This is a genomic window from Vibrio sp. 1557, assembly GCF_033340175.1.
Classification (GTDB): domain Bacteria; phylum Pseudomonadota; class Gammaproteobacteria; order Enterobacterales; family Vibrionaceae; genus Vibrio; species Vibrio alginolyticus.
Genome location: NZ_JAWOVZ010000005.1, coordinates 115344 through 230686, shown reverse-complemented (window position 1 = coordinate 230686; position 115343 = coordinate 115344). Strand labels below are relative to the sequence as shown.

97 protein-coding genes and 1 pseudogene (2 of these 98 cut by a window edge) are annotated in these 115343 nt (G+C 45.0%); 51 read left to right on the top strand and 47 right to left on the bottom strand.

The features are described 5' to 3' along the window. Positions 1-9089 carry the 5' portion of a tandem-95 repeat protein gene (locus R7070_RS09640; RefSeq protein ID WP_318141194.1) on the bottom strand. Its footprint begins 4135 nt before the window's first position, so the window shows 9089 of its 13224 coding nt (coding positions 1-9089); its start codon is at positions 9087-9089; its stop codon lies beyond the left edge, outside the window. Positions 9090-9271: 182 nt separating this feature from the next. Between R7070_RS09640 and R7070_RS09635 the strand changes: the two genes are divergently transcribed. The 7 genes from R7070_RS09635 to R7070_RS09605 all read left to right on the top strand — a co-directional run bounded on the left by R7070_RS09635 (position 9272) and on the right by R7070_RS09605 (position 18824). Beyond that, on the top strand, positions 9272-9640 hold the full coding sequence (locus R7070_RS09635; RefSeq protein ID WP_031777210.1) for a hypothetical protein: 369 nt from the start codon (positions 9272-9274) through the stop codon (positions 9638-9640). Between the two features lie 9 nt (positions 9641-9649). Then, a complete protein-coding gene (locus tag R7070_RS09630) occupies positions 9650-10999 on the top strand; it encodes an HlyD family type I secretion periplasmic adaptor subunit (RefSeq protein WP_033906830.1) in 1350 nt (449 codons plus the stop codon). A gap of 3 nt (positions 11000-11002) precedes the next feature. Then, positions 11003-13234 carry a response regulator gene (locus R7070_RS09625; RefSeq protein WP_042521473.1) on the top strand — a complete coding sequence of 744 codons (2232 nt, stop codon included), beginning with the start codon at positions 11003-11005 and terminating at the stop codon, positions 13232-13234. Beyond that, on the top strand, positions 13209-14633 hold the full coding sequence (locus tag R7070_RS09620) for a TolC family protein (protein ID WP_042521475.1): 1425 nt from the start codon (positions 13209-13211) through the stop codon (positions 14631-14633). Before R7070_RS09625 ends, R7070_RS09620 begins: the two co-directional genes overlap by 26 nt. After that, the gene (locus tag R7070_RS09615) at positions 14623-16209 is read left to right on the top strand and encodes an ATP-binding cassette domain-containing protein (protein WP_256900408.1); all 1587 of its coding nucleotides are present in this window, start codon (positions 14623-14625) and stop codon (positions 16207-16209) included. Before R7070_RS09620 ends, R7070_RS09615 begins: the two co-directional genes overlap by 11 nt. Then, positions 16206-18344 (top strand): ATP-binding cassette domain-containing protein, encoded by a 2139-nt coding sequence (locus tag R7070_RS09610; RefSeq protein ID WP_318141193.1) that lies wholly within the window; start codon positions 16206-16208, stop codon positions 18342-18344. Before R7070_RS09615 ends, R7070_RS09610 begins: the two co-directional genes overlap by 4 nt. Before the next feature lie 105 nt (positions 18345-18449). Beyond that, complete coding sequence (locus R7070_RS09605; protein WP_054865870.1) at positions 18450-18824, top strand: hypothetical protein; 375 nt, start codon at positions 18450-18452, stop codon at positions 18822-18824. A 26-nt stretch (positions 18825-18850) separates the two neighbouring features. Here R7070_RS09605 and R7070_RS09600 read toward each other — a convergent pair whose 3' ends face one another. From R7070_RS09600 to R7070_RS09590, 3 genes and pseudogenes are all read right to left on the bottom strand, one after another. After that, positions 18851-19741, bottom strand: coding sequence for an RNA polymerase sigma factor RpoD/SigA (locus R7070_RS09600; protein ID WP_017635872.1), 891 nt, complete (start codon positions 19739-19741; stop codon positions 18851-18853). Positions 19742-20074: 333 nt separating this feature from the next. After that, a pseudogene (locus R7070_RS09595) lies at positions 20075-21517 on the bottom strand (diguanylate cyclase domain-containing protein). 263 nt (positions 21518-21780) lie between these two features. Next, entirely contained in the window at positions 21781-22017 is a 237-nt protein-coding gene (locus R7070_RS09590; RefSeq protein WP_115386727.1) for an alternative ribosome-rescue factor A, read from the bottom strand. A 364-nt stretch (positions 22018-22381) separates the two neighbouring features. Between R7070_RS09590 and R7070_RS09585 the strand changes: the two genes are divergently transcribed. From R7070_RS09585 to R7070_RS09570, 4 genes are all read left to right on the top strand, one after another. Then, positions 22382-22591, top strand: coding sequence for a cold-shock protein (locus R7070_RS09585; protein ID WP_005375625.1), 210 nt, complete (start codon positions 22382-22384; stop codon positions 22589-22591). An 89-nt stretch (positions 22592-22680) separates the two neighbouring features. Then, positions 22681-23226, top strand: coding sequence for a YaeQ family protein (locus tag R7070_RS09580; RefSeq protein WP_005375627.1), 546 nt, complete (start codon positions 22681-22683; stop codon positions 23224-23226). Beyond that, on the top strand, positions 23213-23755 hold the full coding sequence (locus R7070_RS09575) for a hypothetical protein (RefSeq protein ID WP_115386728.1): 543 nt from the start codon (positions 23213-23215) through the stop codon (positions 23753-23755). Before R7070_RS09580 ends, R7070_RS09575 begins: the two co-directional genes overlap by 14 nt. A gap of 111 nt (positions 23756-23866) precedes the next feature. Continuing rightward, complete coding sequence (locus R7070_RS09570) at positions 23867-24226, top strand: glutaredoxin family protein (protein WP_053350481.1); 360 nt, start codon at positions 23867-23869, stop codon at positions 24224-24226. A gap of 191 nt (positions 24227-24417) precedes the next feature. Here the strand turns inward: R7070_RS09570 and R7070_RS09565 are convergent, their stop codons facing one another. After that, positions 24418-25044, bottom strand: coding sequence for an OmpA family protein (locus R7070_RS09565; RefSeq protein WP_025768460.1), 627 nt, complete (start codon positions 25042-25044; stop codon positions 24418-24420). A 282-nt stretch (positions 25045-25326) separates the two neighbouring features. Between R7070_RS09565 and R7070_RS09560 the strand changes: the two genes are divergently transcribed. Both R7070_RS09560 and R7070_RS09555 read left to right on the top strand, forming a co-directional pair. Next, complete coding sequence (locus tag R7070_RS09560; protein ID WP_136976471.1) at positions 25327-25959, top strand: thiol:disulfide interchange protein DsbA/DsbL; 633 nt, start codon at positions 25327-25329, stop codon at positions 25957-25959. 13 nt (positions 25960-25972) lie between these two features. Continuing rightward, positions 25973-26446 carry an FKBP-type peptidyl-prolyl cis-trans isomerase gene (locus R7070_RS09555; protein ID WP_054578695.1) on the top strand — a complete coding sequence of 158 codons (474 nt, stop codon included), beginning with the start codon at positions 25973-25975 and terminating at the stop codon, positions 26444-26446. An 82-nt stretch (positions 26447-26528) separates the two neighbouring features. Here R7070_RS09555 and cyoE read toward each other — a convergent pair whose 3' ends face one another. The 4 genes from cyoE to R7070_RS09535 are packed head-to-tail and all read right to left on the bottom strand — an operon-like array spanning position 26529 to position 29769. Then, complete coding sequence (cyoE, locus tag R7070_RS09550) at positions 26529-27428, bottom strand: heme o synthase (protein ID WP_136976472.1); 900 nt, start codon at positions 27426-27428, stop codon at positions 26529-26531. Continuing rightward, positions 27421-28440 carry a COX15/CtaA family protein gene (locus R7070_RS09545; protein WP_136976473.1) on the bottom strand — a complete coding sequence of 340 codons (1020 nt, stop codon included), beginning with the start codon at positions 28438-28440 and terminating at the stop codon, positions 27421-27423. The genes cyoE and R7070_RS09545 overlap by 8 nt, the downstream gene beginning before the upstream one ends. An 11-nt stretch (positions 28441-28451) precedes the next feature. Next, the gene (locus R7070_RS09540; protein WP_025768462.1) at positions 28452-28988 is read right to left on the bottom strand and encodes a hypothetical protein; all 537 of its coding nucleotides are present in this window, start codon (positions 28986-28988) and stop codon (positions 28452-28454) included. Next, a complete protein-coding gene (locus R7070_RS09535; protein WP_170960380.1) occupies positions 28978-29769 on the bottom strand; it encodes an SURF1 family protein in 792 nt (263 codons plus the stop codon). The genes R7070_RS09540 and R7070_RS09535 overlap by 11 nt, the downstream gene beginning before the upstream one ends. Between R7070_RS09535 and R7070_RS09530 the strand changes: the two genes are divergently transcribed. Continuing rightward, positions 29768-30004: a DUF2909 domain-containing protein gene (locus R7070_RS09530; RefSeq protein WP_005375504.1), complete on the top strand. Its 237-nt coding sequence runs from the start codon at positions 29768-29770 to the stop codon at positions 30002-30004. The genes R7070_RS09535 and R7070_RS09530 overlap by 2 nt on opposite strands. Before the next feature lie 24 nt (positions 30005-30028). On the opposite strand, the gene R7070_RS09525 is transcribed toward R7070_RS09530, so the two are convergent. From R7070_RS09525 to coxB, 4 genes are read right to left on the bottom strand one after another with little or no spacing between them, the layout of a single operon-like run. Further along, positions 30029-30913: a cytochrome c oxidase subunit 3 gene (locus tag R7070_RS09525; protein WP_005385214.1), complete on the bottom strand. Its 885-nt coding sequence runs from the start codon at positions 30911-30913 to the stop codon at positions 30029-30031. A 51-nt stretch (positions 30914-30964) separates the two neighbouring features. Beyond that, positions 30965-31504: a cytochrome c oxidase assembly protein gene (locus R7070_RS09520; protein WP_005385211.1), complete on the bottom strand. Its 540-nt coding sequence runs from the start codon at positions 31502-31504 to the stop codon at positions 30965-30967. A gap of 20 nt (positions 31505-31524) precedes the next feature. Further along, positions 31525-33156, bottom strand: coding sequence for a cytochrome c oxidase subunit I (ctaD, locus tag R7070_RS09515; RefSeq protein WP_136976476.1), 1632 nt, complete (start codon positions 33154-33156; stop codon positions 31525-31527). After that, positions 33153-34316, bottom strand: a complete 1164-nt coding sequence (coxB, locus tag R7070_RS09510; RefSeq protein WP_017821602.1) for a cytochrome c oxidase subunit II — start codon at positions 34314-34316, stop codon at positions 33153-33155. The genes ctaD and coxB overlap by 4 nt, the downstream gene beginning before the upstream one ends. Positions 34317-34646: 330 nt before the next feature. Here coxB and R7070_RS09505 point away from each other — a divergent pair, with 330 nt between their 5' ends. Then, positions 34647-36341, top strand: coding sequence for a phospho-sugar mutase (locus R7070_RS09505; RefSeq protein ID WP_025768465.1), 1695 nt, complete (start codon positions 34647-34649; stop codon positions 36339-36341). Between the two features lie 99 nt (positions 36342-36440). Here R7070_RS09505 and R7070_RS09500 read toward each other — a convergent pair whose 3' ends face one another. Both R7070_RS09500 and R7070_RS09495 read right to left on the bottom strand, forming a co-directional pair. Continuing rightward, on the bottom strand, positions 36441-36863 hold the full coding sequence (locus R7070_RS09500) for a GNAT family N-acetyltransferase (RefSeq protein WP_256900406.1): 423 nt from the start codon (positions 36861-36863) through the stop codon (positions 36441-36443). 79 nt (positions 36864-36942) lie between these two features. After that, a complete protein-coding gene (locus R7070_RS09495) occupies positions 36943-37575 on the bottom strand; it encodes a LysE family translocator (RefSeq protein WP_005375522.1) in 633 nt (210 codons plus the stop codon). Positions 37576-37804: 229 nt separating this feature from the next. Between R7070_RS09495 and R7070_RS09490 the strand changes: the two genes are divergently transcribed. From R7070_RS09490 to R7070_RS09480, 3 genes are all read left to right on the top strand, one after another. Beyond that, on the top strand, positions 37805-38632 hold the full coding sequence (locus R7070_RS09490) for an AraC family transcriptional regulator (protein WP_005385198.1): 828 nt from the start codon (positions 37805-37807) through the stop codon (positions 38630-38632). 79 nt (positions 38633-38711) lie between these two features. Continuing rightward, positions 38712-39422: an AzlC family ABC transporter permease gene (locus tag R7070_RS09485; protein WP_213885957.1), complete on the top strand. Its 711-nt coding sequence runs from the start codon at positions 38712-38714 to the stop codon at positions 39420-39422. Continuing rightward, positions 39422-39733, top strand: a complete 312-nt coding sequence (locus R7070_RS09480; protein WP_005385193.1) for an AzlD domain-containing protein — start codon at positions 39422-39424, stop codon at positions 39731-39733. The genes R7070_RS09485 and R7070_RS09480 overlap by 1 nt, the downstream gene beginning before the upstream one ends. Here the strand turns inward: R7070_RS09480 and R7070_RS09475 are convergent. Together R7070_RS09475 and R7070_RS09470 are read right to left on the bottom strand one after the other, a co-directional pair. Next, on the bottom strand, positions 39730-40344 hold the full coding sequence (locus R7070_RS09475) for a fumarylacetoacetate hydrolase family protein (protein WP_017635857.1): 615 nt from the start codon (positions 40342-40344) through the stop codon (positions 39730-39732). The two genes, R7070_RS09480 and R7070_RS09475, sit on opposite strands and share 4 nt — an antisense overlap. A 221-nt stretch (positions 40345-40565) precedes the next feature. Then, positions 40566-41624: a porin gene (locus R7070_RS09470; RefSeq protein WP_042521502.1), complete on the bottom strand. Its 1059-nt coding sequence runs from the start codon at positions 41622-41624 to the stop codon at positions 40566-40568. A 609-nt stretch (positions 41625-42233) separates the two neighbouring features. Between R7070_RS09470 and R7070_RS09465 the strand changes: the two genes are divergently transcribed. From R7070_RS09465 to R7070_RS09455, 3 genes are all read left to right on the top strand, one after another. Beyond that, the gene (locus tag R7070_RS09465) at positions 42234-43205 is read left to right on the top strand and encodes a porin (RefSeq protein WP_213867820.1); all 972 of its coding nucleotides are present in this window, start codon (positions 42234-42236) and stop codon (positions 43203-43205) included. Between the two features lie 465 nt (positions 43206-43670). Further along, the gene (locus R7070_RS09460) at positions 43671-44528 is read left to right on the top strand and encodes a DMT family transporter (protein ID WP_256896121.1); all 858 of its coding nucleotides are present in this window, start codon (positions 43671-43673) and stop codon (positions 44526-44528) included. 43 nt (positions 44529-44571) lie between these two features. Next, positions 44572-45186, top strand: coding sequence for a glutaredoxin (locus R7070_RS09455; protein ID WP_256896122.1), 615 nt, complete (start codon positions 44572-44574; stop codon positions 45184-45186). A gap of 127 nt (positions 45187-45313) precedes the next feature. Here the strand turns inward: R7070_RS09455 and R7070_RS09450 are convergent, their stop codons facing one another. The 3 genes from R7070_RS09450 to R7070_RS09440 form a co-directional block, all read right to left on the bottom strand. Then, positions 45314-45448 carry a hypothetical protein gene (locus R7070_RS09450; RefSeq protein ID WP_017635854.1) on the bottom strand — a complete coding sequence of 45 codons (135 nt, stop codon included), beginning with the start codon at positions 45446-45448 and terminating at the stop codon, positions 45314-45316. A 133-nt stretch (positions 45449-45581) separates the two neighbouring features. Further along, positions 45582-45929 carry a hypothetical protein gene (locus R7070_RS09445; protein ID WP_005375501.1) on the bottom strand — a complete coding sequence of 116 codons (348 nt, stop codon included), beginning with the start codon at positions 45927-45929 and terminating at the stop codon, positions 45582-45584. 176 nt (positions 45930-46105) lie between these two features. Continuing rightward, positions 46106-47299: a multidrug effflux MFS transporter gene (locus R7070_RS09440; RefSeq protein ID WP_017821607.1), complete on the bottom strand. Its 1194-nt coding sequence runs from the start codon at positions 47297-47299 to the stop codon at positions 46106-46108. A 105-nt stretch (positions 47300-47404) separates the two neighbouring features. On the opposite strand from R7070_RS09440, the gene R7070_RS09435 reads away from it, so the two are divergent. Both R7070_RS09435 and R7070_RS09430 read left to right on the top strand, forming a co-directional pair. Next, positions 47405-48292: a LysR family transcriptional regulator gene (locus R7070_RS09435; protein WP_017635852.1), complete on the top strand. Its 888-nt coding sequence runs from the start codon at positions 47405-47407 to the stop codon at positions 48290-48292. 183 nt (positions 48293-48475) lie between these two features. Next, a complete protein-coding gene (locus R7070_RS09430; protein ID WP_318141192.1) occupies positions 48476-50296 on the top strand; it encodes a putative bifunctional diguanylate cyclase/phosphodiesterase in 1821 nt (606 codons plus the stop codon). Positions 50297-50403: 107 nt separating this feature from the next. On the opposite strand, the gene R7070_RS09425 is transcribed toward R7070_RS09430, so the two are convergent. Both R7070_RS09425 and R7070_RS09420 read right to left on the bottom strand, forming a co-directional pair. Continuing rightward, the gene (locus R7070_RS09425; protein WP_025768471.1) at positions 50404-51687 is read right to left on the bottom strand and encodes a peptidoglycan DD-metalloendopeptidase family protein; all 1284 of its coding nucleotides are present in this window, start codon (positions 51685-51687) and stop codon (positions 50404-50406) included. A gap of 124 nt (positions 51688-51811) precedes the next feature. After that, positions 51812-52441: a hypothetical protein gene (locus tag R7070_RS09420; RefSeq protein ID WP_256900404.1), complete on the bottom strand. Its 630-nt coding sequence runs from the start codon at positions 52439-52441 to the stop codon at positions 51812-51814. A gap of 200 nt (positions 52442-52641) precedes the next feature. Here R7070_RS09420 and R7070_RS09415 point away from each other — a divergent pair, with 200 nt between their 5' ends. The 4 genes from R7070_RS09415 to R7070_RS09400 all read left to right on the top strand — a co-directional run bounded on the left by R7070_RS09415 (position 52642) and on the right by R7070_RS09400 (position 57996). Next, positions 52642-53043, top strand: a complete 402-nt coding sequence (locus tag R7070_RS09415; protein WP_025768472.1) for a GFA family protein — start codon at positions 52642-52644, stop codon at positions 53041-53043. 153 nt (positions 53044-53196) lie between these two features. Continuing rightward, a complete protein-coding gene (locus tag R7070_RS09410) occupies positions 53197-53868 on the top strand; it encodes a YoaK family protein (protein WP_225496299.1) in 672 nt (223 codons plus the stop codon). A 455-nt stretch (positions 53869-54323) separates the two neighbouring features. After that, entirely contained in the window at positions 54324-55688 is a 1365-nt protein-coding gene (locus R7070_RS09405) for a YjiH family protein (protein WP_017635848.1), read from the top strand. A 436-nt stretch (positions 55689-56124) separates the two neighbouring features. Continuing rightward, positions 56125-57996 carry a methyl-accepting chemotaxis protein gene (locus tag R7070_RS09400; RefSeq protein WP_017821611.1) on the top strand — a complete coding sequence of 624 codons (1872 nt, stop codon included), beginning with the start codon at positions 56125-56127 and terminating at the stop codon, positions 57994-57996. A gap of 144 nt (positions 57997-58140) precedes the next feature. On the opposite strand, the gene R7070_RS09395 is transcribed toward R7070_RS09400, so the two are convergent. From R7070_RS09395 to R7070_RS09385, 3 genes are all read right to left on the bottom strand, one after another. Then, positions 58141-58494 (bottom strand): hypothetical protein, encoded by a 354-nt coding sequence (locus R7070_RS09395; protein ID WP_253657170.1) that lies wholly within the window; start codon positions 58492-58494, stop codon positions 58141-58143. 232 nt (positions 58495-58726) lie between these two features. Next, entirely contained in the window at positions 58727-59884 is a 1158-nt protein-coding gene (locus tag R7070_RS09390) for an amino acid permease (RefSeq protein ID WP_017821614.1), read from the bottom strand. 723 nt (positions 59885-60607) lie between these two features. After that, a complete protein-coding gene (locus R7070_RS09385; protein WP_005375472.1) occupies positions 60608-60919 on the bottom strand; it encodes a hypothetical protein in 312 nt (103 codons plus the stop codon). A 141-nt stretch (positions 60920-61060) separates the two neighbouring features. Here R7070_RS09385 and R7070_RS09380 point away from each other — a divergent pair, with 141 nt between their 5' ends. Then, positions 61061-61393 (top strand): helix-turn-helix transcriptional regulator, encoded by a 333-nt coding sequence (locus R7070_RS09380; RefSeq protein WP_256900403.1) that lies wholly within the window; start codon positions 61061-61063, stop codon positions 61391-61393. A 109-nt stretch (positions 61394-61502) separates the two neighbouring features. Here R7070_RS09380 and R7070_RS09375 read toward each other — a convergent pair whose 3' ends face one another. From R7070_RS09375 to R7070_RS09365, 3 genes are all read right to left on the bottom strand, one after another. Continuing rightward, complete coding sequence (locus R7070_RS09375) at positions 61503-61883, bottom strand: hypothetical protein (protein ID WP_005375467.1); 381 nt, start codon at positions 61881-61883, stop codon at positions 61503-61505. Between the two features lie 167 nt (positions 61884-62050). Next, complete coding sequence (locus tag R7070_RS09370; RefSeq protein ID WP_042521512.1) at positions 62051-62437, bottom strand: GlcG/HbpS family heme-binding protein; 387 nt, start codon at positions 62435-62437, stop codon at positions 62051-62053. Positions 62438-62446: 9 nt separating this feature from the next. After that, positions 62447-63415, bottom strand: coding sequence for an aldo/keto reductase family oxidoreductase (locus tag R7070_RS09365; protein ID WP_115386740.1), 969 nt, complete (start codon positions 63413-63415; stop codon positions 62447-62449). A gap of 141 nt (positions 63416-63556) precedes the next feature. Between R7070_RS09365 and R7070_RS09360 the strand changes: the two genes are divergently transcribed. Beyond that, positions 63557-64432, top strand: coding sequence for a LysR family transcriptional regulator (locus R7070_RS09360; RefSeq protein ID WP_017635840.1), 876 nt, complete (start codon positions 63557-63559; stop codon positions 64430-64432). 9 nt (positions 64433-64441) lie between these two features. Here R7070_RS09360 and R7070_RS09355 read toward each other — a convergent pair whose 3' ends face one another. Continuing rightward, complete coding sequence (locus tag R7070_RS09355) at positions 64442-66199, bottom strand: SgrR family transcriptional regulator (protein WP_206949063.1); 1758 nt, start codon at positions 66197-66199, stop codon at positions 64442-64444. 564 nt (positions 66200-66763) lie between these two features. Here R7070_RS09355 and R7070_RS09350 point away from each other — a divergent pair. After that, positions 66764-67303 carry a redoxin domain-containing protein gene (locus R7070_RS09350; RefSeq protein ID WP_005385152.1) on the top strand — a complete coding sequence of 180 codons (540 nt, stop codon included), beginning with the start codon at positions 66764-66766 and terminating at the stop codon, positions 67301-67303. 512 nt (positions 67304-67815) lie between these two features. Then, a complete protein-coding gene (locus R7070_RS09345; protein WP_017821619.1) occupies positions 67816-68499 on the top strand; it encodes a hypothetical protein in 684 nt (227 codons plus the stop codon). A 195-nt stretch (positions 68500-68694) separates the two neighbouring features. Here the strand turns inward: R7070_RS09345 and R7070_RS09340 are convergent, their stop codons facing one another. Next, positions 68695-69060 (bottom strand): winged helix-turn-helix transcriptional regulator, encoded by a 366-nt coding sequence (locus tag R7070_RS09340; RefSeq protein ID WP_005375456.1) that lies wholly within the window; start codon positions 69058-69060, stop codon positions 68695-68697. Between the two features lie 167 nt (positions 69061-69227). Next, positions 69228-69812, bottom strand: coding sequence for an NAD(P)H-dependent oxidoreductase (locus R7070_RS09335; RefSeq protein ID WP_054578681.1), 585 nt, complete (start codon positions 69810-69812; stop codon positions 69228-69230). Between the two features lie 270 nt (positions 69813-70082). On the opposite strand from R7070_RS09335, the gene R7070_RS09330 reads away from it, so the two are divergent. After that, positions 70083-70424: an ArsR/SmtB family transcription factor gene (locus tag R7070_RS09330; protein ID WP_005375451.1), complete on the top strand. Its 342-nt coding sequence runs from the start codon at positions 70083-70085 to the stop codon at positions 70422-70424. 85 nt (positions 70425-70509) lie between these two features. Continuing rightward, entirely contained in the window at positions 70510-71565 is a 1056-nt protein-coding gene (gene arsB, locus R7070_RS09325; protein WP_318141191.1) for an ACR3 family arsenite efflux transporter, read from the top strand. A 36-nt stretch (positions 71566-71601) separates the two neighbouring features. On the opposite strand, the gene R7070_RS09320 is transcribed toward arsB, so the two are convergent. Both R7070_RS09320 and R7070_RS09315 read right to left on the bottom strand, forming a co-directional pair. Next, positions 71602-72381 (bottom strand): helix-turn-helix domain-containing protein, encoded by a 780-nt coding sequence (locus tag R7070_RS09320; protein ID WP_256900402.1) that lies wholly within the window; start codon positions 72379-72381, stop codon positions 71602-71604. A 19-nt stretch (positions 72382-72400) separates the two neighbouring features. Beyond that, on the bottom strand, positions 72401-72934 hold the full coding sequence (locus R7070_RS09315) for a YbhB/YbcL family Raf kinase inhibitor-like protein (protein WP_005375444.1): 534 nt from the start codon (positions 72932-72934) through the stop codon (positions 72401-72403). A gap of 187 nt (positions 72935-73121) precedes the next feature. Between R7070_RS09315 and R7070_RS09310 the strand changes: the two genes are divergently transcribed. From R7070_RS09310 to R7070_RS09295, 4 genes are all read left to right on the top strand, one after another. Beyond that, positions 73122-73913 carry a PhzF family phenazine biosynthesis protein gene (locus R7070_RS09310; RefSeq protein ID WP_054865850.1) on the top strand — a complete coding sequence of 264 codons (792 nt, stop codon included), beginning with the start codon at positions 73122-73124 and terminating at the stop codon, positions 73911-73913. Between the two features lie 207 nt (positions 73914-74120). Then, positions 74121-75071, top strand: coding sequence for an HlyD family secretion protein (locus R7070_RS09305; RefSeq protein ID WP_372430176.1), 951 nt, complete (start codon positions 74121-74123; stop codon positions 75069-75071). A 4-nt stretch (positions 75072-75075) separates the two neighbouring features. Further along, positions 75076-76002: an ABC transporter ATP-binding protein gene (locus R7070_RS09300; RefSeq protein WP_054822160.1), complete on the top strand. Its 927-nt coding sequence runs from the start codon at positions 75076-75078 to the stop codon at positions 76000-76002. Then, entirely contained in the window at positions 76002-77099 is a 1098-nt protein-coding gene (locus tag R7070_RS09295; protein ID WP_031778897.1) for an ABC transporter permease, read from the top strand. The genes R7070_RS09300 and R7070_RS09295 overlap by 1 nt, the downstream gene beginning before the upstream one ends. 109 nt (positions 77100-77208) lie before the next feature. Here the strand turns inward: R7070_RS09295 and R7070_RS09290 are convergent, their stop codons facing one another. Together R7070_RS09290 and fdhF are read right to left on the bottom strand one after the other, a co-directional pair. Further along, positions 77209-77580: a hypothetical protein gene (locus tag R7070_RS09290; RefSeq protein WP_005375433.1), complete on the bottom strand. Its 372-nt coding sequence runs from the start codon at positions 77578-77580 to the stop codon at positions 77209-77211. A 362-nt stretch (positions 77581-77942) separates the two neighbouring features. Then, complete coding sequence (gene fdhF, locus R7070_RS09285) at positions 77943-82181, bottom strand: formate dehydrogenase subunit alpha (protein WP_256900401.1); 4239 nt, start codon at positions 82179-82181, stop codon at positions 77943-77945. A gap of 310 nt (positions 82182-82491) precedes the next feature. Here fdhF and R7070_RS09280 point away from each other — a divergent pair, with 310 nt between their 5' ends. The 7 genes from R7070_RS09280 to R7070_RS09250 all read left to right on the top strand — a co-directional run bounded on the left by R7070_RS09280 (position 82492) and on the right by R7070_RS09250 (position 92675). Beyond that, positions 82492-82899 (top strand): hypothetical protein, encoded by a 408-nt coding sequence (locus R7070_RS09280; protein ID WP_256900400.1) that lies wholly within the window; start codon positions 82492-82494, stop codon positions 82897-82899. 135 nt (positions 82900-83034) lie between these two features. Then, positions 83035-84426: a TolC family protein gene (locus R7070_RS09275; protein ID WP_256900399.1), complete on the top strand. Its 1392-nt coding sequence runs from the start codon at positions 83035-83037 to the stop codon at positions 84424-84426. A gap of 164 nt (positions 84427-84590) precedes the next feature. Continuing rightward, entirely contained in the window at positions 84591-86309 is a 1719-nt protein-coding gene (locus tag R7070_RS09270; RefSeq protein WP_256900398.1) for an efflux RND transporter periplasmic adaptor subunit, read from the top strand. 2 nt (positions 86310-86311) lie between these two features. After that, a complete protein-coding gene (locus tag R7070_RS09265) occupies positions 86312-89521 on the top strand; it encodes an efflux RND transporter permease subunit (RefSeq protein ID WP_256900397.1) in 3210 nt (1069 codons plus the stop codon). A gap of 76 nt (positions 89522-89597) precedes the next feature. Then, positions 89598-90164 carry a copper-resistant cuproprotein CopI gene (gene copI / locus R7070_RS09260; RefSeq protein ID WP_064354568.1) on the top strand — a complete coding sequence of 189 codons (567 nt, stop codon included), beginning with the start codon at positions 89598-89600 and terminating at the stop codon, positions 90162-90164. 327 nt (positions 90165-90491) lie between these two features. Further along, positions 90492-91343, top strand: coding sequence for a carbenicillin-hydrolyzing class A beta-lactamase CARB-42 (locus R7070_RS09255; RefSeq protein WP_005375420.1), 852 nt, complete (start codon positions 90492-90494; stop codon positions 91341-91343). A gap of 282 nt (positions 91344-91625) precedes the next feature. Next, positions 91626-92675, top strand: a complete 1050-nt coding sequence (locus R7070_RS09250) for a sensor domain-containing diguanylate cyclase (RefSeq protein WP_318141190.1) — start codon at positions 91626-91628, stop codon at positions 92673-92675. A gap of 112 nt (positions 92676-92787) precedes the next feature. Here R7070_RS09250 and R7070_RS09245 read toward each other — a convergent pair whose 3' ends face one another. Further along, positions 92788-92940, bottom strand: a complete 153-nt coding sequence (locus tag R7070_RS09245; protein ID WP_005375418.1) for a hypothetical protein — start codon at positions 92938-92940, stop codon at positions 92788-92790. A gap of 246 nt (positions 92941-93186) precedes the next feature. Between R7070_RS09245 and speG the strand changes: the two genes are divergently transcribed. Then, complete coding sequence (gene speG / locus R7070_RS09240) at positions 93187-93726, top strand: spermidine N1-acetyltransferase (RefSeq protein WP_005375417.1); 540 nt, start codon at positions 93187-93189, stop codon at positions 93724-93726. A gap of 47 nt (positions 93727-93773) precedes the next feature. Here speG and R7070_RS09235 read toward each other — a convergent pair whose 3' ends face one another. The 7 genes from R7070_RS09235 to R7070_RS09205 all read right to left on the bottom strand — a co-directional run bounded on the left by R7070_RS09235 (position 93774) and on the right by R7070_RS09205 (position 105594). Beyond that, positions 93774-94571 carry a hypothetical protein gene (locus tag R7070_RS09235; protein ID WP_064369133.1) on the bottom strand — a complete coding sequence of 266 codons (798 nt, stop codon included), beginning with the start codon at positions 94569-94571 and terminating at the stop codon, positions 93774-93776. Positions 94572-94747: 176 nt separating this feature from the next. Further along, positions 94748-95833, bottom strand: a complete 1086-nt coding sequence (locus R7070_RS09230) for an OmpP1/FadL family transporter (RefSeq protein WP_140106540.1) — start codon at positions 95831-95833, stop codon at positions 94748-94750. A gap of 120 nt (positions 95834-95953) precedes the next feature. Beyond that, complete coding sequence (gene vmeQ / locus R7070_RS09225) at positions 95954-99094, bottom strand: efflux RND transporter permease subunit VmeQ (protein WP_318141189.1); 3141 nt, start codon at positions 99092-99094, stop codon at positions 95954-95956. Positions 99095-99104: 10 nt separating this feature from the next. Further along, a complete protein-coding gene (vmeP, locus tag R7070_RS09220) occupies positions 99105-100247 on the bottom strand; it encodes an efflux RND transporter periplasmic adaptor subunit VmeP (RefSeq protein WP_005375406.1) in 1143 nt (380 codons plus the stop codon). A gap of 90 nt (positions 100248-100337) precedes the next feature. After that, positions 100338-101129 (bottom strand): hypothetical protein, encoded by a 792-nt coding sequence (locus R7070_RS09215; RefSeq protein ID WP_025768495.1) that lies wholly within the window; start codon positions 101127-101129, stop codon positions 100338-100340. 527 nt (positions 101130-101656) lie between these two features. Then, positions 101657-103816 (bottom strand): prolyl oligopeptidase family serine peptidase, encoded by a 2160-nt coding sequence (locus tag R7070_RS09210; protein WP_256900394.1) that lies wholly within the window; start codon positions 103814-103816, stop codon positions 101657-101659. 206 nt (positions 103817-104022) lie between these two features. Next, on the bottom strand, positions 104023-105594 hold the full coding sequence (locus R7070_RS09205; protein WP_318141188.1) for an ABC-F family ATP-binding cassette domain-containing protein: 1572 nt from the start codon (positions 105592-105594) through the stop codon (positions 104023-104025). Positions 105595-106039: 445 nt separating this feature from the next. Between R7070_RS09205 and R7070_RS09200 the strand changes: the two genes are divergently transcribed. The 3 genes from R7070_RS09200 to R7070_RS09190 all read left to right on the top strand — a co-directional run bounded on the left by R7070_RS09200 (position 106040) and on the right by R7070_RS09190 (position 109210). After that, positions 106040-106465, top strand: a complete 426-nt coding sequence (locus tag R7070_RS09200; protein ID WP_005375398.1) for a universal stress protein — start codon at positions 106040-106042, stop codon at positions 106463-106465. Positions 106466-106631: 166 nt separating this feature from the next. Then, a complete protein-coding gene (locus R7070_RS09195; RefSeq protein WP_005375391.1) occupies positions 106632-107249 on the top strand; it encodes an NAD(P)H-dependent oxidoreductase in 618 nt (205 codons plus the stop codon). Continuing rightward, entirely contained in the window at positions 107246-109210 is a 1965-nt protein-coding gene (locus R7070_RS09190) for a monovalent cation:proton antiporter-2 (CPA2) family protein (RefSeq protein ID WP_213885187.1), read from the top strand. The genes R7070_RS09195 and R7070_RS09190 overlap by 4 nt, the downstream gene beginning before the upstream one ends. A 92-nt stretch (positions 109211-109302) precedes the next feature. Here R7070_RS09190 and R7070_RS09185 read toward each other — a convergent pair whose 3' ends face one another. Further along, a complete protein-coding gene (locus R7070_RS09185) occupies positions 109303-109596 on the bottom strand; it encodes a hypothetical protein (protein WP_213885188.1) in 294 nt (97 codons plus the stop codon). A 245-nt stretch (positions 109597-109841) separates the two neighbouring features. On the opposite strand from R7070_RS09185, the gene R7070_RS09180 reads away from it, so the two are divergent. Then, a complete protein-coding gene (locus R7070_RS09180; RefSeq protein WP_005375388.1) occupies positions 109842-110135 on the top strand; it encodes an ArsR/SmtB family transcription factor in 294 nt (97 codons plus the stop codon). 108 nt (positions 110136-110243) lie between these two features. Here the strand turns inward: R7070_RS09180 and R7070_RS09175 are convergent, their stop codons facing one another. Continuing rightward, positions 110244-111593 carry an alpha-amylase family protein gene (locus tag R7070_RS09175; protein WP_318141187.1) on the bottom strand — a complete coding sequence of 450 codons (1350 nt, stop codon included), beginning with the start codon at positions 111591-111593 and terminating at the stop codon, positions 110244-110246. Between the two features lie 520 nt (positions 111594-112113). Between R7070_RS09175 and R7070_RS09170 the strand changes: the two genes are divergently transcribed. Continuing rightward, on the top strand, positions 112114-112470 hold the full coding sequence (locus tag R7070_RS09170) for a MerR family transcriptional regulator (RefSeq protein WP_017821530.1): 357 nt from the start codon (positions 112114-112116) through the stop codon (positions 112468-112470). A gap of 58 nt (positions 112471-112528) precedes the next feature. Continuing rightward, the gene (locus R7070_RS09165) at positions 112529-112906 is read left to right on the top strand and encodes a carboxymuconolactone decarboxylase family protein (RefSeq protein WP_042521541.1); all 378 of its coding nucleotides are present in this window, start codon (positions 112529-112531) and stop codon (positions 112904-112906) included. A 77-nt stretch (positions 112907-112983) separates the two neighbouring features. Here R7070_RS09165 and R7070_RS09160 read toward each other — a convergent pair whose 3' ends face one another. Together R7070_RS09160 and R7070_RS09155 are read right to left on the bottom strand one after the other, a co-directional pair. After that, positions 112984-113214 (bottom strand): PAS factor family protein, encoded by a 231-nt coding sequence (locus tag R7070_RS09160; protein WP_005375384.1) that lies wholly within the window; start codon positions 113212-113214, stop codon positions 112984-112986. 280 nt (positions 113215-113494) lie between these two features. Continuing rightward, positions 113495-115343: the 3' portion of a M9 family metallopeptidase gene (locus R7070_RS09155; RefSeq protein ID WP_054574450.1), read on the bottom strand. Its footprint extends 578 nt past the window's final position; 1849 of the gene's 2427 nt are visible here — the last part of the coding sequence; its start codon lies off the right edge, out of view; it ends in the stop codon at positions 113495-113497.

Below are 115343 nucleotides of genomic sequence, written 5' to 3'. Positions count from 1 at the left end.
GTTGCATTGACGTAGATGGTTTGAGAAACGGTTTCAGAATCATTATTTGATAGCTCTGTCGCCGTTGCCGTTACATTGATTTCTAGCTGTTGGTTAAAGTCTTCTGGCAATTGAATCTGTAGCTCTTGTTCAATTGCTGTGGTTGGAAGCGTTACAGAACCATCTGGACCGACTGTTACTTCACCGCTGTAGATCTGGCTGTTCACTTCACCTACATCAATGGTGAAGTTGAAGTCACTATAATCGGCATCGCCGCCACCGTAGAGATCTTCAAAGCCGTAAACCAGTTCACCGTCTTCGTTCACAGTAGTTCGAGTATGTTCAATGCCATCTTGGTTGAGCTCTGAGCTTGTGCCGCCATGGAAGACTGCATCACCAAATTGGCTTTGAATCACGGTTTCAGAACCATCAGCACCCACAAACACGAGTTGTGGGTCGACCGTATCCATGTTCGCAGGAGAGCCATCTGCCGCACGGAACTCATACTGACCATCTTGCATGGACGCAAAGTCATTGAAGTTATGACCGTTAGGAATCAAGAATAGGTTGAAGCTTTCCCCTTCCGAGATTTGGAAGCTGAACTGATCTTGTCCCGGAATGAGGTCACCGCCTCCGCCAACTTGAGAGGCGTTTTCGTACACCACTTCAACGCCCGTGATATTGCCGTCTTCATCAACTTTGTAATAGCCAGCTGCGTTTTGGTAACCCGCGGTTTCACCTTCAAAGGTAACCGTGATTTCAGTATCGTTAAAACTGGTGATACCGTTGTCTTGATCGTTAAGTACCCCTTCGTTGTCGTAGCTGATCACCGAACCTTCTGGAACGCCATCAACGGTCACAGTCAGCGTTTCTGACAAGTCTTGGTCAACCAATGCTGCGGCGATGTTCACTTCAACAATACCGCCTGGCTCAACCAAGATCGCTTGGTCATCCACGTTTCGACCGTCGCCATCAGTGATGACTAGGTCTGGCGCATCTGCCACGGCTTCGATATGGACATTAATGTCTTGCTCAACTTCATCAGTACCGTCAGAAACCGTAAAGCTGAACTGTAAGTCACCACTGAAGTGCTCTTCTGGTACGAAGCTAAATGTACCGTCACCGTTGTCCGTTACAGTACCTTCATCACCCGAGTAGTTAATGCTGGTAACGGTGAGGTCATCACCATCAATATCAATCGCGCCACTTAGCAGATCTTCTTGCGTGAACAGGATGCTGCCATCCTCTTCAATTTGGTACATGCCAGGCGCAACAATTGGAATGTCATTGACTGGATTCACCGTCAATGTCATTTCATTAGCAACACTTAGTTCACCGTCACTCACTTCATAAGTGAATGCAATGTCACCATTGAAGTTTTCCGACGGTGTCACCGTGAAGGTGCCGTCGCCGTTATCCACGATAGAGGCATTCGGATCATTGGTTTCTAGTGCCGTTGCGTATAGGTCATCACCATCTTGATCGCTGGCATTTTCAAGCAGCATTTCTTGTGTCACGAGGATAGAGCCATCCTCGTCCACGTCTGCCACGATTGGCGCTGCTTCTGGTGCGTCGTTGACGAACTCAACTTTCAAGTCGATGTTTGCCGCCACCACATCGGTGCCATCACTCACATCAAACGTGAGGTCAACATTACCAAAGAAGCCCTGCTCTGGCGTTAACGTGTAGGTGCCATCGCCATTGTCTGTCACTTGAACCGTATCGCTTGAGCTCGTCACGTTCACAACAGATAAGTCATCGCCTTCGATGTCCGTCGCTTGAGCCAGCAGCTCTGCTTCAGTAATCGTGATGGCTTCACCGTCTTCTGTGGTGAAGGACAAATCAGGTACATCTGGCAGGTCGTTCACTGGGTTAACAGTGAGGTTTAGATCCGCGGCGACGGTTTCGATCGCGTCAGTTACGTCATAAGTAAATTCGATTTCACCAAAGAAGTTTTCGCTCGGTGTAATCGTAAAGCTACCATCAGCGTTCTCAACGATGGTTGCATTAGGATCGTTGGTCGACAGGTTCACCGCTTCAAGGTTGTCACCATCCACGTCCGTCGCGTTCGCTAATAAGTCTTCTTGAGTGATGGTAATTGAGCCATCTTCATCGACGACCGCATCAACTGGACCGCTAACCTCTGGACCTTCGTTGACGATCTCAACATCGATCTTCGCTGTGCTTGGTGCACTTGCTTGACCATCGCTGATGTCGAAGGTCAGGTTCACTTCACCATAGAAGTTCGAAGTTGGTTCGAAGGTAAAGGTGTTGTCGCCGTTGTCTGTCAACGTACCTTGTGACTGGTCAACAAGCAGCAGATTCTCGATATGCAGAATGTCGCCATCAACATCGGTCGCACCTGATAACAGGTCTTTTGCTTCGATGATGATCGTGCCGTTTTCTAGCATTTGAGTATGCAGCGGTGCACCAGGGACTGGCACATCGTTGATCGGAATAACGGTCAGATCTAGATGGGTATCGACTTCATCGGTGCCATCGAAGACTTTGTAATCGATGTCGACTTCACCATTGAAGTTTTCATTCGGCATAAAGGTGTAAGTGCCGTCGCCATTGTCGACAAGCTCACCGTTGTCACCGCTGTAAGAGATATCAGAGATAGAAAGCGCATCGCCTTCCACATCACTTGTATTCGCAAGCAGATCGTCCGCGCTAAACGTAATGCCCACATCCTCATCAGTCGACAACACAATCGGACCAGAAACGATTGGCGCATCGTTTACTGCTTCGAAGTTGATGTTGATGATGTTGTCGTCAGTGAGTTCACCATCCGTGACTTGGTAACCTAGCTCAATCTCACCGTAGAAGTTCTCATCTGGTGTGACTGTCCATGTACCATCGCCGTTGTCGGTTAACGTAGCGTGCTCCGCGTTATCCCCCACCAGCTCTAGGTTTTGAATATCAAGGACATCACTATCGATATCACTCGCTTGTGCTAAAAGCTGCTCTTCTGTGATAACCACAGAGGCAAACTGCGTAGAACCTTCGGTATCGATGGTCACATTTGGCAAGTCAGCGGTCAGTTCGATTTCACTGTCACCTTCACGGATATTCAGTTCTACCGTTTCCGTGATTTCCGTGCCGTCCACGCCAATAGATGTGAACACCGCTTCATCATGACAAGTTTGCGAAACCGTCATGTTTTGAACCACGTAAGTACCGTTACCTTGAATCGTACCTAGCTCAAAGTAAGACACCGGCTCGTTCACCGTTAGAGTGTAATCCGTCTCATAGCTACCACGATCTTCTTTGTGGTAAGTCATCGAGTCGATCAAGTCACCATCAGAGTTGAATGCGCGAATTTCGACTTCGGTAAAGTGGCGAGACTCTTCCATAAACCAGCCGCCTAGACCATCTAGGTGGAAGCTGATTTCGTTGATGTCTTGACCTTCAACGCTCACAGTCAGTTTTTCATCACCACTCAAGCCTTGACGGTCAGTATCACCAATACCGTGACCGATGTGTGTTTTACCATTCCACGCACCGAGTGGGTCATCATTACTTTGAACGGTAACTTTCAAATCACCATCAACAAACTCACGTGTGTAAGGGTCAACAGCAGTACCCCAATCATCGAGGCTAGCGTTGTCGTCAAAGGTACCAATTTGACTCGTATGCGTACCGTTCGCCAACGCATCATCATTTGGAATGAAGCGCACTTCCGTATCTGCAGGAACCTCCTGCCCGACTTCTAGCTGTACCCATTCGTCATTTAGATTTGCTTCAATGATGCCGTTTTCAGGGGCTTGGTCGAGACGTAACGCAGGCTCTTCACGCAGAGAAACACCCACTGTTTGGTCTTCTTCTGCTTGAATAAAGATCTCGTCGCCCGCTTCTGGCGCATCGTTGACAGGATTAACGGTCAGATCCAACGTGGTCAGAACATCATTTTCGCCATCGCTGATGTTGTAAGTGAAGTCCAACTCACCATTGAAGTTTTCCGTATGCGTAATCGTGAATGAACCATCATCGTTGGCTACGATCGTCGCATCCGGGTCATTGGTTTGTAGATTGCTGGCAACAAGGTCATCACCTTCAATATCTGTCGCATTCGCAAGCAACTGTTCTTGCGTGATGGTGATGGCGTTATCTTCATCCACCTCAGCTTGAATGCCTGACGTTTCTGGTGCGTCGTTCACCGCGATAACATCGATGCCTGCGGTTGTCGTATCCGTTGCACCATCTTGGTCGATGACCGTAACGTCGAGCGAAATGTTACCGTCAAAGTTCTCATTTGGCGTAAAGGTATATGTGCCGTCGCCATTGTCCACGAAGCTACCGTCGTTACCAGAGTAGCTAACATTCGCCAAGGCTACGTCGCCTTCCACATCAGAAGAGTTGGCTAACAACTGCTCGTCACTAATGGTGATTTGACCGTCTTCTTGAACCGTGTAAGACGTTGAACCTGCCACCGGCGGATCGTTCACTGGAGTCACGCTGACATCAATGAATGCAGGTGTTGAACCTGTGCCGTCAGACACATCGAATGTGAACTGAACATCACCGTTGAAGTTCTCATTCGGCGCGAAGCTGTAAGTGCCATCACCATTATCGGTAAGCACGCCGTCCGCACCTGTGTAGAGAACGTTTTCGATAGACAGATCATCGCCATCAATATCCGATGCGCCTTCCAATAGGTCTGCATCCGTGAACAGCAAGGTGCCATCTTCTTCTACCGTGAACTGTTGATCTTGCGCTTGTGGCAAGTCATTCACAGGATTAACCGTAATATCCAGACCAACTTGTACCGAGCCACCATCGTTATCAATGATATCGAAGGTCAGGTCTAGATCGCCGTTGTAGTTTTCATCCGGTGTGATGGTGTAACTGCCATCATCGTTGTATTGAATTGTCGCGTTGTCATCTGTCGATAGATTGATGGCTTCAAGGTTCTCGCTATCAATATCGCCCGCTTTGGCAAGCAGCTGCTCTTGGCTTAGCGTGATTGAGCTGTCTTCGTTGATGGTGTAAGCCAAATCACCCGATACTGGTGGATCGTTGATTGGCAATACGTCGACATTGATGTGCGTATCAACGGTTGCCCCATTTTCATCTTGAATGGTCACATCCAACTGAACTTGACCATTGAAGTTCTCGTTTGGTGCAAAGCTGCAAGTACCATCGCCATTGACGGTAAAGATACCATCCGAGCCTTCATAACTGATGCCAACAAGCTCTACATCACCCTCGATATCAGATGCGTTGGCAAGAATTTGTGACTCACTAAATGTCAGTACTGAATCTTCGTCAACCGTGTAAGACGTTGGACCGGCAACTGGAGGATCATTCACTTCAATGACCGTAATGCCTGCGGTCGTTTCGTCAATCGCACCTTGCTCATCCGCCACAATCACATCAAGGCTGATATCACCACTGAAGTTCTCATTCGGCATGAAGGTGTAAGTGCCGTCACCGTTGTCTTGGAATACGCCATCGGTGCCTGAATAGGTCACGCTATCGATGGACACCGCGCCTTCCACATCCGAAGAGTTAGCCAGAAGCTGCTCGTCGGAAATCGTAATCGCATTATCTTCATCAACCGTGTAAGACGTTGAACCCGCAACCGGAGGATCGTTCACTGGAGTGACGCTCACATCCACATTGGCAGGTACGGTCTCAGTGCCGTCAGAAACACCAAAGCTAAAGCTGACGTCGCCGTTGAAGTTTTCATTTGGTGCAAAGGTGTAAGTACCATCGCCGTGGTCAGTCAGCACACCATCGCTGCCTGTGTAGCTAATGCCATCAACCGTTAAGTTATCGCCATCGATATCGGTCGCACCAGCAAGCAAGTCTGCGTCAGTAAACTGCAGCGTGCCATCTTCTTCAACACTGAACTGCTGGTCTTGAGGAACAGGAAGATCGTTAACCGGATTAACCGTTAGATCCGCCGTTGCTTGGATAGTGTCTGTACCGTCCGTAATGTTGAATTGGATATCAATGTCACCATTAAAGTCCGCATCTGGTGTAATCGTGAAGCTGCCATCATCGTTCGCTGTAACGGTTGCGTTTCCATCGACAGTCAAATCGCTAGCAGTCAGGTCATCACCCTCAATATCAGACGCTTGAGAAAGAAGCTGCTCTTGGCTGAGTGTAATCGCACCGTCTTCATCAACGCTGTAAGCCAAATCACCCGATACTGGCGCATCATTGATTGGCAATACATTCACATTGATGACGGTATCAACTTCTGCTCCATCTTCATCTCGAATGGTCACATCAAGCTGAACTTGTCCGTTAAAGTTCTCGTTTGGCGCGAAGCTGCACGTGCCATCATCGTTAACGGTGAAAATGCCATCCGGACCATCGTAACTAATGCCAACAAGCTCTACATCGCCTTCCACATCAGAGGCATTCAACAGCACTTGCGACTCACTGAAGGTCAGAACTGAATCTTCATCAATAGTGTAAGAAGTTGGTCCTGCGACTGGTGGATCGTTCACTTCCAGCACCGTAATGCCAGCAGTGGTAGCATCCGTTGCGCCTTCTTCATCAGCGACGACAACATCAAGCGTCACTTCACCATTAAAGTTTTCATTTGGAGAGAAGGTGTACGTACCGTCACCATTGATTTGCAACACACCATCGCTGCCAGAGTAGCTCACGCTATCAATCGAGACATCCCCTTCTAAATCCGAAGAGTTTGCCAACAGCTGCGCGTCAGAAATGGTAATAGAGTTGTCTTCGTGAACTGTGTAAGACGTTGAACCAGCCACCGGAGGATCATTCACCGGCGTGACGCTCACATCTACATTCGCTGAAACCGTATCCGTGCCATCAGATACGTCGAAGCTGAAATTCACATCGCCATTGAAGTTCTCATTTGGCGCAAAGCTATATGTGCCATCTCCATTGTCAGTTAGAACGCCGTCGGTGCCTTCATAGCTGATTCCCGTTACAGAAAGGTCATCGCCTTCAATGTCGGTAGCACCTGCAAGCAGATCCGCTTCAGTAAATTGAAGAGTGCCGTCCTCTTCCACACTGAATTGTTGATCTTGAGGAACAGGCAGATCGTTGATTGGATTAACGGTTAGGTCAGCGGTTGCTTGAACGGTATTCGTGCCATCTGAGATATCGAAGCTGATGTCGATATCACCATTGAAGTCTGCGTCTGGTGTGATGGTGAAGCTACCATCGTCATTTTGAGTCACCGTCGCGTTGCCATCTACCGAAAGATTAGATGCCGTCAGTGCATCGCCTTCCACATCGGAAGCTTGCGACAACAACTGCTCTTGGCTCAAACGAATCGAGCCATCTTCATCCACCGAGTAAGCAAGATTGCCAGATACTGGTGCGTCATCGACAGGCGTAACACTGACATCAATGTTGGCAGAAACCGTATCTGTGCCGTCGGACACATCAAAGCTGAAGTTCACATCGCCGTTGAAGTTTTCATTTGGCGCAAAAGTGTAAGTCCCATTACCGTTGTCGGTCAGGATGCCGTCACCACCGTCGTAGCTTACGCCCTCAACTGTTAGGTTATCGCCTTCAATATCCGCTGCGCCAATAAGCAGGTCTGCGTCCGTAAAGATCAGCGTGCCATCTTCTTCCACGCTGAACTGCTGGTCTTGAGGAACAGGTAAATCGTTGATTGGGTTAACGGTTAGATCAGCGGTTGCTTGAACGGTGTTCGTGCCATCTGAGATATCGAAGCTGATGTCGATATCACCGTTGAAATCTGCGTCCGGCGTGATGGTGAAGCTACCATCGTCATTTTGAGTCACCGTCGCGTTGCCATCTACCGAAAGGTTAGACGCCGTCAGTGCATCGCCTTCCACGTCAGAAGCTTGCGACAACAACTGCTCTTGGCTCAAACGAATCGAGCCATCTTCGTCCACCGAGTAAGCAAGATTGCCAGATACTGGCGCATCATCGACAGGTGTGACGCTTACATCAATGTTGGCTGAAACCGTATCCGTGCCGTCGGAAACATCAAAGCTGAAGTTCACATCACCATTGAAGTTTTCATTTGGCGCAAAAGTGTATGTCCCATTACCGTTGTCGGTCAGGATGCCGTCGCCACCGTCGTAGCTCACACCTTCAACGGTTAGGTTATCGCCTTCAATATCCGTTGCGCCAGCAAGCAGGTCAGCATCGGTGAAGATCAGCGTGCCGTCCTCTTCCACCTCAAAGGTTTTATCTTCAGGCACTGGTTCGTCATTGATTGGACGAACGGTTAAATCGATAGAACTTGAAACGGTTTCTTGACCATCACTGATATCAAACGTTAAGTCGAGTTCACCATTGAAATCAGTATCAGGTGTGACGGTATAAGTGCCATCACCATTATCCACAACTGATGCATTAGCACCCACTTGCACGTTAAATGCGGCAAGATCATCGCCATCAACATCACTCGCGTACCCGAGAAGTTGTTCTTGAGTGAAGGTAATAGTGCCATCTTCATCCATGATGTATGCCAGATCTTGCCCTACTTCTGGCGCGTCATTTTCACCTTCGACTTTAATTTGGAACGTCTCGCTCGTAGTTTCGGAGTCGAAATCGTCTTCTACTTGCGTCGTGGTTTCTTCGCTGGTGTCTTGTACATCCACCGCGAAGCTCTCTTCAGTGGTTTCTGAATCTAGCTCGTCACCACCTTGAGAACCTTCAGAGTCTGAAGAAGCACTTGGCGCAGATGAAGTTTGTACCGCTTGTCCTTGCGCTTCATTGCCTTCTGCGTCCGAACCACCTTCAGAGCCAGAGGCATCACCACCACCGACCGCTTGGGCACCCGCCCCAGAATCCGAACCACCGCTGCCCAGAGCCTCGTCACCTGATTCTCCGCTAGAAGCTACACTATCAACAACATTGGATTGTGCAGCGTCAGAGTCGCTGCTACTTTCAGTATCCTCTTCTTGAACTGCGCCACCCGAGCTCACTGCTTCTTCTTCCGTACCCGCGCCACTAGGATTTTCTTCCATCGCACGATTGGCTTCATCAACAGCATCTGCACTTTCAGCACCGGTCGCTACAGTCGAAGAGACGGTCGACTGCTGTTTTTCTTCTTTTGTCCCCGTATCCTTCGTTTCTGTTTGCTCTACCGCATCGTTAAGCTTTTCATTGTCTTTTTCTTGATTAGTGTCGCCTGCCATTACAGCCTCCGTTGCTTTTAGCTAACTGATCGTATTTAGAGGCAGTAAAGGACACCATTTTTAGAAACCAACTTTTTTATACAACTTTTTTCATACCTTTCGAGTTCCATAAAAACAAAAAAATTTGAAAACCCAGTATAAAGATCCTTACTTGTTGTCATTAAAGCAATTAGTGCGGTGGGATAATGATAAATATGACAAATCTGTTGCGCTCAGTCGACAACAGCCATAAAGGGCTGCAATTGCTATTAGGCGATTTTTACCAAGATTTCAGTGACGCAGGGATTGATATTGAGATGCTGCATAAACAAAACCGTTTTGAAGCACTCAGATGTTATTCAAAAAGACTAAAGACCATTCTCGTCTTGTTATGTGATGACGACTTACCACCAAAATTGGCAAAACTTGAACACTTAAATAAACACCATTTCCCTGCTCCTAATGAATTGATTGAGGACGTTAAAACCGAGCTTAACAACGTAAACAAACAAATTAGCCAGCTGTTAAAAATCGAAAATTCAATCGATAGCCGCACAGGTAGTGAATCATAGGGGTGGCTCATGAGTAATAAGCAAATAGAACATCATCTCAAAAAGGCGCTTGTTTCGAACAACGAAGCTTCGAAGGTAACAGCAGACGATACAATCGTGCTAGCCAGTGCAATGACCAGCGTACACAAAACCTTGCTGGTTATCTTTTTGCTTTCCATGGTGGCTATCGCCGTGGCATCTCAGGCTCGTATCGACATTGTGGTGTCGGTGCGCGGTGAGCTATTGCTCGAATCTGACATCGAAAAAGTGCAACACCTTGAAGGCGGTATTCTAGAAGAAATGCTAGTGCGCAAAGGCGAAGTGGTTTATGAAGGTCAGCCTATTGCACGCCTTCGCTCTCTGGATAGAAACACTCAACTTGATACGGTAAACACAGAGATCATTCAGCTTGAGCTAGACAAGATTCGTTACGAAAGCCTGCGCGATATGGTGGAACCCGATTTTTCTGCCTACATCGAAAAGTACCCAGAATTAGTGCAAGTCAACATGAATACCTGGCAGCAAGAATTTTCTAAAAACCGTTCCAATGAAGAGTTGATCACTCACGATATCCAACATAAGAATTCGCTTATTGATTCAATGCTCAAGCGCCGTAAAAGCTCCGAGAATCAACTTTCTTTGATTCGCAAGCAGCTCAATATCAAGAACACCTTGTACAAAGAAGAAATGGCATCTTATGTCGATGTTCTGAATATGCAGGTTCAAGAGTCAAACATGGTGCGTGAGATTGAAAATCTCGATGAGTCGGTCATGAATGAGCGCTTCCAACTCGACAAACTAGAGAAGCAGTACCGAGACTTGGTGGAGAATCGTAATGCCGAGTATCAAGCACAAATCATTCAAGCAAACAAGGACTTAAAGTTGAAACGTATATTACGTCCTCAACACTCAGATAAAGTGGATCGCCTCGTGGTTTACGCCCCTATTGACGGTGTAGTAGATAAAGTGCACTTCAACTTCCGCTCCGCTGTGATACCGCCAGGTGAAAGCATCGCGGACATTGCACCGATCAATAACGCCCTTCATGGAGAGGCGAAGATCCCGCGTAAAGACATGGGTTTTGTAGAAATCGGACAAGCGGTCAAAGTGAAGATGGATACCTACAACTTTGCCAAATACGGATTTTTGGAAGGTCGAATTGCATCGATCAGCCGTTCTTCTTATGAAGAAGAAGACGCTGAATTCTACCTCGCGGAAATCCAAATCAGTCAAAACTATCTAGAGCGCGGAGGCACACAATACAAGCTGTCCCCTTATATGGAGTTTACCGCAGACGTGAAAACAGGTTCACGCCGGGTTATCGAATACGCAGCGAAGCCGGTTATGTCGGCTATCGAAGACGCATTCGATGAGAGGTGATGGATGAGTAGCAAGCCTTCTTACAATATTTCCGTTCCTGTTATGCGCCTAAGCATTGCTTTCAGCTTGATGCTGGCTGCCCTCGCCTTTTATTTGTATATCTCTTGGGAAAAAGTGGATTCAGTCGAGAAAGTGCAAAACGCGCCTCTTTTGGTTCAAGCTCAACAGCTCAACCAAACTATCGAGTTTGATATTCAAACGCTTCAACGCTGTTTAAGCGCACGTTATTGCAGTACAACAGAGCTTGATTTTGAGGTTCTGAAAGACGAAATTGACCAATTTAAGTCGCTCGCGTCACTCAACAAAACCGAGTTTAGCTTGGTGGGCGCGACCGAATACACGCAGCTTGAACTGGCAATCAATCGCTTCTCAGACAGCCAAAAAACACGCGACGATGTGTTGGCACTGTACCTCTCGCTCACCAATAACTACCTACAAATGGACGACAACTACCGGACCATATTTAACAACCATGCGAGCGACCTAATGATGGAGAAAAACGAGTTCTTCATTTGGTTGTTTGTGGTCGTTGTCGTACTGGTTGGTATCGCAGTGCTATCGAACTTGGTGGCAATCCTTAAGCTGAAAAAATCCAGCTCGAATGAGCGTGACATTGACCAAGAATTCGATGAGCTTTATCAAGAGCTCAAACAACTGGATTTACAAAGGTTGGAAGAGTTGCTGAATGAAGTGAGCATCAATCCGAAGCAGCGTCAGATCTACTCTCACCTAAAACTGATTTTCAGCAAACTCGAAGAACAAAAACGCAATAACGATCTCTACAAGCAGCTCTATGCTCTGATTGGTTACGAGATTCGTGGCATCACCAACACCATTAACGGCGGCGTGCAATATCTCGTTCAAGAGACCGATGAGAGCGGCGTGTTGATGGCGCAAGATATAACCTCGGCTGCCAATACCCTGTCTGAATTGGCAGAGAACTACAACCGACTCATTTCACAAGGGACCGAGAGCAAATCGAAAGAGTTTTCACTGCTGAATGTACTGTCTGAATTGATGATTCACATCAGTTCAAAAGTGCAGCGAAATGAAGGTGAGCTAGACTGCTTTATCTCAGATAACTTACCAAACCGTGTTGAAGGACAATCCACCAGCTTATTCTGGGTGTTGTTCCTACAGCTATCAAATGCCATCCAACTCAAAGCCGACAAGAAACTGTTTGTCACCATTGAATCAGGTGCGGCGTCAGACATTGAAAATACCCGCCTGACCATCAATCTAAACTTCTTAACCACGCTGGATGTGCCGCTTGCCAAGCTCAATACCCTACACTGGAGCGACCATAAACAGCACACTGCAACCAAAGACGATTTGGCGAAAAGCGTGTTGAAAGATTATGGCTATTACGAGAGCCATTGGTATCAATCGGGCAATCAGGAACGTTTTCAAATTCAGCTCGATTTGAAAGCCAAAAGCTTCCACACCGAGAAAACTCGCTTCGACAATAAGCGCCTATTACTGTGTGCCAACTCTCAGCTGCGCATTGATGTGATGAGCAAAATGTTAGTCAACTTGGGCTTAGAGATTACGCCAATTCGAACGCCGAACGAACTCTTCTCTGCGGCAAAAACCTTTGGCGAATACGATGCCATCATGCTGACCGACACGTTCGAGCCAAACAAGCTGCCCTCACTGAGCAAAACGGTGAAATCGCAACTGCGCAATCACCCGAACACGAAGTTGTTGCTTTCAGTCACTAGCACTCAGCAAGCACAAGAGAGTCATACCTTTGTCGACAAGATTCTGAACTCCCCCGCGATTCCGTATGAGTTCATCCCTAACCTATTAGCAATCATGGAAGCGGAAGCCTCTGAAGAACAGATGGAGAACAGCTCATTCCTGATTGTGGAGGATGACCGTGTTCAACAGATTCTACTCAAACGTATTTTGAGCAAGCAAGAATACGAAGCCGACACCGTTGGCGATGGCGCAGACGCCGTTCAGCATTTCATGAATCAGCGCTCAGACATCATTTTTATGGACTGCATCATGCCGGGCATGGGCGGCATTGAAGCGACCAAACGCATTCGACAATACGAACAAGAGAGCGGACAGAACCCTTGCACCATTATAGGTGCGACAGCATTGACCAGCAGTAATGAACACCAAGCTTGTATCGAAGCTGGAATGGATTACGTGATCAGCAAACCTTATAAAAACGACGAAATCATCAAGGTGATCAACAAGTATGTGGCGGTACAGAAACTTAACTAGCTGTGTATTGGCAGCGCTTACATTGAGCAACGCTCCTTCGGCAATGGCGACCACCTTGCTTGAGGCGGTCAAACTCGGCTTGGAAAACAATTTATCTCTGCGCGCTAGTGACAAAGGCGTGGAAGAAAACGAATACAACATCGACATTAGCCGTTCTAAGTTTCTACCCTCTTTAAACGGTGCTGCTGATACCACATGGAATGAAAACGAAACCATATTAACGGGAACACCGGATACACGTTCTAGCTACAACTCGAACAGCTACAGTGTGTCTTTATCCCAATCGGTGTTTAACCTTGGTGACATCTTTAAATACGGCACCGCGAAGCTTGATTTCAACATTGAAGAAATCAAACACGAGAACAAAATCCAGAGCACCATTTCTGAAATCGCGACGCAATATTTCGAATACCTCAAAAACAACGCGCAAATCAAAGCCACCCAAGTAGAACTTAAATCGTCTGAAACACGTGAGCGCCAAATGCGTCGCAACGTGGAACTTGGCAACACTGCGGCGAGCGAGTTGTATGAGGTAATTGCCCAGAAAGAAGGCATTGCCAATCGCTTAAGAACCTTAGAGAAAGACCGGCGCGTAATTTTGAACGGTTTAGAGATTCAAGTTCAATACCCAGTCACCCCATCACAGGACATCTACGAAAGCGTGCCCTTGGCGGAAATCAGCGAATCCGAACAACGTGAGATTCTTGAACAAGCTTTGAAGCTCAATAACGACTTATTGGTTGCGAAGAAAACCGTCGAGCGCAGCCGAAGAGGCTTGAAAGAAAGCGGTTCAAACTTTGTGCCGACCGTATCGCTCTCTGCCAGTTACCGTTACGACGATGCGAACAACTATGACCGAACCGACCCAACCGCAACAGGGGACAGTAACTCGACCAGCGTCGGGTTGAACTTGAATGTGCCAATTTTCTCCGGCGGTTCGGATTACTACGGTTATCAAAAATCGTCGACTGCCATCGAGCGAACCGAGCTGCTGTACCAAGATTCATTGTTCGCGACACGCAATAGCGTTAACACCTCGGTACTCAACATTAATGACTTCTCCCGCGCTATTAGCAGTTACGAGAACATCATCCGTGCCAACTACGCTTCCTACAAAGGCATTCAACGCGCCTACCAACTTGGCACGCGAACCATTACCGACTTACTGGCCGCGGAAAGTAAACTGTTTAGCGCGCTACGTGATTACGAGAGCGCGCGTTATGACTACATCATTGAATCGATCAATCTTGAGCAAATCAAAGGCATGCTGTCGGTGCAATCCATCGAAAGCATCATGCAATTAATGAGCGATATCGAAGGCAGAAGCAATCAAGACTTAGTTCCAAAACACCTTCTCTCCAAACCATCGATTAAGAAAGGAGGTCGCAATGCAAACTGAGTATTTTTCCCAAAAGATTAACTTTGCTGACAAATGTTACCTGACTTTCTCAACGGTCATCTCGACGCTGTTTGGTTTAGTACTGCCCTTTTCGATTCTGATTATCTTTGACCGTGTTTTACCTAACCAAGCCAAAGACACGCTGTTTCTTCTGTTTGCCATTATCTTGATCACCATCTTCCTCGACTATCACTTAAAGAATCAGGAAGAGAAGATTTCGTCGGTGATCATGAAGCAATTCGAAACCAACTTAACCAACAAGGTGTTTCAATCAATCTGTTTGGCTGAGATATCGAAGTTTCGTCGTCTAGAACCCGGTGAATACCTAGAGCGTATTGCGACCATTCCAGAGATTAAATCCTTCTTTGGCGGAGAATCTGTACGGGCATTGATCAACCTTGCCGTCAGCATACTGACCATTCTGATTATCGGTGTGATCAACATTTGGGCGGGAGTGACCATCTTGCTCGCCTCCATCATTTTGGCGGTGTTCGCACTCAGTCTTTCCAAGCAGAAAATCAACAGCTTAGAAAACAAATCCGGCATCGAAGGCTTAACTACTTCTAAAATCATCGAGATCATCTCTAGCCCACTCGATATCAAAGCGCGCAATATGGAATATCGCGTTGAGAGCTTGATGACACAAATGGTGGAAGAGCGTGAAGTCGAGAACATCAAATACGAGCAAATTGAATCGAACTTCAGCCTTATCTTGTCGCTCATACAACAGCTCTCCATTGCTTGTGTGGTGGTAGTTTTGGCAACGGCAGTTATCAACATGCAATCTAGCCAAGGCATCATGGCTGCCATCATCATGCTTACCAACCGCTACTTCGCGCCATACCAGCAAGTAATGCGCACGGTGAGTCGATGGGAGTTGAACAAGCTTCATATTCAACGTATCGCCGAGCTGCTTGAGCTTGCGGCATCTGTAGAACAACAAAATGATACGACAGAAGTCGAGCGCATCTCGGTGAAGTATTCGGAAAAGCAACGCATCGAGTTTGAACGTGGTCAGGCTTACTTGCTGACGGGGAAAAGCGGCGCAGGCAAAACCCATCTTGCCAATTGCATTACGCGGCAAAACACCGACAACAAACTGGACATTAAGATCAACGAGACACCACTCGATGACGTCAACTACAACGTCTGGCGTAATAGCGTGCTCATGGTCGACAAAACCAGTTCGTTCGTCGAAGGCACCATCATCGACAACTTGACTTGTTTCCGCCCAAGCTTAAATAACACGGCATTTGCGCTTTGCGAAACCATGAACATCAAAGCACAAATCGATGCCCTTCCCGCTGGTTTTTACACCGAGCTTAAAGGACATTTACGCAACCCATTCTCTCGCCAAGTCGCTTATGCCCTGTTGTTGGTGCGTGCCTTACTCGCGAACAAACGTGTGTTGATCTTCGACGACATCGACTGTGTTTATGATGACGACTTTGCTCGATTGGTTTTGACCAGTACTGCCTATCGCGCCAACGACAAAATACTCATCATCGTCAGCAATAAGATGGACAAGCTCAATCATCGCCTCAAACGCGTCAAACTTACCGGAGGTGACCAATGAGTATTTTGGTTGATTTTAATAATGTCCCTCAGCGCTTGTTGGACTTTGAGGCTCGCAGTTATGACGAGCGATACAATCAGTCACCTTTGATTCGTGGTTTAGCTTACACCCTCATTGCGCTTGAATGGGAAGGCACACCTTCTATCCTCAGTGACGCTTTTATCCCTAAACCAAAAGACAGCGACAGTTTTGTTGCCACGATTGAACGCCTTGGTTACCGTTGTGACGTCACCAAATTAAAAACGTTGGAACACATCGAGGGGCACCCTCATCCTTGTTTTATCGAGATCGAAAACCTCACTGCGATTTTCTTGGGCACCAAAGACGGCAAACTGATCCTGTTTGATTACACCAATAACAACACCATTGAATACCCGCTCTGCAAGAAGCCATGTTTGTTGGTCTCGATCAGCGAATACTCGCGCTTGTTCCGAGAGCCGCCACCTGAATCTCAAGACCGCAGTAACTGGATTAAATACGCGTTTTATCGCTACAACAATGAACTCAAGAGCCTGATTATCCTCAGCTTCGTGGTCAGTATTCTCGGCGCACTCCAGCCCTTTTTTATTATGAGTGTGTACAACTTCGCCTTGACGTCTAGCTCGCAAGCCACGCTCTATTGGCTCACGTTGTTTGCCGTGATTGTTGGGTTTTCGGAATACTTTTTCAAGAAAATGCGGGTCAACATCATCGCCACATCAGGGAAGGATTTGGCGGTGCATATTTCTCAAAACGTAATATCCAAACTGTTGTGGCTTCCTTATTCGATGACATCTACCGCTGGTGTCTCTTCTCAGTTAGCACGTTTGAAAGACATCGACACTTTCCGCCGTTTGGTAACCGCAGAGTCAACATTAAGCTACTTCGACATGCCGTTTGTTATCGTATTCATTATTGCCATTGCTCTTATGTCTGGTACCGCAGCGCTAGTCGTTATGGCGGGGTTGATTCTAATGTTGGTGTTCTGTGTTTATTCTCGTTACATCTACTCGCAAGCCACGTCCAAGAGCTCTCGCGCCAACGCCATGGTTTCTTACCAATGGAATAAGATTCTTCGTGGTATAAAAACCATCCAAGGCTTGCCATTGTTGCGTGTTATCCAGTCCCGCTTTAGCGCATCACATTTACAAAGCACAAACGATGCAGAACATGTTTCAGTGACTAATAGCAGGGTTCAGGCAGCAGGCGGGAGTTTGATTCAGGTTATTGGTACCGCAAGTATCGTCGCGGCCGTTATCGGCGTGATGGACGGCACCTCCGATGCAGGTGCAATGCTTGCTACTGTAATTTTAGTCTGGAAGGCGTTGGGGCCTATTATGGGCATCTACAACTCTATTTCTAAGTTCCAATCCATTAAGGCGTCTTCTGCGCAAATCAACAACCTTATGGCGATGAATGACGATAAGCTAACGTTAGAGAAAAGCCCCCCTATTCGCCTCTTTCAAGGTAGTATCGTCGGCTCTGGTGTGAGCCATCGTTATAGTGGTGCGGCAACAGGCTTAACTAATCTTGGTTTTAAAATTCCACCGGGCGCAAAAGTCGTGATTTGTGGACCAACAGGTTGCGGTAAAACGACGCTCATCTCTATTATCGCTGGGCTAGAGGAACGCTATCAAGGCTCAGTTTCGGTGGACGGTTATAACATCAAACAGTTCAACAGTTACCGCTATCGAACCTCGATTAACTACATCCCGTTTAACCTGCATATTTTTGAAGGCTCCTTGGAAACTAACTTCATCTTGCATAATGGGTTAATCCCAACAGAAAAAATGCGTGAAATGGTGAGTTTCTTTGAGCTCGATACATGGTTGCCACAAGGCCTGGACACTCAATTGAGCGTTGATATCTGTAAAAGTTTACCAAATGGTATTCAACAAAGACTGCGGCTCGCATTAGGGCTAGGTGGCTGCGAACAATCTTTGATTATCATTGACGAGCCATTTAATGGTGCAGAGCAAGAAAACTCCCACTACTTCAAGCGGTTATTTAGCGACAAACTACTCAATAAGACCGTTATTTTCTCAACGAATGATCCGGGCATGATCTCTACATCCAATATGAGCTTAGTCTTGGAGCCAGATGGCAACCTGAAGTATTTCGGGTTAACCGATAAGTACTTAAAAAGTCTAAGTTAAGTTCGGAATGTGGTGTGGTTCATCATTCATACTTGAGCACGGTCATTGACAAAAATGTAAACGATGAGACTATTTACTCTGTAAGCGCGTACACTAAGGAATCCGATGTATACATTTGTTGCAGACAAATTGGATGTGGTTTATTTATCAACGATACCAGAAAACTACCAGTTACAAGACTTCGACGTGCCTGAAGAAGAACTCGAAATTCGTGAAATTGTAGAGGTATGGTATGAGTGTGCGTTTCTTCCTGACTTTAACCTTCAACACATCGACATCGAAAACAAAACCGCATTAGTCGAGACACAAGCGCAAGTCGTAAACAACTACACAAGTACGCTCGCTTTTTTACTCAAAAGTCGTGCTTATCGCGCAGCACTTAACCGATTATTGAGTGTATGGAGATTGGAGTCAGCAGCTAAAGCACAGCTTGAGCTGCTGTTACTTACGGAAGAACAGAGTAGCAAGCCAGTAAATTAATCGGCTAGGAAAAGGGGCCAAAAACCTTAAACCCAACCATCGAATCGGAGACGTTTCTGCACGCGTTCAACCGCCTCTATCTGCATCTGACGAACACGCTCGTTAGACACGTTTAACAACAGGCCTATTTCCGACAAGGTTTTCACTCTCTGGTCAAATAATCCGAATCGATGGATTAAGACTTTCTGCAACTTAGTTGGCAAGGTTTTAATAATATTTTCAATAGCTTGAGTAAAGCACTGATTTTCACAGTCTTGTTGTGGATCTGGCGTATACTCACTTTCACACAGTTCAAGAACAAATGGAACACGATGTAGGTCCGCAGTGGTAGATACATCAATAAAACCACTAAGAGCAACAAGTTCATCTATGCGCTCTGCTTTCACCCCTGAGCAGCGTGAGAGTTCAGAAATAGACAACTCCTTGCTCTCACTTTTTGACGCATCGAGCTTTTTTAAAGCCAGGCTATTTATCTCTTTGCACACATGAGCAGGTAAACGTACCGTGCGGCCATTGTTCATTAATGCCGCTTCTATATTCTCGCGAATCCACCATACCGCATAAGTAGAAAAACGGTAGCCTGGCTCAGGATCGAACTTATCGACCGCTTTTATCAAACCAATATTACCTTCTTCTATTAAATCGAGCAGAGTAAAGTTATTGCCTGGCCGTTTGAGGTAGCCTTTTGCGATTTTCACAACAAGTCGAAGATTAGACTCAATCAACATTTCGCGCGCTTCTTCATCACCAGCTCGATTAAGTTTGGCGTAATGCAACTCCTCTTCACGAGACAACAAATCAATGCCCACAATATCTTTGAGATAGTGAGCATAAGGGTCTTTCCCAACTGACAACGATTCTTTCATTGACAGTTCATCCGTGACAGCTCGGAACCTAGCAAAGCATTCGTTGTTCATTCCCCGTCCTTCTCAAGCCAACTTATTTCTTATCTTCTTTAATTGTTTTTGTACAACACTGTATGCATCATGCTTTATATGCATTACTTTACACTGAGTGTAGACAGGGGTTCTGATCTTTACCAAGAAATCACTTATCACTTTAAAACAATTACTGCTTCTATGATAAAAACGTGAGCAAGCGGGGGTTTATATATATGAAAGTGATAGTATTTGTACGCAAATTGGCCTCAAAGAAAACAACGCAACGTGATCGTCAACGCTTACCACCTTACTCTGACTAAAACTTTGAGGCTTGAGGATGGTTTGAAGTATCAGTTGAATTAGCGAGATCTAATTCACTTGACGAAGCGCAGGTTGAAGCTGACAGTCTGTTATAACTTGGAAAACTGCACGATTCTTTCCTTCAGACTTACCTTGATACATCAACTCGTCAGCATCTTGCAAGCTCACGATGTGGGTAAACTCAGGATAGTAAGCACAGCCCAAACTGATACTCAAATGAATTGCTTGTCCGCCCAGTATAACAGGCTGATCGTAAACGGCTTTACAAAGCATATTGGCAAAATTGAGTGCTTCTCGCTCTGACAGAGACGACGTAACGAGTGCGAACTCTTCTCCTCCAATTCTCGCCAATGTCATTCGGTCATCAGTCATCGACTTAGCGGCTTCTGCGATGGCAACTATTGCTCGGTCTCCAGCAAGGTGGCCATATCGATCATTGATTGATTTAAAATCATCAATATCAAACACCATCACCGTTAAGTTTCGCTTCAAATGATTCAGTAGCGCCAATTGCTCAATCAGGTGTCTACGGTTGTATAGCTTTGTGAGAGAATCCGTCAACGTCATCTCTAGCAATTGCTGATTGGCAATCGTTAACTGCCTTGTCCGAAGAGCAACCATACGTTTGAGGGCAAAAATATGATAAAGCGTTGCAACCGCCATAATGAAAATAGCAATAGGGAAAAGATAAAGTGGATAAACCGTTTTCACCACACTCCAACGGGTGAGGATCCGCTCACGATCCGTATCGATGACTTTTTCAAACGCTCTTGATACCTCTAAAATGGAAGTTGCACTGTGCATTCCTGCTGCAATCCGAAGATCTTTACTATATAAGCTAATTGTCGGGACAAACATACCCGCTCCCGGCGTGGTTGCCATATAAAAGTTAGCAACTTGCAGGTCTGCAACAAAGTACAGCACCTTTTTATCGACGGCGGCTTGTATCATCGAATCATTGTTAATGTATTCTGCGATAGGTGCATTCGGATAATTCGTCTGAACAAACTCAGACTCGTAACTTCCTTTAACAACGCCAATTGGCAGCGTCATTTCGCCAGTTAAAACACTCCTGATATCAACCGAAAGTACATCTTTATTTACGTACAGTTTGGTTTGGATAGGCATTATGACTGCGCCAAAGTCCATATACTTCGCTCTTTCGGGCGAGTAGACAAGTCCTCCGTGAAAGTCAGCCTTACCCTCTTTTACGGCTTGTAAAGAAGCATCCCAATCCAAAAGGAGAAACTAAACGTCGATTTGGTTGTTCGCCGCGTACTCTTTCCAAAAGTCGATTAAAATACCTTTAGGTTCACCATCTGGGCTAAGGTAAGAGAACGGCTTCCACGCTTTGGAGTTAGCAACAATTAAAGAATGAGACTCTGACTTGTGTGCATGCGCCATCGGACAAATGAACAGCCACAGTAGTAATAAAGAAGCACACGCTTTTTTACATTTGCAACCATAAGTACCATAACTCGTCGATGACATACCTACTTCTCACCAGTCTTTTTAAACCATAATCTCGGCTGTTTGATTAGACTAAAGATATAGTAGAGTTGCATAAGACAGGAAGTGACGCTTATTGATATGAATCTAACTTAGTAAGTTTTAGTACTTAATTGGTACTTTCAACGCCTAGTTCGCTGAAGCAGTTGAAGCAGTTGAAGCAGTTGAAGCAGTACATGATAAATTAGGAAAACTTATCTGGTACTAAAAAATTGAATATCATCAGTTTTGCAAACACCTAGTACCTATAAAAAAGCCCTATTCAAAATCCACCTTGGGGAGAACTTTGAATAGGACTCTTTGCCTCTATGCTTCATCTTACGGCTGAAGCTACCTTTACCTTTTTTCGCTTTAACGACTCGTGTTTGGAACAGCTGACTGGTAACAACCGCTTTTAACGCGTTGTCTTTGATTTCACCTCTGCCGAAGTCGGTCTCATGTTGTGAGCCACTCGGTTGAGGACTGATTTTACGCTTTGCCATAAATCCTCCTTAATGGTCGAACCAGATTGGACAATAATTATATAAATAAGTCAAATTTATAGATTTAGTTGAATTTTATGCTAAAAACTTCACATCACCGTCATTTATTTGAAATTTAATCAAAAACATGCTGGTTAAATAGTGACTAAATACAAATATTTGTCCATAAAGCACTAATATATGTTGACTCTTCGTGGAATTAACCTAGACTCAAACACGGCTAGAAAGAAAGTTCTTTGTTTTCACATTTCGTTGGATTACTTGTAACCCGTCGTCCTGTGGTACGCAATAGCAATTTATTTTTCCACGCTATAAGCGCCGTTGAGGCGAAAGATTACATTATTTAGATATTTAGGAAATAGACATGTCTAACACAGCTACTGGCACAGTTAAGTGGTTCAACGAAACTAAAGGCTTCGGTTTCATTCAACAAGAAAACGGTCCTGACGTATTTGCTCACTTCTCTGCAATCACTGGTGACGGCTTCCGTACTCTAGTTGAAGGCCAGAAAGTAGAATTTGTTATCTCTCAAGGTCAAAAAGGCCCTCAAGCAGAGCAAATCAAAGTACTTTAATTCTTAAAGAATTTGATACGATAGCCAGCTTTTAAAGCTGGCTATTTTTTTGCCTAAAACTTATTTTGCCAACAAAAAGATATAAATCTATGGCTCTTAAACCAACCATTTACAAATTTCGTATCGCCATTTCCGATATGAATAATGACTATTACGATTCTAAAAATCTAACTATCGCCCTCCACCCTTCTGAAAAGCCGCAACGAATGTTGGCTCGCATTCTAGCTTACTGTTTAAATGCTCAAAGCAATCTGGAGTTTACAAAAGGACTCTCTACGATTGAAGAGCCTGATTTATGGCATGTTGGCGATGATCAAAGCATTACTCACTGGATTGAAATTGGCGAACCAGAACCAGACAGAATTAAGAAAGCTTCTCGCCTCGCAAAGCATGTAAAAGTTTACACTTATAACACCAAAGCGGCTGTCTGGTGGGACAAAATGTCAGGAAAGTTCTCAATGCTTCCCGTCAACGTAGAGAGCTTTGACTATGACGCTATCGACTTGATTTGTCAGCACCTTGACCGAGGTACTAGCCTTTCTGTTATGATTACTGGTAGCTCAATTTTTGTTGATATCAATGATCAACATATCGAAGTAACGGTGAAGGAACTAAAAAACCATGACGTCTCTTAGTGAACTGAGTCAAGAGATGGGATTTGAAGAAATCCCCTTTGTTAAAGAACATAAAGCAGCAAAGCGACGTTGGTTAAAAGAACAGTCACAACTATTTACAAAAGTTTGTGAGAACAAACCCACAACAGCACCTACTCTTCACCTGCTTGGCCTTTTGACCAAATCACATATTGAAGCAAGTGCTAACTACGAGCAACATGCTCACTCTACCCAGCGTATGCAGCAAGTTCTGACTGACTCCTTGGGTAATGAGCACGCGGATAAGTTTACTAACCAATCTGCTGAAAACCTAATCTTAGTCACCCACCTTTGGTTATACACGCAAGGCTATTTAAATATGGATTTCAGCTTGGCGCACGATCATGCCGAGCAGACTCAAAATACATTGCAGCATGAGCTTGTCATAAAACGCATGGACGTTGATGCATTCAGAACCGAACTCATGCAAAGTTTTTATCAAGGTAAAGAAGCCCGTCCGGCTTCAGCAAGTGGCTTTTGGGGTTGGTTTAAACGTCTATTTTCCTCATAAAATACATGGTTTTATCCATTTCAAACAACTGATAGACTTCACGGTCAGTGCAACAAGCATCATGATTGCATTCTTAAAGGACAATTACCCAATGAACATCAAGGGATCATTATGAAGTTTATCCGTTGGATTTTAGGCAAGGTTATCTTATTGCTGAACGTGGTGTTCTCACCTCGTGGTATTAAGCGCACCGCAGAAGAACAGCAACGTATTGATAAAAAAGCGAAACAATACGCACTTTACCAATTTGAAGCCTGCCCTTTTTGCGTAAAGGTCCGCCGTGCAATGAAGCGTCAATCGGTGAACATTGAGCTACGTGATGCAAAAAATAACCCGACTCATCGAGCTGAACTAGAGCAAGGTGGTGGGCGAGTTAAAGTCCCTTGTCTGCGTATCGAAAAAGATGGCGAGACACAGTGGTTATACGAGTCATCTGACATCGTCGCTTACGTTGAAAAAGAATTTGCCTAAGTTCCCCCTATGAACATTGGCGGATGTAAAAGAGGCACCTAACGGTGCCTCTTTTCTATTTTTTCTAGCTAGATGTTGCCGTGCGAGCTTTCCTTATTCAGTCTTCTTGCTCAACTCCGAACTTAAACTCCACTAAGCAAATAACGGGTATGCAAGAACAACACAACGAAGATTACCACCCAACGTCTGCGTTATTCATCCACGATCAATGTTAGCTCTACGCGCCGATTGCAAGCTTTACCACTCGCTGTCGCATTGCTGCACTTCGGTACATACTCTCCGAAGCCTCTAGAAAACACTCGTTGACGTGGAATACTCGTCGCCAATAGTTGTTTTTCTACTTCACGAGCTCGCTTTTCAGATAGCGTGTCGTTGAAGCTTTCAGCTCCCGTACTATCCGCATGACCATCAATCACGACATCAACATCAGTTCTTCCAGCCAGATAGTGACCAATGTTTCGAATCCAGTCTTGAGATTGAGCAGATAACCGTGCAGAACCCGTTTGAAAATGCACTTGCTCTTTCAAACGTATCATCAGGTGACCACCACTGAGCGTCTCGTGAGGAATGTTATGCCTGCTCAGGAACATTTCCAGAGAGGTCACGTTTTGCGACTTTTTTACTGACGCCCTCGCCGTTTGATATGAACGAGGGGAAGAAGCCACATTGGATGCGCTCGGGTATCCCCACTCTGGGTGTCTCAGCTCAGTGTTTGATTTAGGAGCTGTATCTAAAATGTTCCCACCTGGGACCATATCTTGATCGAGGCTGCTGCACCCGGCCAGAATGCCACAAACAATTAAAAACCAATGCTTCATACCATTACCAACGTAGAAAAACTCTTGTTCATTGTGTCGACAAAACACGCCGAATCTTTAGCGCTTTTGTTCACCGATTGGTTTGTCTATGCAGCGTTCATGCCACTGGAGTCAATGCAAAATCATCTCTCAAATAAAAAGCAACACTAAAATACCCTACCCTTGCAGCCCATACGTCAGGCAAAGTCTGTTACCAATGGTCTCACTTTATTGTTATTTAATGGTTTTAGTCACTATCGTTAACCGATAAACTAACGCAAATTTCTCATTTAGAGCACTACTATGTTAAAAACCATATCGAAAGGCTTTGCTGTTGTTGTTGCCGTAATGGCTTTGTCGGCATGCGATAGCGGCAAGAGTCAGCCTCAGCAAGGCAAACAATACGAAGTTGTGCCAGTATCCCTTGAAGAGTATGATTTAGCTCCCCTGACTGAAGCATTCTCTTTAACTTGTGGCCACTGCCGCTCAATGGAAGAGTTTGTCCCTCAAATTGAATCATTGACCGATCAAAGCGTTGAAAAAATGCATGTAACGTTCAATGAAAGTGCACAAGTGAGCGCCATCATCTTCTATACTGCCGTAATGCAGCTTGAATCAACACCAGATAAAGCGTTTATGGCGGATCTTTTTACTGCTGTGCAAATGGGTGCCGATGCAACGGCTGAGGAACGCCAAATCGCTGTTGAGAAAGCCTTTGAGTCTCGCAACCTTATCAGCCCTTACCATTTAGATGAAGCACAGCAAAAAACGCTGTTTGAGTACATCACTAAGGCAGAAGCGATCACGACTCGCGGCCAAATTAACTCCGTTCCAGCCTTTATCGTAAACGGAAAATATCAAGTGATTACTGGTGGTCATGACAGCGTTGAAGCCATGGCAGAAACCATCAACTTTTTGCTAAAACAACCTAAATAGACAAGGAGATTACGTGTCTAAATTTTTGTTTCCTCTTATTATTTTTATTTTGGCGGGCTTTTTCATTTACCGTACTTGGACAAACCATAAAGTAGCAGATGAAAACTTTGCCAAAGGCCAAGCATTCTTACTAGAAAATGCGAAAAAAGAAGGCGTTATCACAACAGAAAGTGGCCTTCAATACATGGTTCTTGAAAAAGGCGAAGGTGAGGTTCACCCAACTGCAACAAGTAAAGTAAAAGTACACTACCACGGCACCTTGATTGATGGCACGATATTCGATAGCTCTGTTAATCGTGGTGAGCCTATTTCATTTGGTCTTAACCAAGTCATTAAAGGCTGGCAAGAAGGTCTACAATACATGGTAGAAGGTGAGAAAATCCGCCTTTTCGTACCAAGCACGCTTGGCTATGGTAAGAGTGGCTCTGGCCCAATTCCACCAGCAAGTGTTTTGATCTTTGATGTTGAACTGCTAGAAATTCAATAAATCTAGAAAGCTTTGTCTTAAAACCAAAGTATCAAAACCAAAAACGCCGCGAACCACGCGGCGTTTTCTGTTTTAAGAAAGGTTAAAAACCAATATAGTGATCCGAAAGCAATGCAATGAACAACGCCAAAAGATGATAGATAGAGAATTTAAACGTCTCCATCGCGGTATTTGGCTCTGGTGCATATTTTAGCTTCCATGCATGGTAAATAAAGCCAACATTGAGTAGTAGTGAGGCAAAAAGATACACCACGCCGACCATACCAACCAAAACCGGTAGGACACAAACCAAAGTCAATAGCACCGTATACAACAGAATAGAAGTTTTGGTGTACTCAATGCCGTGTGTCACTGGCAGCATGGGAATATCTACCTTGCGGTAATCCTCGACACGATGAATAGCCAGAGCCCAAAAATGTGGTGGCGTCCAGATAAAAATGATCATCACGAGCAGCCAAGCATTCGCATGTAATTGCCCTGTTACAGCAGTCCAACCGAGAAGAGGCGGCATCGCACCGGCAATCCCTGCAATGACGATATTTTGGGGCGTAGCACGTTTGAGGTACATTGTGTATACCATCGCATAGCCGAGCAAACTCATCAAAGTCAACCATGCCGTCAGCGGGTTGACCATCGCATATAGAAGTACAAACCCTAAGACACCTAAAACTGTAGCGAAGGCTATAACCGATGATGGTTTAGTCTCACCCGATGGCAATGGTCTTTTGTGTGTACGTGCCATTCTCGCATCAATTCGGCGGTCAATTAGATGATTAAACGCTGCCGCAGACCCTGCCATCAGACCAATCCCCGTTAGGCCAACTACCGCCTGCAACCAGGGGAAATCATCAACCGGGGCTAAGCTCATCCCTACTACTGCCGTCACCAACATTAACGCCACCACTTTAGGTTTCGTTAACTTCAAATAAACGGAACTTAGTCGCTTTCGCCCATTTAACGACAGCGCGATTTCTTTACTCATAGCGAACTCCTTTCGCGGTGTAATTCCAAGCCGTTTTACCCTGCCACAAGTAAAACTGGCTAACACAAACGAGACTCAACATAACAGCGGCACCAAGGTTGTGCGCCACCGCGACATAGATAGGAAGTTGAAATACTACGTTGCTTACACCCAGCATAATTTGGCACACCAGAGTGAATAACAACCACCCTCCGATTCTCTGTGAATGATGAGAATCTTGCCTCATAAGCCCAATACTATAAGCCAATACCACGGTGGCGGTAACAATAGCGCCTATACGATGAGTGACGTGTATAGTCATTCTTGCCGGATACTCCAAGACACCAAATTCATAATTCTCGAATCCAGTTTGCCAGAAAGAAAACGCTTCTTTCCATGAGAGATGGCTCATCCAGTCTCCCTCACAAATCGGCAGTGTGGTACACATCAGCGCAGCATAATTTGACGAAGTCCATCCTCCAAGGAGCACTTGCACCAAAACAACCAGGAAAACCAACAATGAAAAGCCTCTCAGAGAGCTAGAAGATGGAGAGAAATAGAGATTGTTTTGCGCTTTTAATTGGCAGTAAAAAATCGCCTGTAACGCCAATAAAACAAAACCACCGAGCAAGTGAAGCATCACGATGACGGGCATTAATTTAAGAGTAACTGTCCACATTCCCAAAAGTGCCTGCCCAATCACCAATACGCTTAGCAACATCGGAATGGTTGAATTTACACGCTCAGACCTTACTGATATCGCTGCTATCGCAAAAATGACTAAACCTAACGTTCCCGCAAAATAGCGATGAATCATCTCAAGCCATGCTTTCTCATGCTCTACTGCCCGCTCGGGGAAGTTCAGGTTAGCACGTATGACGTCTTCTTCTTGATGCGGCACAGAAAAGTGCCCATAACAACCAGGCCAATCCGGGCAACCTAACCCTGCATCTGAAAGGCGAGTATATGCCCCTAACATGATCACCACGAGAGTTAGCAGCAAACTGAATCTAACCAACTGAATTAATTTCATATGCACTTCCTCTAACCGACTCGTGACAGTTTTAAGAGCTTGCGTAAGTCCGCCAACATACCTTTATTCAATAGGACTAAGTCCTCATTTGGTTTCGGCGAGTAAGACATCACCAGTTGCCCAAGAGGATCAACGATCAACATTTGCCCAGGTTTCACTTTTGCGGTAACCAATTCATTCATTTGCATCGCTAACATCGATACTTCTATGGGATCTGAATGCTCAGTCTGCCAAACGACTGGCACTACTCGCTCTTGATACTTACCTAAAGCAACATGGCTTTGCTGAAGCAGGTAAAGCTGCTGTTTACACTCTTCAGTGCATTCGTTAGGCAATACATAAGCGAGTTGCCAACCATGGTCTTTGAGAGGTGACTCTTGACCAAGTTGCTCTAACGTCGTGTATGGTTCGACTAACTCGCCTCTATTGGTCACTCCGCTTTGATACCACCCTTGTGTGAGAATGACTTTTGCAATGACAGCGGGAAGCGCGAACGTACAAACCAGCGCAATCAACATTAGCCGTCCTTTGGTTACTTTAGATGTCATGCTTCACCTCCATGTGACGCAACTTTTTTTGCCAACGAACAAAAACAATTAAAGTCAGTAATAAGAAAACACCTGCCATCGAAAACCATTGAATCGAATAGCCAAAATGTTTGGCACTATTGAGTGGCAATGGATTCCAAGGAAAGTCATAGGGCCAACGAGTTAAATTGTCTGGCTGCAAGACTGCGGGCATAAGTTCAATATTCAGTAGCTGATTCAATTGCGCGATGTTTAGGTTTTGCACGCGAATAACATCGCCAACTTCCGGCATTAACTCTGAACTCAGTGGATTAGTAGATTTTCGGTACAGGCGTCCTGTGATGAAAGTCGAATTATCGAGTTTGGTGACCGTTGGTAACACTGAGCGTTCTGCTCTTCCCTCGACAAAACCAAGCTCCAATAACGCATAGGCACTAGGCCCATCGATCGTCAATACAATCTGAAATGCTAAATATCCCACACTGCCTTGATGCGTTTGGTTGTCTAACAAAATTACGGGAAACGCCTGAGGAACAACATTAACTTCCACTTTTTTCCCGAGGATACTTTCCTCTCGCCAGTCGTTGTCTTCAAGAACGACGCTTAGTGCTTGGTACGCACTATCCGCACGCGCGAGAATGGCTTGTTCCAATGCTTGTTTTTCTTGCCCTCTCTCAAACTGCCAAAAACCCAGTTTGACCAAAAGAGAAAACACAACCACAGTTAAACCAACTGCAACCCAAAACCGTTTCGATAGCCATAATTGTCTTGATAACAACAATGATGAAACCGGAGGTGCCATGTCCACCGTATTTCTATTCAAACTGACGCTTGTCCTTTTGCTGCTTTTCATTATCTTCAACCTCGCAAAAGCGCTTATCGAAATGGTTCGTGAAGACCCAGATAATCCTGAAAAAAGAGACAAACCCATGAGTCATTACTTAGGCCGTCGAGTCATGTTCTCCGCTTTGGTGGTCGTCCTTTTGCTTATTGCGCTCAGCTCGGGTTGGCTAGCGCCAAACCCTCGCCCTTATTAGTCGAACCAAGAGTTCACACTGAGCCTAAAGTACGTAAACAAACACAAACAGACATAACCAAACCACATCCACGAAATGCCAATACCAGCTGCCCGCTTGAAAGGCAAAATGGTTCTTTGGCGAAAAGTGATCTTTAGCGATTCTGAACAGCAGCACGATTAAGAAGATAGTCCCAAGACAAACGTGTAAACCGTGGAATCCCGTCAACATGAAGAACGTGTTACCGTAAATACCGGACTGCAACGTGAGCCCTATGTCTTGATAAGCATGAACATACTCAACCGCTTGGTAATATAGGAAAAAGCCAGCAAGTACGATGGTTATCTCTAACCAAACAATCAGTGCCGTTCTTTTGTCTTGTTCAAGACTTATATGCGCCATATGTAGCGTAATAGACGACAATAGCAGCAAGATAGTGTTGGTAAGGGGTATGCCCTGCCACGGCATAGCTTGTGTTGTTTCTCCTCCCGGCGTCAGTGTGAGTGGCCACATCGCTTCGAAGGTTGGCCACAGGACTTCGTTAGTCATGAAGTTATTATCTGCCCCACCTAACCAAGGCACAGAAATCATTCTGGCGTAGAACAAGGCACCAAAAAAGGCACCAAAAAACATCACTTCAGAAAAGATAAACCAGCTCATTCCTTGGCGAAAAGAACGAGTAATTTGCGAGCTGTATTTTCCACTCAGTGATTCAGTAATCACATTACTAAACCAACCAGCCAACATGTAAAGCAAGAACAAGAAGCCCACCGCTAGCACAATGCCACCAATGGTTCCCACTGCACCGTCACTTTGTGTCCCCTGGACGGTCATGCCTGCGCCAACAGCAACCAAAAACAGAGCAAATGCACCGATGATCGGCCAGCTACTTTGAGCGGGAACATAATATGTTCCTGGCTTGTTACTCATAATTTCTCTCCTTACTGACCAACCTTGGTCTGTATCTCTCTCCCTGAGTGGCTAAGAGCCTGTAGGAGGGGGAAGTTTATAGAGTGTGTAAGACAGCGTTAACGTGTGTATAGACTCCGGCAAGTCCGGTTCGATATAAAAAATCAACGGCATTTGAGCTTGCTGTTTACCATCCAGAGGCTGCTGGTTAAAGCAAAAACACTCAATCTTATTGAAGTAAGCAGCTCCAGTCCCGGGAGAAACAGAAGGAACGGCTTGCCCCACCAACTTCTGCCCGCTTTCATTAAATGCAAGGTATTCGGTTTGTACGACTTCACCTGGGTGAACATCCATCGAAATCACTTTGGGTCTAAACTCCCAAGGCATATCTGGGCTGACATGCGCCATAAACTCCACGCGAACAGTTCGGCTCATGTCCGGTTGCATACCTGTCGGTTGAATGGCGGCTACTTCACTTGTCTTTCCATTGATTCCCAGTGCGTCGCACATCACGTCATAAAGTGGGACCAGTGCATAGCCGAAGCCAAACATTAACAGGGTCGCCAAAAGCAACTTCACTGTGAGCTTCTTGTTTGATGGATTCGGTTTCATGTCACTCACCCCACTCTTTGCTAGTCAATCTTAGGCGGTGTAGTAAACGTATGATGTGGCGCAGGGCTTGGCACTGTCCACTCTAAGCCTTCCGCACGTCCCCACGGTTTTGCAGAAGCCTTCTCCCCGCCACGAATACACTTGATCACCAACCATAAGAAGATCAGTTGTGACAACCCAAATGCAAACCCACCAATTGATACTATTTGATTAACATCAGCAAACTGAATGGCGTAATCCGGTATGCGCCTTGGCATGCCTGCTAAGCCTAGGAAGTGCATTGGGAAAAACAGGACATTGACGGAAATAATTGAGCACCAGAAATGCCATAAACTCAGCTTGTGGTCGTACATATTGCCCGTCCACTTAGGTAGCCAGTAGTATGCCGCTGCCATGATCGAGAATACCGCACCAGATACCAACACATAATGGAAATGGGCAACTACGAAGTAAGTGTCATGATATTGGAAGTCCGCCGGCACAATCGCCAACATCAGTCCCGAGAAGCCACCAATGGTAAAAAGCACAATAAAGGCAATGGCAAACAACATTGGCGTTTCAAATGTCAGAGCTCCACGCCACATGGTGGCAACCCAGTTAAAGACTTTCACCCCCGTTGGTACCGCAATCAGCATAGTGCAATACATGAAGAAGAGCTCAGCAAAAACTGGCATCCCCGTGGTAAACATGTGGTGCGCCCACACAAGGAAAGATAACAATGCAATGCTGCACGTCGCGTAAACCATCGAATGATAACCAAACAGCTTCTTACCACTGAAAGCAGGCAGAATGGCGGAGATGATTCCAAACGACGGTAAAATCATGATGTACACTTCTGGGTGACCAAAGAACCAAAAGATGTGTTGGAACATTACCGGGTCACCACCACCAGCTGCGTCAAAGAAGCTAGTCCCGAAATATTTGTCAGTAAGAACCATGGTCACAGCACCTGCTAGTACCGGCATAACCGCGATCAACAAGAAAGCGGTGATTAGCCAAGTCCAAACAAACATTGGTAACTTGAACCAAGTCATTCCCGGAGCTCGCATATTTACGATCGTCACGATAACGTTGATCGCGCCCATAATGGAGCTGATACCCATGATATGAACAGAGAATACAAACAGCGCAGTGCTATCCGGGCCATAAGTCGTGGACAGCGGAGCATAAAACGTCCAACCAAAATCAGGACCGCCACCAGGTAAAAACAACGAGCTCAACAAAATAAGAAATGCAAAAGGTAAGATCCAAAAGCTCAAGTTGTTCATACGCGGCAGCGCCATATCTGGAGCGCCGATCATCATCGGGATCATCCAGTTAGCAAGACCCGTAAATGCTGGCATCACCGCACCAAATACCATTACTAAACCGTGTACCGTGGTCATTTGATTAAAAAACTGCGGATCGACTAGCTGTAGCCCTGGCTGGAACAGTTCGGCACGAATGATCATAGCCATCGCACCACCTGTTAGAAACATCGCAAAGCTAAACCAAAGGTAGAGGGTGCCTATGTCTTTATGGCTTGTAGAATACAACCAACGAGTGATGCCCTGGGGTGCATGATGCTCGTGACCATCATCAATCGCAATGGTACTGTTCGCACTGGCTTCTGCTGGCGCAGACTTCACTGCCTTATCTATTGGCTTACTCATATTTCCTCCTTAGCACTGCCTTGTGCCTTAAAGGCATTCACATCGGATGCTTGCACTGTATCGCCAGTATCGTTGCCCCATGCATTTCGTTGATATGTGATAACCGCGCCAATTTCTTTGTCACTTAACTGATTAGAAAAAGCCTGCATTGCGGTACCAGGGCGACCGTTGACAATAATATCTATGTGCTCTGTAACATCTCCGGTTGCAATAGGACTGCCTTTAATCGCGGGAAATGCACCCGGAATTCCCTCACCATTTGCCTGATGACACACAGCGCAACGCGCCGTGTATATCGATTCGCCTTGCGACATCAATTCGTCCATAGATAAGTCTTGAGAGAGCGCTTCTTGTGCCGCCGCTTTTTGAAGTGCGAGTTCTTGCTTCTTACTCGCTAGCCATTCATCGAACTTTTCTTCTTCCATCGCATGCACCACCACTGGCATAAATCCGTGTGCACGACCACATAGCTCCGCACATTGGCCGCGATATACGCCTGGCTCATCAATTCTTGTCCATGCTTCATTAATAAAACCTGGAATGGTGTCTTTCTTGACGGCAAAGTCCGGTACCCACCAAGAGTGAATGACATCATCAGAAGTCATCAAAAAACGCACTTTGCGATTCACAGGCAACACCAAAGGGTTGTCTACTTCCAGTAAGTAATGTGCGCCTTTAGCTTCGATTCCATCAATTTGTTTTTGGCTGGTGGCAAGCAAACTAAAAAACTCAACATCTTCGCCAAAATAGCTGTAATGCCATTTCCATTGCGAACCTGTGATCTTGACCGTGATATCCGATTGGCTTGTATCTTCCATTGCTACTAGAGTTTTTGTTGCGGGAATCGCCATAGCGACAAGAATGATGATGGGTATGACCGTCCAAATAATTTCCACTTTTGTACTTTCATGGAAATGTGCGGCAACTGCTCCTTTTGACTTGCGATGGCGGAAGATGGAATAGAACATCACACCAAAAACAATCAAAGCAATTACACAGCAGATATAGAAAATCAGCATATGTAATTCATACACTTGCCCACTTATCTCTGTGACCCCTTTTGTCATGTTGTAGTCATTTTCCTTTGACCAACCAAAAGAGGAAAATGTGATTAAAATCACATTCAGTGATAAGGCTAGAGTAGTCGTTAATCTTTTCAAAAGATCTCTCCTCTGCTCAGCCGCTACGCCTAAGCGAGCTTCCTTGCGTCCCGATGCAAATATCGAACAACTTTACGAAAAATCACAAAAACTACGATTTCGACACGGTTTGTTATATTTATGTTAAAAGGCTAGTTATAGTTCCAAGGTTCTTCAAGAAATTAAATATGATTAAATTTTGTTCGGATAAGAAAAATTAATTCGGTTTATCGATTGCCCTCTTTGAAATGTAATTGAGAACCATTTACATTGATTTAAAAGAAAACATTGAGATACTTACCAAACGAAGTGTCCAAGAAAGTAGGCTCCCCCTACTAAGGAATGACTGATATGACAGCACTAATTACGCAATGGCTAGAACGAGACCCTGACCCTAAGACTCGTGAAGAGCTACAACACCTCGTCGATACGAACAATGAACAAGAACTTACTGATCGCTTTGGCTCACGCCTTGCCTTTGGTACTGCAGGCTTACGTGGCAAAGTGGGCGCAGGTCCAAACCGAATGAACCGCTTGGTGATTCAAGAGACCGCCACTGGTTTAGGGAACTATTTGCTTGAGCAAGTCAAAGATGCCGCGAGTCGTGGTGTCGTTATTGGCTACGACGGTCGTCCCGATTCAAAGCAATTCGCGCATGATACCGCATCCGTACTGACGGCCCTTGGTATCAAGGTTTACCTAACGTATGACGTTGCAGCAACCCCAATTGTCGCGTTTGGTGTCCGTACATTGAATGCGGCGGCCGCTGTTGTTGTTACTGCCAGTCACAATCCACCAGAATACAATGGCTTTAAAGTATATTGGGAGAATGGCGCACAGATTATTCCTCCGCACGACTCTGGAATCGCAGCGAAAATTGATGACGCAACAACGAAGCCATTACCTTTAATGTCTCTCGATGATGCAAAACAGCACGGTTTGTTAGTTTGGTTGGAAGACGACTACTACCAAACTTACCGTAAGACAATGAACGAAAACGCGCTGCTTACTCCTGACAACAATACCGATATATCTATTGCTTACACAGCAATGCATGGCGTTGGCGCGAATATGGCGGAAACGCTACTTGCCGACGCAGGCTTCCAAAAAGTGGCAAGTGTTAAGGAACAGCGCGAACCTGATGGAAGCTTCCCAACCGTCAACTTCCCAAACCCTGAAGAAGCCGGTGCAATGGATATGGTGATGGCATTAGGTAAGTCCGTAGATGCCGATATCGCTTGCGCGAACGATCCAGATGCAGACCGTTTTGCCGTGGCAGTTAAACGCCCAGATGGCGAGTATCAAATGCTAACAGGTGATCAGGTGGGCTCACTGTTTGGCGATTACTTGCTGGAACAGCAACCTAACGCTTTGGTTGGCAACACCATCGTATCCTCAAGAATGCTGAGCAGCATCGCTAAGGCGCATGGCGCACAATACTATCAAACATTAACTGGCTTTAAATGGCTTACTAACGTTGCCATGGAACAAGAGACTGAAACCAACCCATTCTTGTTTGCTTATGAGGAAGCGCTCGGTTATACCGTGGGTAACAAGGTGTGGGATAAAGATGGTTTATCTGCAATCGTCGCGTTTTCACAGCTAACAGGCAAGCTTAAAGCGCAAGGCAAAACACTGTGGGATAAACTGGAAGAGCTGTACCGCGAGCACGGTTTCTACTTCAACGCACAACGCAGCATCGCTCTCGACCCGAACTCTCCACCAATCGGCGACAAACTCCGAGCAAATCCACCAACAGAGATTGCTGGTAAAAAAGTTGCAGTAACCGAAGATCTTAAAACATCGGTTCGCATGTTTGACGACGGCTCTGAAGAATCCATTGACTTACCAGCAAGTGACGTATTGATTTATCACCTAGAAGATCAATCTCGCGTGATTGTTCGTCCTTCTGGTACTGAGCCAAAACTAAAATGTTACTACGAAGTCATCAACCTCTTCCCTGCGGATATGAGCTATGAACAAGCACAGCAAGCAGCAGAAGCGAAGATGAACGAACTTATCGACGCGCACCAGCAAAGTTTGTAAGTCAAAGAGAAACATAGATATTTGATACAACAAGAGGCGCAAATTCGCGCCTCATTTTTTGATTTTAACGAGAACAAGTCAAGCTAACCCGTGCTTTCCCTAGCCTACAATTTCCTTTTGTAGAAAGTACTTGTGGATGCCCTCTGCAGGATAGCCTGAGTACTGCCCCACTTTCTCAAAACCCAATTTGAGATAGAACTCAAGAGCTTGAAAGCTGTAGGTATCCAAATAAACATGGGTAACCCCATGAGGCTTTACTTTTTGTTCTAGCATCGACATTAATTGGCTACCGAGACCAGAGGTTCGACTTTCAGCGTCTACCCACAAAAACTCAACAAATACCGTATTTTTAAACATTTCGCCAGTCAAGCCACCCATGATCTTGCCATTCTCATCTTTTGCGAAACAGCCTACAGCATGCACTTCCCCTCCAGGTAAATGCAGTCGGTTATAAGATCGAATACCTTCACGAACAAAATCAAGGTCTGTTTGATCTGGATTTAAACAAAATTCAAGCTTCATATATCCTCTCCTTAGGAAACACCAATATCCTAAAACAAAAAGCCAGCAATTGCTGGCTTTCTGATGGAATATGATAACTTTACAAGGCGAAACTACTCAGCATCCACAACGCCAGAATAACAAACACTAACCCCATTAGTTTATGTTGATACGTGCGGAATTTTTCGTTCTCGAGCAGCCCTTTGCCCAATGTGCCTGCTAACCCAACAAGTAATAAATTGAATGACAAGCCAAGAACGTTCAACAATAACCCTAGCGCTAGCATCTGCTCACCAGAAGATGCCGTGATATTGCTTGAGACAAACTGCGGCAAAAACATCACAAAAAAGACCAAGGCTTTAGGGTTGAGCAAATTACTCATCAAAGCACGTTGATAATAAGTTGATGCCATTTTGTTTTGACCATCAAGCTCTGGAGCCGAAGATGCCTCAGCTCGTAAGCAGTCCCAACCCATTTTTAACAAGTAAGCGCCACCTAGTAGATGAAGGACTTTAAGGGCTATTGGGCTCATGGCAATCAGGGTAGATACACCCATTGCTGCAAGCAAAGTAAGAATAACACCAGACGTCGCATTGCCTAAGCTAGCAAACAGACCGACCTTCTTACCGTAACTCATACTAGAGCTCGCTATCAGCAACATATCGGGCCCTGGTAACAGCAACAAAGCCACTACTGCGGTGAGATAAACAGGAAGTACAGATAAATCAATCATGATGGAACCGCTTTTCTACAACAAGGCGGCGAATGTTATACCAACAAAATGACATCATCCAGCCCAAAATAGCCAAGATAATTCAAAAAATAAAAATCATAGTTTGCCCATATGAAAAATAGCAATCAATTCGCCTATTTATCAAAATCGAATAGCAATTTTGTACAAAAATAAGCACGATGGATCCGTTACACTTCTAAAATGATTTTCTTGAGCAGACCGGATAAAGATGAAAGAAAAGAATAAGGAAATCGCTACCTTCAAGATAGCTCAAGAGCTCGGAGGTTTAGAGCTTCTCGATGCAAAGTATGAGAAGCAGAATTTTTCACGCCATAGCCACGAAGGTTACACTATTGGTGTCATCGAAAAAGGGGCACAACAATTTTTTAGGACGGGCGGGAATCATATCGCGCCACAGGACAGCATCATCCTTGTTAATGCAGATGAAGTACACAACGGGCATTCAGCCTCGGAAGGCGGCTGGGAATACAAAGCAATGTACCCCGTACCTCAGCAGTTTCAAACTTTAGGACAAGAGCTTGGCTCACCAAATGTAGCTCTGCCCTATTTCCCTCAACCTGTGGTTTACGATCCTGAACTGGCTAGTCAGTTACGATTGGTATTTGAAACACTAGAAAAATCAGACAACCGTTTATTGAGAGAAACTTTGGTTTACGGCACGTTGATCAAGCTAGCCAGTAAACACAGCACTCATCGGGCACCACTGAAAGAGTCAACCAGAGCTCAGCGACAAGTGCAGCTCGTCAGAGAATTTTTGGAAGACTTTCCACAAACGGACGTCTCACTAGAAGAACTCGCGAAACTGTCTGGATTAAGCCCTTTTCATCTGCTGAGAGAGTTTCAAAAGCAATTTGGCTTTCCGCCTCATGCCTATCAAATTCAGCAACGTTTACGTATGGCGAAGAAGCTACTAAAAATGGGACAAAAAATTTCAGACGTGGCACAAGAATGCGGCTTCCATGATCAAAGCCATCTGCATCGACACTTTAAAAAAGCCATGGGCGTCACTCCAGGCCAATACGTCCGTCATAGCTAAAGCAGCAATATTGTACAAGGCGTTATGCGACTACCGAGCTATCTTGGTAATCTGATTTAGGAATAAATAAGAAGAAACTATGGACCACACTTTGCCGTTACAAAAAGAATCAAAAGCCACGCTATTTTGGCAAGGTACACTTGCGATGATGCCTCTGAGTATCGCAGTGCTCCCTTGGGGCTTACTCGCAGGCTCATTCGCAATTGATACTGGGCTTCACCCTTTGGAAGGGCAAGCACTATCCGCCATTTTGTTCGCAGGTTCTGCACAGCTCGTCGCGATGGGAATGATTAAAACGGGAGCAGGTCTAGTGACCATGTTACTGACAACGCTTTTTATCACCTCTCGACACTTCCTCTACAGTGTATCGATGCGCAGTAAAATTGCACCGCTCCCTCTAAAATGGCGATTATCACTCGGCTTCTTACTTACTGACGAGCTGTTTGCGATTGTAGGCCACCATTCCGATAAACAGTTTAATCGCTGGTATGCACTTGGGGCTGGTCTGAGTTTTTACCTGTTTTGGAATGTCGCGACATTGACGGGCATTATTGCGGGAAGTCTAATCCCTGAACTGAACGAAATGGGTTTGGAATTTGCTGTAGCCGCAACTTTTATCGCGATAGTAGTACCCACCATTAAAAATGCAGCAGTGCTCGCGAGTGTTATTGTGGCTTTGGTGAGCTCAGTTGCCCTAACCTATTATCAAATTGAGGGAAGTTTGATGATTTCAAGCATTTTAGCCATGCTTACTGGTTACTTTGTGGAACAAGTAAAGGAGAAACGCTAATGATCATGTTGGCTATTTTGCTGATGACGGTACTTGTTTTCACCAGCCGCTACTTGTTTTTAGAACCCAAGCTACCATTGCGATTAGGGACGCGCACTCAAAAAGTACTCAATTACGCTAGCCCCGCAGTACTGACTGCGATCTGGGCACCTATCGTTTTCATTCCCGATGGGGAGCTCAGCGTCAATGTGCAAAACCCATTTTTACTGGCTGCCGTACTGGCTGCTTTAATCGCGTATTTTACTAAAAATGTTCTTTTAACGACGGTTATCAGTATGGTGGTATTTCTCGTTCTACGAATTTGGCTTTAATCCGCCAACCACTCAATCTCCAACAAGGTGACATCGCCACACTTTAATCGACCAAGGAAGATGTCACCTTCATGTACCTCACCAACGCCCTTTGGTGTACCAGTCATCACTACATCGCCATCTTGAAGTGTTGTGTAACTGGTTAATTCATCCAGGATAGTTAGCGGCGGGTAGAGCATTTGGTTAACGTGACCTTTTTGTACACGAACACAGTTAATTAAGAGCTCAAGGTTAAGATCATTGATATCAATGTTATCCAAAGAGACAAACCGACTAAACACAGCAGAGCCATCAAATGCCTTAGCACGCTCCCACGGCAACCCCTGATTTTTAAGCGAGGATTGCAAACCACGCTTGGTCAGATCCAATCCCAAACCAACCGCTGAATAACGTCCATCCTTGATCAAAAAGCAGATTTCAGCCTCATAATGAAGGGGCTCTTGATGGAATGAACGCAGAGTTGTTGATACGGAAGTTGCGGGTTTATTAAATACCACCATTTGCTCAGGCATTGCATTATTAAGCTCATGAATATGTTCAACGTAATTTCGTCCAACACAAAGCACTTTACCCACTTCTACTTTCTTTTCTTCAACTTGAATAACACTCATCATTCTTCCCTGCAAAACAAAAATCCCATCATAATCTAACCTATTGACTTAACGACACTAAATAGCAACCTCTAGTGTAAAAAATAAGACATTCACCCCGTTTTGAGTTTTGTATCATCTAATTGAAACAGCAAAGTATTTGTAAAACAAATAGACAAAAAAGCCAGCACGAGGCTGGCTTTAGATCAATGAGCTTGAATAATAGTTCTCGCTAAACCCTATTATAGGTAGTAACGAGCACCTAACGCCCATTTGTCATCAGTTTCACGACCATTGTCGTCATTTAGGTCAAATTGGTAACCCGCGTAACCAACAAATTTAGGCGTGAAGTTGTATTCTGCTTGTAGTGCCATTTCTTCACGAGCAGTTTCTGTTTTAGAGCTCTTAAACTCTTTACCTTCCACCATCTCATAGTTAACACTCAAGTTTAGGCTGTTTGCTAGAGCGTATGCGATGATCGCTTCGTACGCATCACTTTCTTCTAAACGGTCGCCTTTTGCACTGAAGTTCATGTTTTCGTTTGAACCATAAACCGCAGCAAGGAATAGGCCTTGGCCGTACGCACCGTAAGATGCTGATACAACGTGTGATTCCGCCGTGTGCTTACCTGCATATGCAGGGTGCTGGAAATCACCGCCATTGTATGAATAACCGATTTTAGCGCCCATGATTGAGTAAGAAAGCGCAGCTTGCACACGGTCATCGTATTTAGCACCGCCAGTTATAACTCCTGCATCGTTGCGCGTGTAATCATCGTTTGCACCCTGCCAACCAAGACCAAAGTTGATCACACCCGCTTCACCCAGCTCGATGGCATTACGGTAAGAAAGCATTTTATCCGCACGGCCAGTGCCAAGGTTTCCATGATCGTCATAGATGAAGTCGTTTGCAAACGCGATTGGCATATCTGCAATACCTGCGACATCGTAGTAAGGTGACCATTGCGTACCACCTACTGCACGACCATAAACCTCATGTGTTATACCTAAGTAACCTAGACGAGTTTTAAACGACTCTTCACCACCGTCTAAGTAGTTTAGCGCCCATTCACCACGTGCGTCTGCGGTGAAGCCATTACCCAAATCCTGTGTCGCAGAGATATTGATACGAGGAGAGTTAGTACCCACATCCGTGTCACCTTGCTCTGATCCATTTAAATTAACAGAAACGTGGCCGCCCATCGAAAATGTTGTGCCATCGTTATTATATAGTTCCACTGCAACTGCTTGAGTACCGAAGGTTGCTGCCGCGATTGCCGCTGCTAATAATTTTTTATTCATTTCTAAATCCATTACTTATTAGTTGGTTAGTCAGTTTTAGACCCGGCTTTGGTTCACTTTCGTAAAAACGAAATGATGAACAAAGAGAGGAATACAAAGGCTATCCGAGGCATCGTTTCCACCAGATTAGTTTTACCTTTGTGTAACAACTGCCGACACTTTATTTGATTAGTTCCTGACAACCGAGTGAAAAGATCTCAGACAAAACCTAAAAAGCAATCGTTTACTTAGTCTTCAAGAAATCGAGAAATAGAAACCTTACAATAAGAAATGCTTTAGAGAGAGTTAGCTCACAAATAGCTGATGATTCGCTATTTTTAGGCCAAACTTCCCTGCCAAATTGAAATGTTTACTTACATTTAGAGTCAAGAAGCAATTCAGGAACTTTTTGAAAAAAACACAGTCTTTAACGGAGAGGAAAAAACCTCAAAAAAGATAAACCTTTCTTTTTATAAGTGGTATGAGAAGGGGCACTTATTCTCGCCAGCAATAAAAGTGCAATCAAATCATAACTTAACAGAAATCTATCTTTCATTTTCAGCCTTTACCTTAGCGTCATCAACACATCGGGCAAGAAAGCCCATCGATTACAACTAGGGTAATAAGAAAATGAAAAAGGCAGCACTAACTACTGCAATTCTTACAGCATTGGTATCAGCACCATCATTCGCAGCAACTGTATACAAAAACGACGGTACTGAATTAAAAGTTGGCGGCCGCGTTGAGTTTCGTGGTGACTTCATCGGTTCAGACGGTGCTGAAGTTGAAGGTTCCATGGAAGATAAAAGCCGTGCTCGTCTTAACCTAAAAGGTAAAACAAACATCGGCAACGGCCTTTCTGCTTTCGGTGTTTACGAAGCCGAACAAAAAACGGGCAAGAGTGAATTCAAAAACCGCTACATGTATGCAGGCGTCGACTCTGATATCGGTGCTTTCTCTGTAGGTCGTCAAGACATGGCTGCAGTTATCATCTCTGACATGACGGATATCACAGAGTTCTCTGGTGTTCAGCAAGTTATTGATTCGTCGTCTGATAAGCAAGACAGCGTTTTCGCATACCGTGGGGCGTTTGATGCACTACAACTTCAAGCAACCTACCAAGCAAACTCTAGCGATAACGAAGATAAATACGGCATCTCTGGAATGTACTCACTACCAATGGGCCTCGACTTTGGTCTTGCATACTCTGGTGGCGATGTAGATAAAGATAACTCTGAAGATCAAATTCTAGGTGGTATCGCTTACTCGATGGACAACCTTTACCTAGCAGGTACTTATTCTCAAGGTTCCCTGACTGACTCTGAAGACTTTACGGCTTACGAGCTAGTCGCAAGCTACAAAGTAGCAAGCAAAGTGACGCTTGCAGCTCTATACACAGCTCAAGAGAATGATCCAGACAACGGTTCAAAGTACGACACCGTTGAAGGTATCGAGCTTGTTGGTTACTACAAACTAAACAGCAACTTCCGTACTTACCTGTCTTACTACATCAACCAACTTGATGAAGCAAAAGATGCAACAACAGGTCTAGTAACAGAAGGCGAAGATACACTGCGCCTAGGCGTACGTTACGATTTCTAATTCACTCTTGTCCTAAGAGCGAGTCCACTTGGCCAGCACCTTTGCTGGCCATTTTTTATGTAACCCAACACAACTCGATAAGTTTTCACACTATCGAAGCATCGCTCAGCAATGAAAAACGACCGTAACGACGCCTACTTCTGCCCTCTTTTAATGCGATTGCTCACTAAGTTAGTGCGTTTGATCTAATCGACAACATAGAAAAACCAAAAAAAAAATTTAAAATCAAACAGATAAAAGTTGGCACGTGTTCTGCAATATTATTTATGCAAATGCATGGCAGCGTTTGTGCTTCTCGTTCTTTGTACCTGTTATAACAGGCACGTCCTTTGAATTGGTAATGTCGCCTCCCTCTGGGAGGCATTTTTTTATTGGCGCGAAAAACAATAGGACGTATGATCCCGCCACCTCTATCAAACTGGAATTTTTCAATTGAATCATCATCCTGTTCAAGGTGCGTCCTGGATGCTAACAGCTGGCTTGGCATTCGCCATAGTGAACAGCTTCGCCCAAATTGCTAGCATCAACTTTGGTGTCTCTTCCACCACATTTGCGTTATTCCAATATGCAATCGCCTTATTTGTTATTCTGCCCTACCTACGTACACTTGGGATTAGACGTTCTTTAAGAACCCAACACTTTGGCTGGCATGCATTCCGCATTTTTCTCTCTGTTATCGGGATTCAACTTTGGTTATGGGCTCTCGCTTACCCAGTTCCAATTTGGCAAGGTATTGCACTTCTCATGACCTCCCCGTTATTTGCCACAGTTGGTTCTGGCTTGTTACTCAAAGAGAAAGTAGGTACTGCACGCTGGTTAGCGACATTGACGGGGTTTGTTGGTGCCATGATCATTCTTGAGCCTTGGGCAGACTCATTTACATGGGCGACCCTGCTCCCTGTTGGCGCCGCATTTTTCTGGGCAGCGTATTCATTAATGGTTAAAAAAATGTCGGTAAACGATCCGCCATCAACCATGGTTGTCTATTTATTGATGCTGATAACACCATTTAATATCTTGTTAGCGATACCGACGTTTACTATGCCAGATACGTGGACGATATGGGGTGTGCTTTTAGCCGCAGGTGCACTTACAGCACTCGCTCAATGGGCTATCGTTAAAGCATATGCAGTAGCAGACGCCTCATTTGTGCAACCATTTGATCACGCCAAACTGCCTTTGAATGTTGTTGCTGGTTGGTTGGTGTTTGGTTGGGTGCCACCTGGTCGTTTATGGTTAGGTGCTGCGATTATTATTGCATCTATTGCGTTTATTACGCATTGGGAAGCGAAAAAGACAAAGTTAGTTGAAAGAAAAATCTAATTTAAAAGTTCTATATTTTCAGGAAAGGAAATGAGGAACCCATATGAGTCAACCAATCAAAATTACACTGTATCGCTGGGCTGGTAGTTGGGGCCCATTCAAAGTCAATATTCCTTGTGGTGAATGTACATTAACCAAAGATATTTTAAAGGATGCTTTTGAAAACGAACTAGCCGATGTGCCCGTTGAACTTGAAGTAAAAGATTGGTTATCGCACTGGTGGGAACCATTAAAAGCTGGTGCTTGGCATGCACCCATTCTTCTTGTCGAAGGGAAAGTTATCAGCCAAGGAGAAGCATTGAATCGGGGTGTGCTTGTACAGTCTGTTATTGCTGAGTGGGTAAAACGCGATGAGCTAAAAGGCAACATTGTTTATGGTAAAGCAACTTGCCCTTACTGTGTCAAAGCCAAACAATTACTTGACGAGGCTGGCGTTCAGTATGAGTACCATGATGTAGTTAAAGACAGCGCCGCCTTATACCGCATGATTCCTGAAGTAAAAGCCATCATTGGCGAAAAAACACCGGTAACAGTGCCGCAAATCTGGTTAGATGGAAAATATATTGGAGGCGCTGACGATTTAGAAAAGTGGTTATCAGCAAAGGGGCTAGATAAAGTGCCTAACAATGTTGTGGAGATACCAAGCCAATCCGCGTAATTCTAGATTTAAATGTCATCAGTCTTTGAGTAGCGTTTTGCCAATGTTGTGCAATATGTTGGCTACTTACTAACAACAAAACAGAGAAAAGCAAAAAGCCCTGATTTTTCAATCAGGGCTTTTTAAATTATTTCGCCAGTTTTTTAATAACACGAGCAAAAACAGAAGCTTTTTTCTTCTTCGCTTTACCGTAAAGCGCTTTGTGCATCGCGTCTTTTGCAATCATCTGGCCAATATAAGCACCACCAAGTTCGTTACCCATGACCTTCTCCTGAATGTATTGACTTAACTATGTTGTAATTTTACACCACAATTAGATAAAAACAAGACTCCAGTCACATTTATTTTGTAATTAACTTTCAGTTTGATTTTCGTGGATTTCTTGAAATGAGCGTCTATCGCTTAGGTTGTTGGTATGTTTTACCCGCTGCGACGTACGTATCTTTCTGTTTGATTTCAAAGAATGTTTCAAAGAACCACGCAGCAAACTTGATCAAGTGATCGCCTTCATTCATGACGTGCTCTACGTATTCTTGCTCTTCTCCGGACTCATCTTCTTGAGTGGTAATATGGTAAATACGTTTCTCACCATCAACTTCTGCAAGGCCAAACTGACCCGTTAGGGATTGCGCCGCTTGTGCAACTTCTTCTTCCTCACACGCCTTCAAGATTTCAAGTGCCTTTGGCATGCTTTCTTGCTGAGTAATTTCTTTTACCAGTGTTTCAAATTCGTTTTGTTGCATTCTTTCACCTAACGATTAGAGATCGGATAGCCATTGGGCAGAAATGTATTCCAAGCTTGAGAGAAGTATCAAGGTTCGCCCTCTTCCTTTCAAACCAAGTCATTCAGTATACACAACAGGCCAGACTTAATTTAGCTGCGCATTTTAGAAAGCCGACCTTCTGGTTGCAAGTATATTCAGATGGAAGTTTCTGCTTGAACCGTCCCTTCTGGCACTTTACGAAATTGGCTTAGTACAAGAACAAAGCAAGAAAGTAACGCAATAAACAAATAAAACACCCCAAGCTGCTGCTGATTCGTAACCCATGAGTCTACTAAGTACCCACCAAACAAACCTGCTAAACACATTTGAATAGAACCAGATAGCGCAGAAACCGCGCCTGCCTGTTGCTTATGCGGCGAAAGTAGCAAACTGATCGATACTGGGAATGACATGCCTTGGGCAAAACTTAAACACGTGAATGCCGTCAGCAATGAAAATACACTGAAGGGGGTAACCAACAACATGAAGCCAGCAACAGCAACAATCGCGAAACTCATCAGCAAGATTTGCTGAGCTTTGTAACGAGCATTGATCAAATTCAGCACTAAGCTACCCGTCAGCAAACCAACTGATGGTATGATCATCAAAGAGCCGTAATCTGCCGCCGTCAATCCTAACTCTTGTTGCATTAAAAATGGATACAAGGAGAGCGTAACCAGAGCCGATAAATAACTAAGCCAGTTGTAGCTCGCACTACCAATCACTTGTGTATTCGTTAACAGACGCAAATAGTTCGCGCTTACTTCGCCTACTTTAAATTTTCTCTTCGGATAAGGCAGCGTTTCTGGCAGCACCAATAAACCAAGTGTAAAAATTGCCATTAAGTAAATCAGCACAAACACGAAGACAGCATGCCAACTCAGGTGAAAAGCAATCCAGCCACCAAACAGCGGAGCAATAATTGGCATCACTGAAGCAGTGACTGAAATATAAGATAGCGCTTTGGTTAATTGCATACCGTCATAACTATCACGCAGTACTGACCGACCAAGTACCGAAGCGCTGCCCGCTCCTAGGCCTTGCAGTAACCGTCCCGCTTCAAGGGCAACAATGTTGTCCGAAAACGCGATGCAAATAACCGTACCAACTAGATATACACTTTGCCCCAAAATAAACACCGGCCGACGACCAATCGCATCAGACAATGGGCCGTAAAAAAGCTGAGAGATACCGAAGCCAACGAGAAATAGCGTGACGAGATTCTGAATCGAATGTTGCGGCAAATTCAAGTCATGACCAATCAACGGCAAAGAAGGAAGATAAATACTAACGCCAACTTGGCCTGTGGCAATGATCATCATCGCTAATAACAATGGTGTTTTACGCAAACGTTCCTCCTACTTTGTGACAGATTGATGGCAAACAGTGTATATTTGATACTCAAAGATGATAATCAGCTAAGTTGGAAAGGAATTAATTCCCAAGGAGATACAATGGACTGGATTCAAAGCGTGAAGAGTTATATTCGTGTGGTCGAAGAAGGTAGCTTTAATGCAGCAGCGCGGAAACTCAATACCACCAGCTCAGCTATCAGTAAGCGAGTTCAATGGCTAGAAGATAAAATTGGCGTTCAACTACTCAAACGTACGACCCGCTCAATTAGCCAAACTGAAGCTGGTGCGCTGTTTTATCAACGAGCAAAAAGTCAGCTTGATTCATGGCAATCGGTATTAGATGAAACTCGCTCAGTCAACCAATCACCAGCGGGGCTATTAAAAATTGGGGCAACGCTGGCCGTTGGTTCCAAGTTTCTAGTTCATTATCTCGATGATTTTCTTGAGAAATATCCAGACATCACACTTCAATTAACAACAACGCTACCAGGCCAATTGCCAGAGCTAAGCTTAGACCTGTTTATTAGCCGGGAATTAGAGCAACTGAACTCTCTGAGTTTCAAAGCCACTGCGCTTTTCGAACATAAAGCCCAGTTTTACGCTGCGCCTAGTTACCTAAAAAAATACGGCACCCCACAATGCGTTGAGGATCTGACAGAGCATAATGTCCTGATTTGGGGAGAAAAACCCTCACGAGAAATCAAAACAAATCGAGGCAAACGTATCAGCTTGTCCGGTAACTTTGCCACGACCAACCCAGAAGCGCTGTTTCATGGTGCCAAAAGAGGCATGGGTATTTTGATGACGAACAACGTCATGATCAAAGATGATCTCAAATCCGGCGCGTTAGTCCCTATCCTGCCCGATATCACAGCGGATAAAGCCACTGTATATGCCTACTATCCAAAGCTGGATTATCAGCATACCCGAACTAAGCTGTTCCTCGATTATCTCAAATCACGATTAGAAGAGGAGAAGCGCGCCTAGCTTAGCGTTTTTATCGCTATGGCTTTAAAAGGTTCAAGCATAAAAACATGAAAATAATGATTTGTTCGTTCACAAAATTTGAAAAATCTGCCTTAGTAACCGATAGTTTATTTGATGCATATCAAATAATAATTCGTCGTGTCTTACACGATATGTTAATAACAACGCTAGGTGAAATGCTCAATGGGTCAGGTACAAATCAGTTTCCACAAAATTGATGAGATATTGAAGCTAAACGGCACGGCTCAGCTAAACCGAGTCAGGTTAGATATTCATCAACACTTGCAGAGCCATTGCACTTGCGTTGTAGAAGTTGCGCATCTTCAGCATTCGGCTCATACCATTTCCTTCGCCAGCAATGGAAAAATTACAGACAACCTAAGCTACCACCTTTCAGGCACCCCCTGTGAAAAAGTGGCAAAAGACATTGGCGAACATATTTTCTATCAAGACCAGGTATACAAGCGTTTTCCTGAAGATCAGATGTTTCAAGAAGATGGCATCCAAGCTTACATTGGCCTGCCATTGAAGACACAAAATGGCGAAGTTCTGGGAATTTTACTGTCTACCTTTACCCGAAGCATCCACGCGAAAGAAGCGCAAGATATCCTCGACTGCCACCGATTTTATGCCAATGTCATTATTCATAGCTTACGTGAAAAGTGGGTCAGTGAACGTTCAGATAAGCTTCTTAATCAGCTTAGCTATGAGGTATCGCATGATAACCTAACTGGACTGCTCAACCGTAGCTGTTTAGCTGATACCTTGGAGACATTAACGCAGCAGGCGACTCGCCCATTCAGTTTGGCGTATCTTGATATCGATAATTTCAAATCGATCAATGATATCAACGGAAACTATATCGGCGACCAAATCATTAAGTTCACAGCTAACGCCATTCAACAGAGCTTGTCGTCGCCAAACAATGCGTTCCGTGTTGCAGGAGATGAATTCGCCTTCATCACGTACGACGAAGATCCTGTCGCCGTGTGTCAGGAAGTACTCGACAAAATTGAAAGCGGCTACAGCGACAAATCTAACCGGATTTCTTTCACCGTTAGTATTGGTATTGCACGTGCCCCAGTACATATGTTGAACAGCGATGAGCTGATTTTGAATGCCAGTCTCGCTCTCAAAGATTGTAAAAAACACCGCGATACACGGATTCAGCATTACGACACACACCTTAGTGCGTTATACCACCGTAGGACGCAGCTTATTGAGGCAATGCGAATCCAACTAAGTACTGATATACAAGACAGCGATGAGTTGTATGTAGTGGTTCAACCGATCGTCGATATCACGAGCGACCGCTGGAATTACTTTGAAATTTTGACTCGTTGGAATAGCAATATCTATGGAAATATCTCTCCAGCGGAGTTCATTGAAGCTGCCGAACAATCAGGCCTGATTATCGAGTTAGGTGAACGGATTATTGAACTCGCGTGTATCGCAAAGCAAGAACTCGAAGCGAACCTAGGCTATAAAGTCAAACTCTCCATCAATTGCTCAGCGTATGAGCTGGTTGATTCCAACCGTTATATTAATCACTTAACCAACATGGTTGAAAAGTATCAGCACGAAGCAAAAGACTTTGTTATAGAGCTCACCGAGACCGTCTTACTCTCACAAAGTGGCCGTGAACAGATGGTACTTAACTCGTTGCGATACTTGGGTTTTAAAGTCGCACTGGATGATTTTGGTACGGGATACTCAAGCTTGAACTATATACACAATTATCCGATTGATAGCATCAAAATCGATGCTACCTTTGTGCAGAACATGCTCTCAAATACAACCTCTGAACAAGTAGTGTTTTTGATAGCACAATTGGCAGAGCTGCTTGATGTGGATTTGATTGCCGAAGGCGTAGAAGACGATAGAGCACTACAAAAGTTAATTGAAATGGGCTGCCACTACATCCAAGGTTACTTTTACTCTCGTCCACACAGTGTTGAAGAAATCGTACACCTGATAAATGAACGTGAAGTGCGGAGTGCCTAACGTACTGAACAGACTGCTGTCATAGAATTCAAATCTAGTTAATGCACAAAGTAAAAGAGACCAAGCTATGCTTAGTCTCTTTTTGTTTTTTTAAGCGAAGTACTTTATTACAGCACTGCTTTCTCTTTATCGCGTAATAGTCTATCCATTTCATCTCTGTTCGCGACAAAAGTAGCCATCTCTTTCTTAGGAACAGAACTCGCCATTGGGATATTTGCTCGCATAGCGTTAACTGGACGGCCGTATTCAATCAACTCATAGTGAAGGTGTGGCCCAGTCACTCGACCTGTTTTACCAGAAAGACCGATACGCTGGCCTCGAGAAACCTTTTGCCCTTTCTTCACCAAAATCTTACTTAGGTGTAAGTAACGGGTTTTGTATTTGCTGCCGTGCTCAACAACCACGTAGTTACCCGCATAGGGGTGTTTACGAGTCATGATCACTGTACCATCACCAGTAGAAACGACTGGTGTACCGGTTGGTACAGCAAAGTCAGTGCCGTTGTGCGGCGCAACACGCCCCGTTACTGGATGTAAACGATTAGGGTTGAAGCCAGAACTGATACGCCAACGACTACTTACAGGGTAACGCTGGAATGCGCGCTGTAAGCTTTCACCTTTGGCATTGTAGAATTGACCATCAGTATGAAGGTAAGCGGTGATCTCGCGGCCGCGATTATAAATCTTAATCGCCTCAATTTCGTTCTTACCTGTTGGTACACCATTGATGCTTTGTGAGCGACGAACAACTTCAAATCGATCACCTGCACGAAGATCACGTCCAAAGTTAAGTTGTTCTTTGAGTAAGCTTACGACTTGACTCACTTCCGCCGACGTTAAACCTAAACGACTCGCAGAAGAAGAAAAACTGCCTTGAATAACGCCAACTAAAGGTTCTTGGCTCCACACGCCAGGAATGGAAATATCAGTAAAGTCATAGCTACCATCACTATTCAGCTTGTAGACCACCTTATCTGCAATAGAAAATTGCAGTTCCATTTTCGCTAACTCGCCTGTCGCATCATCACGCCAGAAACGGAGCGTATTGCCCGGCTTAAGTGTATCAAGTGCCAAGTAGTTCAAATCCGTTTCCATTACTTTCATTAACGAGCTGTAACCGAAACCGAGCTGACTAAAAATAGTGCTTAGGTTGTCACCTGCTTGGATTTGATATTCGAAGTTCGGGGGAGTGACAACTTCGGCAGTTGTCGCATCAAGAATTTTTTCAACGACCTGAGATTCAGGTAGGTTCAATGCGATGGTTTTGGTTAAAGATGACTCTTTGAGAGAGTGAGAAACACCAATCGCAACTAAAACTGGCAAGGAGTATAACAGCAGCGCTCTACGACTTGTCAGATTCGGCAACCGTCTTGTAATTTCATTTGTAGACACGGGAATTACTATCTCCTTTCAAACAAGGCTCATAGCTTATGCATTCCCGAATAAGAAATCACTAGGAAATTTCGAGATCTAGCGCAGAAAATACTGAATTTTTACAGAACTCAAAAAAAATTCATCACTGTTGCATATGTAAGTTATTCCCTACACGCTGTAATGTGGATGAATTGAATTGATTTGGCGTGTCTGCCATTGCTTGATCGTCACCGTGCGCTAAATATGAAAGCGTGATAGTTGTATCACTTTTCCATTCGAGCTGAGTAAATTTCACGCGGTCACCAACAAAAATACTGTCTAAAAGGACAACTCGGCTCGGCACGGGGTCAAACTTGAACAAGCCAACATAGTTAAACGAACCGCTACCTTGTGTCGTTACAATCATCGGTGCAACAACCCATGAAACACCTTCAATCTCACGCTGGCTAATCGACGCAGTTGGAACAAGTACCTGACCTTTCGTCGCACCTGCATCATAGCCACCTATCAAATAGCCGTTTTCTTTATCCCACTCATCAAGAAAAGTGACCGCACCCTGCTCGGGGACTTGGATCGTCCAAGGATTACGTGCAGTGATACCAAGCGTCTCTTGCACAATAACGTTCGTTTCTACTTCTGTTTGAGGAAACTTAGCCATGATCTCGTCATCAGACAAACTAAAGCGATAAACACCCGCGATCACAACCACAACCAATAAAACGATTGGAATAAGTAGAATAAGTGGTATCGGCAGGATTTTTTTGTAAGTCATGAAGGCTTCCTTGTTTCAAGGTATAAACGAAAAGCGAGTATACCATTGTATACCCAAATGATTTCACCTCTTCAAGTGTTTCAAAATTAAACTAAACTGATTGTATCCAAATAGTTTCAAGTCCAGAGCTCATAACGAGCCAGTGACATAAGCTCTGTGCTCTAGGTCTATTGGTGTATTGGGACAAATAGGTAATCACGATGACAAAAACCATTCATACATGCGAGTGCGCCTGCGGTTTAGTTGAGATCCGTTGTAAGGGAGAGCCCACCCACACGTCTGTCTGCCATTGCTTCGAATGCCAAAAACGAACTGGCAGTGTTTTTGGGGTACAAGCTCGCTTTGAAAAAGAGCATGTCACTTTAAACGGTGAAGTCACTAGCTATACCCGAATTGGCGATGATGGCAGTGAGGTTCAGTATGACTTTTGTCCATCCTGCGGCACGACAATGAGGTTGTTCGTTGCTGCATACCCAGAAATCATGATCATTCCCGTCGGTCTATTTACCGATAAAGAGTTCCACCAACCTACCGTTTCAGTCTATGAACAAATGAAACACGGGTGGGTGAGTTTCGAATGCACAACGGAACACATCTGCTAGCGAGCAATCCGCGTTCACGTATTTACTTTGGCTCGGACAACCGCCCTATAAGTGAGATTTTTTTGAGAATGATCAATCGAGTTTTACTGTAAAGGGTTTCGTAACTCGGTGTGAGCGCTATAATCGGCTCCTAATATTTGGTGGGGGTTTATTGTGATTTCCAGACTTCCTCGTTGGGTGGAATATGGCGCGTTTCTACTAGCTCTTCTCGCGGGCTGCGTCAACGCCGTTGGTCTTCTCGGCTTTCAACACCAAGCGATAACTCATCTTTCGGGAACCGTAACTCAGCTAGGGAACAGCTTGCTAACAGGTGTGGATAGCTCCATTCACCTGCTCTTCATCGTATTTAGCTTTTTGATTGGCGCTGCCTTTAGCGGCTTTTTTATTGAAAGCAGTGCGTTAAAACTAGGGCGAAGATATGGTGTTGCACTGTGCATAGAAGGGAGCTTGCTCTTACTCAGCTTGGGCTTTTTGGTGCAAGGGGATTTGTACGGCCAATATCTAGCATCAGCAGCATGTGGATTACAAAACGCCATGATCACCACGTTTAGCGGCGCAGTAGTCAGAACCACACATATGACCGGAATCATCACCGATCTAGGGATTATGATTGGAGAGAGCTTGAGAGGTCGTCAATTTGACCGACGTAAAGCAAAATTATTCCTATTCATTTTCTTTGGCTTTTTGTTTGGCGGCGTCGCGGGAGGGGCTCTATTTATGGTATATGGTTTATATACGCTGGTTTTCCCAGCAATATTGGCTTTTTCTACGGCTCTGATTTACTGGAGTTACCTATACATACTTAGCCGTCAACAAAAAGCATAAAATTTCGATCCGATTGAAGCGACATGCTTCAATCGGATTTGGCTCAATAGGTTCACACTGCAACGGTACAAGAAACGCTGAACGGTATTTTGACACCACTAAAAACCTTAGAATAGATAAGGCTAACTGAATTTCTGGCAAAGAAGTTAGTTAGATCAAAATCACATTTGTTTACCATTTTATTATTCCAGTCACAATGCGCCCCATAATTCACTGCGCAATTCGCCTCTCGTGCTACAATTTTCTAACACAAGCAACATATTCGCATACACTTAGACGTTATTTGACCAATTACCCGACAAATCGGCTGAATAACTAGATGTATTTAATGAATAGTATTGCAATGGATGCAGTTTGCGGGTACCCTCCGCAAAACTGTGATTAAATACGGATGTTTAGTGAATATTTATGTCATGGAAATGGCAAGTATTGACTAGTAGTAACACGAGACAACTATGCATAACACCACTAATGCTACTGAAGCTCCTAAGGGCAACTTTTGGATGTTTTTCATCCCTTCCCTAATTGGTCTTCTACTCTTTATGGCTCCGATCTCTTACGATGGCGGCCTAACCATTCCCGTTGCCGTGATGGCAAAAGTCATCCCAGCGGTGTTAGGCGATACCTTGATTGCTATCGTCACCAGTATCATCGCTTTCATGGCCGTTGCTTCTGTTCTTTGCAAAATTTTTAAGCCAGCTGCAATTTTACGTAATGGTTTTTTAAACGGTCTCTTCAACCCATCTCCACTTTGGCTCGTTGTTCGTTTAATCGGCGGCGCTGCCGTGTTAATGACGTTCTTCCAAGTGGGTCCAAAAGCAATTTGGGAAGAGAACACTGGCGGGCTTGTTCTTACTGGTCTTCTACCTACTCTGTTTGCCGTTTTCATTTTCGCGGGTTTACTGCTTCCGCTTCTTTTGAACTTCGGTCTTCTGGAGCTATTTGGTGCGTTACTCAGTAAAATAATGCGTCCGGTATTCAACCTACCTGGCCGCAGTGCAATTGACTGTATGGCATCTTGGTTAGGCGACGGAAGTGTTGGTATCTTGCTAACCAGCAAGCAATACGAAAATAAGTTTTATACTCAGCGTGAAGCGGCTGTTGTCGGGACCACTTTCTCAGCAGTATCGATCACGTTTAGCTTAGTTGTTATCGCTCAGGTAAAACTAGAGCACTTATTTTTGCCTTTCTACGGCGCTATCTGTCTAGCTGGTATCGTAGCTGCGATTATCATTCCTCGCCTGCCTCCGCTTAGTCTGAAGAAAGATCGCTACATTGACGGCAGCAACCCAGATAAAGACGCAGATGCAGTGCCAGAAGGCCACACCACATTCTCTTGGGGTATGGATCTAGCTCTTAAGCGTGCTGGTCAAGTCACATCGGTTCAGTCTGTATTTAAAGAAGGCGTACACAACGCAGTCGACATGGTATTTGGCGTACTACCTGTAGTTATGGGTCTTGGTACCGTCGCATTGGTGATTGCAGAATACACGCCTGTATTTGCAATTCTGGGTCAACCGTTTATCCCATACCTAGAGCTACTGCAAGTCCCTGAAGCTGTTGCAGCATCACAGACAATCGTTGTTGGCTTTGCAGATATGTTTATTCCAGCAATTTTAGCGGCCTCAATCGATAACGAAATGACACGTTTTGTTATTGCAGCAATGTCAGTAACTCAGCTTATCTACATGTCGGAAGTAGGTGCCCTACTGTTAGGCAGCAAAATTCCAGTAAACATTGTAGAGCTCTTCGTAATTTTCATTTTACGTACGTTAATCACGTTACCTGTGATTGCTGGCGTTGCTCATCTTATTTTCTAAAATCGAGACGTCAATTAACAAAGGCTCCGCATCGTCGGGGCCTTTTTTATACCTAAAACTCCGTCCACATTAGGCTTTTAGTAAAAAGCTCATAATTTACAAAGACAAAACTTCAACAAAACACCTGTCAGCACCAACAAAATTTTCATCACCTCACCTGTAAAGCCAGTTGATGCCACTGTTTGTTAAGCAATTCTTTTCATTATGACGATTTCATTAATTGAGATCGCAAACATGATCACACTCACAAGTTTTAACGTAAATTGTCGGTTTGTTTAAATTTAGTTAAAAAAGACGACAAATGAGTTCATGTTTTTGACAAAGATGTCGATAAAAATATAACCAAACACAATAGGTTTCTCTTTATGCCCAATTCGCTCGGTTTAAAAGAGGCGAAAGCAAAGTGGAACCAACCGGGAGAATCAGAGGAAAGCTCATGAAATTCAGACATAAGGTTGTCACAGCCTCTTCATTTTTGCTGCTAATTACCGTGTCGTTATTGTCGACACAACAAGTTATGACCATCCGCTCCCAAACTCAGGAGCAAATCGACTCAAGTGTAAACGAGATATTGACCAGTGTTGGTAACACTGTGCAATCAGAAATGAATGCAAAGAAGGATCTCGCTCGCTCCATTACTGAAGTGATTGAGCTTGATCCCAGTTCACATAGCTATGTTCAAAACATACTTGAAAGACCCACGCCAAAAAGCAGCTTCCTTGCCATCGGTTTTGGTTATGAAAGTAATGGCTTTGTGATTGAAAATGACGACGGCTGGGATGCGGGTCCAGACTACGACCCACGTCAGCGTCCTTGGTTTATTGCAGCTAAGAGCAAAGGCGATTTGGTCGTAACCGATCCGTACGTCGATGCGTCTTCGAAAAACGTTATCATCTCTGTTGGTACGCCAGTAAAAGAAAATGGTCAGTTTTTAGCCGGTATGTTTTATGACCTCGAATTAACTACCCTTTCTGATCTCGTCAACCAAGTGAATCTGTTTGATGCTGGTTACTTATTTTTGGTCACCGCTGATGGCACAACCATTGCTCACCCTCAAAGTAAGTACAACGGCGAGAAAGTCGGTAGCTACCTCCCACAAATCGAACTTACGCAATCAGCACAACACGTTGAGATTGATGGCAACCGCTACATGGTTAACCTGACTCACATTCCTGGCGAGAACTGGTACGTAGGTTCGGTGATCGATGAAGCTGTTGCCTATTCTGCCGTAGGAGAGCTTCGTAACAACGCTATTATTTATTCAATCATTGCCGTGATTGCATCTATCATCGCCCTAACTCTGTTGATTCGCACTCTCATGCGTCCTTTGGACACGCTAAATAATGCGATTAAAGATGTAGCATCAGGGAAAGGCGACCTTACACAACGCCTCGAAACAGATACTGACCAAGAGTTTTCTGAGCTTGCCACAAACTTCAATACGTTCATGGAGAACTTACAACAGCAAATCATTGAGTCGAAACGTATTTCTGATCAAATTTTAAACGGAACTCAAATCACCGCTGAGGGCGCAAAAGACTCGGCAGGCGCAATTCACACTCAGCTGCAAGAGCTAGAACAACTTGCTACCGCGATGCATGAGATGTCTGTCACCGCGACAGAGGTTGCTAATAATGCGCAAGGTGCGGCAAGTGCAGCCAAAGAAGCCGACCAAGCAACGGTTGAGGGGTCTTCTATCGTTGGTGAATCGACACAAACGATAAACATGCTTTCCGATAGCATTGACCTTGCAGTCGAAGAAGTACAAGTGTTGGAATCTGCTACCGCCAATATCGAAACGATTCTAAAAGTAATCAACGATATTGCGGACCAAACGAACTTACTCGCGTTGAATGCCGCAATCGAGGCTGCACGTGCGGGAGAATCTGGCCGAGGCTTCGCCGTTGTTGCAGATGAAGTACGTACACTGGCACAACGAACTCAAGAGTCGACAACAGAGATTCGTACTATGATTGAGCAACTACAATCTGGCGCTTCATCTGTGGCAAATGCCATGCATCAAAGCAAAGGTAGTGCTATAGAGGCCGTTGAAAAAGCGGGTTTAGCAAATAGTGCGTTACAACGCATTCGTGACGCGATTCAGCGTATTTCCGATATGAACTTGCAAATTGCCTCAGCAGCGGAAGAGCAAAGCCTTGTCGCTGAAGAGATCAACAACAATACGGTGAATATTAAAGACCTATCGACTCAAGTCGCCGAATCGGCAAATCGAACCAACGACGCGATGCAGGCGCAACAAGAAGATGTACATAAACAAGATCAAATCTTAAATAGATTTACTGTCTAACACTCATTTAAGCGAAAACAGCGAGCACCGGCTCGCTGTTTTTGTTTTTAACCCTCTACCCTAGTATTGGTCGATGTTACATGTGCCATGTTGGTGCTATTAAGCTCAACATTACAAGAACGCCGACTATGTGTCCTTTCAAGTTTAATTGAACTCGACATGGATATAGCGATCATTAGAACGACGATAATAGCGGTCGTCCACTTTTAGATAAGTGAAATCTCCAATCTTTATGTAGGTACTATTCCGAGGAATTCGGTCATGGTAATAGTAACTGCGCCTTGGTCGTCGGGTCTCCACATAAATAACGTCACGATGTTTGTGTTTATGTTTATGTTTATGCTTGTGCTTGCGCTTGTGTTTATGATGGTGGTGATGCGCATGATGGTGATCGTACCGATGTCCATGCTTATGCTTCGGGTCAGCCACCGCTTCTGTACTCAACACACCTAAAGACAACATAACGCCAACCATGGCAAAAGATAATTGCTTTGACACAACAGAGCCTCTTATTCATATCAACATCGATATAATAGAAGGGTGAATCACTGTACATGTCAGCCTTTCGCTAAGGAGTTTTACTAAAAAGTCAGCGCTAACCGTGATTATCAGAGAAACGTCAAACATCACAAATGCTGATGACTTTGAGTGGCCTGGGTTCGGCTATGAATACAAAAAAGCCGCCCGTTTGACTACGAGCGGCTCAGTTTTTAAATAAGCTAGCGTGATTTTATACTGCTTGGGCAAACAGCAAGAAACAGCCGAATAGGAAGATCATGCTCATTCCCATTGCGCCGCCACCAGCTTCATAAATATTGTCATCTTCTACCGGCACTTGGCGCACTTTCATGGTCATTGATAATGGGACAAAGACCGCGAGAAACACGAGAATAATCCCCGCGTAGCTGAGAATAGCTAGGAAGTGTTCTGGCGCAAATACAGCACCTAATAGTGGTAGCACAAAAGTAGTAACAAAAATCACTGGCTTACTTGCTTTCAGTAGGTCTGCATTTTGATCGTATAGCGCCATTGCAACACCTAAGAACGACGTTAGTAGTGCCAAACCAGTAAACATGGATAGGATGAACTCTAAGCCCTCGTATTGCTGACCTAGTACCGATATCAACTCTGTTACGTTGGAGTATTGAACAAGCTCATGAGGTGGTAGGTTGCCGACAACCGCTAACAACCATAATAGGTAACAAACAAGCGGAATAGTTGAGCCCACGATAATCATATTACGCAGCTGTGTTTTACTCGCTTCTTTGTTGTAAGTTACAAGCGATGGGATCACGACCATAAAACCGAAACTGGTGAAAAGCACCGAACTGGTTTTGATAAGTGCCATTTTATCGTCGCTCACAACCTCATCAAGTCCTTCAAACGAGACGCTTGGTGCAAGCGCAAAAAGTGTCAGGATCAGCGCTACGATCATGCCTAGGAACAAACCGCGATTCAGCTTATCTACTACCCCTGTACCTGCCGAAACAATGATACCAACTAAAAGAGTAAAACCGACTTGGCTTGAGATCGTAGATGTTGGAAGCCCAATTGAGGCTGTTACTTTTTGTACCAGATCACCCGCACCAATGATGTAAGCCATTAATAGACAAACTAACAGGGCGTAAAGCAAGCTGTTGGTTACCAACTGACCTCCTTTACCAAGCGTTTCGCGAGCAATTGCATTCATGCTCACACCACCACCTACTTTGCAACTGGCTTCAAGAAGGAGCAGCGCAGCATAAGTCGTTCCAGCCCAGATGAACAACATAAGAAGAGTGCCCCAAAGGAGGCCAAATTGAGCAAGCACCATTGGTATAGCAAGCATACCAGCGCCAAGAGCAGTACCTGCAACGATCAGGGAGCTGCCGACAAGTTTTAGGTTCACGGTTAATACCTCTAAATTCAATCCGTTAATTTCTCGCCAGTTGTGCTTTATCTAAAGCACACAACAAAACGCTCCGACTTAGTCAAAATTTGGTTACAAGAGCACTATGTTACAAGAGCCCTGTATGGCTAAGAAAACATGCAACAAAAGGTGGTTAATCATTTGCACATGAACACTTGAGAGTCATTTTTGGCGATGTCATCGTTGATGAAATGTGCGCAACTTTGGGTTCGAAGCAAAATTGTTCATCTTAATTCATCAACCCCATTCGTTATGAATGGATTTGGTTCAAAAAGATTGTAAGGCATAAGCAGGACGATTGAAAAGCAAAAGGTCAATCTTATAGCGATATATTTTAACAACTCTTATCTTTTACCTAAGATGTGTTGTTTTTTTCGTCACTAATTAGTCTTTTATCGCTTAAAGAGAAGGAAGAACGTGCTCAATGGCTCAATTTGGCTGGGTGTACAGATTAATTTACAGTTTAAGTGAAGGTGTTAGATTCCAAGGACGTAGCCTAGATCGGACAATATCGCTATTATTCGCTGCGTACCGACACTGTTCGGTTCACATACCTCTAAACACTGATTTACGGTTCGAAAATATAGGTAAATGAGTGTCCGAATGCTGGGTGTGGTTCCCCAGCATTTGCATCCTTTCTTTTAGATGTCATCAATTGATCGAAATTGCATAAATCTTGTATCGCCCGACTTTACGACTGTGTTAATACGCTTTATCTAGCGCGCCAATGATATAAGTTAACACTGGAATACCCATATCGGCGACCTGCTTCTCAGTCTCACTCATATTTTCATGCGCCATCCGCAGCTCTACTTCACTTATCGATTCTTTGTGAAGGTAAAGCTCTTTGTAGTTCATCAATCGCTGTTGTGACTGTTGAATCAGTGTCACAACATTCTCTTTAGTCTCACGATGTTGCTGATCAATTTCACTAAATAAATGATCTAAAATGCGTTGCATTTTGCGAATAGAAGCTTTCGTTTCTATTGATTTGTATGATTGATACTTTTCCATTGAGTTAATAACTGACTAAAATATTTACGTTTTTATAAGACAGTTATTTTTATACTGATTGCAAAGCAGGTAAATATGTAGTGGTTAAACTGGTCCACTTCTTGCTCCGTTTAGGTCAAAACTGTCCTTTCAGGAGAGCACATGCAGGTAGACCCTATAATTCAAGCACTGATCGCAAGACGAAAATCGAATGGCCTCTCCCGTGAGCAAATGGCAAACATCGCTGGAATGAGCGTAAAAACATATCAAAGGATCGAGCGCGGAGAGTCCGATCTTAAACTCTCACAATATCGTGCCATATTGCGTTCGCTTCATTTGACTGACCTAGATATTGCCTTAGATGTACGTGATGTTCAGCATGTTACAGCAAATGACTTAACAGCCGTGGCGCGATTGCTCTCACCGGAAGCTCAGTCCCTGCTCGTTCGCCTGTTATCGTTAACCCTCGAACAAAAGAACAAGAAAGGTGATTAACCACATTACTCATACTCAAACGATGAATGCCCTGTTGAGCGTTGAAACATGAACCGTTTAGACAAAAAAAACTCGTCAAATGACGAGTTTTATTCTTTATATCAGTCCGTTACTCTAGGCTTTTCAATTCCGATGTATCAACGCCTTTTATTGCATCTTTCGCCACTTTATCAGGATCAAAGACATCACGTTCTTCATACGAATTATCAATCATGCCTTGTCCTATCGCGGTCGCCTGCTTTTGTAACTTGTTACCCTCTACCTCACCAGCATCCCAGCCTTGTCGATAATCTGAGTCGGTTTGATACCTTGTTTCGTCCTTAATATAGTGTTCAAAATCATTCCCTGCCTCTTGCATACCACTATGCCGACCGTCATGAAAGCCTTGGATATAAGCTTCATCATAACCGCTCTCTTTTAACGCGCTGTCACTCGTACCACAGCCTGAGAGGAGAACAAAAAATAGCGAAACGAATACCTTATGAAACATATTTAGGCCTCAAAACTTTCAAATAAATTAATCATAGTTCGCGATTTCAACTTCTGCTTACTTCAGGCTATTAGATAGCATTGTGACTCGACGAAGCCTGTGAACTTGAGTCCCTACAGTGAGTACAAAGCTGGACAAAGCATCACACCTACTGATAAACATTATACTCAACGCGCGTTTAATACTTCCATCGCAAGTGCTTCATCATCTTGCTCAGCCAAACCGCTAATGCCAATTGCACCGACGATTTTCCCCTCTTGTTCTATAGGCACACCACCCATAAAGCCTGTGATCTTCGGGTCAGTCCAATAACTCAACTGCTTACCCGTCTCACGAGCCCAAGCACCCAGATTGCCGCTAGGCTGACGGTCTCTAGCCGAGGTGTAAGCTTTGTTCTGTGCCAACAAACCTGCTTGCACACTCACATCATCCATTCGGGCAAAACCGAGCAATTCTCCATGTGTATCAACCACGGCAACCGCAATGTTTTGCTTGCGAGCAGTCGCAATTTCCAATGCCGTTTGAATTAGAGTTTGAACTTGTACGTATTTCATTTTTCTCTCCTACGGGATCTCATGACCAAGGGTTTTCTCGAACAAGCCATACCAATGGCTACGTGATAGCGTGACGCTCTCTACTTGAGCACAAGCGCGAATACGTTGTGGGTTTGCAGTACCAATAACAGGTTGAATTTGGCTTGGGTGACGCGTTAGGAAGGCTAAAACAATCGCCTCTGACGGCACGCCATATTCAGCTGCTAGCGCCATCACCATCTCCGCAATCTGTCTGGTGTTGTGATCATCAGAATGTAAACCACGCTCTGAGAATCTTCCCTGCGCCATACTGCCCCACGCTTGCAGTTGGATATTGTGCTTACGGGCATGTTCCAGTATTCCTGCAACGTAGTCAGATGCAGACGAAGGAAGCCCCATGCCTTGCTTGATGAAGTCAGACTTAGCCAGACTCATTTCCAACTGGTTCGCCACAACAACTTCGCCCGTAGCTTGTTGAAGAAGATCAATTTGAGCACTGTTCATGTTAGAAACACCGAAGTGGTTAACTTTGCCAGCTTGTTTCAGAGCTTTTAGCGCTGTGCCCAGTTCTTCAAATTCAACCAAAGGATCAGGACGATGCAGCATCAAAACATCAAGGTTTTCCACGCCAAGGCGTTCAAGAATGCCCTCAACAGAAGCCGTCACCCATTTAGCAGAGAAGTCATACTGCTTAACACCTTGCTCATCTCCTAGACGGATGCCGCACTTGGATTGCAAATAAATTCGTTCTCGTAAGGTTGAGTCATTGGCTAAGATGCGCCCAAACACTTCTTCTGCCTTACCGAATTTGTAGATATCCGCATGATCAAAGAGATTGATGCCCACCTCTAATGCTACCTCTACAGCGGCATAAGCTTGGTTTTCATCTTGGGCGGTTAATGGGTTGCGATTCCACTCCCCTCCAAGCCCCATGCAGCCGAAGACCAAGCGGCTAACGTTAGGTAAGGTTTTGGCGAGCGGTAGTGTTGGATTGTTCATCGTTATTCTCACTTTTCCGATTTCTGCATCTTCAATTTCTTAAGTTAACTCTAACCATCTTACCGTTCGTAAAAATTAGTTTAATACCGTAAAATCGAATTCATTATCCTTGATACCGAACAATAAAGACGAGCAATCAAGATGGCAGATTATAAGAGAATCGAAAAACTGATGCTGTTTGCCGAAGTGGCTCAAACACTTAACTTTTCTAGGGCAGCGGAGCAACTTGGCATTTCTAAAAGTTACCTGTCAGAACAAATCAAGCGATTGGAATCGGAACTCGCCACGCCTTTGATTGTTCGAACTACACGCAGCGTGAGATTGACGGCAGAAGGTGAATCGATCTTTGCACAAGCGGAAGATCTCAAACGCCGCGTAATGGAAATGGAAAAGAGTTTAAGTCAGCGATCTGAACAAATAGACGGTCTGATTCGTCTTACCGCTCCCAAGATGTTTGCTGAAGCGGTGCTGCATGATTTGTGCGTAGCGTTTCGCGCTTTACATCCAAACGTAGAGTTCGAGATCCTTTCTAGCTATCAAGCGTTTAATCTGACAGAAACCAGCGTTGATTTTGCGTTTCGAGCGACAAGAACGCCGCCAGAGAATATGATTGCTCATCACCTTTTGGACTACCACCACTGGCTGGTTGCCTCTCCTCAGTATCTGCAAGAAGAAGGTACGCCGGAGACATTAGATGATTTACAAGAGCATCAATGCTTAACCACATTGCATCAAAAAGAGTGGCCGTTAAAAACGGGAACAGTTCAAACCCAAGGTTGGCTTTCAAGCAATGAAAACCGCTTACTCAAAGAATCAGCCCTGTCTGGCAATGGCATTGCTCGGTTAGCAAGTTACTTTGTCGAACAAGACGTTGAGCACGGCCGTCTAGTGCAGGTTTTATCGGAAGAAACCGACCACCAGCACAACGCGGTGTACTTGGTGTATCCGCAGCTCATCTATCAATCGGCGAAAACCAGAGCCTTCATTGAATTCGTGAAGCAGCACTTTGCTATATAACTAAGGCAGTTAATCCGCAGACCACACCGAGCGAATATCTGGCCAACCCCAGTTAGTAAGAGCGACGTCTTCTAAAACGCCTTGGAAACGCAAAGTTTGTGTATGGTGGAACATGGGTGCAATCCAGTATTCGCTGATCAACGTCGATGCAATTGGCTCCAATGCATTAAGGTAGTCCTCAAGTGGAACGAAAGATCTGACTCTCTGTAGTTGTTCATCTAACCATTGTGCGTTCTTCTCTCCCAAAGTGTGGAATAGCACAGCGTTGCTGAAGAAGTTCGTGAACGCTGAGGCATGACGATTATCATCTAGGTTTATGTTCGTCACGACCATTGTCTCATTTAGCTCACCGTTCTTAGCCTTCTCGTTCAGCTCACGGTAGGAATACATAACAATTTCTACTTTACTGCCAACACTCGCCAAACGATTAGAAATAGCCCGCGCACAGCGACGCAACGCGGTATAGTTATATCCGGCTATCGTAATGTGTTTAGGTAACTTAAGCGGCTCACTGAACGGACGGAGCACTGGCTTCCAACCTGGTAGCAGGTTGTAAGCGGGTATACTCCCAAATACAATATTCTCGCGGCGCATCACTTCGGCCAAGTGCTCAGGTTGAATTAGCTCACTAATATAACGGCGCTGCGCTAAAGAGAGTTTGTGCTTAGCGTGCTGATTAAATAAGGCGAATAAGCAACCATCTTCTATTCGGCTACGCTTGCTCGCCGATGAGTTTTCTCGGTTTTGCGTCGACATATAGTGTCCACACAAGTCCTCCTCGGGCGACGCACCTCTTTGCAACGTATTTGCTGCCAATGACGGGTTCTCCATCTGCTCGTCATTAACAATCCAGATAGTCACCAAATCCGTTAGAACTCTACATGCATAGTAACCATTAAATGCTTGCAGTTTTAAACGACTTTCATTGTGCTCGACAACAGAGAATGGGCCACTTCCGACCACCAGCTTGTTATTCGCTACGTTAACTTGGCTTACTGGTTGAATGCCGTATTTCACTCCAGAAATAAGTCCAGCAAAGCCCAAGTCAGCTCGATTAAGCTTAAAAACAACTTTCAATGGCGTTGGCGCAGTAATGTTAGCAACATGTGCCAATTCTTTTTCGTAATACTGTAGTGAACTCAATTTTGCAAACAAGCTAACCACTGTTTCTGCATCAATGGAATTACCATTATGAAAAGTCAGACCTGGACGAAGGTAGAAAGTCCATTCGTAGGTGTCTTCGTCATAACGCCAGTGATGTGCGAGTTCTGGTTGCACTTTCCCATTGTGATCACTCGAAACTAAGCAACAATAGATTTGCCTTAATAAGAAACGTTCGCTGCTACGCTGAAGTTGATGTGGAACGACGCGCTCAAACATTCGCTTATAGGTTAATTGAATATTGAGCTGTCCTTCTTGCACAGAAGCACCAGACGTTGTTTTTAACAAACGGCCAAATGCCATTTCGTCTTCATCTAATATCGCCAGTGCTTTTTCATACTTGCCTAACTTGATACGTTCAAGAGCCAAGCTCTCTTTTAAAACGTCTAACTCCATATTCAGAATAAGAGTCGATCGTTGGTTCCGCCCAGCTTTCGGGTGCCAGCTCAACCACGCCTTCTGCTGCATCTGCGTTAGCAGGCTACGAGCATGCCGAGAAGAAGTGAACATGATGTCGGCAATGTCCTGTAACGTGGTTTTTGTTTCATCACCAACGCTAAACGAGAGTAATCGTTGGTAATAGCGAAACAAATTGAGATCAGACACTGAATCAACCTTAGATCTGTGAAGTTTGTGGATAGGAATAGTTTACTTAAGTTGGCGGTAATAAAATAAGAAAACTTCCTAATTATCTGTTCCCCTTTTCCACAATTAACCTCCAAATTCGGCTTTAAAGCCCCAGATATTTACGTTATTAGGAATAAAGTCAACAAAAGCACTCTCTTTTTTATCTCCCCTTTTATACGCATAATTTACTCGTCAGCGTAAAGGAGGAAGAAATGAAGAAGCCAATGATGGCGTACTTTTTTCAGCAACGCCTAGCTCAATCGAGTAATAAAATAGAAGTGATGACTCTGGTCTATCTTAACGATATGTTCCAGTGGTCATAGCCTAACCTCAAGCAGAACTTAGCTCCTGATACTACACCCCCACTTCGTTGTATCTTAAGTTCTGCTTTTCATCTTTTGCACTCTAATGCCTTATTGCAGGTTACTAAAAGTTAACTAGTTGAAACACCTCAAAACAGAGTCTACATTGAAGTCTCATCCCCCCATCGCTTTGTTAAGAAAGGGGCATTCATGGATATACACCATCAATTCGGGAGTCAATATGGCAACTTCAGTGAAACTTAAAGCGGGCGACAGCTTCCCTCATCTTCAAGCCACTTTGCTAGATGGTTCAAGCGTAACGTTGGGTCAGCCGCAAGGTGATGCGACTTGGCAAGCAGTATTCGTTTATCGTGGTAAACACTGCCCTCTTTGTACTAAGTACCTCAACGAGCTTGAGAGTTACAAACAGGCTTTCGCTGATGCTGGCGTCGATATTCTTGCCGTTTCTGGCGATTCAAAAGCACAGCTAGAGGGGCATCTAGAGAAACTCGAAATCAGCTTCCCTATCGCTTACGGCCTGACCGAAGAACAAATGAAAACGCTAGGCTTGTATGTATCTATTCCTCGATCTGAACAGGAAACCGATCATAATTTCGCAGAACCAGGTCTGTTTGTGGTGAATGAACACGGCGACTTACACGTGGTGGATATTTCAAACAACCCGTTTGTTCGCCCTGAGCTTGGCGCACTATCACGCGGATTGGCATGGATTCGCGATCCAAACAATAACTACCCTATCCGTGGCACATTGGATTACTAATATCTTCTACACCCAAGTAAACTTTCTATCCTTAAATAAGCTAGGATTCTTGCCTTGGTGAGAATAACTTGGAATGCATATCAGATCCGTGAGATCTGATATGTATCAACAAGTTGGAAATAGAGTCCTTGTTCATTATACAACGCCTTGATAAAAAACAAGATCAGTGAAGCCCAGGCTCCCCTCAAACAACGTTAGTTATTTACTTCTAAGTCACTTTCACGATAAATACATGAAATTAAGACTAAAAACTTAGACTTAACGGATATATAAATCATAACGGTACCTACACAAGTAGTTGGCTAGCGATTATTATCCTATTGCAACTCAAAATTGTGCAATTCTAATAATTCATACCATAAATGAAAACATAGATACCGTAAGAGACAAAATAAAAGCAAACGATTAAATTGCCAATAAAACACCGTTCAATTAAAATAAAAAACATTTCACTTTATAAAAATGTAATTAATCGTTATTTGCAATCACACATCTTAATTGAGAAATACAGTATGAATAAAATCTCTTTGCTTTATATGGCCGTTTGTATCGGATTAGTTGGATGCGGTTCAGGAGGAAGCGACAACGATCCAGCAAAAGATATACATCCCACCATTTCAAATCCGGAACAAGTCAACGCAATGACGGTGGACAAAGGTCATTTCTATTGTTCTGTAAACCAACAAAAACTGGAACACGGAGGGACATCTGCAACTATGTCCTACCTGATTGAAAAGAAAAGAAATTCTACGGTTGTCGACGATTATGAATGTACCGAATACGGTTTAAAGAAAGGTGAGTCAATTATCGTCACTAAAAGTGCAATTGAAAACTTTTCATACTCAAAACATTATAAAAGCACGAAGAAGAATGACATTAATAGGTTTAAAATCATCTACCCTACAGGGCTTACGACTCCGATTAATAAAGATTATGAAAAAATTACGATCACGTATAATACGGAGAGACCTGACGTTAACATTAAGATAATTCAATATTTTGACGAAAAGTCTAAATTATATACCATCAAAAAATATGAAAGCCACGTTAACGACAACTCACCAATAGGTTTAGTTGAGAAAGAGGAATTCGATAAATATTCCGATTTTGAAAAGAAACTGGAATTAAATAGTGCTTTTTTAAATTCAACTGAAGTGAGTGATTTATTCTACAACTTATTAAGCATGATAAAATAATAACTAAAAATCAAAAACTTAAAAAGTACGATTATGCTCAAGTAGCTTCGATATGCCTGACTAGAAAGAGTACGTTGTTTTACGAAACAAATTACGATTTGAATAAAGCACATCTAAGTTACTTGGGTATAAACGGCGATGTATTGTTAATCAGCTTTCAAAAGAGAGTGACGTTTGCGATTAACTACTTTGGTCTTAACGAAGCTCAATTTGATGCTTTTCAGACCAAATTCGCAAATCATCAAGAATCTTAAGTGCGGTACGGCCGAACTCTGTTAGTTCATAGCTGACTGCAATTGGGCGGTCGCTGATCACTTTACGCACCACCATACCTTCCGCTTCTAGCTCTTTAAGACGTTGGTCGATCATCTTTTTACTTGCACCGCCTAGCATGCGTGCTAAGTCATTGAAACGAACTGGGCCGTCTTTCAAATGATAAATCAGAGAACCTTTCCATTTACCACCAATTAAACGCATCCCTTTCTCGATAGCACATGGCTCCGCACATACGTTCGCCACTGACTTACGACCTTTGCTATCTACACTGATTCTGCTTTCCACAATACACCTCAAGATACGCACCTAATCTAGGTAACGAAAAGTAAGCTAGATACATTTAGTGCTTTAGAGTAATAAAAACGTCACCTCGCCGCAAACAAATAAAAATGGACCGCGTACAGCAGTCCATCTCAATTCATCATTCAGTTCGCACTATCTTTCTAAAAGGATTAGAAGTTTTCGTTAATGTGAGCTTCGAAACGAACAAAATCGTTTTCGATATCTGCGTTCTTCATCACATCATAACAAGCGAATGTAGGTAATGCTGACATACCAAAGAAGCGGAAGTTAGCGTGCATGTGGAACATCAAATCATCCACGCCTTTACCTTGGAATAGGTATTCGTTCTCATCATCAAACGATTCTTCTGGCGCGTTGAATGTCAGTGACAGCATGTATTTGCTGTTGGTTTGAGTGCCGCCTGTACCATAGTTTTTCTTTGGTTCTTCTGCGCTACGGCCATCGAATGCACATAGTGCACCGCCCATACCCGCAGTAAACACGTCGTCCATGTATTTTTTGAATGACCAAGGCACAGACATCCAGTTGATTGGGCTTTGGATGATCACGCGATCAGCCCACTCAAAGTGTGCGAGTTGCTCATCTACGTTGATCTCATCTTGCATTGTCACAACGCGAACCTCATGGCCTTTTGCTTGCAGAAACGTCTGTGCTTTGTCGACAAGAGAAGCATTTAGACGACCTTCTGAATATGGTGATGGTTCGTGTGCATTGATGATCAGTACGTTGCTCATGGGATTACCTTTAAATAAGTTCACAAGATGACGCAGTAACCATTGTGCGTCGGATGTGGTTTATTATGGTAACCTAGAAATATAGTGCAATTAGTTAACTTTTAGTAACCTACTTAATTTTTTATTATATCACTGTTTTTAAAACATATATTTTTTCAATTTTTTATTCATCGTTATTTTACGATTAATTTTTTCATCGAGTTGTTGCATCTTCCACAGAGCAGGCGTACACTTTATCGCAATTCGACGATTAACTATTAAGGCCAGCGAATGAGTGATAAGTGCAAGGACACGTGCGAAGTTGTTTTTCAGACAACACAACAACAGCTCGAGAAAGAACAAACTCTCGCAGCGCAAGCAAAAGCTTTGTCGCATCCAGCACGTTTGCGCATTCTGCATATCCTGCACACGCTCGATACCATGGGCGGTTGTTTGAACAGTGATTTGGTTTCTGAACTGGGTCTTGCGCAATCTACTGTTTCCGAGCACTTGCGTATTCTCAAGCAAGCAGGCTTTATCAGCGCCGAGCCAAACCCACCTAAGGTGTGTTACCGCATTCAACGCGACGCGTTTGATCAGTTCAATCTAGGCTTTTCCAAGTTATTTGATTAATTCCCTTTGCACGCTGGTCAGGCGTGCAGAGATAAACTATACCTTTAACTATCGCCTTTCGACGATAAACGAATAAGAGAACACTATGACTACTCAAGTTTTAAATAGTGCCAGCGACAAAATGAGCTTCTTGGACCGTTACCTAACGGTGTGGATTTTTGTGGCAATGGCAATCGGTGTAGGTATTGGCGCAGCATTCCCTCAAGTTGCTGAGTGGAATGAGTCAATGTCAGTCGGCAGCACGAACGTACCGCTCGCGATTGGTTTGATTTTGATGATGTACCCGCCGCTAGCAAAGGTGAACTACAACCTGCTAGGTACAGTGACGAAAGATAAAAAAGCGATCACGCTGTCTTTAGTCATGAACTGGATTGTCGGCCCTATTTTAATGTTCATCCTTGCATTGACTTTCCTAGGTGATCATCCGGGTTACATGGTTGGTATCATTCTGATCGGTCTTGCTCGTTGTATCGCGATGGTATTGGTATGGAACGATATCGGTGGTGGTAACAAAGAATACGGCGCAGCCCTAGTTGCATTAAACAGCGCTTTCCAAATCGTAACTTACAGTGTGATGGCATGGTTGTTTATCACTGTGTTGCCACCAGTCTTTGGTTACGAAGGTTTCGTAGTTGATATCTCGATGATGGACATCGCGGAAAGCGTTCTTATTTACCTTGGTATCCCATTCCTAGCGGGCTTCCTAAGCCGCAAATGGCTGGTCGCTGCGAAAGGTCAACAATGGTACAACGACGTATTCATCCCACGCATTTCACCAATTACGCTTATCGCCCTGCTTGCGACCATCGTGCTGATGTTCAGCTTGAAAGGTGAAATGATTCTTGAACTGCCAATGGATGTATTCCGTGTAGCAATTCCACTGGCTATCTACTTTGTGTTGATGTTCTTTGTCAGCTTCTTCGTTGGTAAGAAAATGGGCATTGACTACGACAAAAACGCGTCGATTGCTTTCACGGCAACAGGCAACAACTTTGAATTGGCAATTGCGGTTTCTATCGCGGTGTTTGGCCTAAACTCAGACCAAGCTTTTGCTGGTGTCATTGGCCCGCTGATCGAAGTGCCTGTGTTGATTGCTTTGGTGAATGTAGCATTGCGAATGAAGGCCAAATATTATGGCTAACCTAAAAAGCACAAAAAATACAAAAGCGGTAAAACATTAACTCACTACCGTTTTAATATACTCGCTGGGCGTTAGGCCGAACTTACTTTTAAAGCGTTGGCTAAAACGCCCCTCTGACTGATAACCACACAACTGTGCTAGCAGCGCAACGTTATACGAGCCATTTTGCATCAAGTAAAGTGCGTGATTTAGGCGCACTTCTGCCAATACTTCACGATACTGGGTACCTTCTTGTTTCAGTTTGCGTATCAATGTTGCTCGGCTCATAGCAAAGTGCCCCGCGACCATGTCTAATGGATGCTCCTCCCCTGGAGAGCGCGATAAGTAACGACTAAGTTTCTGACTAAAAGAGATATGTGAACTCGAGAACAACCGATGCAATAACCCTCTCTCAGCTAGCTGCTGATATAGGCCCATAATCCAATAGCGTTGTGTCGCTTCACTTAAGCTTTCCCGCTCAAACGAAAACAAAGCATTTAACGTCGCTTGCAATGCTTTATCTGTCTCAACAACGGGTACATAGTTTCCTAATGCGTTACTCATGCTTAGCTCCAACATTTCATCGCTAGGCACACAGTGAAAACTGAACATTCGAGAAAGAAATCGCCCTTGTAGAGGAAGATTTTCAAAATTTAGGGATGCATTTGCTTCACAAAGCATGATATTTGGATGATGGATGTCGAGTACTTCATCTTTCCAGAAAAGATGTTTACTCCCCTTAACAATCTGAATAAGGCTTGGGGAGTGAACCCTGACATTACGAAGCTTCTGCTGCTGCTCCGCACGAAACAGCGTAACCTGATATTGGTGACCCATTCTCTCCCCTTATATTCAATTATCGCGTGTAAGTCGTGGTTAATGTCGCTTTACCCAAAGCAACACTATTCAAAGTAAACCCTACAATGGCTGGTGGCGTGTTTTCATCCAAATTCAGTTCTTCAGTTGGCAATGCCCACACCGTAAACTGGTAACGATGCATCCCATCATTCTTTGGAGGACACGCGCCGCCGAACCCCGTTGTGCCGTAGTCAATACGAGATTCTTTGCCGCCTAACTTGTTCATATCAATGCCTCGAGGCAGTTCGCTAACGGTGGATGGAATATTAAACGCTATCCAATGCCAAAAACCACTGCCTGTTGGCGCGTCGGGGTCATACACGGTGATCGCAAAACTTTTTGTGCCCTTTGGAGCTTCTTTCCACATCAATTGTGGTGATTGATTCCCGCCATCACATCCCCAACCAGAGTATTCAAATGTCTTCGCCATCGGGTGGCCTTCTTGAATATCTCTACTCACGAGTTCAAATGCATGGGCAGAACCGACCGCAAAAACACTCAATGCCAAAACTGATTTGTAGATCGCTTTCATGTTTTTCTTCCTTTCAATGAATTCAACACTAGTGTAAGTACCCAGCAGTCCGAATCCTTGTCAGTAAGTATCAAAAAACACAAAATAATCTATAATTTTGACACTTTAAGATTCTAACACAAATTTCTTACTCTCTTAATTGCACTTGGTTTATGCTAATTAATCGCTCACGGAACAAGGAAGGAAAATGGAATTGGATATCTACGTGGTGGACGCCTTCACCGATACGCAATTCAAAGGCAACTCAGCAGCGGTCGTACCGTTAGAGGAATGGCTAGCCCCAGAATTGATGCAAAATATCGCGACAGAAAACAACTTGTCGGAAACGGCTTTTCTAAAATCCATTGGCGCAAACCGATATGAGATTCGTTGGTTCTCTCCGATTACTGAAATCGATTTCTGTGGACACGCAACACTGGCCTCTTCGTTAGTTCTGTTTGATGAGTTTGGCATTAATGGCACGATTGAATTTCATACTCTGGAAGTAGGAACCCTCACCGTAGAGAAGAATGCGCAAGGTAAGATCGAGATGACGTTCCCTGCTCGTCCTCCAAAAGCCGTTTCTGATATTCCCTCGGCATTGATTGAAGGCCTAAGTTGCGATGTGGAACGCGTACTGCTTAGCCCTCAAGCGTATTTCGTGGTGGTCGGCAACCAGCAGGAGGTACTTGAGGTTCAATACCGTTCAGAGCACCTCAAGACACTCGCTCCTTACGATGTGGTCGTTACCGCGAAAGGTGATCAACAAGACTTTGTATCGCGTTACTTTTGGCCTGCAAATGGTGGTGACGAAGACCCCGTAACTGGCTCGATTCACGCTGGGTTAGCACCGTTCTGGGCAGAAGCGTTAGGCAAAGCATCACTGGTCGCTTACCAAGCTTCTCAGCGCGGAGGTATTTTGCACTGTGAAGTTACTGGCGAACAAGTAAGAGTATCTGGCGACGGCGTGCTCTACATGAAAGGCCAGATTTTTGTTTAAATGATATTCATGTAATCAACTTAAAAGAGCCAAGTAAAGCACGGCTTCAGCAGGATAAAGCCAGTTTCAATAATTAATCAATTGATGAATATTGAAGGAATTAACTTCCTAGCCGGACAAAACTGACTCACGTTACACTGAATGCAGTCCCACACTCTTCTATAGCTTGATACGAATTCGAGCTCACCTTCTTAGAGGAAGCGTCGCATGATGAAGCGAATCATTCTTGGCACCCTAGCCCTGACTCTTTTAGCTGCCTGTTCCAAAGATGACGGACAGCAAGCCCTTGGCACACTGGAACGTGACCGCGTAACCTTTACTGCAACCTCTAGCGAGATAATTCGTGCCCTACCCATCAAGGAAGGCAGCCAAGTCACCGAAGGAGAAGTGCTGGTTCAGCTCGATACAAAGAACCAAGAAGCCGTTTTAGCTCACGCCGTAGCCGAACAAGCCAAGGCTGACGCCTATCTTTTGAAATTGACCAATGGTGAGCGACCAGAAGACATTGCCGCAGCGCAAGCACGCGTTGCCAGAGCGGAAGCTCAATTGGTTGAAGCGCAAAAGAACTACCAACGTAAGGCGGAGTTAGTTCGTAAAAAACTCATCAGCCAATCAGAAAAAGACACCGCTTTAGCAGCCAGAGATTCTGCCCGTGCAGAGCTAGACTCCTCACAAGAAGAGTTCAGCAAACTGACCGCTGGCTCTCGTCCTGAAGATATTGAACAAGCAAAAGCCGCACTCATGGCAGCAAAAGCCGATGTGGCACTACAAGAACAGAAACTGGCAGAACTCACCATCACCGCCACGCGAGATGGCTTGTTAGATAACCTACCGTTTAACCTTGGCGAACGCGTTCCTGTGAATGGTGTAGTTGCTGTAATACAAGCCAGCCGCGTCCCATACGCTCGCGTTTACGTTCCTGCCAACTACCGAGTCGATTTTGTGCCGGGTAAAACGGTTAACGTGCATGTAGATGGCGTTGAGCAACCATATAGCGGCACCGTTCGTTGGGTTGCGACTGAGCCTTCATTTACGCCTTATTTCGCGCTTACCGAGGAAGAACGCTCGCGTTTGATGTACCTTGCAGAAGTCGACCTACAAGACTCAGCACAATCCTTGCCTTCGGGCATTCCAGCGCAAGTGGATTTGGTGGAGTAAGCCAATGACCGAATACGCGATTCAAGCTGAAAATGTAGTGAAGAAGTTTGGTGACTTCACCGCCATCAACAACATCACGCTCAATGTACCCAAAGGCAGTATTTATGGTTTTCTTGGTCCCAACGGCTGCGGTAAATCAACAACCATTCGTGTGCTGACTGGCTTGCTTAGCCCAAGTGAGGGCAACGTGGATGTGCTTGGGCTAGAGATCCCAAAACAATCTGAGCTTCTGCGCCTCAAGATTGGCTACATGACACAAAAGTTCTCCCTCTATGATGACCTGACAGTTCAAGAGAATCTTGAGTTTATTGGACAAATCTTTGGTATGGAAACCAAGGCTCTGAAAGCTCGCATCGAAGAACAACTATCCACCTACGGTCTCGACCAGCTGCGTAAACAGCGCGTCGGCGGAATGAGTGGCGGCCAGAAACAACGCTTGTCTCTCGCCGCAGCCACTATGCACAAACCAGAACTGTTGTTTCTCGATGAGCCCACATCTGCGGTTGACCCAGAGAACCGACGCGATTTCTGGGAGCAGTTGTTTGATCTCTCTGACCAAGGCACGACGATTTTGGTCACAACGCACTACATGGACGAAGCAGAGCGCTGTCATCGTCTGGCGATTATGGAAGCTGGGGAAATCCGCGCCGATGGTGAGCCAGAAGAACTCATGGCCCAAATGGGCGTTAACATCGTTGAAGTCAAAGCGGATAACTTACGCGAGCTAAAAGAGAAAGTCATTCGACGCGAAGAAGTCCGTTCTGCCGCACAGCTCGGCATTCGCTTACGCATTTTGATCCACCAGCACATCGAACAACCGATCGAATGGTTAACCCAAACCTTTCCTGAGCTTGATGGCTGCGAGATGAACATTGCTCGTCCTAGCTTGGAAGATGTGTTTGTCAGCGTTACGGGAGAAGGTCGCCAATGATGAAATCTATTGCCCGCATGAAAGCGGTGATGATCAAAGAGATCCGTCAGCTTTCACGTGACCGCATTACCTTTGGCATGGTCGTAATGATCCCCCTGATTCAACTTCTGCTATTTGGCTTTGCCATTAATACGGATATTCGCAACATTCCCGTTGGCGTCGTCGATCAAAGTGGCAGCACTGCCGGGCGCGTGATCACTGAGTCCGTCAAAGTCACACAAGTGGTCGATGTGGTCGAAACCTTCGCTACCGCTTCTGAAGCCGAGCAAGCCATTCAAGACGGTTTGGTGCGAGCGGCTTTAATTCTACCTAGCGACCTAACCCAACGCATGGTGCAAGGTAGAGAGCTTGGCCAGTGGATTGTGGATGGTTCAGACACCATGATCAGCTCAGCGATTCTCTCACTGCAAACCATGCCGTTAACGGATTTTGATTTTGAGATACGCCCTGCCCCAACCAAAACCTTTGAAGTTGCGCTGTATTACAACCCGAGTCGGCGCTCGGCGGTGAACATTGTCCCCGGTTTATTGGGCGTGATTCTAACCATGACGATGATCTTGTTCACCAGCGCAGCCATTGTTCGAGAACGGGAACGTGGCAATTTAGAGTTACTGATTACTACGCCAATCCACTCCATCGAACTCATGGTAGCGAAGATCATTCCCTACATCTTTGTTGGTCTGATACAGGTGTTTATCATTTTAGGCTTGGGTCATTGGATATTTGGTGTACCGATAAACGGCGCCATTAGTCAGATACTGTTTGGCACGCTGTTGTTTATCGCCGCGAGTTTAACCTTAGGTTTGGTGATATCCACCATTGCGACGACGCAGCTTCAAGCAATGCAGATGACGGTGTTTATTCTTTTGCCATCGATTCTTCTGTCCGGATTTATGTTCCCTTATGAAGGAATGCCCATCGCGGCACAATGGATATCCGAAGCGCTGCCTGCCACCCACTTTATGCGAATTATTCGTGGTGTGGTGCTGCGTGGTGCAGACCTCATGGAGCTATGGCGAGATACAGTTTGGTTACTTGGATTCACCGTTATCGGCCTTATTGTCGCTTCATTTCGCTTCAAAAAATCACTCGACTAATCCCACGATATTGCGTTCATTCCTTAAAAACAAAAATAGCCCCAACGAAGGGCTATTTTTTGTTTCTGTATTCATACACTGTGCTATCGAGCTCAACTCTCAGACAATATTAATAGTACTCGCCGTAGGAACAATCTCGTAAATCGGAAATATTGTAGTTTTTCAAAGAGTTTATTTTAAAGTTGAACACTACCTGTTTACAGACAACGCCTTCGCGATCCGTATACGTGATAATACCTTCACTGTACGCACGCTGACCATCAGAGGATGTCACGTCAGCAACAAGTTCCAAATGGCCCTTATGCGCGTCTACGCGATTCATCATCTCAAACACATCTACCCACTCTTCGCGATTTGCCATTTGTATTAGCATGGACTTCGCCTGTGTTTCCAACTGCTGGGGGTATACATAATAACGGTTGTAACCAAAGTATGCGCACATAAGTAATAAAACGAGTGCAAATGAGGTTGTTCTTGTCATACAAGCTTCCTCTTGTTGTTATAAAAATCTTGCTTCGTTAATTCAGTATAGGAAGCGAGCAAAGTTTAGGTTATAGAACTTGCCCAAATAACAGAGGACAGTCAGAGACAGTCAATTCTATGACAAGCTCAACAACAAACTTTATTGCACTCTCATCATGGGCTTGAACAAAAATACGCCACAGAGACAGCAAGAAGTAAGGAGGGAAAACTAACCGGAGCGCGGTGATAACAGAAAAGTAAAAGGAGTTGGAAGAAAAAGACAATCGAGTGAATGTAGTGAGAGCGGAAATCAAGATTAGATTATCCGCCCATCAACTAGGCTCAAATTGTCAGTGCCCACAACAACGTGACTCGCCGAATTTAAACGTGTTGGTAACTATCTTCGAGAGACTCTGTCTGCGTTGTCTTTTCGCTCACTTCCACTTTAACCGCAGCGACCTTGAACTCAGGGATCTTCGCATGCGGGTCAGTTGCCGTTGTCGTTAGGCGGTTGACTGGCGATTCAACAAAGTGGAATGGAATGAACACCACTCCTTTTTGAATACGCTTAGTCACAAAAGCATCAATCTCAATGCTGCCGCGACGTGTAGACACCGTCAGACGCTGACCATTACTGATGCCAAGCGTTTCTGCGTCTTCCACGCTCACCATCGCGCGAGGGCCAGCAAGATTATCCAACCCTTTGGTCTTACGCGTCATGGTGCCAGTGTGGAATTGCTCAAGTACACGACCTGTAGTAAGCACCAGTGGATACTCTTCATCTGGCAGCTCAGCCGCATAACGGAACGGTACGCCCACCATTTGCCCTTTACCACGAGTAAACTGGGTTTGGTGCATGATGCGAGTACCCGCAGGGTTGTTCTTATTGCTCGGCCATTGCACACCGTTTGGCGTAATGGCGTCCCAACGAAGACCCGCGTATTGAGGTGTCACTCGTGCAATTTCGTTAGTGATATCAGACACACAGTGGTAGTCCCAATCACTGCCCATGGCATTGGCGATTTCTTGAATAATCCACCAATCTTCTTTTGCCTCACCCGGTGCCGTGACAACCGGATTCACACGCTGAACACGACGCTCCGTATTGGTGAAGTGCCCCGCTTTCTCTGCAAACGAGCAAGAAGGCAGAACCACATCCGCGTATTGAGCGGTTTCCGTTAGGAAGATGTCTTGAACAACCAAGAAGTCGAGCGCTTCTAAACCTTCAATCACATGCGCTTGGTTCGGGTCACTCAATACTGGGTTCTCACCCATGATGTACATACCACGAACGTCACGATGGCAAGCCGCGTCAATGATTTCTGTCAGGGTTAGACCTTGCTCAGAAGGCAGATTTGGCGCATTCCATTCAATCGCAAACTTCTGACGCACAATTGGGTTGTATACCTTTTGGTAGCCTGGGAAACTGTTTGGCAAAGCCCCCATATCACACGCGCCTTGCACGTTTGATTGACCACGCAGCGGATTGATACCACCACCTTCAATACCGATGTTGCCACACAGTAATTGCAGGTTAGCGATAGAACGCACGTTGTCATGACCTGTCGTGTGCTGAGTAATACCCATCGAGTAGTACACAGCTGTACGATCTGCCGTACCGATCATGCGCGCCATTGCTTGAATGTCTTCGGCTTTAACACCCGTAACCAACTCCACTTTATCGAGGTTGTAAGCTGGCGACATCACCTCTTGCAACAAGGTATCAAAGCCGTCGACACGTTCTTCAATGTACTCTTGATCGTACCAACCGTTCTTGATGATCTGCTGCATGACGCCATTTAAAAGCATCACATCTGTACCCGGACGGTGCGCCATGTACAACTCAGCATGCTCTGCCATATCGACACGTTTCGGGTCAGCCACAATCAAGCGAGCGCCGTGGTGACGAATTGCTTGTTTGATGTGTGAAGCGATAATCGGGTGCGCCGATGTGGTATCCGAACCAATAATAAAGATCACATCAGAGTGCTTAATGCTTGGAATGTCGTTGGTCATTGCACCACTACCGAGTGATGCCTCAAGACCGGTTACACTCGATGCGTGACACAAGCGCGCACAATGATCGACGTTATTGGTGCCTAGTTCACGACGGACAAATTTTTGGAACGCGTAGTTGTCTTCGTTGGTGGTTTTCGCTGAAGAGAAACCCGCCAATGCGTTGCTGCCAAAATCTTGCTTGATGCCAGAGAACTTGCTCGCAATCAGTTTAATTGCCTCTTCCCAGCTTGCAGGCTGCAACCAACCGTCTTTGCGAATCAATGGCGTGGTAAGACGCTCTTCACTGCCAATGAAGTCAAAACCAAAGCGCCCTTTCACACAAAGCATGCCTTGGTTCACCGGCGAGTCACCGCCTTTCACGTAACGAATCGTATTGGTTGCTTCGTCCACGAACATAGTCAACTTACAGCCCACACCACAGTATGTACAAATGGTGTCGACCGCTTTCAGATCTTCAGTGCGACCTTGCGAACGGTCACGACTATCGACCATCGCCCCCGTTGGACATACTTGAACACACGCACCACATTGCACGCAGTTCGAATCGCCCATCAGAGTTAAACCATTCTTGTTACTTCCAAAGTGTGGACGATCGTCTGGACGTAACGCAGGGCGACCTTGTTTATCGCACACAAAGTTCAGTACACCGTGCACGGCTTTGTCGCGACACGCTTGGATGCACTGACCGCAGCTAATACAGCGGTTAGCATCAAACTCAATAAACTCAGAACTGCGGTCAACTTCGTACTTATGACGCAAGTCTTTCGCACGAAAATCTAACCAATCTTGGTGTGATTTAATCTGAAAGGAGAAGTCAAAGCTTTGCTCAGCTTCATATTCAGTGGAGTAATCACGCAGCGCACAATCGGTATTTGCCTGACAGCCACATTCTAGACAGCGCGCCGCTTCCTTCATCGCTTCTTCGTTATCAAAGCCTAACTCCACTTCAGCGAAGCTTTGCTCGCGTTGTGCTGGAGTCAGTTCAGGCATGATAGAGCGAGCGACTTTTTGGATGTTCTCGAAGTGAAGCGGGTCGACTTGAGAAAGTTTCTTCTCTTTTCGTGAGTTGAACGCCGCCTTTGGCATATCCGCCATATCGCCATTCAAAAACAGGTCAATGGCTTTTGCCGCAACGCGACCATCACCCACTGCTTCAACTGCCGTTGCTGGACCACGGCGGAAATCACCAATACTGAAGATGTTACCCGTGCCTGTGTGCATGGTCTTTTCATCTGCATCGGAGGTGTTCCAACGCGTAAGTGGAATCGACAAATCTTCTCCTTCGAGGAAGCTCAGATCTGGCTTTTGCGATACTGCCGCAATCACGGTGTCGAACTCTTCGGTGAAGAACTCGCCTGTTGGTTTAGGGCTTCGACGACCAGATGCATCTGGCTCACCCAATGCCATGCGCTCTAGACGAATCGCATTCACGCGTCCGGTTTCATCGGCAAGATTTTCAGCAGGGTTGGTCAAGAAGTGGAATTTCACCCCTTCGTGTTCCGCTTCGACAATCTCGTAGTCTTCTGCTGGCATTTCGTCACGAGTACGACGATAAATCAACGTGGTGTCGGCACCAGCACGACGCGCAGTACGAGCACAGTCAATTGCCGTGTTACCACCACCGATCACCGCGACTTTCTGACCCGTGACGTAGTTTTGCTCAGTAACGTAATCTTTTAGGTAATCAACGCCTAAGTAGCAACCTTCAAGGTCACTGCCTGTGTAATGCATTTCGACCGCTTGAGACGCGCCGACAGCCAAACACACTGCATCGTATTCTTCGCTCAATTGAGAAAGTGTGAAATCCACACCCAGTTTTTGGTTGGTGCGAACCTGCATGCCATTACGGCACATCAATTCGATTTCTTTATCGAGAATGTCTTTTGGTAGGCGATATTCTGGAATGCCATAACGCAACCAACCGCCCGCTTTTGGCATGGATTCAAAGACCGTAACGTCGTAGCCTTCATTCGATAAGTAGTAGCCAGCCGTTAGACCACCAGGACCACCGCCAACAACGGCAATGTTCAAACCTTTGCTTGATTTCTTTTCTGGTACGTAGGCTTCATGCGCAGATAAATCCGCATCCGCGGCATGACGTTTTAGCTGACGAATTGCAATTGGTTCATCGACTAACGAGCGGCGACATTCGCTCTCACAAAATGCAGGGCATACGCGGCCAATCGATAACGGCATAGGCAGCGTACGCTTAATCACTTCAATCGCTTTTTGATGATCGTTCTGTGCGATGTGATAAAGGTACGATTGGATATCTACACCCGCTGGACACGCGGTTTTACATGGTGCTTCACAATCGGCGTAGTGGTCCGTCATGATGCGGTTAAGTGCTTTTCTGCGGTGCTCGCTTAACTGTTCTGATTGCGTGACCACATTGAGGCCGCGGTAAACTTCGAGTTCACACGCGCGTTTAGTGCCGCCACTTTCGACTTCAACCACACACAAGTCGCACGGCACTTTTTCATTACTTTTGTTCATTCCGCACAGCGATGGGATCTCGACCCCACACACTTTTGCTGCTTCTAAAAGGGTTAGACCCTCTTCTACAATTCTATATTTTCCATCGATGACAATCTCTATCATACAACCTCCGCAGCAAAGCAAATCCACATCTGCACAAACAAAACCACGCATTCTATAAGGATAATCATTTCTAAGACAAGGTGGTGTGATGCAAAACTTATAAACCACATTTTTTTCGTGTTATATGGTCACCAACAATTTGTCACGAAGTATCAAGAGTCAGTATTCAACAAACGTTTAACTGCTCCCAAAGTAGCGAAACGTGTTCACCTTACTTGAAGGTAAACCTGGAAATTAAATATTGACCTTCCCCTTGGGGTAACGTTTAAAATTGTTCTAATTTCATTTTTCATCATCCATGGGAACAAGTGTGCGCCTAAAAACGATGCATACAATTTGGTTAACGCTTTTTACATCACTGGTACTGTTGGTATCGAGTGTGGTGAATAGTGCCCCGATGATGAACATGCAAATGATGTCGAACAATCAAATGACTCAACACCCATCAATGATGGATGAACAAGATTGTGACATGCCTGAAATGAAAGACCACATCATGGCATCTCCTGTCGAAAAAAATAGTTCGAAAATAAACTGCAATGGCGGCTCCGGCATGGTACACACTTGCTGCACAGCAGCCTGTACCATTGTATTTGTCCCTTTACCTATCCCTGTAAATCGTACATCACCAAATGTTTACCGTGCGCCGATAACCCCTGATGTTCTATCTCCTATTGTGCACGTCAGCCGCGACCTGTATCGACCTCCTATAGCCTAAATCCGTCCTAGCATTCGACCCTGCGTATATCTCGCAGGTTGTGTTAATGCGCCTGAACGATGAGGTGACAAGGCTTTACTGTTCCCGCAATAAAATCCGCACCTCCATCGATCCGGCGAACACTGGATTTAGATTATGGATATCAAACCATACCGCTTAGCTGCACCTATTTTTATGGTGGCTCTGGTCGCTGCGCCAACCTTGGTTAACGCCGCTGGTAAAGAGACGCACGCAGCACAAAATTCCGCATCAAGTGAGCGAGCTTCAACGACCAAGCTTGCCCAACTGATCAACGTCGCTTTGAGTAACGATGGCAATCGTAAGCAATACTCAGCGCAATCTGCTGCCATGCGTGAAACGGGCGTCGCGAGTGCGACCTTAATCGACCCAAAACTGAAAGTGGGTTTTGGTGGCTTGCCTGTCGACAGCTTCAAATTCGATGAAGACCCAATGACCAACATCTCCGTTGGTTTAATGCAACAATTTGAGCGTGGCTCGACGCTTGATTTACAGCAGAAGAAAGCCAATCAACAAGCTGACAGCCTTGGGCTTCAAGTCCATGCTCGTGAGCTTGAGGTAGCCAACAACATGACTCAACTTTGGTTAGAACTTGGTTACCAGCAACGCGCTGAACAAATCATGCTTGAGAACCGCAAGTTGATGAAGGAGATGGAAAGCTTTATTCAAACCAACTATTCGATTGGTAAGAGTGAAGCGCAAGATCTGCTTAACGCCCAACTTCAAGTCAGCAAGTTGGATGAGAAACTGCAAGCCAACGCACAAATGCAACGTCGTCTTATCTCTCAACTCTCCGAATGGTTGGGGTCAGATTGGTTGGCGAATGAACAGGCCCTGCATGCGAGCAATCAACTTAATTGGGACACACTGAACAGCAAACTTGCTGCCAGTCAGGGTTCCACCAAGCATTATCAGCAACTCAGTCAACACCCGATGGTTAAGATGGCCGACGTCAGCATTTCTGCCAATAAAACGCAGGTGGAAATTACTGAGCAAGCCTACACCCCACAATTTGGCGTCGAAGTAATGTACGCCTACCGCCAAGCCGACAACATGATGGGTGAGCCAGCATCAGATTTGGTCAGCGCTTACCTCACCATGGACATTCCGTTGTTTACGGGTGACCGCCAAGATCGCAATCTCGCGGCCGCTCAATACCAAGTTGGCGCGGCACAATCACAAAAAGACACCTTACTAACGCAGATGAATGCCAAGGTGAACACTTTGCTGGTTGATCGCGGCAACTTAACCCAGCGTTTAGAACGTTATCAATCCACCTTATTGCCTCAAGCGAAAGCGCGCATTCAAGCCGTTGAGCGGGGTTATCAAAACAACACAGCGCAGTTTAACGATGTGATTTCTGCCACGACTGACGAGTTGGCTCTGCAATTAGAGCAACAACGTCTGCTGACCGATCTCAACATCGCAAACAGCAATTTAGCCACCCTACTCGGTGGTTTCGACTACCAAGTGGCTTCACCGGAAGCTCGCTCTATTTCGACATATTAATTTGTGATTCCCCAAGACAGTTGGGGCTGCAGCTAGGCGGCAAACGAGAGAATCCCATGAGCACTTTCCCTAACAAACTAAGGGATCTGCTATGTGATTTGGGTGAACGAGAGCAGGCAACAACGCTGTAGCGTCAAATGTGAAGGGGAAAATAAGGTAATACAATGAAAACATTAAAAATTGCAACCATCGCGCTGATTGTTGGTGGTGCTTTAGGGTTTGGTGCTAATCATTTTCTTACGGGCTCGGCTCACGACATGAGTGCGATGGGTGGCGAATCTGCTGCAAGCTCTAATGATCCGCTTTACTGGGTTGCCCCAATGGATCCGAACTACAAACGCGACAAGCCGGGTAAATCCCCAATGGGCATGGATTTGATTCCGGTTTACGCAGAAGACCTATCCGGTGAACAGGACGCACCGGGTACAGTGACTATTGACCCTTCAGTAGAAAACAACCTAGGGGTTAAAACCGCAAACGCGACACTACAGCAGTTATCACCACGCATCGAAACCGTTGGTTATATTGCCTTTGATGAAAGTCTGTTATGGCAAACCAACGTTCGTGTGGCGGGTTGGGTAGAAAAACTCTACATCAATGCCGTGGGCGAGAAAGTGAAGAAAGACGATGTGCTTTTCACGCTTTACTCTCCAGAACTGGTTAAAGCACAAGAAGAATTGCTGAATGCGTACCGCACTGGCCGCAAAGGTCTTGTAAAAGGCGCGACCGAACGCTTGGTAACGCTTGGTGTTGACCGCGCTCAAATCAAATCCATTACTCGTAGTGGTAAAGCATCGCAAACCATTGAAATCAAAGCGCCTGCTGATGGCGTTATCGCGAGCTTAAACGTGCGTGAAGGTGGCTATTTGTCTCCTGCGCAAGCGGTGATCAGTGCAGGTCCCTTGGACAATGTTTGGGTTGATGCGGAGGTCTTTGAGCGTCAAGCACACTGGATGAAAGCAGGTTCTCAAGCCACGATGACCCTTGACGCGATTCCGGGCAATGAATGGCAAGGTGTTGTCGATTACGTGTACCCAATCCTCGATCCGAAAACTCGTACGTTGCGCGTGCGCCTTAAATTCCCTAACCCAGATGGTGCATTGAAGCCAAACATGTTCGCCAATATTGCCTTGCAGCCTGTCACGGACGACGCAGTATTAACGATTCCCAAATCATCTGTTATCCGCTCTGGCGGTATGACTCGCGTTGTTCTGGCGGAAGGTGATGGCAAATACCGTTCTGCTCGAATTGAAGTTGGCCGCGAAGCTGGCGAACAAATCGAAGTATTACAAGGACTTAAACAAGGCGACAAGATCGTTACTTCATCTCACTTCATGCTCGACTCTGAATCAAGCCAGTCGGCGGATCTGTCTCGCATCAATGGTGTAGAAGCAGCGGCAGAAACGGCATGGGCCAAAGGTGAGATCACGGATGTGATGAAAGATCACCGCATGCTGACCATCAACCACCAGCCTGTACCAGAATGGGATTGGCCGGGCATGGTAATGAACTTCACTTTCGCAGATGGCGTTGAAATGGGTGACTTGAAAAAAGGTCAGGCTATCGAATTTGAAATGCAAAAGACGGAGTCCGGTCAGTACCAAATCATCGACTATAAGGCAGACAACAGCGTCATTGCCGCAGAAGTTTGGCTAACTGGTGACATTAGCATGCTGATGGCTGATTTTGGCATGATCACCTTAAACCACCTACCGGTTGCAGAATGGAACTGGGATGCGGGTGAGATGAACTTCTCTGTGGGTGAAGATGTTGATCTATCGGGTTTTGAAGAAGGACAGAAAGTTCGGTTTCTAGTTGAAAAACAAGGATCTGACTACGTTCTTAAACAGCTAGTTCCTGCAACAACAGCCGTCGAGGGTTAATTATGATCAATGCAATTATTCGTTGGTCACTGAGCAACCGATTCCTAGTGTTGGTCGCGACCTTAGCCCTTGTATTAGGCGGACTTTACAGTGTAAAGAATACGCCTGTTGATGCGATTCCGGATCTTTCTGATGTGCAAGTGATCATCAAGACAAGCTATCCGGGTCAGGCTCCTCAAGTCGTCGAGGATCAAGTCACTTACCCACTCACCACCGCCATGCTTGCCGTGCCGGGCGCTGAGACAGTTCGTGGCTACTCCTTCTTTGGTGACTCTTACGTTTATATCATTTTCAACGATGATACCGACATGTACTTGGCACGTTCACGCGTGTTGGAGTACTTAAGCCAAGTAGCACCAAAGCTGCCACCGAACGCAAAACCAACCCTAGGTCCTGATGCAACGGGCGTGGGCTGGGTTTACAGCTACGTATTACAAGACAAAACCGGCAACCATGATTTGGCGGATCTTCGCAGCCTGCAAGACTGGTTCTTGAAGTACGAATTGCAAACCGTTGATGGCGTTTCTGAAGTCGCTACCGTGGGCGGTATGGTGAAGCAGTATCAAGTGCAGATTGATCCTGCCAAGCTGCGTGCTTACAACCTCACTCTGCAACAAGTGAACATGGCAATCCAAAACGGTAACCAAGAGACCGGCGCGTCTGTTATCGAAGTGGCGGAAGCCGAACACATGGTTCGTACCACGGGTTACCTAACCAGCATTGAAGACATTAAATCACTGCCGCTAAAAGTCACCGAGAAAGGCACGCCGTTGCTATTAGGGGACATCGCAGACATTAACCTTGGCCCACAAATGCGCCGTGGTATCTCAGAGCTGAATGGCGAAGGTGAAGCGGTCGGCGGCGTTATCGTGATGCGCTTTGGTGAAAACGCCAGTGAAGTGATTGCGAAAGTTAAAGACAAGCTAGCAGACCTACAACGCAGCCTGCCAGAAGGCGTGGAAATTGTGGCAACCTACGACCGCTCTACCCTTATCGATTCAGCGGTAGAAAACCTATGGAAAAAGCTTGCAGAAGAGTTCATCGTCGTCGCGATTGTGTGTGCGTTGTTCCTGTTCCACATTCGTTCTTCATTGGTTATCGCTCTGAGCCTACCGGTTGGCATTCTCACTGCGTTTATCGTAATGCATTGGCAAGGCATCAACGCCAACATCATGTCCCTTGGTGGTATCGCGATTGCCATCGGTGCCATGGTAGATGGTGCAATCGTGATGATTGAAAACGTTCACAAGCACATTGAACGAACGCCACTTACCGACAAAAACCGCTGGCAAGTAATTGGCAAAGCCGCAGAAGAGGTTGGCGCACCGCTGTTCTTCTCGTTGCTGATCATTACTCTTAGCTTCGTACCGGTGTTCGCCTTAGAAGGCCAAGAAGGCAAGATGTTCTCGCCGCTTGCGTTCACTAAGACTTACGCCATGGCAGCGGCAGCAGGTTTGGCGATCACACTCGTCCCTGTTCTTATGGGCTACTTCATTCGCGGTAAGATGTTACCGGAACACAAAAACCCAGTTAACCGCGGCTTGGTCGCGCTGTACCGCCCGCTGTTGAACACCAGCTTAAAATACCCTAAGACCATGATTGTTATCGCATTAGGTCTAATGGCATCGGCTTACTACCCAACCAGTAAACTGGGTAGCGAGTTCATCCCGCCGCTGGATGAGGGCGACTTGATGTACATGCCAACGACCTATCCGGGTATCTCAATTGGTAAAGCGCGCGAGCTTCTACAACAAACCAACAAGCTGATCAAAACCGTTCCAGAAGTGAAAACCGTATGGGGCAAAATTGGCCGAGCTGAGACCGCAACCGATCCAGCGCCACTCACCATGATTGAAACCGTGATTCAGTTGAAGCCACGCGACCAATGGCGCGAAGGGGTAACAACGGAGTCACTGCGCAAAGAGTTCGACAAGTTGGTTCAGTTCCCTGGTCTTACTAACGCTTGGGTAATGCCTATCAAAACGCGTATCGACATGTTGGCAACGGGCATCAAAACCCCTATCGGCATTAAGATCGCCGGACCTGATCTGAAAGTGATTGAGAAGATCGGTTCTCAGCTAGAGCCAATTCTTAATGGCGTACAAGGCACGGCATCGGTTTATGCAGAACGTGTAGCAGGTGGTCGTTATGTCACGATCGACATTAAACGTCGTGCAGCAGCGCGTTACGGCTTGAGCATCAAAGACGTTCAGCAGGTGATCTCCACTGCGGTGGGCGGCATGAATGTGGGTGAAACCATCGAAGGCTTGGAGCGTTACCCAATCAACGTTCGTTACCCACAAGACTACCGTGATTCAGTGGTTAAACTGCAAAACCTACCATTAGTCACACCAAATGGTGCTCGTATTGCGCTGGCTGATGTAGCGGACATTCGTTACGAAGACGGCCCTCCGATGATCAAGACGGAAAACGCGCGTCCAAACGGCTGGGTATTTGTCGACATCGATGGTCGTGACCTTGGCTCTTACGTCGTGGAAGCACAGCAAGTCGTGGCTGATCAATTGGAACTTCCTGCGGGTTACTCACTGGCTTGGTCTGGTCAATACGAATACATGGAACGTGCGAAAGACCGCTTGAGTGTCGTGGTACCAATCACCATCGCCATTATTATGCTGCTGCTTTACTTCAGCTTCCGTCGCGTTGGCGAAGTGATGATCATCATGCTTACGCTACCACTCGCTATGGTTGGTGGTTTGTGGCTCATGCATATCCTCAACTACAACTTCTCGATTGCTGTTGGGGTCGGCTTTATTGCCCTCGCAGGCGTCGCGGTTGAAATTGGGGTCATCATGCTCGTCTACCTCAACCAAGCATGGCACTACAAAAAGCTGGATGCGGAAGAGAGCCAACAGAAGCTTGAGGCGAAAGACCTAACCGATGCCATTCGTGAAGGTGCAGGCCTGCGTGTCCGCCCAGTAATGATGACGGTACTGACGGTCATTATTGGTCTGATTCCGATCATGTACGGCGAAGGTACAGGATCAGAAGTAATGCAACGCATCGCCGCACCAATGATTGGCGGTATGGCATCGGCACTGCTGCTGACGCTGTTGGTACTTCCAGCCATCTTCAAGCTGTGGAAACAACGTGAGTTGCGCCCAAACAACTCAACTCCGAGCCAAACAAGCACGCAAACTGGCAACCAAATCGAAAACGCCGACAGCACAGATCGCACTGGCAACAAGGCTTAATCCCTACCTTCCCCTCAATCAATTCGTTTGGGGGGAAGCAACCAAGTTATTAATGAATTAAAACAAGGATATAAAAATGAAAAAGACACTAATCACTCTTGCTCTAGCCCTAACAACAACGACTGCGTTTGCCCAAATGGATCATTCAAACATGGACCACGCGAACATGGCTCATAGCAACATGAAGCATGAAAATATGGACCACGGCAGCATGAAGATGGACCACAGTAAAATGGACCATTCAAACATGATGGATATGCCGGGCATGTCGGCAGTAGGTATGCCAGCAAAAGGGGCAAAGCCAGACAAGGTGGTACACGTTATCTTGGGTGATGACATGACCATCAAGTTCAAAAAAGACGTTAAGATTGAGCCAAACGATGTGGTGCAGTTTGTAGTCATGAACACAGGTAAGATCAACCACGAGTTTACGATTGGTTCGGCTAAAGAGCAGCTAGAACATCGCGAAATGATGAAAACAATGAGTGGTGATCACATGCACGACTCGGGCAACTCTGTGACGGTCGAACCGGGTAAAGCGAAGCAGTTGTTGTGGCATTTCCACGGTGACAACAAGATTGAGTTCGCGTGCAACATTCCGGGCCATGCAGAAGCGGGCATGGTTAAAAAGATTGAACTGTAAGTAATTATCCAAATAGGCAAAAGGAGCTGATGATTCAGCTCCTTTTATGTCTCTGGAGCAAACTATTCGTTAGCTCATGACAAGGAATTCTGAGCCAGTGTCTCACGCTAAGATATTTTTGTGACCGAATCACTGACGTAATATATAAGCCAAACTACAGGCCTTGATAGCAACACTCTTCTCCCCATATTGAGACTGTTTAAGCGTATTGCGAAGAATCCTACATAAAATAGACATAGATTTAACAGTGCTTAGAGTATTGGCTCGTTATAGTTTACGTGACATCGCTATGGTGCGAACTAAAACTAAAATTGAAGAACACGATCCATGAAAAAGTTATTTTTGTTGGCTGGGCTAATGGTTTGCTCAACCCTAAGTTACGCGTCCCAACTGAATGAGGACATTTCTCTCCTCGAGCAACAAACCTCAAGCAGAATTGGGGTGTCAGTTTGGGATACCCAAGCAGACGAGCGTTGGGATTACCGTGGCGATGAACGCTTCCCACTCATGAGCACATTCAAAACCCTAGCTTGTGCCAAAATGCTAAGTGATATGGACAGCGGTAAGCTAAGTAAAAATGCGACCGCAAAAGTCGATGAGCGCAGTATCGTTGTATGGTCTCCAGTGATGGATAAGCTCGCAGGCCAAAACACACGCATAGAGCACGCGTGTGAAGCCGCTATGTTAATGAGTGATAATACCGCAGCCAACTTAGTATTAAATGAAATTGGCGGCCCTAAGGCCGTAACAATGTTTCTGCGAACAATTGGAGATAAAGCAACGCGCCTAGACAGAATAGAACCTCGCTTGAACGAAGCCACACCAGGCGACAGCCGCGACACAACCACACCTAACGCCATACTAAACACTCTTCGAACTTTGGTCGAAGGCGAAACGTTGTCTTATGAGTCTCGTGTACAATTAAAAATCTGGATGCAGGACAACAAAGTTTCAGACTCGTTAATGCGTTCTGTATTACCAACAGGTTGGTCTATTGCAGACCGTTCTGGTGCGGGTGGTCATGGTTCGCGTGGCATTAACGCGATTATATGGAAGGAAAATCATCGACCTGTTTACATTAGTATTTATGTCACAGAAACCGAGCTCTCACTTCAAGCTAGGGACCAGCTCGTTGCGCAGATAAGTCAGTTGATTTTACAAAAGTACAAAGACAATTAAGTCTCTACTCACCTGACCCCATTTGTATCCTTTTCTAGCCCTTCTCTTCCAGAAGGGCTCATTCTGTACTTCCATCTTAAAAACACCACTTATTGAGTAATGACTTACTTATAAATAGGTATAAGATTTACTTATTTAGGGTGAGTTAACGCCCACATTAAGCAACCAAATGCACACAAACGGCGATAATTAAACCATACTCTTACCAAGAAGCACATTTTCTACAAAATAGCTTCACGTAATTTATTGTTGGTATTTGCAACATTGCCAAGGAGATGTCTATTGAGACTTGAAAGAACTTTTAACCCTGATGACTTATCGATGCAAAACATGGAAAGTCCGATATGTATGCCGATAGGGTTTGTTCACTTTTTAGCTCAATCGGAAACACTACAGCAAGTACTTGATACGGTGGCAGAATGGATAAATCGTATATTTAATTCTGACCGTGCGAGTATCACACTTTATGAAAACAATGATCATCTAAAGGTCTACTCTTTCTCTGGTAGTAAAGCGATTCCCGCTGAATTTTTAGTGCCCATTCATCAAGCGTTTGTTGGCCGAGTGTTCAAAAAGCAACAACTGATGATCTGCGATGATGTTACGCAATCTGATGAGATCGATTGTATGATGCTCGCATCCAATGGTATGGGTACGTGTATGGACGCGCCTTTAATGCACGGTAAAGTCTGCCTAGGAACGCTTAATGTTGCGCATCATCAAACGCACATTTACACAAACGAACAAGCGGCACAGCTTCAGTGCATCGCTAATTGGATTGCTTTAAACATTGCCCTTCATATACAGATTATGAAGATGGAGCACCTCGCCACGACGGATGATCTAACAGGTATTCCAAACCGCAGAGAGTTCATGCGACAAATCGAAAGCCGCCTAAATGAATACCGAACCCAGGGCATTGACTTCCATGTTGCTATTTTAGATCTCGACAATTTTAAAAGCCTCAATGACCAATTTGGTCATGACGCAGGCGATAAATCACTGATCCATGCAGTTAATACTATTAAAAGTCATCTACTTGATTGTGACTTACTTGCCAGAGTTGGCGGTGAAGAGTTTGCCATCGTATTAAGAAGTCGCTCATCACAGCAAGCTCTAGACACATTAGAAACGATTCGTAATGCACTAGAAACGACGACCGTTCAACATTCAGGTTGTGATATGAGCTTCACCGCGAGTATTGGGGTAACTCAAGTCTGTCGTCTCGACGACTCATTTGAACCATTAGTTAAACGCGCCGACTTAGCACTTTACAAGGCAAAAGAAACTGGAAGAAATCGCGTTGAGTTTCATATTGGTGAAGAAAGGTAGAAAAAATAAAAAAAGGTAGCGACTCATTGCGCTACCTTTTATCGATTCTAACCCGCTTAAAATAACTAATACGAACTTTAAGCCAGTTAAAAATAAGAATGAGCAAATTTAATTATGCTTTCTTAAGATCTTTAGCTGGGTAAGTTAGTGTTTTTTCGCCTGCTTTTACATGTGTGTAAAAACCGCCACTGCTTAAACCTGTAACAACCATTTCGCCAAGATCGATACCTTTAGTCGCTACTACTACGTCACCGATTGAAAACATATTGAATACCTTGTTTGTTTAGATTAAGACACTAAGTCGTTGCGCGGTATTTAATACGATATTAGGCAAAGCACCTAATCGAGTTTTTTATCGTAAAGATTAATTTATATTTGTCGTGAACTCTAAGTTTCCACATTGAAAATCACAGGATATTTTCCAAAAAAAGATGCGCTATTCTTGTGAAATACGGTAATATTTTCTAGCATCAAGTGCGGAGGTATTCTCCGCCCTCATTGGAGAAAAATGATGAAGAAAGGCCTAAAAATGCGTGCATTAGAGCGTTCTGATTTGCGCTTTATTCATGAACTGAATAACAACCGAAATATCATGGCCTACTGGTTCGAAGAACCTTACGAGTCTTATGACGAGCTCGAAGAACTTTATCGAAAACATATACATGATGACGCTGAAAGGCGTTTTGTCGTCGAAGATGAAGACGGCATCGTAATTGGCTTAGTTGAGCTGATCGAGATTAACTACATTCACCGCAGCGCGGAATTTCAGATAATCATCGCCCCAGAGCATCAAGGCCGAGGTTATGCGACAGAGATGATTAATCGTGCGTTAGATTACTCATTCTCAATTCTTAATCTACGTAAAATCTACTTATTAGTCGCAGTGGATAACGAAGTCGCTATTCACTTATACAAAAAGTGCGGCTTTATCGAAGAAGGTCACCTTGTAGAAGAATACTTTATTAACGGCGCTTACAGCGATGTTAAGCGCATGTATATATTAAAACACCAGTACCAGAAAAAGATCGAAGAAAACAACTCAATTCACTAGTTCATTCTATCAAAGTAAAAACGCAGCTATTTGGGCTGCGTTTTTATTTATTCAAATTGATATTGATATGATAATACGATGCGCTTGTCTGCTTCATCCAAATAGGTGTTGTTGTCCATGCCAAACGTCATTACGTTAAAAGAGTGGCGTTTGCTCACGAGGTAACCAAGACCAATACCACCAAAGAAGCCTTTGTAGTTCTCTCCTTCACTGTTTTCTGAGCCGTAAGTGCCTGCTGCAAAGCTGATTAACGTCAGCTCTTTGGTAAACGATTTCAGCGCAAATGCACCAACGTAACCGCTACTGCCTGAAGAGCTCATCATATTGAAGCCATTCTCTGCACTTGGCGTACCCGTAAAGTTAGGCTCGCTACAGAGACTACTTTCTGCACCGTCACAAACAGGAACATCACCAGTGTTGTACGTATAGCCTGCCATTGGGAAAATTTGGAAGCCTGCTGGCTCAATCCCGAAATAACTTAGCGGCATAAAGGTACCAACGCTGTAGTTGGTTTGATCCGCGCCGTTTACGTATTCATTTTTACCGAAGTTGAAGTTCACGATACCGACCGGAAACAACCACGAGCCACCAATACGCCACTCGCTCGCATCATCATTGATACGCAGGTTAATTTTGCGCGCTTGGTCAAGCGCAAGTGAGCCCGAGAATGAGATGTTTTGATCATCAAAATCGTAGTTGTTTGCGTACGACGCGCCAAATTTCGTGATGACTTTTGTTGGGTCATCCGCCAACTTGTTTTTATTGTCTTTTACTCGATGCTCGGCACCATGAGCCAGCGTACTGACCAACAAAGTCGTACACACTAACGCTAGTTTGTTTTTCATTTTTTAGTCCTTTGAGATGTTGAATACCCGCACTTAGCTGCGCAGATACTTTTTGAATCATCACTCACTGGATGTGACAGAAGCGCCCTAACTACCTTAGATGGCATGACAGCATCCAGTGCAGGTAGTTAGGGTAGAATGGCCTGTAAGGAAGGCGTTTTAGCGATTAGGAATGATTAGTTTTTCCAGTTGTAGCTCATGCTCATGAAGTACAGAGCAGGCTCATCAAAGCCAGCTTGGAAGCGTGGAGTTTCTGACGATTCCATCAAGATCGCCTCAAACGCGAAACCAATTGAGTTTTCTGAATCCAATTTGTAATCAATGCCTGTACCAATGCGGTACGCCTTGCCAGTAGGAACGGTAATGTCACCGTTTGATTGACTTTCATACATGCTGGTATCGAATGCAAAACCTGCATTCCACATCATTTTTTCATTCAGTTTGTACTGAGTACCCAATGCGATTTGGTAAGTGTCTTGTGTCTCTACGTTCAGCGTGGTTGTGTATTCGCTCCAGTCTTGCCAGTTCACATTCCACATCACCGCTAGGTCATCATTCACTTCGTGGTAAGCACTGAAGATCAGTTGTTGCGGAGCAATGGAGTTACTATTGTCGAATTCAAATTCGGTTTCAGAAGAGTAAGACAGACCAAGACGCGTGCCTGGTGTTGCTTCATAAAGCACACCTACTCGGCCGTTGAGCTGAGTATCTTGGTCTTCGTCATTGAAGTTCAAGGCTCCCTTCGTTTCCACTTCATACATACCGTACTGAATGCCAAGCGCCGCACCCACAGACCAGTGATCATTGATGCGGTAAGAAGCGGAAGGTTGAATGGTCAAGGCTTGCGTTGTTGCTGTAGGAATATCTAAGTGATTATCCAAAAGACCTTCGTATTCTAGGCCAAGACCGTAGTTGCCATACAGACCAATACCCAGCGTCCATTTGTCGTTCACTTGTTGGCTGTAAAATGCCGACGCCATAGGAACAAAACCAATCACGTTGCCCGCATCGCCAGTCATCGTGTCTAGTTGCGCGTCACCGTAAAGGCCAATCAGGTTACCAGAGAAAGATTTACCAGAAACATTCGCCAGACCAGCCGGGTTTGCTGCCATTACTGAGGCATCTTGCGCACGAGCCGCCATACCAGCGGATGCCAAACCAATATCCGATGCTGTTGTTTCGTAAAGGTATAACCCACCCGCTTGCGCAGCAGCACAAGTCAGTAGAGAACTCGCTACGACGATTTTTGAAAGATTTTTCATGTTAAAACCTATTATTGTTAGGGGAACCCACGCTGCGACGGTGGTTGTATATCAATGAAAGGCATTGGCCAATCGCACACAGCGTGGGGGTGTTGTGGAGTCAGTCAGTTGAAATCAGCGTTATTGCTCGCTCACCTCAAGTTCAGTGGGTTTCTTTCGCTTAAACTTCTCGCGCAGAGATTGCATCATCACGAAGAACACTGGCGTCAGTAACGTGCCAACAAACGTAGAGAGAATCATGCCGCCGAATACCGCAAAGCCCAGTGAGTGACGAGATGCCGCACCGGCACCCGATGCAATCACCAACGGGAATACCCCCCAGATGAAGGCGAACGCAGTCATCTGTACTGCACGGAAACGGATTCGAGCAGCTTCTTTGGCAGCATCAATGATTGATAAGCCCTTTTCTTCTCGCAGAACTTTGGCAAATTCCACGATAAGAATCGCCACTTTGGCGGACATACCGATCAAGATGACCACACCAATCTGCACGTACAAATCGAACGGTTGTCCCACCAGCAGTAGCGTGCCCATTGCGCCGAGAATCGCGACTGGAACCGCCATCATTACCGCAGCAGGAATAGTCCAACTTTCGTACTGAGCCACCAAGAACAAGTAGGTGAACAGCAAAGACAATGCGAACGCGATTGGCGCCATGTTGCCTGCTTTCATCTCTTGGTAAGTCATGCCTGACCACTCGTACGAGTAACCACTTGGCAAAGATTCCGCAGCCAGTTTTTCAATGGCTTTTACAACATCACCCGAGCTGTAACCTGGCGCTGACGCACCGTTCACGGTTGCAGAACTGAACATGTTGTAGTTCGATAAGGTATCAGGGCCGAAGATCGGCTTCACTTTCACTAGCGTTGCCAGTGACACCATTTTTCCAGAGCTTGAGCGAACAAACAGATGGTCGATGTCGTCGATGTTGTCACGGTATTGCTCTTCTGCTTGCACTTTCACTTGGTACGAACGACCAAACAAGTTGAAGTCAGAAATGTAGGCACCGCCCAACTGTGCTTGCAGTGTGCTGAAGATTTCATTCAACGGTACGCCCATCGAAATCGCTTTATCGCGATCAATATCGATGTAGCGTTGCGGAATGTTCGCACGGAAAATCGAGAACGCACGCGCCACTTCAGGCAGTTGATTGATTTGGGCAACAAAATCAGCGGTTGTTTTTGCCAACTCTTGTGGAGAACGGCCCAAGTTGTCCTGCAGCACAAGGTTGAAACCATCCACCGCACCCATGCCTTTGATTGCCGGCGTCGCGAAAACGAACGAAGCGGCATCTGGCGTTGAGTTCAGCATTTGGTTAACTTTGTTCATCAACGCACGTTGGTGTAGTTCAGGGTCTTTACGTTTGCTCCAGTTATCCAGTTTGATGATCAACATGCCCGAGTTTGGAATCGACGCCATGTTAATTACCGAGAAGCCCGCAACCGAAACCACGTTCTCCACACCTTCCATCTGTTTTAGCTCATCAACGTACTTCTTCATTAATGGTGCAGTACGCTGCAATGCTGCTGCGTCTGGCAAACGCATTTCGACCATGAACACGCCTTTATCTTCGTTCGGAACGAAAGAAGAAGGTACGGTCATGAACGCAAATGCCAGCACCGCAATAAGCGCGCCATAAACACCGATACTCAGCACAATGCGGCGGCTCAAGAAGCCAACTAAACCTTGGTATTTGCGCGTTATTGCTTCAAAACCTCGGTTAAACGCACGCAAAGGCGCAATAGGTTGCGAGTGAGTAGATTTCAACATCAACGCACAAAGCGCTGGCGTTAACGTTAATGCGTTGATCGCAGAGATCAGCACCGATACACAGATGGTGACCGCGAACTGGTTGAACATTCGACCAGAAATACCCGGCAATAGCGCAACCGGTACAAATACCGCCAACAAAATAAGCGTTGTTGCCAATACTGGCCCTGTCACTTCTTTCATAGCTTGGATCGTGGCCGGAATCGGGTCTAAATGCTCTTCATGGATAACCCGCTCCACGTTCTCTACCACGATGATCGCATCGTCCACCACGATACCGATGGCGAGGATCAAGCCAAACAACGAGATCGTGTTAATGGTCATGCCCATCACGCCCATGATTGCGAACGTCGCAATAATGGAAACCGGAATCGCTAAGGTTGGAATGATGGTCGCTCGCCAGTTCTGCAAGAAAACGTACACAACGAAGGTGACAAGAAGTACCGCAATCACCAGCGTCTCATACACTTCATCAATCGATGTCTCTACGTATTCGGTAGAGTCATAAGCGATGTCGTAAACCAAAGCATCTGGGAACGATTTCTCGTACTCTTTCATTGCCTCTTTCACGCGTTCCATCACGTCTAGCGCGTTCGCTGTCGGCAACTGGTACAATGCCAGAACGGCGGCTGGTTCGTTATTCATACGACCATCAGCTTCGTAACCTTGTGCGCCAACTTCCACACGAGCCACATCTTTCAAGCGAATCAAAGAACCTTTCTTGCTCGCGCGGATGATGATGTTCTCGAACTCTTCCGCAGAAGTAAGGCGACCTTTGGTTTGCAAAACATATTGATATTGCTGGTCACCCGGAGCTGGCATACCACCGATCTTACCCGCCGCCACTTGGATATTTTGCGTTTTAATTGCGCCAATAACATCGCTAGCAGAAAGCTTCAAGGTAGCCAGTTTATTTGGGTTCAACCAAATACGCATTGAGTAGTCTTTCTTACCCAGCAGCGTAATGTCACTCATACCTTCGATACGTTTTAGACGCTCGACAATATTGAGATCCGCGTAGTTAGAAAGGTAGATACTGTCGTGAGACTGTTTCGGAGAACGCAGTGTGATAACGCCCAGCATGTCGGAAGATTTCTTCTTAACCGTCACACCGATTTGGTTTACTTCTTGTGGTAGAGACGACGTCGCCTGTGCCACCAAGTTGTTCACACGAACCTGCGCCATATCGCCATCTGCGCCCACTCGGAAGTAAATACGCAATGTGTATGAGCCATCGTTACCAATCACAGAAGACATGTAAATCATGTCTTCAACGCCGTTGACTTTGGCTTCTATCGGTTGTGCTACGGTCTTTTTAACCACGTCCGCGTTTGCACCCGGATACATGGTGCTCACCGTAATTACCGTTGGGGAGATTTGAGGATACTCAGAAATTGGCAAGACTTTCAGGGCGATCATACCCATCAATGTCATCGCCAGTGAGATCACCAAAGCAAACTTCGGCCGGTGAATGAAAAATTTACTCAACATCAGTACTCACTCAGCCTTGTTCACTCTGTAGCTCAACGTCTTTCACCGTTGCACCCGGACGCACTTTTTGTAGACCATTGACGATGACTTTTTCGTTAGCCGCCAAACCAGTCAGCACAGCACGTTTCACACCGTAGGTCTGACCGAGTTCAACGTTACGACGAGACACCACGTGATCATCACCAACCACCATGACGTAGTCACCCGCTTGGTCTTGTTGAACAGCCGCCGATGGGATAAGCAAACCATCAATGGTTTTGTTGCGCAGCTTGATGGTCAAGTTGCCATATTCACCCGGCATAAGCGCGTAAGTTGGATTATCGAATTGTGCTTCTGCTCGAATTGAGCCTGTTTCTAAATCGATCTTATTGCCAACGGCGTAGATCTTGCCATCAAGCGGATACAATGAACCGTCTGAAAGCGTCAGTGTTAAATCAACATCCAGTTTGTCATCGTTACGATGAGCCACATCAATGGCACTTCTTACTCGGCGGTAGAGCTTCTCATCCACATCAAAGCCAAAGCGAATTGGGTCTACTTGAGTGATCGAAACAAGAGGAACGATTTGAATTTTCGAAATACGGTCACCCACTCGGAAGTTGCTGAAACCCACGCGGCCAGAGAAAGGAGCGCGCACAGAACTAAATTCAAGATCGAGCCTTGCTGAAACCAGCGTCGCTTTCGCCTCTTCTACCGAAGCAATCGCTGCGGCGTGCGCAGCAATGGCGTCATCGTATTGCTGCTCACTGATGCTTTTATCTTTGATGAGTTTCTTCACACGTTCTGCATCACGCGTAGTTTGAACGAGTTGTGCTTTTGCTTTTTGCAACGACGCTTTTGCATACGCCAGTGCCGCTTTGTAAGGACGGTCGTCGATTTCAAACAACAATTGGCCTTTTTCGACCATATCGCCATCTTTAAAATGAATCGCGGTTAATTCGCCACCGACTCGCGGCATAATATCAACGTCATTTACCGCTTCAGTTCGACCGATAAAAGTATGATAAGGAGTGATTTTTGTTTCGGTTAGGGTAACGGTTTCAACAGAGGGTGCTTGGGCTGTTTTCGTTGCGATATCGCCAGTTTTGCATCCTGATAGTAATGCAGAAGATATAGCAATAGATACCAACGCAAATTTATATTTGGCTTTCATGATAAACCTACTTTATGTAGAAAGTGCTTAGGCCTAAATATTTAAATATATGGATAAACACACTTTCTATTCTGGAAATAAACGAGGGAGTTAGAATTGGTAGTTAAATTCGATACGGTGATCACCATCACCGAAATTAACGTGCTCATTCCAGTTTGCAAAGTAACGAATATTTGCGCGAGGATTAATTTGATAAGACAACGCAAACTCATGAGTCAAGATATTATCTTCACCCACGTAATAAGTATCTTTATATTGACTAGACCCTGACAACGTATGCATATACATTGGGTTGTAGTTAATCCAGATTTTATCGGTTAATTCAATTTTTGAGTACATACCCACAACGGTGAAAGTACCTGGAATTTCATAACCTTTGTCATCGCCACTAAAATCATTAGCAATAGTGACACCCGCACCAGCTAAAGGAAATATCTGCAACATACCAAACTTAGGTAGACCTTGAATAAAGCTGTAAGATGCATCTAATTTATCGTTATCAACGTCGTAGTTTACATCTAATTGACGGCCTAGACCTTTTGCGACTTCTACTTGGAAATTACGTAGTCGGAAAGAGTCAATGCTGTCATCAACGTTGGCATATATTGGATCATCATTGTCACGAATGCCAAATAGCTCACCACCAATGCCTTTCATTTCAATGATGTTCATCGCCATGGTACCAGGCTGGCTAGATTGGTAAGTTTGACCGATTTTGATGTTCGCGCCTTTATCAGTAATACCAAAGCCCGCTTGGGTGTATACCGCAAGTGGGTCAGACATATCTTGTAGTTCTTCGTTATTGTTTGTCTGCGCATAGGCAGAAGACGCGAGTTGTAGGGCTGCAACCATAATGGCAACAGACGGTTTCACTAAATTCATAAAACTGTATCCATTTTAATGATTATAAAATTATTCACGTCATGAGGTCATCATAAATAGCAAGCAACACAACTCGCTTTGGATAACATAAATTATCAAAGCAAATTCAATAATGACGAAACATTCGACGTTTTAATTAAAATAAAATAAAGCATCGTAAAAGTTCAATCACCGCTACTTATATCTTATATAACTTGAAATTTGGTAATACCAATGAAGAAGGAAATATTAAAACTTATGAAAATTCAATTATCATTAGAACAAATGATTAATTAATTTTACCATATAAATAGAGAGTGCAATGGATTTAGGTGATCGCGATCAATGTTTCATTTCTATCGTACAACACTCTTCAGATTAATTAGAACATTATAATAATTTAAAAACCTTAGTTTGATTAGCCTAGTATCAGATTAGAATAGTAGGCCTATAATAAATAAAAAGGGAATCACTCTCTGTGATTCCCTTTTATTATCGAGCGATAAAGCGCCGATGCGTTTCGATAACTAAAACGCAAACAATTCGCACTATTGCAGTTTCTCTATTCCCATATTGAACAGTGCAAAACTATAAATATCTGCATTTGTCTCAATTATTTTACGCGTTGGTGTGCCTGCACCATGTCCTGCATTGGTTTCGATGCGAATTAAGGTCGGATTTGAACCCGCTTGCTTCGATTGCAACTCAGCAGCAAATTTGTATGAGTGAGCAGGAACAACACGGTCATCATGATCACCGGTTGTAATCAATGTTGCTGGGTATTCCACCCCCGCTTTTACATTGTGCACCGGCGAATAACTTTTCAGATATTGGAACATCTCTTTACTTTGCTCTGCCGTGCCGTAATCATACGCCCAACCAGCACCTGCGGTAAAAGTATGGTAACGCAGCATATCCAGTACGCCGACTGCTGGCAGCGCCACTTTAAACAGCTGTGGACGTTGCGTCATAACGGCCCCCACTAACAAGCCACCATTCGATCCACCGTTAATGGCTAACTTGTTTGATGACGTTACCTTTTCATCAATTAGAAATTCAGCCGCCGCAATAAAGTCATCAAACACATTTTGCTTTTGCATTTGAATGCCAGCGTTGTGCCACTCTTTACCATACTCCCCACCGCCACGAATGTTCGCTACCGCGTAAACACCACCAAGCTCCAGCCAAGCCGCACGTGTCGGGCTAAAAGATGGCGTGAGGCTAATGTTGAAACCGCCATAACCATATAGGATTGTTGGTGCACTGCCGTCCATCGGTGTCCCTTTTTTATAGGTGATGATCATCGGCACTTTTGTTCCGTCTTTTGAGGTGTAAAACACCTGGCGAGATTCATATAAAGCTGGATCAAATGGCGCTTTAGATTTGTAGTACACCTCGCTATCACCATCTTTGATGTTCAGACGATAGGTAGTGCTTGGCATCTTGTAGTTGGTGAAAGAGTAGTAGACTTCGGTTTCTTCTTTTTTCCCCGAGAAACCGTATGCGCTGCCAATATCAGGCAATTTGATTTCTCGGATGAGTTTGCCGTTCATGTCGTATTGCTTCACCATCGAGATCGCATCAACAATATAGCTCGCAAACAAATTGCCACCCGCGGTAGAAACACGTAACACGTTCTTTGTTTCAGGAATCACATCTTTCCAGTTTTTGGGCTGCGGCTGACTTGCATCCACCGTCACGACGCGTTTGTTCGGCGCATTAAGGTTCGTAACCAAGTACAGTTTCGTGCCTTGGTTGTCTATCACCCAAGTATCAGAACTGGTGTTATCTAAAATGGTTTTGAGCGAGCTATTTGGCTTACTCAGGTCTTTGAAGAACAGTTTGTTGCCCGACGTCGATACGCTGGCTGAGATAAACAAGTAGCGTTCATCTTCCGACGTGTAACCCCCAACGTAGCGATACTTTTCGTCCTTTACACCACCGAAAATTAATTGGTCTTCACTTTGTTTCGTCCCTAGTTTATGAAAGTAGAGCTTGTGTTGGTCTGTCTTCGCGGAAAGTTCACTCCCTTTTGGCTTGTCATAACTTGAGTAATAGAAACCTTGATTGCCGAGCCAACTGATGCCGCTGAACTTAATATCCACCAGCGTTTCGCCGACGGGCTTTTTGGTTTCTGTGTCTAACACAATGACTTTGCGCCAATCGCTACCGCCTTCCGAAATGCTGTATGCAACCAAAGAACCATCACGTGAAAAGCTCACTCCCGCTAACGATGTGGTGCCATCTTCACTAAAAGTATTTGGATCGAGGAAAATTTCTGCTTCGCCATCACCTAACTGCCGATAAAGCACATCTTGGTTTTGTAGCCCGTCATTTTTGTAGAAATAAGTGAACTTACCCTCTTTGAACGGTTGGCTTTGCTTTTCGTAGTCCATGAGCTTAGTGATGCGCTCTTCAATCTGCTCGCGGTAAGGGATTTTCGACAGATAATCAAACGTCACTGCATTTTGTGCCTTAACCCATTCTGCGGTTTCTGGGCTGAGATCGTCTTCCAACCAGCGATAAGGATCACTCACTTTTGTACCAAAGTAGTCATCGACAACATCCACTTTTTGTGTGGTTGGATACGTGATGGTTTTCAGGGTTACCTGTTCAACCGACGATTGCGCCGCTTCATTTGCATACGCCACAGACAACACACTTCCGAGTGCGAGAGCCGTTGTGAGTGCTAGGGTGTTCTTTTTCATGAAATTCCTTTTTATTTTTCTGTTGTCTTTTTGTGCAATACATCAGAACTCTACTATATATCGACAAAATGAATCTAATTTCATTAAACGAGTTGTGAAAGCCATCCTAACTCCCTCATTTACTTCCAGTTCTACAAACTAGTAAGTGGAAGTGTAGAACTTGGGAACAATACTGAAGAGCTACGATGACGTTTACTCTCTTTCGTCTAAGTCAGCTCGATTTGGCGCAAAACCCCAGACTCAGAAGCGAAATCTTGGTCGTGACTAATCAGAACAAATCCACCTTTGTATACATTTAACGCCTGACTAAGCATTATTTTTGACTCGAGGTCGAGATGGTTATCTGGTTCATCAAGCAGCAGCAAAGGCTGAGAATTTTGGTGGCTGACTATCAGCATCGCGAGCTTCATCTTCTCGCCACCGCTCAGTAGGCGCCCCAATCGAAACACTGCATCTCGACGAAAACCGATCCCGGCCAATAAGGTCCTCGCTTCACTTTCCGTCATCTCTTGGCAGCTCTCCATTACGTTCTCAAGTAACGAAAGATTTGGATTCACTGCACCAAAATGTTGGTCGAGATAATACAAAGGCGTATTCACTTGCAACTCACCACTCTGCAACGATAACTCGCCAAGCAACGTCTTTAACAAGGTTGATTTTCCGCAGCCATTTCTCCCTTTGAGATGGACTTTGTCGTTCGCAAAAATCCGCAACGTGATAGGCGTAGAATTCCCAAAAGGTAATATACCTTCTTGTATCGACAACACTTTTCGCGAACGGTTCGGATTATCTGTAAGATAAAGCTTTTGCGCCTTGAGTTGCTCATGTCGCGATTGCAACGCCTGTTCTTTGGCTTGTAAATGCGCTTGTCTGAGTTGCTCATTCTTATTGCGATTTGAAGCGCTGGCGGTCGCGCTATCCTTTTTTCCATCAAGCAAAATTTTGGGCTGACTGCCGTCTTTGCGCAGTTTGTTCCCTTGCGCGGCGCGTTGGTCTGCTTTTTCGCGATTTTTCTGGGCTTGCTCGGCTAACCGTTTTTTCTGTTTATCGACTTGCGCTAACTGCCTCTCGACCGCTTGCAGTTCAGTGCGTTTTTTCTCGGCGTACACATCGTAATTTCCACCAAAAGCCTGTAAACCTAGGCCCGAGAGTTCCCAAATTTCCTCCATCTCTCGCAACAGCTCACGATCGTGACTGATGAGTAAAATCGCGCCGCTGAAATGCGTCATAGACTCTATCAACCATTGTTTCGCCTCGGTATCGAGGTGATTGGATGGTTCGTCGAGAATCAAAAGATCCGTTTCGTTTTCAAATAACTGCCATAACTGCAAACGCGCCAACTGACCACCACTGAGCCGAGCACAAGAGAAATCAGGGTCTTGCGGCAAGCCCATCGCAGCAAGCTGCTGTTTGAGTTTCAGTTCAATATCCCACTGTTCGCCAACCAGTTCGAACCAATGCTCAGAAACATCACCTTGTTCAATCTGCTTCAAAGCATGTAAGGCCGAGTCTGTTCCCAGAAATTGGGCGATCGATTGCTGACCTGAAAGCAGATCAGACGGCTGCTGGCGATACATCATGAAAGAAGAGGGAGCAGTCACAACACCGCTGGCAGGCTGAATTTCTCCCGCTAAAATGGAAGCCAAAAGCGACTTGCCGATGCCATTGCGCCCAACCAAACCAACACGTCGTTTAGTCATGGAACAAGAAATAGACTGGAATAGCGTATCGCCATTATCAAACTGATGGCTAACATTAAAAGCTTGTAAAACCGGCATAATTTGCCTCCTGTATGACAGGGACAACAGCCGTAGCTATGATTTGAAATTGCAACAAAACGCGTGCACAAACGCATTAAGCTCTATGTAAAGTTCGACGATATACGTCAAATCAAAAAGTCGTCTTGTTGCAAAGAAATATCGGAAAGTGAGCTACGCCTACTAACCCTGCAGATCCAAAAAATAAGTAAAAATATGGATGACAGGTTTAGTTCTTCATGTTGGCGTAATCTCCTAGAGAAATGATGCGCAGAGTGTAGCCGCTTTTTTGTTCAAAAAGCAAGCTTTCTAACCAAATGTGAACAAAAAGAAAGTTTCACAGTAAGTTGTTATATCACATTAACTTTTTAACAAGTCTTTGAACAATTTCGAGATCTTAGCAACACAATTTTTATCCAAGCCATACTATGCTTAGAGTAAAGATAATCCACATAAGGGCGTGGTTATGAAATACAAACATATCCTTGTTGCACTCGAACTGTCAGATGAAAGCACCGTGCTTATCGACAGAGCGGTATCAATGGCAAACTATCTCGACTCCGATATATCCTTTATTCATATTGATGGTACGCACGGAGAAATCTATCGTGAGCTTGTAGACATCAAAGAAAACCCGGATCAAAGGCCGTTGAATGAGCATTCAATGGAATGTTTAAAAACATTTAGTGATTACATGGATTACCCACTTAAACATTTCTTCGTAGGTACTGGCGACTTGGCTGATAAATTAGAGGTTACCATTAAAGAGCAAGAAGTGGATCTTCTGATTTGTGGTCACCACCAAGATTTCTGGAGCAAGATTATTTCTTACTCCAGACACTTAATTAACAAGTCACCGGTGGATATTCTAGTCGTCCCTATTCATGATTAGTAAAACGTAACGCTTCCCAAAACCACCAATTTATTTGGTGGTTTTTTATTGATATTGAAACAGCTTAAACAGTTTTCCAAACTAGCTTGGCGATCATTTATGAGTTACATTTTCTAACCAACCCGCGCTCCTACTGGGCATGGTTATTTAGATAGCAAGGATCCCTATGGCAAATAAAAAAGTACTCATTCTCTTTGCTCATCCTTCCCAGCATCGTTCAGAAGTGAATACTCCACTTTTCAAAGAAGCTCAAAAAATTGAAGGCGTGACATGTGTTGATCTCTATGGCGAATACCCTCGTTTCGATATTAATATCGACCGTGAGCAGCAACGCTTACGTGAGCATGACGTGGTGATTTTCCAATTCCCACTATATTGGTATTCAACGCCTGCGATTTTAAAAGAGTGGCAAGATCTGGTTTTGGAATATGGCTTTGCTTACGGTACAGATGGCACAGCACTGCAAGGCAAGACCATGCTTTGTGTGCTGTCTGCAGGGGGCAAAGAAGAAGCTTATAAGGCAGAGGGCTACAACCACTTTACGATTCGTCAACTGCTTGCGCCCATTGAACAAATGTCCGCACTGACCGGCATGAACTACATTGCCCCTCTCGCGATGTTTGGCGCACGTACAGCAGATGAAGAAGGGCGAATCCCTCGTCATGTTGAGCGGTACAAGAGCCTGCTAACAGCTTTAGTCGAAGATAGGTTGGATGTTGAAGCTGCGGCGTCATTAATCAAGCTTAACAGCGCATTGCCAGAGCTCATTAAGGAGGCTTCATGACAGGAATATTCTTACAAGCCTTCGTATATTTGATTGCTGCTGTAATTGCAGTCCCACTTGCTAAGCGTTTGGGACTTGGGTCCGTTTTAGGCTATCTCATCGCAGGTGTGGTCATTGGCCCAATTATCGGTTTAGTCGGTGAAGAAACAACAACAATCCAGCACTTTGCCGAGTTTGGCGTGGTGATGATGCTGTTTCTCGTTGGCTTAGAGCTCGAACCCAAAATGTTGTGGGCGATGCGCAATCGCTTAATGGGTTTAGGAGGTCTGCAAGTCGGCGGTACCGTCGCGGCGATTATGGGTATTGCCTTGTACTTTGACCAGCCTTGGACCATAGCCTTAGCCATAGGTTTGATCTTCGCCCTCTCTTCTACTGCGATTGTTTTGCAAACTTTTAGCGAAAAAGGATTAACGAAGACGGAAGGTGGACAAAACGCTTTCTCCGTGTTGCTTTTTCAAGATATTGCAGTGATACCAATGTTGGCGTTCATTCCCCTATTGGCCTTACCTGAATTAATTGAACAGGCACAGTCCGCGGCTCAAACAGCCGCAGCGCACCATGAAGAATTAAGCCTCGTTGCGGGGTTGCCAGGCTGGGCATACGGCATCGTAATCACAGCATCGATTGCAATCGTCGTCGTTGGTGGACACTTTTTAAGTCGACCGCTGCTCAATTATGTGGCTAGCTCTGGTTTGCGAGAAATCTTTACCGCAACTGCACTCATGCTTGTCATTGGTATCGCTGCACTGATGAGTTTAGTGGGCTTATCTCCTGCCTTAGGAACCTTCTTGGCTGGCGTTGTATTGGCGAACAGTGAATTCCGCCACGAGTTAGAGTCCAACATCGAACCATTTAAAGGCTTATTGTTAGGTCTGTTCTTTATTACCGTTGGCGCAGGGATCAACTTCTCGGTTCTATTTGGTGATTTCTGGCTGATCATGGCGCTGACCATTGGCGTGATGGTATTGAAAGCCTTGGTGCTGTTTATTCTTGCACTGATATTTAGGGTGAAAGGCAGCAACCGCTGGCTGTTTACCCTAAGCTTGGCTCAAGCAGGTGAATTCGGCTTTGTGCTTCTAAGCTTTTCAGTGCAAAACCACGTCATCCCATTTGAACTCTCACAAACTCTTGCGTTAGTGGTTGCGATTTCGATGTTCCTGACACCAGGTTTGTTTATTCTGTTTGATAGAGTGATTCTGCCGCGCTTTGAAAGCCAGTCAAATGGACGCGAAAGCGATACGATTGAGGAAACAGGCACGGTGATCATCGCCGGCATCGGCCGCTTTGGACAAATAGTGAATCGCCTATTGGTATCAAACGGCGTGACTACCGTGGTACTTGACCATCAATCTGACCAAGTCGATAACATGCGCCAGATTGGCACTCGCGCCTATTTTGGCGACGCGACTCGACCAGATATGCTACATACAGCCGGCATTGAGCACGCCGCTGCGTTGGTTGTGGCGATTGATAACCAAGAATCGAGTGTAGAACTGGTGAAGTACGTTAAGCACACGTACCCAAAAGTAACAGTGATTGCACGTGCCTTTGACCGTGGACATGGCTATCTTTTGCGTCAAGCGGGGGCTGATATTATTGAATCAGAGACCTACCATTCTGCATTGGAGATGGGCGGTCACACAATGAAAGCCCTTGGCATTCACCCCTTCTTTGTTGAACAACAGAAGGCGACATATAAGCGTGTTGAAGCACGTAAGTCAGAAATACTTTACAAAGCTTGGGAAGATGATTCTGAAGGTGAACGCTATGACAACAATTTCCGACAACTGTTTATTCAGTTAGAGGAGAAAATGGCGGAAGAGATGCAAAAAGATCGTCATGACAAACTATCGCGGTCAGAACGTGGTTGGACACCGCCACCTAAAGGTTACGCCGATGACTTTAATGAAGATAACGTCCAAGAGCTAACACCACCAAGAGAAGAGCCTATCCAACGATAACGCACTCCATATTAAAAACCTCCCACTTGGGAGGTTTTTATTTTTTCAGTACAGAGCCACACGCCGTGCAGGATAAAATGATCTTCTCGATATTACATAAGATCATTCATTAAAATCTCATACTCTTCGTTTGCTTCTTCCACTAAATGAGAAAGCTCTAACGCATCAGTAACTGCAAGATTGAACTGCCACGGAGTTGTGTCTTCTTTACCACAGATTCGAGTTTCACACCCACGACTCTCAAAAGACAAATCATCAAACTCTGTGATGTGGCGCTCTTGAAGTTCAACAATCTCAACTTCTAATTTACCGACAGGATTGACTTTAACGTGGGCATGTAACTCCGAACTGTTAGACAAACAATAATCTCTATGAACCGCAATCATGGCCGCCTCCTTGGTCTGCCAACTGACAACTCAACATTGAGTGTAGACGAGGGATTTTGAACGTGGCGTGAAATAATAATGAAGATTGATCTGTCTCATTAGAACAGACAATTGTTGTCATGAAGGCATGAGCCAGTATGAATCTCATCTGATTTAAATTGTTCTGAGATCGTAATAGTTGGCATTTACCGAGACTTTCCCTATTATCGAAACAAAATTACTGTGGTCATTCTTTAGAGGTCAGTATGGAGCTTGAAGCCGTTGCTAAAGCACTAAAAGAGTTAGGGCATCCGACTCGTTTAAGTATTTACAAAGAAGTCGTCAAAGCGGGATACAAAGGTATCGCGGTAGGCGGCGTACAAGAAAAGCTTGGCATTCCAGCATCCACTCTCTCTCATCATATCTCGAGCCTTGCTTCAGCTGGTCTTCTCACCCAGCGCCGCGAGGGTAGAACCCTTTTTTGTGTTGCAGAGTATCAGTGCTTAGATGACGTAATTGGTTTTTTAAAAGCAGAATGTTGCGTTAACGAGTGCTCATAAATTTCTAGCAAAAACGAGAGAGTTTGAGTTTCTATTGAACTTCAGCAGAACGTGAATGACGATGAAAAACATACACACCGAAGTTGCTAAGCTCGGTGTGTACATCTTCTAGTTCGCGACAAGTAACATCGACGACTTAGATGGTACGATTAACTTACCGTCAGTTGGAATGATTTGTTCTGTCATCAAATCAACCCAATTGCCATCCGTTTTTAATGTCAAAGACTGTTGACGCTGTGATTTATTAAGCACCACAATACCTTTGTCACCTCGCTTAAGTACGAGCATGTCATCGTTACCTTCAAGAACACTCATCGGCTCGCCATGCGTCATATTATGGAACTGGATCATTTTTGCCATTCTCGGAGCGCTCCATGCACCTTGCCACCTTGGCTGACCATTTTTACCTTTAATACCGCTGGTGTTTAAGTCGGTATAAATCAACGGCACACCGCCATCTCGGCCTAGAATATAGGCATAAGCTAACCATTCGTTTTCCTCGTCCATGATGAGATCAAGAAAGACATCATTGTTAGGAATATCATGTGTGATAGCAAATGTAATCGCACGACCGGGAGACAAAGCCTGACCAAAACAATAGGGATCAATCAGAGACTTGAAGCTGCCCTTTTTAGCAAACGCCTTAAACATGGTTGAGAACAAAGGGAAATCGTACGCACCTAGGCGAGTTTCCTGTAGATACGGCTCAAGAAACAGCTGATACTCTTCTTCCGTCGCACCGCCATCGGTAATAATTTCACCAAATATATGCACATCCCGCGTGATGTCGTCTGTCCAAACACGCTTAAGATGCTCTAACGTCATGTGTTTCGCAGCGTCAATACGAAAACCTTTCACACCAATAGCTTTCAGCGCCTTTAGGTACGCTCGCTGCTGCTCAACGACATGGTCACAAACACGAAGAGTTGGCAAGCCAGGATCGGTTGGTCCACCTGTGATACGTCCGTTTTGAACCTGCCACTTATCTTTCCAGTCTTTGATGCCGAATGCTTCAACAAAGTCCTCTTCATCAAAAAGTGGTTGAGATAGATCGCCAAACAACGCTAGCGACTGATATTTCTGTTTGTTGTTCTGGTATTCCTCCAAGACCTCTTGTCTTGGGTACTGAAGGTCTCTGCGAAGGTGGGCCTCATTTGCCATATGGTTAAACACTACGTCGGCATAAACCCACACACCAACTTGCTCCAGTTCACGAACCATATGAATAAAATCTTTGGTATCACCCAAAGCATTATCGATAACACGATAATCTTGTGGTTGATAACGCTGCCACCAGCGCTCATCGTGTGCGCTTTTCATTGGTGGCGAAACCAACACAGAGCCATAACCAAGCTCGCGGATTTCTTTTGCTCGTTGGGCAATGTCAGCATACTTCCAATCAAACGCATGTAAGATAACGTTTGCACCGAATGATTGTGTTTCCTGTGAGCCACTCATGTTGTTCTCCTGCTCGTTTCCACTCACGATTACTTGTTTGCATTTTTTTGTGAGTGAATTCAATAATCGAAATTATAAAAGCTATTCATCAGAGGCACTCACCCTTTTAGCACTAACTCAAGGCTGAAATCGAAGGCGTAGCGACTCATCCATTGCACAGCGATAAATCGTTCTGAGTGAATAACGGGCACACGACATACAACCCGAACAGACCAACACAAAACTAAGGCATTGTTTTGATTAACAAAAACTTAAATTTAAAAAGATAGAACATAAGACCTATGTACGCCCTAAAATAGGCCCAAAGGATAAAAATAGCCAAGCCAACCCGTTGAGTAATCAATTGTTAATAAAACGAAACTGGCAGATGGATCACGTTTGGCGCGTTTCAAAAATCCAGTAAATCACCATACCTAGCGTTAAAAGACTAAAGATTTCTGTTTGTATCTGTCCCGAAATGACTTCAAAATGCGAAACTTAGCTTATCTCTATGGGGTATGCTCTACCTTGGAGGATAATAATGAATATCAAAGAATTTTCTGACCTCGTCGGGCTATCTGCTCATACACTTCGATACTATGAAAAAATCGGTTTACTTAAACATGTCCATAGAAACGCGAGTGGACATCGAATGTATAGTTCGAAAGATCTAAACTGGATAAGCTTTGTTAAGCGTTTAAAAGAAACTGCAATGCCACTTGAAGAGATTCTAGAGTATGCCAAATTAAGGGAAGTCGGCTCTCAATCTGTACCACAACGTCAAGCCCTGTTAGAACAACACCAAGAAAACCTCAAACGCCACATTGAGCAACAGAAAAAGCACTTATCGGCTCTAGAAGAAAAAATTGCCTTGTATACAAGTGGAAAAGTTCGTTGACTTAGAGTTAACTCTAACGATTAAGGTGTGTTTACATTTATTCACTAGGAACATACCGATGGAACAATCGCGCTTTAACAAAGGATTAGAACTACTCTCTCAAATTGATGGCGACGCTGGTCATAATGTCATCGAAAGCTTACAAGATATTTGTCCAGATTTAGCTCAGTACACCATTGAGTATCCGTTTGGCGATATTTATGCTCGCCCGGGCTTAGACCTAAAATCGAGAGAAATCGCAACCGTCGCCGCGCTAACGGCAATGGGGAATTGCGCGCCGCAACTAAAAGTGCACTTAAATGCAGCGCTGAATGTAGGCTGTAGCGAGGATGAGATTAAAGAGATCATTTTGCAGATGTCCGTCTACGCAGGGTTTCCCGCGGCATTAAACGGCATGTTTGCATTCAAAGAAGTGCTAGCGGAAAGAGCAGAGTAATAACAACGTTGAAATCAATTTAACCGCAATTAAAAACGGCCCTTGGGGATCGGGCCGTGATTAAAACAACGAGTGAATTAGCGCTCAGGAGTTTCAAGCAGTTTAACTGCGCAATCTACCGCGTTGTTAATGCCTTGACTGCTCTCCAACTTACCTGAACTTGCAGGACCAAGGGCACAAGAATACAAAGCCAGCTGCTTATCGAACGGCAGATCCAACTGTTCATAGAGATTTTGTCGGATTCTTGCATGTTGTTCTGGTTCTTGGTTAGCAAGGCTAATCAACGTTTCATAAATAAGCGTTTTCATGTCTTTCCCTTTTCACTTTATTGCACGGAGTGCATATATATTGTATCCATTTGGGAAGCACAAATCAGAAGCTAGGTCACAGAACGCGTCGCTAAAAAAGTTTATGTACGCGGTAAATTGCAATACAAACCTAAAGCCGTTTAGAAAAAGGGCAACTGATAACTCGATAAACCAGCCGATTAACTAGCATTCGCCGCTGTTTGTTCATAATCGTGTCCGATATAAACAAAAACGCCGCTGTATCAGCGACGTTTTATCTCGACTTTAGTTAATCGAATTTTTAGTTGAAGTGCACTAGCATTTCAACGTCATCGCCTTGCTCTGGAGCCTGAAGAGCGAAGTGCACGTACCCTGCTTCAGTAACAGGAATCGCAAGGTATTCATTGCTGCCTGCATAGTTGGACGCATACTCGTGCTGCTCTACTGTAGGCCAATGCTCCCTACTCGCGTATAGATCGACATTACCAGTTTGAGAGTGAGCCGTTAGCCATACACGAACCTCTTCTACACCTTCAGGCACATGAACTGCTGCATAACGCTGCTTGTGAACGGTAAGCATTTTGGCTTCACCAGACTCTAGTACCACAGGTGCTAAATCATCTTGCACTTGGGTTGGCGGTGTTTGCGCTTCCACTTCTAACGCAGCCACAAGATTTACTGAGTCATAGCTATCACGTCCAGTTAAGCTGATGTAGTAACGACCCGCTTTAACGTAACCATCTTGCTCTGGTTCAAACACAATCTCTTCATTGCTGCCATCAGCATATTGACTCATTTCGAAATCATAGTAATGCGCGACTTTGTTGTAGCTCATGTAAAGATCCGCATCACCCGCACCCTCAATAGATACATTGAAGTTAACGGTGTTGGCTGGAACATCAACGTAGAACAGTTTTTCGCTGTATGCTTCGCCACTGAGCTGAAGGCTTTGGTTCGCCGTCAATTCAGTCACTTGTGCTTCAGGGCTTGTTGGTTCTGTTGGCTCTTCTGGGTCTGTATCAGGTTGCTCAGGTTCCACTTTTAATGTGTCCAACCAACGTTCAAACTCAGCATCGTATTGTTGACCTAAAGACGTCACCTGCTGTGCCCATTGTTCGAACTGGCCAGAGCGCGACAATGCCAACAAGCTTTCGACGTCTTGTGGATGATTTTCTAACATGAATCGAACAGCTAGATAACCCCAACGATAGATACGATTGGTATCGTGAGAGTACGTGGTATCAAACACAGTGGAAAGGCTCAGTTTACCATCTGCAATCAGCTCAATCGCAGCTTGGTAACCTTGCTTGTAATGCATGTATTCAGCAAAACCTTCTAGCCACCAAACAATATGACCATGAGCCAAGTTATCGCTGAACGAACCGTATTGGTTAAATCGTGCATCTAAATAGTGCGTGTATTCATGTTCTAGGTTCAAGATAGAGAGATCTTCACCATTCGCGTAGCGATAAGCGACGAAACGCGCAGTATTGTCCGCTTTTGAAGGGTCACCTTCTAGGTACTGACCACCGTTGTCCGTTGTATTACCAAATAGGAATGAAGAGTAATCAACGTAACTAGTGTTACTCGCGAATACCGCCACTTCAACACGATCATTCAAATCATCAGCGACAGGTTGATTACCCGTATTCGCAACTCGATGGAAGTCGGCTTCTTTTGCCGCTAGCACTTCACACGCTTTCGCTGCTTGAGCATCGGTCAGATCCTCAGAGCGAATAATGGCAGGTCCCTGACATTCAAAACGATTTGGCATTACACGTGCAGCTAAATCTTGCTTGGCTTGCTCAATATTCAGACCATTTAGGCCTTCTGGTGCGTAGTAGCTCATCATTTCAACGGCAGCAAGCCATAGTTTGTCATGCTCACTACCCAGTGGATAACGCTGCATCACCTGTTGCATTACTGCCAATGCTTTGCGTTTGGTCTCCTGATCTGGGCTCGCGAGCAAACGACCAGTTTCACGTAATGCATTGAAAACGATAAAGCTTGCATCCGTATCTAATGCCCAAGCATTATCAGATGCGAATTTCACCAACGTATCAATATGGTGTGTATTGTTTGCCATGTATCGGTAGAACGCATCGTTCGCCGCATGGCCTGCCATAGAGCGGAACAAGTTGTTTAAACCA

Coding starts and splice junctions, on each gene's coding strand:
- speG (WP_005375417.1), top strand. CDS start 93,187: ATGAAGAAAGGCCTAAAAATGCGTGCATTAGAGCGTTCTGATTTGCGC.
- R7070_RS09580 (WP_005375627.1), top strand. CDS start 22,681: ATGGCTCTTAAACCAACCATTTACAAATTTCGTATCGCCATTTCCGAT.
- copI (WP_064354568.1), top strand. CDS start 89,598: ATGAAAAAGACACTAATCACTCTTGCTCTAGCCCTAACAACAACGACT.
- R7070_RS09170 (WP_017821530.1), top strand. CDS start 112,114: ATGAATATCAAAGAATTTTCTGACCTCGTCGGGCTATCTGCTCATACA.
- R7070_RS09165 (WP_042521541.1), top strand. CDS start 112,529: ATGGAACAATCGCGCTTTAACAAAGGATTAGAACTACTCTCTCAAATT.
- R7070_RS09180 (WP_005375388.1), top strand. CDS start 109,842: ATGGAGCTTGAAGCCGTTGCTAAAGCACTAAAAGAGTTAGGGCATCCG.
- R7070_RS09475 (WP_017635857.1), bottom strand. CDS start 40,344: ATGAGTGTTATTCAAGTTGAAGAAAAGAAAGTAGAAGTGGGTAAAGTG.
- R7070_RS09400 (WP_017821611.1), top strand. CDS start 56,125: ATGAAATTCAGACATAAGGTTGTCACAGCCTCTTCATTTTTGCTGCTA.
- R7070_RS09305 (WP_372430176.1), top strand. CDS start 74,121: ATGATGAAGCGAATCATTCTTGGCACCCTAGCCCTGACTCTTTTAGCT.
- R7070_RS09570 (WP_053350481.1), top strand. CDS start 23,867: ATGAAGTTTATCCGTTGGATTTTAGGCAAGGTTATCTTATTGCTGAAC.
- R7070_RS09200 (WP_005375398.1), top strand. CDS start 106,040: ATGAAATACAAACATATCCTTGTTGCACTCGAACTGTCAGATGAAAGC.
- R7070_RS09245 (WP_005375418.1), bottom strand. CDS start 92,940: ATGTTTTCAATCGGTGACGTAGTAGTAGCGACTAAAGGTATCGATCTT.
- fdhF (WP_256900401.1), bottom strand. CDS start 82,181: ATGATAGAGATTGTCATCGATGGAAAATATAGAATTGTAGAAGAGGGT.
- R7070_RS09585 (WP_005375625.1), top strand. CDS start 22,382: ATGTCTAACACAGCTACTGGCACAGTTAAGTGGTTCAACGAAACTAAA.
- vmeP (WP_005375406.1), bottom strand. CDS start 100,247: ATGAAAGCCAAATATAAATTTGCGTTGGTATCTATTGCTATATCTTCT.
- R7070_RS09505 (WP_025768465.1), top strand. CDS start 34,647: ATGACAGCACTAATTACGCAATGGCTAGAACGAGACCCTGACCCTAAG.
- arsB (WP_318141191.1), top strand. CDS start 70,510: ATGACTACTCAAGTTTTAAATAGTGCCAGCGACAAAATGAGCTTCTTG.
- R7070_RS09600 (WP_017635872.1), bottom strand. CDS start 19,741: ATGAACAACGAATGCTTTGCTAGGTTCCGAGCTGTCACGGATGAACTG.
- R7070_RS09365 (WP_115386740.1), bottom strand. CDS start 63,415: ATGAACAATCCAACACTACCGCTCGCCAAAACCTTACCTAACGTTAGC.
- R7070_RS09540 (WP_025768462.1), bottom strand. CDS start 28,988: ATGACATCTAAAGTAACCAAAGGACGGCTAATGTTGATTGCGCTGGTT.
- R7070_RS09385 (WP_005375472.1), bottom strand. CDS start 60,919: ATGGAAAAGTATCAATCATACAAATCAATAGAAACGAAAGCTTCTATT.
- R7070_RS09290 (WP_005375433.1), bottom strand. CDS start 77,580: ATGACAAGAACAACCTCATTTGCACTCGTTTTATTACTTATGTGCGCA.
- R7070_RS09460 (WP_256896121.1), top strand. CDS start 43,671: ATGCTAACAGCTGGCTTGGCATTCGCCATAGTGAACAGCTTCGCCCAA.
- R7070_RS09310 (WP_054865850.1), top strand. CDS start 73,122: ATGGAATTGGATATCTACGTGGTGGACGCCTTCACCGATACGCAATTC.
- R7070_RS09270 (WP_256900398.1), top strand. CDS start 84,591: ATGAAAACATTAAAAATTGCAACCATCGCGCTGATTGTTGGTGGTGCT.
- R7070_RS09520 (WP_005385211.1), bottom strand. CDS start 31,504: ATGAAACCGAATCCATCAAACAAGAAGCTCACAGTGAAGTTGCTTTTG.
- R7070_RS09360 (WP_017635840.1), top strand. CDS start 63,557: ATGGCAGATTATAAGAGAATCGAAAAACTGATGCTGTTTGCCGAAGTG.
- R7070_RS09620 (WP_042521475.1), top strand. CDS start 13,209: ATGTGGCGGTACAGAAACTTAACTAGCTGTGTATTGGCAGCGCTTACA.
- R7070_RS09175 (WP_318141187.1), bottom strand. CDS start 111,593: ATGAGTGGCTCACAGGAAACACAATCATTCGGTGCAAACGTTATCTTA.
- R7070_RS09470 (WP_042521502.1), bottom strand. CDS start 41,624: ATGAATAAAAAATTATTAGCAGCGGCAATCGCGGCAGCAACCTTCGGT.
- R7070_RS09210 (WP_256900394.1), bottom strand. CDS start 103,816: ATGAAAAAGAACACCCTAGCACTCACAACGGCTCTCGCACTCGGAAGT.
- R7070_RS09435 (WP_017635852.1), top strand. CDS start 47,405: ATGGACTGGATTCAAAGCGTGAAGAGTTATATTCGTGTGGTCGAAGAA.
- R7070_RS09300 (WP_054822160.1), top strand. CDS start 75,076: ATGACCGAATACGCGATTCAAGCTGAAAATGTAGTGAAGAAGTTTGGT.
- R7070_RS09605 (WP_054865870.1), top strand. CDS start 18,450: ATGTATACATTTGTTGCAGACAAATTGGATGTGGTTTATTTATCAACG.
- R7070_RS09490 (WP_005385198.1), top strand. CDS start 37,805: ATGAAAGAAAAGAATAAGGAAATCGCTACCTTCAAGATAGCTCAAGAG.
- R7070_RS09525 (WP_005385214.1), bottom strand. CDS start 30,913: ATGAGTAACAAGCCAGGAACATATTATGTTCCCGCTCAAAGTAGCTGG.
- R7070_RS09195 (WP_005375391.1), top strand. CDS start 106,632: ATGGCAAATAAAAAAGTACTCATTCTCTTTGCTCATCCTTCCCAGCAT.
- cyoE (WP_136976472.1), bottom strand. CDS start 27,428: ATGAGTAAAGAAATCGCGCTGTCGTTAAATGGGCGAAAGCGACTAAGT.
- R7070_RS09545 (WP_136976473.1), bottom strand. CDS start 28,440: ATGAAATTAATTCAGTTGGTTAGATTCAGTTTGCTGCTAACTCTCGTG.
- R7070_RS09430 (WP_318141192.1), top strand. CDS start 48,476: ATGGGTCAGGTACAAATCAGTTTCCACAAAATTGATGAGATATTGAAG.
- R7070_RS09330 (WP_005375451.1), top strand. CDS start 70,083: ATGAGTGATAAGTGCAAGGACACGTGCGAAGTTGTTTTTCAGACAACA.
- R7070_RS09160 (WP_005375384.1), bottom strand. CDS start 113,214: ATGAAAACGCTTATTTATGAAACGTTGATTAGCCTTGCTAACCAAGAA.
- R7070_RS09625 (WP_042521473.1), top strand. CDS start 11,003: ATGAGTAGCAAGCCTTCTTACAATATTTCCGTTCCTGTTATGCGCCTA.
- R7070_RS09590 (WP_115386727.1), bottom strand. CDS start 22,017: ATGGCAAAGCGTAAAATCAGTCCTCAACCGAGTGGCTCACAACATGAG.
- R7070_RS09450 (WP_017635854.1), bottom strand. CDS start 45,448: ATGGGTAACGAACTTGGTGGTGCTTATATTGGCCAGATGATTGCAAAA.
- R7070_RS09230 (WP_140106540.1), bottom strand. CDS start 95,833: ATGAAAAATCTTTCAAAAATCGTCGTAGCGAGTTCTCTACTGACTTGT.
- R7070_RS09370 (WP_042521512.1), bottom strand. CDS start 62,437: ATGAAATACGTACAAGTTCAAACTCTAATTCAAACGGCATTGGAAATT.
- R7070_RS09560 (WP_136976471.1), top strand. CDS start 25,327: ATGTTAAAAACCATATCGAAAGGCTTTGCTGTTGTTGTTGCCGTAATG.
- R7070_RS09255 (WP_005375420.1), top strand. CDS start 90,492: ATGAAAAAGTTATTTTTGTTGGCTGGGCTAATGGTTTGCTCAACCCTA.
- R7070_RS09445 (WP_005375501.1), bottom strand. CDS start 45,929: ATGCAACAAAACGAATTTGAAACACTGGTAAAAGAAATTACTCAGCAA.
- R7070_RS09275 (WP_256900399.1), top strand. CDS start 83,035: ATGGATATCAAACCATACCGCTTAGCTGCACCTATTTTTATGGTGGCT.
- R7070_RS09610 (WP_318141193.1), top strand. CDS start 16,206: ATGAGTATTTTGGTTGATTTTAATAATGTCCCTCAGCGCTTGTTGGAC.
- R7070_RS09615 (WP_256900408.1), top strand. CDS start 14,623: ATGCAAACTGAGTATTTTTCCCAAAAGATTAACTTTGCTGACAAATGT.
- R7070_RS09215 (WP_025768495.1), bottom strand. CDS start 101,129: ATGAATTTAGTGAAACCGTCTGTTGCCATTATGGTTGCAGCCCTACAA.
- R7070_RS09375 (WP_005375467.1), bottom strand. CDS start 61,883: ATGTTTCATAAGGTATTCGTTTCGCTATTTTTTGTTCTCCTCTCAGGC.
- R7070_RS09405 (WP_017635848.1), top strand. CDS start 54,324: ATGCATAACACCACTAATGCTACTGAAGCTCCTAAGGGCAACTTTTGG.
- vmeQ (WP_318141189.1), bottom strand. CDS start 99,094: ATGTTGAGTAAATTTTTCATTCACCGGCCGAAGTTTGCTTTGGTGATC.
- R7070_RS09345 (WP_017821619.1), top strand. CDS start 67,816: ATGAATAAAATCTCTTTGCTTTATATGGCCGTTTGTATCGGATTAGTT.
- R7070_RS09465 (WP_213867820.1), top strand. CDS start 42,234: ATGAAAAAGGCAGCACTAACTACTGCAATTCTTACAGCATTGGTATCA.
- R7070_RS09295 (WP_031778897.1), top strand. CDS start 76,002: ATGAAATCTATTGCCCGCATGAAAGCGGTGATGATCAAAGAGATCCGT.
- ctaD (WP_136976476.1), bottom strand. CDS start 33,156: ATGAGTAAGCCAATAGATAAGGCAGTGAAGTCTGCGCCAGCAGAAGCC.
- R7070_RS09500 (WP_256900406.1), bottom strand. CDS start 36,863: ATGAAGCTTGAATTTTGTTTAAATCCAGATCAAACAGACCTTGATTTT.
- R7070_RS09320 (WP_256900402.1), bottom strand. CDS start 72,381: ATGGGTCACCAATATCAGGTTACGCTGTTTCGTGCGGAGCAGCAGCAG.
- R7070_RS09335 (WP_054578681.1), bottom strand. CDS start 69,812: ATGAGCAACGTACTGATCATCAATGCACACGAACCATCACCATATTCA.
- R7070_RS09235 (WP_064369133.1), bottom strand. CDS start 94,571: ATGAAAAACAAACTAGCGTTAGTGTGTACGACTTTGTTGGTCAGTACG.
- R7070_RS09455 (WP_256896122.1), top strand. CDS start 44,572: ATGAGTCAACCAATCAAAATTACACTGTATCGCTGGGCTGGTAGTTGG.
- R7070_RS09565 (WP_025768460.1), bottom strand. CDS start 25,044: ATGAAGCATTGGTTTTTAATTGTTTGTGGCATTCTGGCCGGGTGCAGC.
- R7070_RS09205 (WP_318141188.1), bottom strand. CDS start 105,594: ATGCCGGTTTTACAAGCTTTTAATGTTAGCCATCAGTTTGATAATGGC.
- R7070_RS09415 (WP_025768472.1), top strand. CDS start 52,642: ATGACAAAAACCATTCATACATGCGAGTGCGCCTGCGGTTTAGTTGAG.
- R7070_RS09575 (WP_115386728.1), top strand. CDS start 23,213: ATGACGTCTCTTAGTGAACTGAGTCAAGAGATGGGATTTGAAGAAATC.
- R7070_RS09485 (WP_213885957.1), top strand. CDS start 38,712: ATGGACCACACTTTGCCGTTACAAAAAGAATCAAAAGCCACGCTATTT.
- R7070_RS09480 (WP_005385193.1), top strand. CDS start 39,422: ATGATCATGTTGGCTATTTTGCTGATGACGGTACTTGTTTTCACCAGC.
- R7070_RS09315 (WP_005375444.1), bottom strand. CDS start 72,934: ATGAAAGCGATCTACAAATCAGTTTTGGCATTGAGTGTTTTTGCGGTC.
- R7070_RS09185 (WP_213885188.1), bottom strand. CDS start 109,596: ATGATTGCGGTTCATAGAGATTATTGTTTGTCTAACAGTTCGGAGTTA.
- R7070_RS09190 (WP_213885187.1), top strand. CDS start 107,246: ATGACAGGAATATTCTTACAAGCCTTCGTATATTTGATTGCTGCTGTA.
- R7070_RS09535 (WP_170960380.1), bottom strand. CDS start 29,769: ATGGCACCTCCGGTTTCATCATTGTTGTTATCAAGACAATTATGGCTA.
- R7070_RS09420 (WP_256900404.1), bottom strand. CDS start 52,441: ATGACTTACAAAAAAATCCTGCCGATACCACTTATTCTACTTATTCCA.
- R7070_RS09350 (WP_005385152.1), top strand. CDS start 66,764: ATGGCAACTTCAGTGAAACTTAAAGCGGGCGACAGCTTCCCTCATCTT.
- R7070_RS09380 (WP_256900403.1), top strand. CDS start 61,061: ATGCAGGTAGACCCTATAATTCAAGCACTGATCGCAAGACGAAAATCG.
- R7070_RS09630 (WP_033906830.1), top strand. CDS start 9,650: ATGAGTAATAAGCAAATAGAACATCATCTCAAAAAGGCGCTTGTTTCG.
- R7070_RS09265 (WP_256900397.1), top strand. CDS start 86,312: ATGATCAATGCAATTATTCGTTGGTCACTGAGCAACCGATTCCTAGTG.
- R7070_RS09530 (WP_005375504.1), top strand. CDS start 29,768: ATGTCCACCGTATTTCTATTCAAACTGACGCTTGTCCTTTTGCTGCTT.
- R7070_RS09495 (WP_005375522.1), bottom strand. CDS start 37,575: ATGATTGATTTATCTGTACTTCCTGTTTATCTCACCGCAGTAGTGGCT.